The following is a 115,343-nucleotide window of genomic DNA, read 5'->3' as shown; positions in this document are numbered from 1 at the left end:
CCGCGCCGGCCAGCCCCTGGAGCTGCAGTTCAAGCTCCAGAACACCTCCACCGAGCCCCTCCACGTGCTCAACTGGAACACCCCGCTCGAGAGCCGCCCCATGAACGGCTATCTCGAGATCACCCGCGATGGCGCCGAGGTCCCCTACCAGGGACCCATGGCCAAGCGCGGCGACCCTTCCGCCTCGGCCTACGTCACCATCGCCCCTGGCGCTGCGGCCGAGGGCAAGCTCGACGTCGCCCTCGTCTACGACCTCAAGAAGCCCGGCCGCTACCGCATCGCCTTCCGCAACAAGCTCTTCGACGTCACCGCGAACAAGGCCGACGTCCCCCGCAAGCTGGACCAGTTCCAGGAGATGACCGTCTCCTGCGCGCCGGTCGAGACCACCCTCACGCCCTGACCCACCCGCCAGCCCAGCGTCCCCCGCGCCGTCGCGCGTCGCGTGTCGCGCGTCGCGCATCCATGCGGCCAGGGACATCATCTGCTCCGCGAGGCGACGGGCGTCAGTCCCTGCCCTGAGACTCAACCCATCTGAAGCCGCCGCAGGCCGCTCGAGAGCGCGACCATCGCCGCCCCGCCGATGATCATGTCCACCCCCACCACCACGCCCAGCGCCCAGAGCGCGTTCTCCGGAAAACCTGCCCACAGCAAGACGCCGAGCGCCAGCGTCACCACCCCATCCGCGAACAGCACCCCCCAGCGCGCCACCCCCCGCAGCGCCAGCGCACACCCCACCTTCAGCCCGCCCCCGATCACCAGGAACGACCCCAGCATCAGCGTCATCGTCAGCAGCGCCATCCCGGGGAACGCCGCCACCAGGACGCCCGCCAGCATGTACGCCCCTGCCGTGAGCGCCATCCAGCCGAAGTCGGGCGCGCTCTTGTCATCGAGCGCGTGCCTCAGCCGCACGCCCCCTCCTGCGAACAGCAGCGCCCCCACGAAGAAGGCCGTGACGAACGTGGCGGTGAACGGCATCAGGATCGCCACCCCCCCGAGCACCACCAAGAGCGCCCCCGCCCCGCTCATCAAGTCACTGGTGCGCTCCGGATCCCGCCACGAGGACGCCCGCACCTCGCCCTGACCGATCAGCCGCAGATCCATGGTACCCCCTCGCGTCCATCCGAGGGATCCCATCCGGACGGCCACCCCCCCACGAGGCGGCCCCCTCTCCCTCGAACGTCTCTCCGTGGGTTAGTGAGCCCGACCCACGCGACGTCAAGCCATCCGATGCTCGAAGCGCCGCGCCGCGTCTGGTCAACTCACTGCGGAGGCGGTGGCGGCGGCGGCGGCGGCGCGAACCCTTGCACGATGTAGACCCGATCGGTCGCAGCGCCCCACGTGAGGAACAGAAAATCCCCTGTCGCCGGCTCGAAGTACGCCCCCCAGGGCCGCGGGAACGTCGTGAAGAAGTCCTTCCGCGTATCGGGCAGCGGATCCCCCTGAGCGTCCACGTCGTAGGTCCCCACCGTGTTCGTGCTCCACTCCGCCACGATGAGCCCCGGCGCCGAGAAGCCGGGCGACCCCGCCGGGATGTACGCGAACCCCCCTGGCCCGTTCGGCAGCGTCACCTGCCGCGTCGCATTCGCCAGCGTGAACACCTCTCCGGCCGCGCTCATCGTCATCCGGTACCAGTCCCCGTTCGACCAGGTGATCGCGCGGGGCGCCCCTGCCGCGTCGAGCTCGGGCGGCACGAACCCGAACCCCGACACGCTCCCCCCCTGGGTGATCCCGATGGCATAGCCGCTCGTGGTCACCGCTGGCGCGCTCGCACCCGGCAAGAGCTGGCTGATCTGGTTCACCGGATACGCCGTGTAGAACAGCACGTCGTTCGGCCCGTACACCAGGTTCGCGTCCACGTACGGCGTCGTCGCCACCAGCGTCGCCGTCCCCGCGAAGCCCGTGATGTGCCCGCACGGCCCGCGCGTCACCCCGATGGAGTAGATCGCCCCGTCCGCCGTCTCCGACCCTGCCGCGATGAGCAGCGTGTTCGGGTCATCGTGCCGGATCACGCACCCCCCGAGCCGCGCTTGCGGCACCCCTGGCACCGGCCCGAGATCGTACGCCGTGTAGAGCCCCTCCACCCCCGGCGCCAGCACTGCCTCGGCCCCCACCGGCGTCGGCAGGGTGTCGAAGCAGCTCTCACCGCCTCCTTGCCCCCCGGTCCCCGGCTGAAGCCCCCCGCCGATCCCCGGCGAATCCCCTCCGCTGCCGGGCGCGCTCCCGCCCGCCCCGCCCACGCCCGGCGCGCCCGTGCTCGTGCTGCCGGAGGGCTCCTCGCTCGGATCGTCACCCGAGCACGCAGGCGCCACCAGAACCCCCGCGCAGAGCGCGGCCACACCGAGCACGCCAGCGAGGTACGCGGCATGCGTGTCACGGACGGAGGGCAACATCACGCCATGGTTGCAGGTTGGCCCCCTTCCTTCCAGCCCATGTGCGCCTCACACTCCCGCGCATGGCCAAGCTCTCCGTCCTCACCCGAGGCCCCTCCAACCCGCTCCCCGAGCGCGCTCCCACCTTCCTTCCGCGCCTTCCCCCCCTCGTACGCCGCGGCGCGGCAGCCCTCACCACCATGGCCCTCCTCGGCTGCGGCAGCGGCACCCCCGACGCCGGTTCCCCCGACGCTGTCCCCGAGATCAAGTCCCCCGTCCCCGGCAACACCGCGGCCCCCACGCCCGAGCCTGGCCCTGGCGACCTCGTTCCTCCGCAGGCCCCCTCCCAGGTCCCACCCCAGCCCGATCTCCCCCCTGGCGAGCCCCCCGTCCCGCCCAGGCCCTGACCGGCCCCGGCAACGGCACTCATACACACGGCCGGGGACATTGTCCGTTTCCCGAGGCGACGGGCGTCAGGCCCGAAGCGGCAGAACGCTCTGGAGACCGCGGGTGGATCGCGGAGTGGGGGGGCCCGACGAGCTTTGCTCGGCGGGGGGCGGGGGCGCGAGCCCCTGCCGTGGGGATCAGGGTCCGCAGTACCCCTCGAGATCGACCTGGAGGCCGCCGTACTCGGAGGGCTGGAAGCGCAGGTCGAGGTCGTGCAGCGCTGCCACGCGGAAGGTGATGTGGAGGCCGAGGCCCTGGCCGTCGGGGGCGCGGGTGCGGGCCTCGTCGCCGCGGAAGCCGCGCTCGACGAGGCGGGAGAGATCGGCTTCGGGGATGCCGGGGCCGTCGTCGAGGACGCGCACCCGGAAGCGGCCTTCGTGGATCACCTCCAGGAGGACGGCGACGTGGCCGCCGGGGCGGTTGTGGCGGATGGCGTTGTAGACGATGTTGCTCACCGCCTGTTCGAGCAGGGTGACGTCGGCGTCGGTGACGACGGGGTGCTCGGGCACGGCGCTCTCGAGCGCGATGTCGCGCTGGCGGGCGATGGGGCGGTGGCGGCCCATCACCCGGTTGACGAGCGCGTTCAGGTCCACGGGGGCGCGGTGGAGCTGGGGCTCGCCGGCGTCGAGCTTGGTGGCGATGGCGAGGTTGTGCATGAGCGAGGCGAGGTAATGGGCCTCGTCCATCGCAGAGACGAGGACCGACATGTCGAAGGGGTCGTTCCGCGCGGCGCGCTCCTGGAGCGTGGAGAGGTGGGCCTGGAGCACGGTGAGGGGGATCATCACGTCGTGGGTGGTGTTGGCGAGGTAGTCGCGCAGGGCCTGCTCGCGGCGGTCCTTCTCGGCGAGCTGGGTGCGGACCTCCTGGCTGGCGGCGTCGAAGGCGCGGCCTAGCTCGGCGATCTCGTCGTCGCCGGGGGAGGTGACGCTGCCGGTGAAGCCCTGGGCGGCGGAGCGGCGCACGGCCTCGGTGAGCTTGCGGATGCGGCCGACGACGGGGCCGACGGCGAGGAGGACGGCGACGATGACGATGCCCACGGGGACGAGCCAGACGCGGCTCGCGGGGAGGATGGCGCCGAGCCAGCCGGGGCCGGTGGTGCCGCGGGCGAGGACGTAGGTGCAGGGGCCGGTGGTCCAGGGCATGCGGAGGAGGACCTGCACGGTGGGGCCGCGGATGGTGAAGGGCTCGGCGGCGACGTCGCGGGTGGCGATGGCCTCGACGAGGTCCTCGTCGAGGACCGGGGCACGGGGGTTCGCGGCGCGGAGGAGGGCGTCGTAGGCGAAGAGGACGGGGGGCTCGCCGGCACGGACGGGGCGTTCGCCGTCGGCCGGGGGAGGCGGCGGGGACGCCGGGCCGGAGGGGTGGTCGAACAAGGGCAGGTCGTGGGGAGGGGCGCTGCCGGTGCGGGGTGCCGGCAGCGGGGTGCCGCCCCAGGTGGCGGGCGTGGCTTCGCAGCGGTCGCGCGCGCCGCTCTCGAGCATGTGCTGGAAGGCGATGCGGGCGAGGGCTTGCTCCGCGGCGGCGTGGCGCATGCGGGCGTCGAGCGCGACGAGGGCGACGATGGTGGGGGCAGTGACGGCGAGGGTGGTGAGGGCGAGGCGGAGGCGGAGCCTCATGGTTCGTGCCCCGGTTTGCGCTTCGGGTCGCCGCTCGCGTTGCTGCCGGGATCGCGCCCGGCGGCGAGGCGGTAGCCGATGCCCCAGACCGTCTCGACGAGGGCGCCGCCGAGCTTCTTGCGGAGGCGGGAGACATGGACGTCGAGGGTGCGCTCGGTGCCGTCACGCTCGGGGTCGAGGACGTGCTCGACGAGCCAGGCGCGGGTGATGGCGACGCCGGGGCGGCGGGCGAGGGCGGTGAGGAAGTCGAACTCGACGCGGGTGAGCTCGATGGGCTTGCCGTCGAGGCGGACCTCACGGAGTTCGAGATCGATGCGGAGGGGGCCGACCTCGAGGAGATCCTGGCGCTGCAGGGTGGGGCGGCGGAGGCGGGCGCGGACGCGCTCGATGAGCTCCTCGGGCCAGAAGGGTTTGGTCATGTAGTCGTCGGCGCCGAGCTTGAGGGCGCGGACCTTGTCCGTGGTGTCGTTGCGGGCGCTGAGGACGAGCACGGGGACGTCGGAGGTGGCGCGGAGGTCCTTGAGGATGTCCATGCCGTAGGTGCCGGGGAGCATGAGGTCGAGGATGACCAGGGCGAGGCCCTGGAGGTCCTCGGGAGGGATGCGGCGGCCGGTGTTCCACCAGAGGGGCTCGTAGCCAGCCCGGCGGAGGCGCTCGACGATCTGGCCGCCGAGTTCGTGGTCGTCCTCGATGAGCAAGACACGCTCCGGCATGGGGTTTCTCCGGGGAGGAGTGTGCCGCAAGAGTCCTACGAAGATCTTAAGAAGCGCGGACCTGGGGCTGAGGGAAGCGGCCGACGTGCGGGAGGATGCACCCGGATCTGTCGCGCGATGCCACGCACCGGGCGATGAAGATGCTGGCCGGGAGGTGCGCGCGGTAGCCGCGGATGCCGAGGCGCGGCAGCTCGTCGACGCATCGCAGCGTGCGTGGATCGCCCGACGCGACGCCGAAGTGGCGTTCTACCGGCGTGCGTTGAAGGCGCAGAGTGGCGAGCAAGCCGTCGCTCGTGAGGCCACGGCGGCGCTCGCGCGGCGGCGTGTGGAGAACCTTCAGGAGCGACTGACGCCGTGATGCTTCCTCTCCACTGGATCGACACCGGAGCGAGCGTCCGGGGCGCGGCCTCCTGGTGGTGTTACGAGCGCTCGCCTGTCGTCAGCATCCGAGCGCTGCGGTGCGTCCACGCGACGAGGCGAGGTGGGCGGCATGGGCGAGGCACAAAGGTGCGGGGTCGGACAGAGAACGGTAGGGTAAGCTTGCGGGGGGAGCCCCGGTAGGGTAGAAAGTGGCGTCTCACGAACGTCACTCGGCCCTCGACACGACGCTTTCTATTCCTCCTGCCTTCGGGAGGAAGACCTTGGCTCGCTCGGATGTCTGGACGACGCACCGTGTACAAACGCAGATTGTCTGCGTGGAACGTCGGCCTTTCGAGCCACTGCGGCTTCATCGGATGGCAGGCTGCTGAGAGCGCATCAGGCGCAAGAAGAAGCTGCGAAAGCAACGTGTCATGGCAAATCGTCTTTACGTAGGAAACCTTTCGTACAACACCCGTCAGGAGACGCTCGAGGCCGCGTTCGCAGCCGTAGGCGAGGTTCGCGAGGTGGCGATGCCCACCGATCGTGAGACCGGCCAGCCGCGCGGGTTTGCGTTCGTGACCATGGGCTCTGCCCAGGATGCGACGACCGCGATCGAGCAGCTCAACGGGATGATGCTGGACGGCCGCTCGCTCCGGGTGAACGAGGCGCAAGAGCGTCCCCAGGGCGGCGGCGGCGGTGGTCGCGGCTTCGGCGGCGGTGGCGGTGGTGGCGGCGGTCGCGGCGGCTTCGGCGGCGGCGGCGGCGGCGGTGGTCGCGGCGGCTTCGGCGGCGGCGGTGGCCGTGGCGGTGGCCGTGGCGGCAGCGGTTACTGATCGCGACAGTCCTAGACATGCACGGCGCAGCGAGCTTCCGGGCTTCGCTGCGCCTTTCGTTCAACCTCGGCGCGGCGACGCGCGGAAGCGGGAGTCTGCATGCAAAGACAGGGCGCACTAAAGCGGCAGAAAGAGCGCGCACGCCAGGAAAAGCAGCGTGAGAAGGACGCGGCGCGGGTCGAGCGTCGCAAGAACAGTGGGTCGAAAGATGGGGAGGGTTCGGGCGAAGATCCGGACATCGCGGGCATCGTCCCGGGGCCCCAGCCTCCGGTCTTCGAGTGAGCGCCGGAGGGCCAGACGATACTGAGCCGGAGGCATCGTCGCCCCCCGAGGCGGAGACGATCGCTTCGGCGCGGGCAACCGAGCGGCGAAAGTTCATCGAGCAGCGCGCGATCGCGCTGGGCCAGTCGTGGGCGCAAGGATGGCGGCGGGACCTGCAGCAGCAGGGCCGTGCCGTCGCTGGCGGATGGCCAGGGACGCTGCGCGAGGCGCGGACGTACGTGGAGCGGGCGCTGGCGACAGAGCTGCGGGGCCGCAAGATGACCGCGATCTCCACTGCCGAGCGCGAGGCTGCGACCAAGGTGGCGTACGCGAGCGCGAGGAACGAATGGCGCAAGCACGTGGAGCCCGAGGGGCCGTGAGCCGCGCGGGGTGAGGGGGCTCGTCAGTCGACCACGATGGTCGGACCCGTCGCCCCTGGGAGCCACAGCGCGGAGATCACGAGGACGCCGTTCTCCTCGGGCGTGTAGCTCCTGAGCCCCGGGAATTCGGGGAGCGCGATCTGCAGGACGCGCCTGTCTCCGGGGCGCACCGGGAGGACCACGTGGACGCCCTCGTGCTTGCTGCCATCGGGGTCTCGTCGGGGCGGTGCGTCCGCGAGGGCGACGCCTTCGTCGGAGCCGCCGAGGACGCGTAGGCTCATGATGCCGTCGGGTGCGACGACGTGACAGGTGACCCGCAACCACTCGCGGAGGCGCGCCGCGCGGCAACTCCGGTGGAGGCGGGTGAGCGAGACCGCGGGGGCTTGCTCCCACGCCGTGGGCGTGGGGCGCTCGGAGGGGGCGCTGGCTGGCCAGTCCGTGAGCTGCAGGGACAGCGGGAGAGGTGCACCCGGCGTCGCGGTGGCGCTCGCCAGGGGCATTGCGGTGGCGCTCGCCAGGGGCATTGCGGTGGTGCTCGTCAGAGGCGGAGTGACCACGGGGTCTGCGGTGGCAGGACGGAGCGTTGCAAGCACGGCGAGGGTGGCGCCGGCGAGGGTCGTGAGGAGCAGTGGGCGGGGGAGCTTCTGGGCGGAGATCATAGGGTCTCAAGGAAGGCGACGAGCGCCTTCCGGTCCTCCGGGGAGAGCTGCCTGGTGTGGCCCATGCGGGTGCCGTTGTGGTCGATGAGATCGGCGAGGGTGGCCTCGCTGCCGTCGTGGAAGTAGGGCGGTGTGCCGCCCACGTAGCGGAGCGAGGGGGTCTTGAAGCGGTCGTGCTCGCGCTCGCGCTCGAAGGTGGAGGCGACGCGGAAGGCGCCCAGGCCGACCACCTGGCGGTGCGTGGTGTCCGTGGTCGGGACATGACACTCCGCGCAGCCGACGTCGGGGTTCTCGAAGACGGCGCGGCCGCGGGCCTCGTCGGCGTCGAGGGGGCGGTCGTGGCGTGGCGGAGGGACGAGGCCCTGGCGGAGGAAGGCGGCGAGGGCCTCGGCGCGCTCGACGCTGCCGGCGCCGTACGCCGCGAAGAAGTCGTCGTGCCAGCGGTGAATGCGGAAGCCGCTGACGACGCGGTGGCGCAGGCTGGGGCTGCGGCCTTTCCAGCCGTAAGGGCCAGGCGCGTCGACCCGCCCCGCCAGCATGGGGGTCTGCCGGGGGGCGCCGCGCATGGCGAAGTCGTGCGCCTTGTCGAAGCCGCGGATGTGCATGTCGTAGGCGTGGAGGTTCACGGCGGTCCACGGGGACTCGGCGGCGCTGTGCTCCACTTCCCGGTACTCCTCCTCGCGCCAGACGTGGCCGTCGTCGCGCCCCTCGGGGTGGCAGGCGTTGCAGGCGTAGGCGTTGCTCATGCTCTGGTCGAGGGCGTTGTAGAAGAGGCGGCGTCCCAGCGCGGCCTGCGCGGGCAGGGGATCGGGGCCGAGGGAGACGGTGGGGATGGGGGAGGGCTCGAAGGGGTGGGCGGGGTCGTGGGGGTCGAGCCGGACGATGGCGAGGTCGTGGCTCGATCGGCAGAAGACCCAGGCGGTGGCCTCGTCGGCGGAGAGGGCGATGCCGCTCGGAGCGCCGCAGCGGGTGGTGCCTGCGGGCGGTTCGGGCTCCGGGGGGCCGAGGAAATTGCCGATGATCTGGACGGCGAAGGTGGGGGTGAGGCCGAGGTCGTAGGTGCGCAGCGGCTTCGCCGAGGGGTCGATGGCGAGGGCGTCGAGCTCGACGAGGGCGTCGGTGCCCTCGCTGGCGACGAGGAGGGTGCGGGTCGCCTTGCGGTAGCGCGCTGCGCGCGGCTGGACGAAGGGGGGCTGCATCTGGGTGGGGCCCGGGCCGGTGATGGTGAGGTCCACGGGACGGCCGATGCTGAGCCAGCGCCGGGTGAAGGTCTCCGACTGCATCATGTACATGCGCCCTGCGGGCTCCGCGAGCGGGGTCTCGCCGTCGGTGAGGAGCACGTCGACGGTGGGCTGGCCGTTCCAGGCGCGCTTGCCGGTGGCGCCGAGGGCCTGGCGCGCGAGGTAGAGGCGATCGCCCTCGGGGGAGAGGACGGGCGCGTAGCCGAGGGTCGCGGCGTGGACGCGCGCTGGCGTGGTGCGGAGCGGGGCGGCGGGGAAGGGGACGAGGCGCGTGGTGGGGTGATCGGCGCGGAGATTGTCGAGGCGGGTGAGGGAGGCGTGGACGAGGTGGGTGACGTAGGCAGCGTCTCCGTCGGGCCGCACCACGACGCCGCGGGGCTCACGGGCGACGTCGACGCTCCAGCGAACCCGCAGGGCAGCCTGCGCGGCGGACAGGTCGGCGGGGAGGTCCACGGCAGTGACGCGGTGGGTCCAGGCAGAGGTGATGATCGCCAGGGTCTCGTCGGGTGTGACGGCGAGCCCCCAGGCATCGGCGGGTAGCTCGATCCGCGCCTGTTCGCGGAGGCCAGCGGCGCTGTCGGGCTGAAGGACGAGGAGCAGGCCAGGGCCGCGGAGGGGAGCGCCGGGGGACGCGGGGGCGGTGCCGCGGACGGTGACGAGGACGCGGCCGTGGAGGGCCAGCACGGAGGCCGGGGGACCAGGGAGGGGGAGGGCCGTGGGCGGCGTGGCAACGTCCACGGGGAGGGGAATGCGGCGGAGGACGTGGTGGTCTTCGTCGGCGAGGTAGAGGGCGTCCTCGTCGAGGGCGCGGGCGAGGGCGCCACCTTCGTGGAGAGGGGCGCGGCGTGGCGCGGCGGTGGTCGCGCTGGCGGCAGAGAGGGCCGCGGACGAGAGGGGAGGGACTGGAGAAGGTGGCAGGGGCGGGGAGGGGTCGTCGCGGCAAGCGGCGAGGAGGGCCGCCATGGCCAGCGGGAGGAGCCAGAGGCTCCCGGAACGAGGGGCGAGAGGAGGTCGTCGGCGAGCGATCATGGGGTGGTGGTCCCGCGCGGGATGTGAGCGGCGTCAGGGCAACGCTCCCGGAGCGCGCGTCGATTCCCGGCGATGCTCAGTAAGGCGTGCCGTCCCTGTGGACGTAGTGGTGACCGCCTTCCGGCAGGGGGCGCATCTCCATGTCGATGTCGCTGTAGACGGCCATGTCCTTGGGAGAATCGGTGCCGACCTCCAGGTAGAGGGCCTCGCGATTGGAGCGGTTGATGAGGTGGTGGCCGTCGGGCCGACCGGCCGGGAACCCGGCGGCCATGCCCGCGCGGAGCACCTGCTCGCCTGCGTCGGTGACGAGGACCAGCTCGCCCTCAAGAACGTAGATGAACTCGTCCTCGAGCGCGTGCCAGTGGCGCTGCGACGACCAGGCTCCAGGAGGGAGCCGGGCGAGGTTGACCCCGAACTGGGTAAGGCCGAGCGCGGGCCCGAGGAAGCGCTTCTCGCGGCCGGCGGCGGCGAGGTTGAAGGGGGCCGGGTAGCTGGAGCCGGAGTAGGGTTCGACGGTGGCAGGGTCGAGCACGGGCGAACGGGCGTCGGACATGCCGGCAACAAGCCCGATCTGCAGGTGGGGCGCAAGTCCGACGCCTGGCTCGCCCGGCCCGCGCCTCGGGGCTTGACAGGGCCGTCGAGGTGCCGACGAATCACCCCGTGATCCCCGGCCTCCGCGCAGCCTTCGCCGCCGTCGCCCTGGTGACGGCCGTCAGCAGCCACGCGCCCTTCCAGTGCAGCAGCGAGCCTGACCCACGAAGGCGGAGGGTCGAGGACGCGAGCGAGGTGCTCTTCGATCTGGCCGAGCGCTTCAAGGCGAGCGGGGATCGGGAGGGCCGCGTCGAAACGCTGCGCTTCCTGATCGAGCGCTACCCGTCGAGCCGCTTCGCGGGCATGGCGCGCCAGGACCTGGAGTCGCTCGGTGTGGCGCTTCCCGAGGGCACGCCCTCCGAGTGATGCGCGGCTTCCCGGGAGAAAGGGGCGAGAGACCGATGAAGACCAACGCGGCGCGCATCCTGGATGCGCTGGGGATCTCCTACGAGCTGCGCGAGTACGAGGTGGATCCCGAGGATCTGCGCGCCGAGACCGTGGCTGCGAAGATCGGCATGCCTGCCGAGCAGGTGTGGAAGACGCTGGTGGCCCGGGGCGACCGGAACGGCGTCTGCTTCGCGGTGGTGCCGGCGACGGCGGAGCTGGACCTGAAGGGCCTGGCCAAGCTCTCCGGTGACCGCAAGGTGGACACCGTGGCCCTCAAGGAGGTGCAGCCGCTGACGGGCTACATCCGCGGGGGCGTCACGGTGCTGGGGGCGAAGAAGGCGTACCCGGTGTACGTGGACGAGACCCTCGAGCTGTTCGACGTCGTGTCCATCTCGGCGGGCGTGCGCGGCACGCAGATCCTGATCGCGCCCACGGATTACCTGCGCGCGGTGAGGGCGCAGGTGGGCGCGATCGCCGCGGTTCGCTGACGGGGCTTCAGGCGCGGGCGGAGCGGCGGCGGCGGCGCAGGGTCACCCCGAGGAAGCCGAGCATCATCAAGGCGGGCGCGGTGGTCCGGGGGCGCATGTTGAGGGGCTCGGTGCCGTCGGGGTAGACCTCGTAGTCGGAGCAGGGGACGTTCTCCGCCTCGGCGGCTTTGAGGTCGCTGGAGACGGCGTCCTGGTCGTCGGCCGGCCCGAGCTGAAGCTCGTCGCTCAGCGCGCTCGGGGGCAGGTTGGCTTCGAGGCGCGCCAGCGTCAGATCGCGGGGGCGCATGCCGAGGAGCGCCGTGCTCACGTCCGTGAGCCCCCCGCACTCGAACGTGCTCGCCGTGACCGTCTCGCCGTCGTCACAGGGCCCCGGGCTGGTAGCGCCATCCGGGCAGGCTTCAACGACGGTGAGCGAGCGGTAGCTTTCGAGCATGGCGGAGAGGTCGCACGAGGTGCCTTCTCCGGTGGCGGTGGTCGTCCCCTGCAGGGCGTAGAGGTCGGCGATGGTGTCCGCCGTGTTCTCCGGCGCGGGCGCCAACCCTTCAGGCGTGAGCGCGCGCCGCTCGTTGCGGATGTGGAGCGCCTGCCTGGAGACGTGCGAGGTGAGGAACGTCCGGCCGTCCATCGTGGAGAGCGCCTCTGCGCGGCGCGCCTCGTAGTCCGAGCTCTCCGTGGCGAAGTCCCAGGTGAGATCCGACGTGTTGACCTCGATATTCGGGAAATTGCTGGGCGCGTAGCGCCCCTCGCCGAGCACGTACAGGGTGAGCGGCACGGAGGCCCCCGCGCCAGCGGCCATCATCCGCATGGGGACGATGGTCGAGCCGCCCGGCGCGCGCACCCGCACCGGCGTCATCTGCTTGATCGACGTGTCGGGCTTGAGGCGCATCGCGATGAAGTCGAGCCCCTGCGCGGCATAGGCCTCGAGCGCCGGCACCACCGTATCCGGCACGGCATAGCCGTTGTCGACGAGCCACTGCTGCACGGCCTCGCCGTTGCTGGAGCTGAGGGTCACGGTCTGGTAGTTCCCCACCGAGCCCTCGTGGACCACGGTCACCTCGCCCCCCTGGCCGAAATTGCCGCGGTCGGGAGCGCTGCCGGCCAGCCCGTCGCCCAGCGCCGAACCGCAACAGCCCCCGGAGGAGGAGCCGGAGCCAGAGCCAGAGCCGTCGTAGCAGGTGACCGACGGCGAGCTCACCCGGGTCGCGGTGAAGGCCTCGAGCGCCTCGAACCAGGCATCGCTCGACGCTTCGAGGACGGCCCCTGGGCCGACGGGAAGCACCCAGGCGAAGTCGCTGGGGTCGCCCTCGTAGGCGATCTGGCTCCAGAGCACGGTCTGTTCGGAGGAGATCGAGATCGCGATGCGCTGCGAGGTCACGGTGACGACCTCGGACTGGCCCGGCAGATCCGAGCTGAAGACGCCACCACAGGCGTCTGCGAGGCGGGGCGCAGCCAGGAGAGAAGTCGCGGCAGCGAGGGCGAAAGCTCGTCGGGTTCGTCGCATGGGTAAGTGCTCCTGCACGAGAGGTAGGGAGCGTACCTTTGCAAGTGGCGCTCCAGAACCCCCGTCTCGCCGTCCCTGTCGTGGCCCGGTCCGTCGGCGTGTCCGGGGTGTGCCAAGGGGCAGCGCGGCGCCCTCGAACGGTCCGGCACGGATCGCGACACCGCCGTCATGGGGGCGCGCAACCCCCGGCACCCGGGCATCCCCCCTTCGCCCTCGCTCGTTTCTCGACGTTCGCGGCCCACCTTGCTACTAGCCGCCCATGTCCGGCGATCCTTCGACCCCCTCTGCCCCGCGCGCCAACGCCCTCTTCGACAAGGTGGGCACCGAGATCAACTTCCCGGCCGAGGAGTCCAGGATCCTCGCGTTCTGGAGGCAGCAGGGCATCTTCGAGAAGACGCTGCGCGCCGAGACGCGCGCCACCGGCCCCTCCCGCGGGACGTTCGTGTTCTACGAGGGCCCCCCGACCGCGAACGGCATGCCCCACAACGGGCACGTGCTCACCCGGGCGGTGAAGGACGTCTTCCCCCGCTACAAGACCATGTGCGGCTACGACGTCCCCCGCAAGGCCGGCTGGGACACGCACGGCCTGCCGGTCGAGGTGGAGGTCGAGAAGGAGCTGCGCATCCACGGCAAGGCCGACATCGAGGCCTACGGCGTCAAGCCCTTCATCTCCCGCTGCATCGCCTCCGTCTTCCGCTACACGGAAGCCTGGGAGAACCTCACCAGCAAGATCGGCTTCTGGGTCGACCTCGACCAGGCCTACGTCACCTACCACAAGAGCTACGTCGAGAGCGTGTGGTGGGCCCTCGGCGAGCTGCACCGGAAGGGCCTGCTCTACCAGGGCGAGAAGGTGGTCTGGTGGTGGGCCCAGGGGGGCACGGCCCTCTCCAGCGCCGAGGTGGGCCAGGGCTACAAGACCGTCGACGACCCCAGCGTCTACGTGGCGTTCCCACTCGTCGATGTGCCCGAGACCGCGCTCGCCGTGTGGACCACGACGCCCTGGACCCTGTCGTCGAACATGTACGCAGCGGTGAGGCCCGAGTTCGCGTACGTGGAGGTCGACGCTGGTGACCTTCTGCCTGGCGTGCGCCGCCTCATCCTCGCGGCCGAACTCCGCGAACCGCTGGAGAAGAAGCTCGGTCGCCCCCTCCCCGTGGCGCGTGAGCTGAAGGGATTTGACCTCGTCGGCAAGAAGTACCGCCCTCCCTTCGACCTCTTCAGCGCGCGCGCCGAGGGCTTCGGCGTCATCCACAGCGTCATCGGCGCCGACTTCGTGACCCTCGACGCCGGCACCGGCATCGTCCACGTCGCGCCGGCCTTCGGCGAAGACGACCACGCGGCCCACCGCGCGCAGGCCAGGAGCAATCCATCGCTTCCCCTCTTCAACGCGGTCAAGCCCGACGGCACCTTCATCGACGCCATGGGCAAGTACGCTGGCCGGTGGGTGAAGGCGTGCGACAAGGAGCTCACCGCCGAGCTCAAGGAGCGCGGCCTGCTCGTCCACGCCGAGACCTACCGCCACGAGTATCCCTTCTGCTGGCGCGCCGACGAGGACCCGCTCATCCAGTATGCGCGCCCGGCCTGGTACATCCGCACCACGGCGCTCATCGACAGGGCCATCGAGAACAACCAGACCATCCAGTGGCTGCCGGAGCACATCAAGACCGGCCGCTTCGGCGACTTCCTCGCCAACAACGTGGACTGGGCTCTGAGCCGCGAGCGCTTCTGGGGCACCCCGCTCAACATCTGGATCTGCACGAAGGACCGCGAGCACCGCCACGCCCCCACCTCGGTCGCGGAGATCGAGAAGCTCAACCCCCAGGCCTTCGCCCACTTCCACGAAGCGAAGCGGGCCGACCCCTCGCTGAACGACAACCTCATCGTCCACAAGCCCTGGATCGACGAGGTGACCTTCCCGTGCCCCACCTGTAGCGCGGAGATGCGGCGCGTCCCCGAGGTCATCGACGCCTGGTTCGACAGCGGCGCCATGCCCTTCGCCCAGTGGGGGTTCCCGCACGCCCCCGGTTCGAAGGAGCTGTTCGACCGCGCCTTCCCCGCCGATTTCATCAGCGAGGCCATCGACCAGACCCGCGGCTGGTTCTACTCGCTGCTGATGATCTCCACCCTCGTCTTCGACGAGGAGACCCAGACGCGCCTCGGCCTCTCGCGCCTGCGCAGCTACCCGCACCCCTACCAGACCTGCGTCGTGCTCGGCCACGTGAGCGACCGCGAGGGCAAGAAGGAGAGCAAGTCCAAGGGCAACTACACGCCCCCGGAGGTCATCCTCGACCGCGTGCGCATGGAGTTCGCGGCGGCGCGCACGAGCGACGTGAAGGGCGCGCAGCCGAAGGACGGCGTGGCGCTTATCGCCCGCGAGGACTACGAGGGCCTCGACCTCACCGGCGAGGCCGCCAGGGTGCACCTCTACCGCGCGGACCGGGCGTCCGACGTCGGGGGAGCGCCGGTGGTGATGGAGATCCGGCCCCAGAAGGGCATGCCCCGGCGCATCGTCGCCCTCGCCGACGCGGACCTCGCGCGGCTCGGCCTCACCCCGAAGGACAACCCCCTCTCCGTGATGCCCAACGACGTCCCGCGCCTCGCCCCGGAGCAGCGCGTCTTCGTCGAGGACTCCTCCACCCCCGCCCCTGGCGCCGACGCCTTCCGCTGGTTCTTCTACGCGGCGTCGCCCCCCTGGACGAACACCCGCCACTCGCTCACCAACGTGCGCGGCTACCAGAAGGAGTTCGCGGTCAAGCTGCGGAACGTTTACTCCTTCTTCACCATCTACGCGAACATCGACGGCTTCTCGCCGGCCGAGGGCAACCCCGACGCGAAGGGCACGGCCCCCGCGGATCTCGCGAAGAGCGCCGGCTACCGGCTGGCCCGGGAGCGCTCCCTGCTCGACCGCTGGATGCTCAGCGAGCTGTCGCTCGCCACGCGCGAGGTGCGGGCGCACCTCGACGCCTACCACCTCTACGAGGCGGCGACGTGCCTCGTCGACCTCGTCGACGCCCTCTCCAACTGGTACGTCCGCCGGAGCCGCTCGCGCTTCTGGGCCGCCGAAGGCGTGGAGAGCGCCGCGGGTGCTGCCTCCGCTGCGGGCGGCGTCTCCAGAGCGAGCGCGGAGCAGGACAAGCGCGACGCGTACTTCACCCTCTACGAAGTGCTCGTCGCCATCGCCAAGCTCTCGGCTCCCTTCACCCCCTTCCAGGCCGAGGCGCTCTACCAGAACCTGGTCCGCCGCCCCTGGCCCACCTCGCAGCCCGAGAGCGTGCACCTCTGCGCCTATCCCGAGGCCGACGAAGCCGCCATCGACGAGGGCCTCGCCCGCGAGATGCGCGCGGTCCGCGACCTCGTCTCCCTCGGCCTGCAGGTGCGCACGGCCCACAAACTCAAGGTGCGCCAGCCCCTCGCCCGGGCGGACATCGTCCTCGGCGATCAAGCCCTCACCGGCGCGCTCCAGCGCGAGGAGAACGCCTGGCTCATCCGCGACGAGCTGAACGTCAAGGAACTCCGCTTCCTCGCGCCTGGCGAGGAGGGCGCCGAGGTCCGCTACGTCCTCAAGCCCAACTTCCGCGCCCTCGGCCCCAAGCTCGGCAAGAAGGTCCAGCTCGCCAAGCAGGCCCTCGCCAGGGCCGACGCCGCCGCGCTGCGCACGAAGCTCGCCGTCGAAGGCAAGGTCTCCCTCGACCTCGACGGCGAGGCCTTCGACCTCGGCCCCGAGGAGATCGAGGTCGCCGTCGAGGCCTCCGAGGGCTTCGCGGCCGCGGGCAGCCGCGTGGGCGTCGTCGTCCTCCACACAGCCCTCACCGACGCCTTGCGCGACGAGGGCCTCGGCCGCGAACTCCTCTCCCGCGTCCAGGGCCTCCGCAAGGAGCTCGATCTCGGCTTCACCGAGCGCGTCCGCCTCACCATCGACGGAAGCGACCGCGTGAAGCGCGTCACCGAGGCCTTCCGCGACACCCTCATGCAAGAGGCCCTCGCCACCTCGGTCGAGGTGGGCCCCGGCGCCAGCGACGGCGAGCGCCGCGAGCTGAACGTCGACGGCGAAGCGCTGGTCATCGTCCTCGCCCGCGGCGCCTGAGGCTCGCGCTCCCCTCAGGGGCATCCGGGCGATCTCCTCGACCAGGACCAAAGCCAGGCGCCCCCTGGCCCTCCCCGCCAGCTACGCGAAGCTCCTTCGCGAGCTCAAGGGCGAGATCTGCTCCACCCAGGCGCGAGCTGCGCTCACCGTCAACCGCGCTCTCCTCAGGATCTACCTCTACATCGGCCAGCGGCTCTCGGAGCACGAAGGAAAGCGCGGCTGGGGCGAGAAGGTCGTCGAGCGCCTCGCCCTCGACCTGCGCACCGCCTTCCCGTCCATGAGAGTCTTCTCCCGGACCAATCTCTTCTACATGCGTCAGGTCTACGGGGCCTGGTCAGGCATGGGAGACACGGTCCAACAGCTTGTTGGACAATTGCCCTGGGGCCACCACCTGATCCTCCTGGCGCGCGTATCGGAGCCCTCCGCACGCCTCTGGTATCTGGAGCAAGCAGTTCTTCAAGGTTGGAGCCGCTCCATTCTCAGCATCCATGTCGCATCGGGTCTCCACAAGCGGCAGGGGAAAGCCCTCTCCAACTTCTCCACCACCCTCGCCTCACCTCAGGCTGCTCTCGCCCAGCAAGCCCTCAGAGATCCCTACGTCTTCGACTTTCTCTCCCTCGGTCCCAACGTCCAGGAGCGCGAGCTGGAGCTGGCGCTCGTGGCGCATGTACAGCGCTTCCTCCTGGAGCTGGGCGTCGGGTTCGCCTTCGTGGGCCGCCAGGTGCACCTCGAGGTGGGGCAGGAAGACTTCTTCCTCGACCTGCTCTTCTACAACCTCAAGCTTCGCTGCTTCGTCGTCATCGAGCTGAAGGCTGTCCCCTTCAAGCCGGAATTTGCCGGCAAGATGAACTTCTATCTCTCCGCGGTGGACGCGCAGCTCCGGCACCCCGAAGACCGCCCCAGCATCGGCCTGCTGCTCTGCCACTCCAAGGACCGGCTCGTGGTCGAGTATGCCCTCCGTGGCCTGGGCACGCCCATCGTCGTCGCTGGCGCCCACCGACCCCTCACCGGGCAACGCGGCGGTCAAGAAGCGGAAGGCGCTCCGCCCCCAGGGTGCTTCTGGCGAGAAGACCGGGAAACGTGCAGAGCTTCGCCCGGAAGGCCCTCCTGCGAGGAAGAGGTCACCCGCAACGCGTTCTCCTGCACGCCGCTCCCTCAAGTCGGCTGGCTGATCCGCTCCTCCACCGAGAGCGTCCACGCCTCGTAGTTCGCCAGCAGGTCCTCCGGGCCGTCGTAGATCACCGCGCACCCCGCCTCGAGCAGCCGCTCGTCCGACCAGCCGCCGGTGCGCACCCCGATCGTCCTCAGCCCCAGCTTCCCCGCGGCCTCTGCATCGTGCGCCGTGTCGCCGATGACCACCACCTCCCGCAGGTCCACGCCGCCCAGCTTGTCGAGCGCCGCCTCGAAGATGTCCGGGTGCGGCTTGCTCTTCTCGGCGTCGTCGCTCGACGTCGTCCCCTCCACGAACTCCTTCACGCCCGTCAGATCGAGCAGCGCCTTCAGCTCTTTCTCGTTGGCCGACGAGGCCAGCACGATCCGCTTCCCGTCCGCCTTGAGCCGCGCGAACAGCGCCTTCACCGCCGGGAAAGGGCGCACCTGCGGGAAGTACTTCTCCATGTACAGATCCGAGCGCTGCCTGGTCAGCTCCTCCTCGATCCGGGACAGCTCCTCCTCGCTGAAGTAGCTGGGAAGGAGCTGGTCGGCGCCCTTGCCGATGTCCCAGCGCAGCTTCTCCGCCGGCACATCCTTTCCGTAGCGCAGCATCGCCTCGCGCCACGCCTCGGCGTGCAGATCCACCGAGTCCACCAGGGTTCCATCGATGTCGAACAGGACAGCGCTCACCATGGATGCCCAGTGCCCCGGCTTCACGCTCCCCGCCAGCGGGTAAATTCCTGATACGGCCCTCGCATCGAGCCCTGAGACGCTACACTCCGAGGCGAGCCCTCCGCACCATGTCCCTCCGCGCCCGCGCCGCAGCCGCCCTGCTCCTCCTCGCGCCAGCCCTCGCGCCCCTGCCCACGACCTCCGTCGCGCTGGCCGCGCGCGCCACACCCGGCGAGCCCCCCCTCCTCGTCGTGGACCGCGACGATGACGACGGCGATCGCATCCCGGATGGAGAGCAGCAACTCGTCCCCAGCGCCCCCGAGCTTCTCTCCCTGCCCGTGCCTCCTCGGGCCGGCGCCGGCACCGCCTCGTTCGAGCTGCCCTCCGGCCTGCGCCTCCTCGCCCAGGGCAAGCCCCTCGCCCAGGGCGCCGCCATCCCCCCGGCGACCCGCCGCCTCGAACTGCAGGCCCTGCGCCCTGGCCGGCACGAGCTCCGCCTCTCCGGCGAGCCCCTCCGCGTGAGCGCCGTGGAGGTCCGCGCCCTCGACGGAGCCGGCCGGACCATCGACCTCGCGCGCTCCCACGCCTCCTTCCAGCGCACCCCTCCCGATCGCCTCGCGGACGACCCCCTCGCCGATCTCGCCGATCCGGATGCCCTGCGTTTCCTCCTCATCGGCGTGGCCGACGACCTCCCCACCACCGTCCATCTCCTCTCCCTCGCCCCCTCCGGCGAGGTCCTCGACCGCCTGCCCGACATCCCGCTCGGCCACGTCTCCTGCCCCGCCGACGCCCCGCCCCCCCTCGTGTGCGGCTCCACCCGGCCCATCCGCGTCGTCGCCGACGACATCGACCGCAACCACCCCGTGGTGGCGGACCGCTCCATCAAGGCCCGCCTCGGCGGCGCCCTCGTCGTCGCCACCTCCTCCGGCCTCAAGCTCCAGATGATCCGCATCGCCGGCCCGCGCATCTCTGCCCTCGGCCCCCTGGAGCGCTACCGCGCCCGCCTGCGCATGCTCCTCGTCCGCGGCCGCCCTGGCGGACCTCCCCCCATCGGCGGCACCGACCCCGAAGCCATCGCCCTCGTGCGCGGCGAGGTCGAGCGCGCCAACGCCCTCTGGGGGGCCTGCGGCATCAGCTTCGGCCCCCCCGAGACCCTCGACGCCCGCGTCGTCGACCCGCCGCGCCCTCACCTGCTCGCCCTCGGCTGCGATCACGGCCTGCCCGCGAGCGGCGGCGAGATCCGCTTCCGCGTCGACGGCCGCGAGATCACCGCCCGCACCACCCCGGGCATGCTCCCCCTCGCGGCGGCGCGCGTCGTCGCCTCCGCGGTCACCGCCGCCGGTTACGTGGTGCGCGTCTCCGACAACGCCGCCACCGCCGCCTCGGCCCACGGCGCGACCGACCTCCTCATCCGCCGCCAGGGTGGCGCCCTGGTGAACATCGAGCCCCCTGTGAGCGGCCGCCTCTCCACCGACCGCACCCTCACCGCTTGCGTCGGCGCCGTCGACCTCGAAGACGGGCTGCAGCACTTCGGCGACATCGACGCCATCGCCGGCACCGTGGAGGAGCGCGCCCTCATCAAGGCCTACGACGACGGCGACCCCTCCACCATCGACGTGTTCATGGTCCCGAGCTTCGCCGAGGGAGGCCGCATCGGCGAGTCCTTCATCTACGCCGACGGCGGCGCCATCCGGAACACCATCATCGAGGACCGCGCCGGCCTGCGCGTCGACCGCGCCGCCTTCGCCCTCGCCCACGAGCTGGGCCACGTCCTCCTCGACGATCCAGCGCACCCCGACTTCTACGGCATCGACACCCCGACCCGCCTCATGGACGCCGACGCCGCCAACCCCTCCGCCTACGGCCCCCGGCGCCTCCTCGTCGACGAGTGCGTGCGCGCCCTCCGCCAGAGCGGCCCCGCCGCCCCTGTCCCCCTCCTCACGGCCTGGCCCCTCGCGCCCCTCGCGCCCCTCGCGCCTTCCACCGCCCGCGGCCTCTGACTCTCGCCGCATCTCGCCGCATCTCGCCGCATCCCGGCGCTTCCCCGGCCAGCGCCGGCGCGCCCTGTGGTAGAGGGAGCCCCCCATGCAGCTCTCCCAGCGGAGCGGCCTCCTCGGCGGAGTGGCCCTGACAGCGGGCGCCACCGTGCTGCTCGAGATCGTGCTGACGCGGCTCTTCTCGGCGATCTACGGCAACCACCTCGCCTTCCTCGCCATCTCCCTCTCGCTCTTCGGCGTCGGCCTCGGCGGCGTCCTGCTCTACGTCGCCCCCTCCCTCGCGCGGCCGCCGCACCTCTTCGCGCGCCTCGCGGCGCTCGCGGCGCTCGCCTCGGCCGGCACCCTCGCCGCCGTCATCGTGCTCCTCTACCTCAAGCCCATCCAGGACCTCGCGCCCCGCGCGCTCCTCCAGATCGCGGCCGTCTACCTCGTCTCCTCCATCCCCTTCGTGCTCGGCGGCATCATCCTCGCCGCCGCCATCCGCCACGCCGCGCGCGACATGGCGCGCCTCTACCTCGTCAACCTCTTCGCCGCGGCTGTCGGCGGCGTCGCGGCCCTCGCGGCCCTCAAGGTGGGCGCTCCCCGCGCCGGCCTCCTCATCGCCATCCTCTTCGCCCTCGGCGGCGTCTTCTTCTGGCTCGGCGCCCGCGCCTCCGGCGGCCTGATCTCCCCGCGCGAGCGGCGCGGCTCGGGCGCCCTCGTCGCCACCTTCGTCCTCGGCAGCCTCGTCCTCTTGCTCGGCGACCTCGGCGCCCCCTGGCTCAAGCTCCCCAACCTCCGCTTCCAGGCCCTGAGCCGCGTCGAGTACCAGGCCTGGAACGAGCAGGCCCTGATCACCGTCGAGCGCCTCCGCAGCGGCGCCGCCTGGATGCGCTTCGACGGCACCGACTCCACCCCCATCTTCGACGCCAAGACCAACCCTCCGGCCCACACCGACGAGCTGGGATACGTCCTGCACAAGGCCGCGGGCCCGGTGCTCCTCATCGGCGCCCTCGGCGGCAGCCCCATCCGCGACGCCCTCAAGGCAGGCCAGACCGACATCCACGTCTCCGAGATCAACGGCGACGTCGTCACCCGCGTCCTCCGCGACCGCTACGCCGGGCTCACCGACCACCTCCTCGACAGGCCCGAGGTCCACGTCGCCGTCGCCGATGGCCGGAACTACGCCCGCCGCGCCACGTTCCTCTTCAAGAGCATCGTCCTCTCCCACGCCGAGAGCCGCGCCGCCACCGCCGTCGGCGCCCTCTCCCTCCGGGAGACCCCGCTCTACACCGTCGAGGCCTTCCGCGACTTCCTCGGCCGCCTCACCCCCGACGGCACCCTCGTCGTCACCCGCTCGGAGACCGAGCTGGATCGCCTCCTCGCCCTCTCTGGCGCGGCCCTCCACCAGAGCGGCGCCGCCGACCCCAAGGCCCATCTCTTCGCCTGCAACCACGAGCAGGCGACCACCGTGCTCCTCAAGCGCTCCCCCCTCGATCGCCAGGAGATCCAGGCCCTCCGCACCTACTGCCGCAAGAACCGCTTCACCGAGAGCTTCTCCCCCGACCAGGCCCGCACCGATCTGCGCCACCGCCTGGTCACCCCGACCGAGGCCCGCGCCGCCGCCGAGAGCGCCCCCACCGATCTCACCCCGCCCAGCGACGACCGCCCCTTCTTCTTCTACGACGTCCCGCCCCGCCGCCTCTTCCAGGTGCTGCGCGACGTGAAGCTCCTCAAGACCGAGCAGAACGGCCTGCTCACCCTCGCCACCCTCTTCGTGGTGAGCGCCGTCCTCGCGCTCCTCTTCCTCGTCCTCCCCGTTTTTCTACGTCGCCCCGCGCGTCCCCTCCCGCCCGATCGCGGCCCGCGCGTGCGCGCCCTCCTCTTCTTCCCCTGCCTCGGCGCTGGCTTCGTCCTCGTCGAGATCGCCCTCGTCCAGCACTTCGTGCTCCTCCTCGGGCACCCCGTCTACGCCCTCACCGCCGTCCTGGTGATCCTCCTCTTCTCCGCGGGCATCGGCAGCCTCCTCACCGCGGGCATCCCGGCCCACCTCGCCGCGCGCGCGGCCTCGTGGCGTGCCCAGCTCCTCGTCCTCCTCCTCGCCGCCGCCGCCCTCGGCCTCGGGCGCCTCCTCGGCTGGGGCTTGCACCTCCCCTTCAACGCCCGCCTCGCCCTCGCCGCCGGCATCCTCGTCCCCCTCGGCCTCCTCATGGGCGCCCAGGCCCCCCTCGGCGTGAAGCTCGTCGCCACCCGCGCCCCCACCCTCCTGCCCTGGTGCTGGGGCCTGAACGGCGTCGCCAGCGTGGTGGCCATCGCCGCCGGCACCTTCCTCGCCCTGCACTTCGGCTACAGCGCCGTGCTCCTCCTCGCCGCCCTGATCTACCTCGCCGCCTCCGCCCTGGTGCCGCCCCCCGCCGAGCAGGTGGAAGCGCCCCCGGTCCGGTCCACGGACGACGGCGAGATCGTCGAGGACCGACTCGAGCTGCTGACCTGACGTCGACCTGAGCCGAGGCGCGCCGCTCGGCGAGGGAGAATGCTCCGCGACCGCCTCGAACCGCGGGCCTGAAGCAAGGCGGTCCACGCCGTCCGACGAGGGAAAAGGCGCCGCGCCGCGCGCCGCCCGAGAACGATCCTCGGGACGGCGCGACGGCGTCGCGGAGCAGGTGCAGGAGGGAGGGTGCGCGTCAGCCTCCGGCGTGGAGCGTGCGCTTCCGCCGGCAGGTCGAAGCAAGGCAGGACGTCAGGGCGCCTTCTTGATCAGGCGCGCGCGCTCGCCGTGCCTCGGACCGTGGTCGCCTTGGTGGGCGTCGTGGTCGCCTTGGTGGGCGTCGTGGTCGCCTTGGTGGGCGCGGTGGTCACAGGCGCCGTCATCACCGGGCTCGCCTTGGTCGGCGTGGTCTCCGGCTTGGTCGGCGTGGTCTCCGGCTTGGTCGGCGTGGTCTCCGGCTTGTCGCCCTTCGACTGCGCCTTCTTCGCCGCGCGCACCACCGCGCGCTGCTGGGCGAGCTGCGCCTCGTACGGCCCGAGCAGCTCCTGCCGCGTCGCCTCGTCCCCGTCGTAGTCGAGCAGCACCTGCGCCACGAGCAGCCGCAGCGCCCGCGTCCACGCCGCGCTGGCTTCCTCCTCACCCGCGCGCGCCTTGTCCGCCTCCTGACCGAGGATGCGCCCGTACAGATCGATGTGCGCCATCATGTGCTCCACCTGCGACTGCATCCCGAGCGCCGCGACGTCCGCCACGGTCTCCGGCTCCGTCACCCGCCCCCGCAGCGCCAGCAGCGCGCCCCACTGCAGATCCATGCTGAGCTGCGTGAACGTCGTCCCCTCCGGGAACAGGTGGTTCCGCACCCGCCGCGCCTGGGCCACCGTCGCGCGCTGCGCCTCGCCGAGCGGCACCACCGCGTCGTCGAACGACCGCTCCATGGCCTTCAGGGTGCGGTAACACCCGTTCACGCTCGCATCGGTGGCGCGATCGACGCGGAGCGGGCGGTACTTGGCGAACATCTGCAGCCCCTCGGTGGCCGTGACGACCGCCTGGATGCGCTCGCGGGTGGCCGTGGTGAGGGGCTCGGCGCGGGTCGCCGTGTGCGAGACGGAGAGCGTGTTGCCGACGATGATCTTTCGCGAGATGTCGAGGTTCGAGACGATGTCCATGGGATCCTCCTTGAGTGGTCAGGTCTGTGGGTCGGGTGATCGGGGATCACGGTCGTGAGCAAGTAAGAGAAGCGACAAAGTTCTGAAGATGCGGATTGGACGAAGCGGGCCGGACAAGAATTCGGAGAAAAATTGACCTGCACGCGCTTTTTGGCAGCATCGCTGTGATGGGGGACACCGAGGCAATCCCTGCGAGAGGCGGCGGAGGGCCTGAGGGCGTCGCTGGCGAGGCGGCGGAGGGCCTGAGGGCGTCGCTGGCGAGGCGGCGGAGGGCCTGAGGGCGTCGTCGGCGAGGTGGCGGAGGGCCTGAGGGCGTCGTCGGCGAGGCGGCGGAGGGCCTGAGGGCGTCGTCGGCGAGGTGGAGGAGGGCCTGAGGGCGTCGTCGGCGAGGCGGCGGAGGGCCTGAGGGCGTCGCTGGCGAGGTGGAGGAGGGCCTGAGGGCGTCGTCGGCGTGGTCAGCGAGGGTCGACCAGGGACGGCGAGGGGCGCGTGGGCTTCAGAGACACTCGCAGAGCGCGCGCGCGCAGCAGCGCCGGGGCGCGCTTCGGGGGGTCGCGCGGGTCGTGCGGCTCGCTCCGGAAGCGCACCCGTCCCGCCTCGTCGTGCTCGACGCGCACGCAGATCCCGGGCGGCGCCGAGGCCAGGAGCTGCTCCACCTCGCCCAGCGTCATCTGCGAGAGCGCGTGCACCTGCTTGCCGCAGCCCTCGCAGTGGCGCTGGCGCTCCGTGCCGGTCATGGCGTCCCAGTGCTCGTGGCAGGGGTCGGCGATGTGAAGGAGACGCTTCATGGTGCAGCCCTCTCTTCATGGTCCAGCAGGCAGCGCGCGCCATGCAAGCCCGGCGAGCACGAGCGACGGCCTCGACCTCCACGGCGGCGGATCCGGATCCATGCTCGCCCGCGTGCCATGGCCCGATGTGCTCCCGTCCTCGGCGCTCGCCTGGCCGATCCCGCTCTCTCGACCCACCGGTTGGCCATGTGGATGCCGAGATCCGGTTCACACCAATGACGGTGTTGCTCGGCCGCAACGGTGCCGGCAAGTCAGCGCTACTTGGCGCGCTTGAGCGCCTGGGGAGCTACGCGCGCGGGGGCGCTGAGCGAGCCTTCGGGCCGCCTCCCTACTCGCTCGGGTTCATGCGATCACGGGGGTACGGGGACATCGCCGCGACGTCTTTCGAGGTTGATCTGGGCTTCGGCGTGGAGCGCTACCGCTACAGGCTGGCGCTCGCCGAGAGGGCTGGTCACGTCGAGGTCGATGAAGAACGTCTGGTGCGCGCGTCTGGCGACGACGTGGCCGTCTGGTCTGCCGCTGCGAGACCAGCGTCTGGCACCATTCTGAGGCCAGACGCGCCAGACCCGAGCGTCGAACGGGTGGCGTCGCATCTGAGATCGGTCCGGATCTTCGATCTCGATCCGCGCGCCATCGAGCGGCCCTCCGAAGAAGGAGACTCGGGCGTCAAGCGAGACGGGCATGGCGTGGGCGCGTCTCTCGGGAAGCTCCAGGAGGAAGCTCCCGAGCGCTTCGCGGATATCGAGGAGCGCGTACGCCGGCTCCGGCCCGGCACGAAGCGGCTTCGGGTCTGGGGTGGAGCCGCGGGCAAGTTTCTCTGGGGTATCGAGGACCAGCGCGGACAGGAGTGGATTTACCCGGCACCGCTCCTCTCCTGGGGGGACCGCATGCTGGTGGGCATTCTGTGTGTTCTGTTCGCCGCCGAGGCGGGCAGTGTGGTGGGCCTCGAGGAGATCGATCGGGGCTTTCACCCCTCCCGTTACCAGGCAGTCGTCGAGCTGCTCTCGGAAGCCGCGTATCAGGGCGTGGGAGGCCGCGGTCCCCTCCAGATCATGGCCACGAGCCACAGTCCCAGCCTCGTCTCGCACTTCCAGGATCGCCTCGACGACCTGCGGCTCGTGAGCCGCACGGCGGGCGGCGCGACGACCGTGGCAGCCATGGACGAGGAGGTTCGCCGTCGGCTGGGTGAGGAGAAGACCAGTGCGCCCATCGGGGAAGTGTGGGCGATGGGGCTCCTGGACTGAGACCATGCCGCGCTTCCTGCTCGCAACCGAAGGTCCCGTGGACGATGTCGTCCTTGGCGCGCTGTGCGCCACCTGGTGCGGCCTCGCGGCTGCCGACATCGACCGCAAGGTGTTCCCGGCCCGGGGGATAGAGCAGGTGCTCCGTCTCGTGCCCGAGGTGGTGCGCGCCGCCCACTTCGGTCACTACGACGCTCTGCTGATCCATGCGGATGCGGATGAGACGCCCGAGCATGTCATGGGACATCAGGAGCCGCGGTGCCGGGTCTGCATGCTGCAGGCGCTGGTCCGACACACGGTCAAGGATCGTGTCTTCGGGGGGACGCGTTTCGGTCACGTGACGCGCGCCGAGGAGCTGGTACCTCACCTTCTCGCGCGCTGGAGCGCGAAGGGCAGCGTGCCTCCGCCGTCCCTGGACGCGCTCCATCTCTTGCTCACGCAGCTCCAGCTCCGAGGATGAGCGCTCCGGCGCTTCAGACGTGGCCGGCGCCGACGCGGTGGCGGGCGAGGTGCTCCTTCACGGCCTTGATGTAGTCGTCGGGGCGGGTGAGCAGGAGGGAGTGGCCGCCGCTCGGGAAGGTGAGGAGCTCGCAGTCGGGGTGGAGGTCGATGAGGCGCCGGGCCTGGGTCTCGGTGATGAGCGGGTCGTCGCTCGCGCGGATGATCAGGGTGGGTCCCTGCCACGCTGTCTGGCGCTCCAGGTCGGGGAGGCGGCGGGCCAGGTCCACGAGGGCGTCGAGCATGCCGCTGGAGGCCTCCTGGGCGGCGCCGCTGTCGAGGAGGGCCTCGATCTGCGCGAGCCAGAAGGGGACCTCGGGGCTGTCCTTCCAGGTGGCCCGGAAGGAGGCGAGCGTCTCGGCGCGGAACACCTCGGGGGAGAGGGCCGAGACGGCGTCTTTGCGCCCGGTGAGGCGCTCCATGTCCTCGGGGCCGTAGAGGCCCGAGCCGCTGAAGGTCAAGGTGCGCACGCGATCGGGGGCGCGGCGGGAGAGCAGCTCGGCGGCCATGCCGCCCGCGGACTGACCGATGACGTGTGCCCACGAGATGCGCTCGGCGTCGAGCACGCCGAGGGCACCCTCGGCGATCGCGTCGAGGGAGGTGACGGTGGGGGGGTAGTCGACGATGACGGGGCGGTAGTCGCCTTCGAAGGCGAGGGCGAGATCGAGCCAGCCGAGGCCGAGGCCCATGCCGCCGGTGAGGAGCAGGACCGCGTCGCCCGTGCCCTTGCCGATGGCGTAGCGCCAGCGGTGGGTGCCATGGACGCTCTCCTTGATGTCGTGGGCCTGTTCGTAGCGGCGGGCGCGCTCGTGGATGGTGGTCATGCGGGGGAGCCTAGCATCCCGGCCGGCGTCGCCTGCTGCGAGCGCGCAGGAAGCGCGCAGGGGACGCGCGGGGGACGCGCAGGGGTCCCGCGGGGGATGCGCGGGGGACGCGCGGGGGACGCGCGGGGAACACGCAGGCAGCGCGCGGGGGGCGGCAGGTGAACAGCGGGGGGCGGCACACGCATTGCGATTCGCTCCCGCCGATCACGGCAGAGGGGAGGACAGACAGGATGATTTCCGACCGAAGTCGGTATGCCATGGATTCGCGCCCGTCCGGCATCGAGGGCGGCACCTCGGCGCCGCCGCGAAGCTTCAGGAAGCCGCAGATGCGGCGTCGGATCGGGCCGCCATGGGAGAGCTTCTTCGAGCCCTTCCTCCTGCGGTACGACAGGCACGACGAACATGTCATCGTCTTTCTCGCAGATCATCCGGAATACGAGGCGATCGAGGCAATGGTCACCCGGAGGCCGGGGCTGCCGCCGTTCATCCGGTCCATCCTCTCCAGACGCGGGGGATTCCAGGTTGACCACGTGAGTGAGCCAAGTTCCGCCCACATCATGTCGGCGCTGCTCACGGACCGCCGGACGGTGCATCGGCCTTGCGCGTACAGCGCGTCCACGGTGAACGGCGTGCCGGAGGTGCGGCTGTGCTTCGCCTCGTACCGGGGAGAGGACATCGTGCTGACCTTCAAGGGGCTCGGCGCGCCCGACGCGAAGCTCGGGGGACTCATCGACCCTGGGGCGCACGCGGGGAACTCATCGCTGCCGTTGATGTGGGCAGGAGAGAGCACGCACGCGGCGCCGGAGAGTTCGGTGGTCATCGGGGCGACGTCGTACATGCTCGGGAACCCCGCGCTGCCCCACCCGATCCGCGGGGCGTACACGCGGGACTTCCGGATCGGGGTGGTGCGCGCAGGGCACCTGGAGCTGCGGCAGACGCGCGCGCCGCGGCGGCTGGAGGTGGACGAGTCGTGGGTGTACCAGGACCACCTGGGGAACAAGCACCGCTACGAGATCCTCGCGGTGGGCGAGGTGCTGACCTTGCGGCGGAGGTCGTCGTCCTCGACGTTTCCGGACGAGATCCTGGAGGCGACGCTCGTCGACGACAGGCTCGCGCTGCGCTCCATCCGGGTCACGGGCCGCCGCGCGGGCGAGGAGGTGGTGCCGTCGGCGCCGGCAGGGCTGACCCTGGATCTGTCACAGCCGGGGAGGTTCTCCATCTCGCTCGATCACCACCCGAGCATCGTCTCGGGGAGCGTGTTCATGAAGGAGACGGACACGGCGGAGGTGTGGACGCTCGATCCCACCGATCCTCGCTGGGCGACGAGCCGTACGGTGCGCTCGGTGCTTGCGCGCGCCGGTGACAGCGCCACGCTCGACAGCGAGGTCGGCGCGCGGTGAACCTGGCGGGCGCGGTGAGTCAGCGCTGGACGGGGAGGCCGGCGCGGGCGGCGCCGAGGATCTCGGCGAGCACCCTGGCGATGTTCCAGGCGTCGTCGTGGCCGCGGTGGTGGGTGCCTTCGAGGGGGAGGCCGAGCAGGCGCAGGGCTTCGTCGAGGCCGACCTCGCGGGGGAGTCCCAGGCAGAGGGCGAGCAGGGATTTGACGTTGAGGTGGCCCGGGCCGAAGGGGTAGCGGAGGCCGCGGGCCTGGCACTGGCGCTCGACCATGCGGCGGTCGTAGTCGCCGTAGCTCGCCCAGGGGCGATCGTCGGACCTGAGCTTCTTGCGGAGGAGGGTCAGGGCCTCGGCGAAGGGGATGCCCTCGTCGACCTGCGCCTGGGTGAGGGTGGTGAGGGTGGTGCAGAAGGGGCTGACGCGGGAGCGCTCGGGGCGCACCAGGATGGAGCGCTTGTCGTGGCGTTCGCGGGTGGTGACGTCGAGGAGGCAGACGCCGATCTCGATGATCTCGCTCTCCTCGCCCTCGGGAGGGGTGCCCTCCCAGCAGGTGGATTCGAGGTCGACGACGAGGATCTGGTCGAGGTGCCTGGCCATGAACTGCGGGCAGTGTACCGGAGCCGTGGGCGCGGGAGGTGGGCCCGGCCGGATCTCAGGGAGCGCAGGAGGGGCACTGCGTCTGCACGCGCTCGGTGGCGCTGCGGACGCGGGTGCGGGCGCCGAGGCAGCGGCCGTCGACCTCGCCGGCGAGGCCGCAGAGCTGGTCGGTGGCGCGGCTCATGGAGGCGAGGGCGCGGCAGGCGATGGAGCAGTGCGAGGTGGCGCGCGAGCCATCGTCGGAGGCCTGGGCGGTCGCGTCCTTGCGGGCAACCTCCTGCCCGATGCTTTCCCTGGGCTCCGTGGGGGGCGCGTAGGGAGCGGCAGGAGGCGGAGGAGGCCCGCTCGCGGTGATGGGGGCGGCGCTGGTGGGGGCGGCGCCAGCCGGGGGGGTCGCGAAGGAGGGGGCGGGGCCGCCGAGGATCTGGGCCAGCTCGAACTCGGCTTGATCGAGCCGGTGCAAGGCTTCGTCAGGGCTCCCCGCAGGGGCAGCGGCTCCGGCGGCGGTTTCGGCTGCGGGCGCCTCCGCCGGGTACTGCGCCGAGGCTCCGCAACCGGTGAGGGCCGACGCGGCGGCCAGGGCGGTCAGCGCCAGCGCTGCGAGCACCGCTCGGGAGGTACGGCGGAAGGGAGTCGAGGTCATGGGATCTGGTGCTCCTGACGTGTCTGACGCGCGGGGAGGGGGATCTGGCTCATGGGATGCCCCCCATGGGCAAGAACGGAGGAGGGAGGCAGGAGCTTGCAGTGGTACGCGAGGAGGCGGCAAGGGAGGGCTGGAGCGTCGGCGGCGGTGCGGGCGGTGCGGGCGGTGCGGGCGGTGCGGGCGGTGCGGGCGGTGCGGGCGGTGCGGGCGGTGCGGGTGGTGCGGGTGGTGCGGGTGGTCGAGGAAGGATCGTGCTGCCCGTCGGGTCGGGTGGGGCCGGGAGGCAGCGGTGCGCTATGCTCGGGGCAATGACTTCAAAGAGCGCGTTGGGCGCCCTGTTCCTGGCTCTGGTGTGCGCGACTGGCTGTCAGACGCAGCGGTCGTCCCGGGTGCAGGGGGGCTACGGGCAGAACTATCCGCAGCAGGGCTACCCGCAGCAGGGTTACCCGCAGCAGGGCTACCCGCAGCAGGGCTACCCGCAGCAGGGCTACCCGCAGCAGGGTTACCCGCAGCAGGGCTACCCGCAGCAGCCCACGGTGCCGCAGACGCCTCAGCCGGCGCCGCAGGTGCCGCAGGTGCCGCCCGCGGGGCTGCCGGTGACGAACGATCCGCTGAACGACATCAACTTTGACTGGCTGCGGAACGAGGCCGGGGTGGTGATGGGGGCGCTGGTCGGATCGCTCGCGGCCGGCAACCAGTCGAAGGTGAATGGGATCCCGTTCTTCTCGGACCCGGCGGGCGGCGACGTGAACGCGTTCGCGGGCTGCGACGATCAGGGGCTCCCGTTCATGGCGGTGACCGATGGGCTCCTGGAGATGCAGGCGCAGATGGCGCAGCTCAAGGCGACCGACGAGATCTTCGGGACGCACAAGCTCGACGACTACCTGCGGCTGCTCGCGCAGAACCAGCGCGAGGGTCAGCCGCTGGTCCGGCCGCCGGCGGGGTTCATCGACGCCGTGCAGCACACGGACAGCCGGAAGGTGGCGCGCCAGCACCAGATCTTCGACGAGCAGCTCGCGTTCGTGCTGGGCCACGAGCTGGCGCATCACTACCTGGGTCACACGGGCTGCGCGAACGGGCAGGGCGGGAGCCGGGGGCTGAACCCCGCAGACTTCGGGCGGATGCTGCGAAAGGTGGCGCCCATCTTCAACCAGCCCAACGAGATCGCGTGCGACGTGGCAGGGGTGAACAACCTGCTGACCGCGGGGTCGAAGCAGCAGGCCTACCGGTGGACCGAGGGCGGGGCGCTGATCACCCTGAACTTCTTCAAGTCCCTCGATCAGCTCACGCCAGCGCACGTGGTGTTCGCGTTCGAGCTGAGCCACCCGCACCCGTCGATCCGGCTGCCCATCGTGCAGCAGACCGCCAACACCTGGCGGCTGACCGGCGGCGCCACCGGCGGCGGCTTCCAGTTCCCCAACATCTTCGGCCAATGATACGGCGCCCTCAGCGGGTCCGTGGTGCCTGGCGGGGTAGCGACCAGCGGGTCCGTGGTGCCTGGCGGGGTAGCGACCAGCGGGTCCGTGGTGCCTGCGGGGTAGCGACCCACGGGAGCGTAGGGGCCGCAGGCCCCTGCTCCAGGGTACGCAGTACTAGAGTTCGTGGGGCATGAGGTCGCGGGGGCTGCGGAAGGTTTGCAGGGGGGAGTAGCCGAGCAGGTTGGAGACGCGCGAGGTGTAGATGCAGGCGTACTCCTCGACCTGGTCGCCGAAGCTCGAGACCTCGTTGGCCTCCTTGAGGAGCGAGCCCCAGAAGGGGTGGAAGTGGCGATCGACCTCGCGCTCGATGCGGGCGAGATCGGCGTCGACGGCGCGGAGCTGGCCGCGGATTCGCTCGACGGTGCGCTTGGCCCGGGCGCGCTCGGCCTCCAGGAAGGAGACGGCATAGTCGATGCGGACGGGCGGGGTGGCGTCGGGTGAGCCGTTCGCGCCGCCCATGGTGCGGGGAGACTCGTCGATCTGGCGGGTGAGGTCCTTGAAGCGCTGCTGGTAGAAGCGGAGCTGGTCTTCGAGCTCCTCGCGGCGGGCTTCGAGCTGCGCGCTCTGGGCGTAGTGGTCGCGGCAGGCCTCGTGGGCGAGGACCTCGGCCTCCATCTCCTGGATGATCATGGCGGTGCGCCAGGCGCTCTCCTTCTTGGAGCGGAGGATGTCGCCGTAGATGTGGTCGCCGACGTAGAGGACGCGGTCGCCGGAGACGTTGAGGAAGCGCTCCACGTCGAGGAGGTTGCCGCCCTCGTAGATGGCGCCGCGCTCGAGAGGGAGGGTGGCGGGGCGGATCTCGGCGCCGTCGCGGACCATGAGGGGGCGGCGCTCCTGGAAGAAGGTGGGCTTCTGGGCGGAGACGATGATGACGTCGAAGTAGTGGCGGAAGCTCGGGTACTCGGGCATCGCGTCGCCGAGCAGGTAGGTCATCATCTTCTCGGTGTACTCCCAGCGGGAGTTGGTCAGCAGGAAGAGCTTCTTGCCGGCGGAGCGGAGCTTGTGGAGGGTGGGGGCGAGCAGGGGGTCGCGCTCGATGAAGCGGGGGAGGTCGTTCATCACCACGTCGACGATGGTGCCGTCGCGGTGGGCCTCGTCGATGCACTCGCGGATGTCGGTGAAGAGGCGGGCGTAGTCGACCTCGGTGCCGCGCGCCTCGAGGGCCGCGACGATGCCGGCGTAGAGGGTGGCTTCGCTGAGCGCGTAGAGGGTGTCGATCCAGTGGTAGCGCCCGGTGTTCGTGCGGATCTTGCGGTGCTGGTAGAGGCTGCGGATCTCCTCCTTCGAGAGCTCGCGCATGCCGTGGTAGCCCTTCTGGACGACCTTGAAGCGGTCCATCTTGAGGACGTGTCCATGGCGCTTGTCGATGAGCAGGCCGCGCATGGGGAAGTGCACGGGGTAGCTGATGTGGCGGAGGACGTCCTCGGGGTAGCCCCGGGACGCCAGCTTGGAGAGGGTGCCCTGGATGCTCAGGGTGTCCATCTCGGTCTGGTTGTAGATGGCCAGGGTGTAGTCCATGTCGAACCCCACCCAGTCGATCTGGCCGAGCCTGAGGTGGCGGTTGACGAAGACGCGGCGCGTCCTGGGGATGCGGGTGGGTTCGGTGGGAGGAGAGACTCCCCCGAGCGGCAGGTCCAGTTGCTCGAAGGCCACGCTCTCCGGAGCCTACTTTACCAGGCGGCGCATCGAAAGGCGCGGCTGCGCATCGAAAGGCGAGGTGGACGATGCAGGTTGTCGGACGGCGTCCTCGGGGGTAACAGGAGGCGCGATGCCCTCGGATCCCGCGCCCGCCAGAGCGGTGGGCGAGCATGTCGAAGCCCGTGTGCCAGAGGTCCTCGACGCGGCGAGCCCGCGTGCCCGCCCAGGGAGGCGGAGGGAGGGTGGCGGGGGTGAGAAGGGCGGCGGGGGTGCGGCGCCCTCGGGGACCGTGGTGCGCACCGAGGGGCTGCGGCGGTCGTACGGCGATGCGCGCGCGGTGCGGCACGCGCTCGACGGGGTGACCCTGACCATCGAGGCGGGAGAGCTGGTGGCGGTGCTGGGGCCGAGCGGGTCTGGCAAGAGCACCCTGCTCGGCGTCGTGGGAGGGCTCGATCGCGGCTACGAAGGGCGCGTGGAGCTGTTCGACAGGAACCTGGCGAAGATGCGAGACCGAGAGCTGTCGCGGCTGCGTTGCCGGCAGATCGGGTTCGTGTTCCAGGCCTTTCACCTGCTCGGCCACCTCTCGGTGCTGGACAACGTGCTGGCGCCGGCGCTCTTCGATCCGGAGTGGCCGGACCTGCGCCGGCGGGCGATGGAGCTGCTCGATCGGCTGGGGCTCGCGGACCGGGCCGAGGACGCGCCGGGGCAGCTCTCGGGTGGGCAGCGGCAGCGGGTGGCGATCGCGCGGGCGCTCCTGCAGCGGCCGGCGCTGCTCCTGTGCGACGAGCCGACCGGGAACCTGGACACGGAGATGGCGGCGCGGACCATCGCGCTGTTCTCGGAACTGCACGCGGAGGAGGGGCTGACGGTGCTGGCAGTGACGCACGAGGAGCGGCTGGCCGAGGTGGCGACCCGGGTGATCCGGCTGCGCGACGGGCGGGTGGAGCACGACGGGCGGGGGAAGCAGGGCGGGCGGGGGAAGCAGGGCGGGCAGGGGAAGCAGGGCGGGCAGGTGGAGGTGGGGTCGTGAGGATCGGGGCGCTGCTCACGCTGGTGCGGCGGGATCTCGGGCGCACGCGGGGGGCGCTGGCGACGAGCGGGTTCGGCATCGCTGCCGGGACCGCGACGATGATCTTCTTCCTGGCGCTGGGGCTCGGGGTGAGGACGGTGGTGCTGGGGCGGGTGTTCCCGATCGATCAGATCGAGCTGGAGCCGCCCAAGGCGCAGGATCCAGGGCTGCTCGGGATGCTGCTCGGCGGGGGAGAGCCGCCAGGGGTGGACGCGGAGCAGGTGCAGCGTCTCGCGGCGCTGCCGGGGGTGACCGGGGTGTACCCGAAGCTGAAGCTCGCGTTTCCGTCGAGCGCCCGCGGGGGGAAGGAGCTGCTCGGGCGCGAGGTGGGGACCAGTGAGCTCATCGGCGACGGGATCGCGCCGTCGCTGCTCGAAGGGGACGGGGACCTGAAGGACACCTCGGTGTTCGCCGATCCGATGGCGCGGCCGGGGCCGGCGTGCGTGAACGATGCAGGGTGCGCGGTGCCGCAGTACTGCGAGATGACCGGCGGCGCGGGCGCGGGCGCGGGCGCGGAAACGGGGGAAGCGGGCGCGGGCGCGGGCACGACGACAGGGAGGTGCTCGGAGCCGGTGCCGGTGCTGGTGAGCCACTACCTCGTCGAGATCTTCGACAAGAGCCTGGCGCCGGCGCACAACCTGCCGCCGGTGGGGGCGACGATGGTGCAGCGCGCGCAGGGGGTGACGTTCGACATGCGCCTCGGGGACTCGCTGCTGGGGAAGGCGCGCTCGGGGACGCCACGCAGCGTGCGGGTGAAGCTCGTGGGGGTGTCGCGGCGCGCCATCGATCTGGGGCTGACGTTCCCGCTGGAGGTGGTGCGGCGGTGGAACGCGGAGTTCGCAGGGGCGCGCTCCGCGACGCGGTACTCCAGCGTGATCGTGCAGGTGGGGAGCGGGATCGACACCAGCGCGGTGATCACGGCGGGGGCGTCGATGGGCCTGTCGCCGCGCGACACGCGGGCGCGCGACGTGAGCGTGCTGATCAACGGGATCATGGCGCTGCTGTCGCTGGTGGCGGGGGTGATCCTCGTGGTGTCGGCCTCGAACATCGCCTACACGTTCCGGGTGCTGGTGACGGAGCGGCGCGCAGAGATTGCGCTGTACCGCGCGGTGGGGGCGACGGCGCTGGATGTACGGTCGTGGATGATGGCGCTGTCGCTCACCGTGGGCGTGCTCGGGGGCGCGGCGGGGGTGGTGGCGGCGCGGGTGGCCGCGTTCTTCGCGGACTGGGCAGCGGCGCACCGGCTGCCGGACTTTCCTTTCAAGCCCTCGACATTTTTCGACTTTCCCTGGTGGCTCGCCCTGGGGGGCGTGGCGTTCGGGGCGGTGTTCGCGGCCGTGGGGGCGTGGGGCCCGGCGGGCCGCGCGGCGCGGGTGGAGCCGGCATCGGCGCTCGCGGGGGGGTGAGCGCCTGGCGCGAGATCCGAGCGGTTCGACAGTTCGTTGGTGACTGGTCGGTCAACTCACCTCGGCGTTTGACGGTCTGTTAGCATCGGCTGCCGCAGGCGGGCGAGGGCAGGACAGCCGTGAGCAGCGCGCGCGAAGAAGCTTCAAGAGTGGCGAGCGAGGGACCCCGGAACGGCGCGGATGCGCGGGTGCCGCTCCCGCTCCCACCATCGTTGCCGGCGGGAATCGATCCCGCCCTGCAGCCGGTGCAAGCAGAGCCCTGGCTGGCGGGCGTGGACCATGACCTGCGCACGCTGGCGGGGGGGGTGGTGCGGCTCGCGGAGCAGCTCCTCGGGACGGCGCTCGACGGGACGCAGCTCGATCTTGCGCAGCGCATCCGGTCGAACGGCGGGGCGCTCCTGGGGCTCCTGGAGGACATGCGGGCGCTGGAGGCGCTCTCGGCGCTGTCGACAGGCGCGCTCGCGCCGGCGCGGGTGGACTTCGACCTGCGGCGCGCGGTGGAGGACGCCGGAGAGGCGCTCGCGGCCGAGGCGGAGCAGCTCGGGGTGGAGCTGGTGCTCGTGGTGCCTCCCGAGATCCCCGGCGGCGTGCGGGGCGACGGGGCGCGGCTGCGGCAGCTCCTCGGGAGGCTCGGGGCGTTCGCGCTGGCGTCGGCCGTGGGCAGCGACGCGAGCGTGCGGGTCGATGCGCGCGTGGAAGCGGAAGGGCGCGCAGGCGGCGAGGTGACGCTGCGGGTCGAGTTCCTGGGCGAGTCCGCGGGCACGGTCTCGACGCGGATGTCGGTGAGTTACGTGCCGGGGCGGGAGTCCACGGCCGGAGCCGGGGAGCGCAGGGGGGGGCCGCGGCGGGATCCCTTCTCGGCGGGGCTCGGCGGCGCGGGGCTGGGGCTCGCGCTGGTGAAGCGGCTCGTGGACGTGCTGGGTGGGGTGCTGCAGAGCGCGACCGATCCGGAGGGCCGGGGGGTCCTGTGGTTCGAGGTGGCCTTCGAGCGGCGGGGCAGGTCGACGACGCGCGGGCTGGTGCCGCGCGTGGATCTGGGGGGCAAGCGGGTGCTCCTCGTCGACGACAGCGCGTCGACGCGGGCCGCGGTGCGGACGATGCTGGAGCTGCTCGCGGTGGACCTGGACGTCGCGGCGAGCGAGGCGGAGGCGCTGCGGGCGATGCGGGTCGCGGCGACGCGAGGCGCGCCTTACGACGTGGTGCTCGTCGATGCGGCGCTCCCGCTGGGCGGGTCGGGGCGGGTCGCCGGGGTGGCCGCTGCGGGGAGGACGCGCGTGGTGCTGCTGGCTTACCCGGGCGCCGCGGCGCGCGCGGGCGATGCGCTGGTGGTGACGAAGCCGGTGCGCGTGGCGCAGCTTCACACCACGCTGCGGACGCTGCTGCTCCCGCCCGCGGAAGAGCGGCCTGCCCCGGCGCGGCCCTCGCGATCACGCGCGCCGCTGCCGTCGTCGCCCGACACCGTGCACCCGCCGCCGCACCGGTCCGGTGCCTACCAGGCGGTGCGGCGGGAAGAGGGGCGGACGTCCGTGCCCACGGCGGGGCCGCAGACGGGGGTGCCACAGACGGGGATGCCGCAGACGGGGATGCCGCAGACGGGGATGCCGCAGACGGGGGCGCCGCAGACGGGGATGCCGCAGACGGGGGCGCCGCAGACGGAGGCCTCCTGGGCGCCGCCGGCTCCTGCGGAGGCGGTGCCGCGTTCGCCGTTCCTGCCGGGCAGCGATCGACGGCGCACGCTGGGCACGGGCTCGGCGCCGCCGCCCCCGGCCGGAGAGCAGGACGTGGTGTCGCTGGTGATCGATCTGGTGGCGGCGCGGGCGCCGTTTCTGGTGGCACGGATGCGGGTGGCGCTCGCAGACGGGCGCATGGATGATCTCGGGGCGCTCGGGCAGGAGCTTCACGATCAGGCGTCGCGGCTGTCGCTCTTGCGGCTCGTGGATCCCTGCGCGCGGCTCATGCGCCAGGCCCGCGCGGGGACACCGGAGGGGGCGGCGGCCGCCGTGCAGGCGATCGAGGACGAGGTGGCGCGGAGCCGGGCTTCGGTGTCTGCCGAGATAGGGCGACGGCGGGGGTGAGCGCCGTCGCCTCCGCGCACGCGGTCGCCATGGCTCCGGGGGAGATCTTCGCCGAACGGTTCGTCGTCGCGAGCCTCGCCGGGGCCGGAGGGATGGGGGCGGTCTACCGCGCGCACGATCGGGTCGGGGACGCGCCGGTGGCCCTCAAGGTGCTCCTGGAGATGGGGGGGAGTCAGGTGACGCGCTTCGCGGAGGAAGCGAGCATCCTCGCGGAGCTGGGGCACCCGGGGATCGTCCGCTACGTGGCCCACGGGGTCACCGGGGGCGGTCAGCCGTGGCTCGCGATGGAGTGGATCGAAGGGGAGGATCTCGCCGCGCGCCTGTCGCGGGGAGCGCTCTCGCTCGACGACGCGGTCGCCCTCGCGCTCGGCGCGGCGGAGGCGCTCGCGGCCGCGCACGCGCGGGGGATCGTGCACCGCGACATCAAGCCCTCCAACCTGCTCCTGGAAGGAGGGGATCCGCGTCGGCCCAGGCTCCTCGATTTCGGGATCGCGCGCCTCGGGGGGAGGCCGCTGCCGCTCACCAGGACGGGGGTGGTGCTCGGCACGCCGGGGTACATCGCGCCGGAGCAGGCGCGCGGGGAGCCGACGGATGGGCGGGCGGACGTGTTCGCGCTGGGGGCGGTGATCTTTGAGTGCGTGACGGGGCAGCGCGCGTTCGCGGGGGAGCACGCGATGGCGCTGCTGGCGCGGCTCCTTCTGGAGGACGTGCCGCGCCTCGGGGAGCTGCGCCGCGGGGTACCGCTGGCGTTCGAGGCGCTCGTGGCGCGGATGCTGACGAAGGACCGGGAAGGGCGTCCGGAGAGCGCGGCGGCGGTGGTGGCAGCGCTGCGGCAGATCGGGAGCGCGGGAGCGTGGGGTGGGGGAGCGCTGGGCGGGGAGTGGACGGGTGGGGCAGCGACGGGCGGCGTGGAAGCTTCGGCCGAGGCGCTGGGGCGAGGGGCGACGGCGCCTTCCCGGCTCCGCGAGGGCGTGGCGCTCACCACGGGGGAGCAGCGGGTGTTCTCGGTGGTGGTGGCGATGCCGGAGGCCCCGCGGACGACGCTGGACGACACGGTGCCCACGGATGCGCACGCGGCGCGGCGGCAGGCGCTGGAGGCAGTGGTGGGGGCGCTCGGGGCGCGGGTGGAGGTGCTCGCGAGCGGGGCGGTGCTGGTGATGCTGGAGGGCGCGGCGGGGGTCGGCGCCGCGGATCAGGCGGCGCGGGCGGCGCGGTGCGCGCTCGGGATCCAGCCGTTGCTCGTGGAGTGGGGGCGGGGAGGGCAGATCGCGCTGGTGACGGGGCGCGCAGAGCTCGCGGGGCGGTTGCCGGTGGGGCAGCTCCTGGACCGGGCGGCAGCGATGCTGGCGGGCCCCACGGTGGGGGGGACCGCGGTGTGGATCGACGAGACCACGCGGGCGCTGCTGGATGCGCGCTTCGCGGTGGTGGCGGTGGGGAGTGCAGGAGCGGCGGGAGCGGCGGGACAAGCCTGGGAGCTGGTCGGAGAGCGGGAGGGCGAGGAAGGGATGCGGACGCTGCTCGGGAGGCCTTCGCCCTGCGTGGGGCGGGACCGCGAGCTGCGGGCGATCGTGGACCTCGTGGAGGGGTGCGTCGAGGACGAGGTGGCACGGGCGGCGCTCGTGCTGGGGCCGCCGGGGATCGGCAAGTCGCGGCTGCGCGACGAGGCGATCCAGCGGGTGCGGACGTCGCGGCCCGAGATCGTGGTGTGGCGCGGGCGCGGGGTGGCGTTCGGGCGGGAGGCAGCGTTCGGGGTGCTCGGGGGGGTGCTGCGGAGCGCGGCCGGGGTGCTGGGAGGCGAGCCGCTGGAGACGCGGCGGGCGCGCTTCCAGGCGTGGGTGCGCACCCTGGCGCCAGGCGCAGAGGCGGGGCGGGTCGCGGCGTTCCTGGGAGAGGTCGCGGGGATCCCGTTCCCGGAAGAGGAGAACCCGGCGCTGCGGGCGGCGCGGCAGAGCCCGCAGGCGATGGGGGAGCAGATCCGGCGGGCCTGGGAGGAGCTGCTCGGGGCCGTGGTCTCGGCCCAGCCGCTGCTCCTGGTGCTGGAGGATCTGCACTGGGGGGACGCGCCCTCGGTGCGGCTCGTGGAGCAGGCGCTGGGGAGGCACCGGGAGCGGCCTTGGTTCGTGCTGGCGCTGGCGCGGCCCGAGGTGCACGACCGCTTTCCCCGCCTCCTCGCGGAGCGCGACGCGCAGGAGATCCGGCTCGGGGCGCTGCCGCGGCGGGCGGCGGAGGCGCTGTGTCGGCGGGTGCTCGGCGAGGAGGTGCCTTCCGGGAAGGTGGACGAGATCGTGCAGCGCGCGGCAGGGAACGCCTTCTACCTGGAGGAGCTGATCCGCGCGGTGGCCGAGGGGCGAGGGGAGGCGCTGCCGGAGACGGTGCTGGCGATGGTGGACGCGCGGCTCGGGGCCCTCGACGCCGAGGAGCGGCGCGTGCTGCGCGCGGCGAGCGTGCTCGGACAGGTGTTCTGGGAAGGGGGGGTGCGGCGGCTGCTCGGCGGCGAGGTGGCCACCGAGGCGGTGAGCGCAGCGCTCGCATCCCTGGTGGCGAAGGAGGTGATCGCGCGGCGAGAGCGGAGCCGCTTTCCGGGCGAAGAGGAGCTCGGATTCCGGCACGCGCTGCTGCGCGAGGGGGCCTACGCGAGCTTGACCGAGGGCGATCGGAGCCTGGGGCACCGGCTCGCGGCGGCGTGGCTGGAGGGCGTGGGGGAGGGGGACGCGGCGGTGCTCGCCGAGCACCTCTCACGCGCGGGAGAGCGGGGACGGGCCGCGGTGTATTACCTGCGCGCGGCCGAGGGGCTCCTGCAAGGCGGGGATCTGTCGGGCGCAGCCGAGGCCGCAGAGCGCGGGGTGGGGTGCGGCGCTTCCGGGCAGCTCCTGGCGGAGCTGCGGCGGGTGCAGGCCGAGGTGGAGGGGTGGCGCGGGGATGCGGCGGCGGCAGACGCGCGCGTGGACCAGGTGCTGCAGCTCGCGGCGCCAGGGACGCGGGCGTACTGCGTGGCGATCGCCGGGAAGGTGGCGAACGCGCTGCTCCTGGGGCAACCGGGGGCGATGCTGCCGCTGCTCGGGGGGCAGCTCCTCGACATCACGCCCGCGGAGGAGGCGGCAGGGGCGTTCGCGTGGACGCTGTCCATCGCCTCGGAGGTGCTCGCGGTGCTGGCGCAGCGTGAGCTGTCGGCGGCGCACCGGGCGCGGCTCGACAGGCTCGCGGACGCGCTGGGAGGGCGCGATGCGCTGGTGGTGGGATGGCAGCGGGCGGCGCACGGGAACTACCTGCGGCTATCGGCGCGCGATCCGTGGGCGGCGCTCCGCCTGCACCGGGAGGCGGCGGAGGCCTTCGCGACGGCCGGGGAGCGGCGCTACGAGGACCTGATGCGGGTGCGGATGGCGACGGACCATGTGCACCTCGGGGCGCCGGTGCAGGCGGAGGCGCTCCTGCGGCCGGTGCTCGCGGCGGGCGCGGCGAGCGGGGGAGGGTCGATCCAGGCGACGATCGGGCGGCTGCACCTGGCGTTCGCGCTGGCCGAGCAGGGGAGGCTCGACGAGGCGGTGGAGGAGGCGCGGGCGCTCGCGGCAGCGCTCGGGGCGCGCGGCGACAGGCTGGTGCAGGGGAACGCGCGCCTGCTGGTGGCGTCGCTGTTGACGCGGCGCGGAGACGTGGTCGAGGCGGAGGAGGCGGCGCTCGCGGGCGCGGACCTGACCCAGGCGAGCCCCGTCGACGCGGCGTGGGCGGACGCGGTGCTGGCCGGGGTGAGGCTCGCGCAGGGCAGGGCAGGGGAGGCGGCGCAGCTCGCGCGGGCGGCGCGCGATCGGTCGGAGGCGCTGGGGGTGACGCACGTGCTGCAGCTCGGGGAGCGCGCGGTCCTGGCGGAGGCGCTCGCGGCGCTCGGAGACCGGGCAGGGGCGTGCGCGGTGATCGCTGCGGCGCGCGATGACGTGCTGACGCGCGCGGGGCGCATCGCAGACCCGACGCTGCGGCGGAGCTTCCTGGAGGCGGTGAGCGCGAACGCGCGGGTGCTCGCGCTGGCCCGGGACTGGCTGGGCGAGGGGATGGCGTGAGGGGGTGAGGGGGCGGTGTGGGCCGCCGGGGAGGCCACCGGGTGGAGCGTCCCGGCCTCGCGCGGTATGCTCGGGGTGATGCGGATCGTCGTCGTGCTCGCCGCCTTGTTCCTCGGGTGCGGACCTCGCCAGGATGGCGAGATGCAGCCACCGGTCGTGCCCGACACGGATCTGTGCGGCGCGGCAGAGGCGCGGCTGGAGGCGCTCCAGTGCAAGGATCCGCGCGGTCAGCCGATGTGGGTGAACCGGCTCGGAGAGCGCTTCGGCGAGACGTGCCGCGTGACGCAGAAGGAAGGCGGAGTGTTCCTCAACCCGGGGTGCATCGCCAAGGTGAACGCTTGCTCGGAGGTGGACGCGTGTCCGCAGCAGTGACGAAGGTGGGCGGCTGGCTCAGGGAGGATCCCGACCCGCGGGATCGCAGCCTCGTCGTGGCGGAGACGTCCTTGCTCCAGCGCTCCGGATGGAACGGCGTGTCGCAGGGGAGGCACGTCATCCCGGAGTACACGCCGCTCTCGAATCAGGGCGCGCTGAGCGCGTGCGTGGCGAACTCGTGGTGCGACGCCATGGAGATCCTGAGGGGTCTCGAGAAGCCGGAGGGCGTGATCCAGCTCTCGCGCCTCTTCGTGTACTGGAACGCGCGCCGGCTGCACGAGGCGACGGGCAAGGACGCCGGGACGTTCATCCGCGCGGGCGCCCAGCAGCTCCGCAAGCTCGGCATCTGCGAGGAGCAGTTCTGGCCTTACGACGCCGCCCAGGTGCTCAAGGCGCCGCCGACGAGCTGCTACCCCATGGCGGCAGAGAACCGGCTGACCGGGTTTTACCGCATCACCGGCGAGGGACCGGAGCGGCTGCGCCAGATCGAGCTCGCCATCCGCGCAAACCACCCGGTGATCTTCGGGACGATGATCGGCACCGGCTTCCAGGCCTACGCCGGAGGGGGACACGTGCAGTTCATCCCGCCGAAGGACGAGTGGGTGGGCGCGCACGCGATGGTGCTCACGGGCGTGGACGTGGGCTACGGGCGGCGGTTCCTGGTGCGGAACTCCTGGGGCTCGACCTGGGGCGACGACGGACACGCCTGGCTCGACGACAGCTACCTGGCCTGGGATCAGACGCAGGACGTCTGGGTGGGCACGCGCATGCCGGGGCTCGTGTGAGCCTTCGCGGCGCGCATCAGCGCACGCTCACGACCTCGTAGACCTTCGTCCCCTGCGGGGTGGGGACCTCGGCGTCGTCGCCTTCCGCGAGGCCGAGGAGGGCCGCTCCGAGGGGGCTCGTGGGGGTCACCGCCTGCACCTCGACCCCGTCGATCTGCACCCGCTGCCCGCCCGCGGCAGGCACCACGAGGCAGCGGATGGTGCTCCCGCGGTGGCGCAGCTCGACCAGGGCCGACAGCTCGATGCCGTCTCCGGGGGCGAAGTCGCGCAGGGAGAGCGCGCCGAGCATGCCGTGGGATCGCTCGAGATCCCGCGCGCGTCCGGCCTGGCCGCGGGCCACGTACGACGCCTCGGTGGAGCGCATGTCCTTGTCGTTCTCGGGCTTGTTCTCCTCGTGGGAGGCAGCCTCGGCAGCCTCGACCGCGAGGCGCGTCATGGTGGCGATCTCTTCCGCGATGCGCGCGCGGAGCGCGGTGATGACGGCATGCTTGTCCACGGACCCCGGCCTCCTCAGCAAACGGGCTTGGTTGTGTCGGCGGACGGGAGGCTAACCCCGAGGTCGGGACGGACGCCAGCGCCGCACGGCCACGGCGGATGGGGCTACCGCAGAGGCTGGTCGGGTTTGTGCCTGCTCGTCGTCGTCGCCTGGACCGCTGCGCGCCCCCTGCACGCCGCAGCGCCTGGGCGGATGCACTCGGGGGGAAGCCACATGAATCAGCACTGGATACGCTCCGCAGGTGCGGGGGCCGTCATGGCCGCCGTCGCGCTCACGAATGGCGCCTGCCTCTCCGGCCTCCTGGGAGGTTCCCCGGCGCAGGATGCGCGAGAAAGCACGATCTTCCGCAAGATCCGCGCGGACGACGTCTCCGTTCCAGCGGGCTACCACCTGGAGGTCGTCGCGGCTGGCCTGACCGCGCCCGTGGCCGTGGTGTTCGACGACATGGGACGCGTGTACGTGCTGGAGTCGGGTGACTCCACGGAAGATGCGCGGCCGCCCCGGCTGCTGGAGGTGGGGCAGGGAGGAGCGCTTCGCACCGTGGCGACTGGCGCGGGAAGCATGGGGGCCGTCGGCGCGGGAAGCGCGGATCTCGCGCGGGCGCCGTGGACGGGGATCACCTGGCACGAGGGCGCGTTCTTCGTCGCGGCGAGCGGTGCGCGGGACGGGGCCGGGCAGATCCTCCGGGTCTCCCTGGCCGGGGAGGTGGTCCCCATCGTGAGCGACCTGCCGACGGTGGGCGATCACCCCGCGAGCGGACCCGTGGTCGGCCCGGACGGCCTCCTCTACTTCGGCATCGGATCGGCCACCAACGCGGGTGTGGTGGGCGAGGACAACGTCGACAGAGGGTGGGTGCGCCGCTTCCCGGCCTTCCACGACGTCCCTTGCAAGAACCTGAGCCTGATGGGCGACAATTACCGCACGCCGAACACGCTCGGCGGGACCGCGGGCCAGGAGTCGACCACGGGCGGCCTGGTTGCCTTCGGGGAGCGGGTGGACGCCGGCGAGAACATCCGAGGTCAGGTGCCCTGCACCGGCGCGATCTTGCGTGTCCGCCCCGCCGGTGGCGCGCCGGAGCTGGTGGCCTGGGGCCTGCGCGACCCGTTCGGGCTGGCCTTCACCCCCGATGGACGACTCGTCGCCACCGACACGGGCATGCAGCCGCGCGGGAGCCGCCCGGTGAAGAATGCGCCCGACGTCCTGTGGCTCATCGAACCCGGGCGCTGGTACGGCTTCCCCGACTTCGCCGCGGGGGAGCCGGTGTGGCAGTCGCCGCAGTCGCCGCAGTTGCCGCAGTCGCCGGAGGAGAGGTTGCTCGAACGGCCGCCGCGACTCCTGGCCACGCACCCGGGCCTTCCTCCCACCCCGGCCGCGCGCTTCGGTCCGCGGTCCACCCCGGGTCGCCTCGACTTCTCGCGCAGCGCCGCCTTCGGTTACGTGGGCGAGGCCTTCGTCGCGCAGGCGGGAGAGCCCGCACTGGACACCGGCGCTCAGGTGGTGCGCGTGGCGCTGGACACGGGTGTCGTCACGCCCTTCGCCGTGAACCGGGCGGCTCCGGGACCCGCGTCTCGGGGCGACAACGGAGGGCTGGAGCGCCCCATCGACGCCCGCTTCGATCCGCACGGCCAGGCGCTCTACGTGGTCGACCGCGGGCTCGTCGAGGGTCAAGCGCACAGGCTTGTCGCGGGCTCGGGTGTGCTCTGGCGCGTGGTGCGCTCTACCCCTGCCGAGCCCTCGCCGGTCGCCCTCCACATCGCTCCGGCATCGACGAGCACCGGCGCCGCGGATGACGCTCCTGTTGCGCCGGCTGTCACGCCCCGCGACGGGAACGCGCTGTGTGGCCCTGCAGCCGACGCGCCGCCGATCGTTGCCGCGCACGACACCCCGAACGACGCGCCAGTGCAGTGCGTTCCCGCGTCCGTCCCGGAGCCCGCTGCCGTGTCACCCGCCCCAGCAGCGCCGGGTAGCTCCCCGACGCCGGACGATCCGGGTATGCCCCATTCAATTAACCGAGGAGGGAGCGGGCGGGGCGGCCTGGTTCGAGCTTCACCAGGGTGGCGATGAGCTCCAGGGTCTTGGGCAGTGAGTCCTGCACCTGGGGCAGCACCTGCTCCAGCACCTGGCGCGCCTCTTCCTGGCTCACGCCCACCATCGCCACGGCGAAGCGGAGTGGGCCTGTCCGTCCGGCGGTGAGTGGCACCAGGCTCAGGAGCTGCGCCTCGATCTTCTCCACGGCGCCCTGCGCCGCGCGTCGCAGCGCCAGCATCTCCAGGATGGTGGGGCGCTCATTCACCTGCCGGTTGGCCCCGCGGAGCTGGAAGACGGCCACCTGCATCGGCGCCTCGGCCCACTCCGCGTAGAGGCCGTCCTCGTCGATGGCCTTCATCAGGTGCTCGCGCACGAACAGCTCGGTCAACCCGTCGCGCTTCGCCAGGTAGCGCCGCGCGCGCTGGTGGTGGGGCGACTCCGGCTTGAACGACACGAGCTTCATCCGGCACTCGCCGACCTGCACGTCGCTCGCGTGCCGCAGCGAGAGCTGCCGGCGACGCTCGAAGGGGTAGTCCGCGTACGTCCCGTTGGTGCTGCCCTGATCCTCGATGATCCACGAGCCAGCCTGCCACCGCAGGATTGCGTGCACGGAGGACACGGTGGGCTCGCCGAGGCGCAGCTCCTGATCGCTCCTCCGCCCCAGGGTCAGCTCTGGCCGCTCCAGCGGGACGAGTGAGCCCACGATCTCGGGGGCGTTCGTGGCGTAGGTGATGAGCAGCGCCTGGGCGCCCGGGGTGAAGTGCTGGCTCGACGCGATGCCGGGGGTCGGACCGGGGTTCAGGTGCTCCCGGTAGAGGTTGAGGGGGATGGTGGATGTCTGCGGCGGGCTGAAGAACCGCATGTGACGCGCCTGCGGGCGCATCGCCGGATCCTCGTTCAGTGCGCGGAAGATCTGCCGGATCTCGTCGTGCGTGAGCATGGCCGGCACGTCGAACACGATCTGCTGCCGCATCGGGCGGGCGCGCGGCCGCGAACCTGGCTCGGGCACGCGGCAGGTCCACATTTCCCAGAGGGTCAGCGCCAGCGCGTAGACGTCGTCGTCGGGGCTCGAGCCGCCGTCGCGCAGGCGCTCGGGAGACATGTAGTGGGGCGTGCCGCCGTCGGGGGGCGAGCCGGGGCGCCTCGCCGCGGTACGGGCGCGCTCCTGGGCGAAGCCGAAGTCGAGGATCACGGCCCGATCGTCGGAGACCATCACGTTGCCGGGCTTCAGGTCGCCGTGCACCAGGTCTTCCCGGTGGATGGCGGCGAGGCCGGCGCAGATGTCGGTCGCGATCTTGCGGAACTCCTCGGCGTTGAAGCCAGCGGACTGCCTGCGGCGGCGAATGACGTGATGGAGTGTCTGCCCGGGGATGTACTCCATCACGATGATGGGGCCCCACAGGCTGGGCGCCAGATCGAAGACCCGGCACACGTTGGGGTGCCGCGCCTTCTGGGCCAGGATCACCTCCTGGCGCAGCGCCTCGTCGTCACCCGGCATCCGCTGCGACTCGGGGACCAGCTTCAGGGCCACCGGCTGCTGCGTCGACCGGTCATAGGAGAGGAACACCTCACCCATGCCTCCCTTACCGATGTGCTTCTGGACCTCGTACCGATCGTTGATGATCGTTCCGACGGTGATGGGGGGCAAAGGCTCCTTGGTCACGGGGCGCGCAGGGGAAGAAGAAGTCCGGAGTGTACGCCGTGGTTCCGCGGCTCGTCCATGCCCGGTTTGAGCACGGCGTAGCCTTCGCGGGTACCGGGATCTCTCCCGGGATCTTCTGAGATCCACCCTCGGCGCAGGGTTTCCTGCGCGTCGCTCCGCACCGTGGCCCCGGCGAGCACGCCATGATCGCGAGGCGAGGCTGGCGCGTTGCAGTGAGGTCGGGGGCGTTCGAGGGCGCGGAGGATCGGGCCGTCGCCCCTGAAGACGGGGAAGTTGCGCTTCCAGATCGTTTGGGCACAATGCTTCATGCTTCATGCTTAACGCTTCGGTTTCTGTGAGCTTCATGGCCATGCTCGCCGTGGGGGTCGGCGGGTGCAGGCCAGAGGACCCCTCCGGGGGTGTGCAACGGGATCCCGAGCAGGAACTGATCGGACCGGTGGCCTCCATGGCCGGTCCGAGCAAGCCTGTCGCGCCCGTGCAGCTCGCGTTCGAGGTGCGTGATGTCGCGCGCGGCGAGCCCATCCCCGCCAAGATCACGCTGTTCGGCGCGGCAGGCACCCCGGATCCCGACCTCGCTTATGGCGACGTACCGCGCGAGGTGAAGGGCGGCATTGCCGCTCACAACTACGTGATGACCCTCTCGGGCAACGGCTCGTTCGAGGTGCCCCGGGGCCGGTACGACATCTACGCGAGCCGCGGACCGGAGTGGGACCTCTGGGTGGCCCGCGGCGTGGTGATCGGCGCCGAGGGCGCCTCCATCCGCCCCGCGCTCGCCCAGGTGGTCGACACCAGAGGCTGGATCTCGGCGGATTTTCACGTCCACTCCGAGCCCTCGTACGACTCACAGGTTCCGCTCGGCGCGCGGGTGCACCAGTTCGTGGCGGACGGCGTGGACATGCTGGTGGCCGCCGATCACGACGTGGTCACCGACTACGGCCCCGTGGTCGCCAAGCTCGATGCCACCGACGTGCTCGCCACCGCCACGGGCGAGGAGATCACCGTCGACGGGATGGGCCACTTCGGCGCCTTTCCCCTGACGCCCCAGCGCGGCGCTACCGGGAACGGGGCGGTCCTCACCAAGGGTCGTTCGGCCGGGGCCATCTTCCGGGACGTGCGCGCGCGGGGGCCGGGCGCGCTGATCTCGGTGCATCACCCACGCTTCAACTGGGGTATGGGCTTCTTCCAGATCGGCGAGCTCGTGGCCGAGGAGGATCGTGCTGGGGCGTCCTTCTCGTTCGACTTCGACGCGCTGGAGGTGCTGAACGGGCTCGAACTCGAGAACCACGAGAGCGTGGAGGCCGTGCTCGCCGACTGGTTCGCGCTCCTGCGCCACGGCCACATGGTGGCGGCGACAGGCAACTCCGACACCCATTCTCTCGACCGCAACATCGGCGGTTACCCGCGCAATTACATCCGCGTCACCCGCGACACCCCCGCGGCTGCCCGCCCTGCCGAGGTCGCGCGCGCCGTGCGCGGACTGCACGCGACCTTCACCACGGCCCCCTTCGTGCGGCTCAGCGTGGGAGGCGCCTCGCTGGGTGACCTCGCACAGGCTCCCGGCGGCAGGATCCACGGCGAGATCAGCGTGCAGGCAGCGCCCTGGGTGTCGGTCTCCAGGGTGGTGCTTTACCTGGACGGGGTGGAGGTGCGCCGCTTCCGGGTGTCCCCGAGCGGCGACGTCGAGCGCTTCCAGGCGAGCTTCGATCTGTCCACCGAGCGCGACGCCTTCCTCGTCGCCCGCGTGGAGGGAGACGAGCCGCTCGCGCCCGTGGTGGGCGGCGCCACGCGGTTCAAGGTCTGGCCCTTCGCGCTCACCAACCCCGTGCTGATCGATGCCAACGGAGACCGCCGCTTCACGCCGCCTGCGAAGGCCGCCGGGCGCCGCGCCACGCTTTGAGCGCGTCTCGCCCTGGGTTTCCTTGGAGCGCTCAGGTCACCCGCAGCACCTCTTCCAGCGACGTGACGCCCGCCTTCACCTTCACGATCCCCGAATCCCGCAGCGGGAGCAGGCCGCTCCGGCGCACCGCATCGCGCAGCTCGCGCTTGCCGGCACGGGCCTTCACCAGCTCCCGCAGATCGTCGTTCGCCTCCAGCACCTCGAAGATCCCGATCCGGCCGCGGAAGCCGGTGTTGTGGCAAGCGGGGCAGCCCCTGTTCCGCCTCAGCCGGGTGCCTTCCTCGATCAGCACGATGCCGTCTTCCTCGTCGACGAGATCCTCCTCGAGATCGTAGCTCTCCGCGCACTCCTCGCAGAGCACCCGCACGAGCCGCTGCGCCACCACCGCGAGCAGCGCGTTCGCCACGATCCACGACTCGGCCCCGAGATCGATGAGGCGCGCCACGGTCTCCACGACGTCCGAGGTGTGGAGCGTCGACAGCACCAGGTGACCCGTCAGGCTCGCTTGCAGCGCGATCTGCGCGGTCTCCGGGTCGCGCATCTCGCCCACCAGGATCACGTCGGGGTCCTGCCGGAGAATCGACCGGAGCCCCGCCGCGAAGGTGAAGCCCTGGCGGGGGTTGGCCTGTCCCTGGGTGATCTCCGGCATCTCCACCTCGATGGGATCCTCCAGCGTCACCACGCTCAGCTCCGTGGTGTTCATCACCTTGAGCATCGCGTAGAGCGTCGAGGTCTTTCCGGATCCGGTCGGGCCGCAGACCAGGATCAGCCCGGAGGGCCTGTCGGCCAGCCGCTGGACCCGGTCGAAGTCCTTCTCCCCGAGGCCGAGCTTCTCGAGCGTGATGATCTTCTGGCTGAGCAGCACGCGCATCACCAGCTTCTCGCCGTGGATCCCGGGGAAGGTCGAGGCGCGCAGGTGCACGGGAGGGTGTCCCGCGAGATCCAGGGCGAACTGACCGTCCTGAGGGAGCCTCCGCTCCGTCATGTCCATCCGGGCGAGCACCTTGGCCCGGCTGACCAGCGCCGGCGCCAGCTCCGCGGGCAGTGAGCCCTGCGCCGTCATCACGCCGTCGATGCGGTAGCGCACCCGCACGCCCTCGCGCTTCGGCTCGATGTGGATGTCGCTCGCGCCCATGGACACCGCCCGGCGCACCAGGTGATCGAGCACCGCGACCGCATCGTAGTCCTCGGGCGCAGCAGCGCGCGTCGTCATCACTTCTTCTCCACCGTGATGGTCCGGAGCGAGATCACCTGCAGGTCCTTCGAACCGGGAAAGGTGGCCCAGACCGTCACCCCATATCGCCCTGCCCGGCCTTTGTCGTCCAGAGGCACGTCGATCTCGAAGCGGTTCCCGTTCACCGTGAGGGGCTTCGGCGTCTTGAACCCCTTCGGGAAGTACGTCACGAAGGGCGCCGGGATGGGGTAGCCCCCCGTCGTGAGCAGCTCCTTCGGCGTGCGCGGCTTCTGGCGGTCGACCCTCGACAGTCCCACCCCGGCGATGCTGGCCGGCGCGCGGACCTCACCGGCCACACGGATGACGTCGCCCACCTTGGCGCGCGTGGGCAGGGGATCGTAGCGCCCGTAGTCGTCGACGAACTCCTGGGCCATGCACGTCACCTCGTCGAGCCCCTTGGCCTTGGCGAGGCCGACGCCGAAGCCCGTGTGGCGCGGCATGAGGATGTTCCGCTTGTGGCCATCGGCCGGGGGAACCTCCGCCATGAACGCGGCCTGCACCCGCTCCACGCTCTCCGGGGTGAAGCGCGGATCCGGATCCAGCTCGCGCGCCTCGGCGTCGCCGAAGCACCCCGCGTTCTCCATGGAGAGGCCGCTGCCTCCGGCCTCCGTGTAGCGCTCCTCGGGCACCGAGGCGTCCGTGCCGTGGTGGGCCGTGAAGCCGTGCTTCGCCATGTCGCCCGCGTGGCGCAAACCCGCCTTCGCGGCCGTCGCGTCCCACACCACGGGTTTGAGGCCCGCTGCCGCGCGATCGCGGTTGACGAGGGCGAGCACGTACTGCTCTGCCTCCGCGCGGGTGAGCTTTCCCTTCGGCCGCTGCACCCCGCCCCCCGCCGCGGCGCCGCGCGCGTCGCCCGAGGACTGCGTACTCCCCGCAGCACCTGCCTGCGCCGTCCCCCCCTGCGGTTCTCCTGCCTGCACGGCTTCACCCGTGGTGGCGCTGAAGGATGCGCTGGTCTCCTCAGTGGACGCTGCATGGCCTCGTCCCACATCCACCTCCCCTCGTTCGGAAGTGGATGCACCGCCGCAACCCAGCATGAGCGAGAGCCCGAAGGCGCCTGCGGTGGCGCCGATCCCTGCACGAGCAACCATGAAGGAGACGGTAGCGCCTCGCTGACCGAGGCGCACCAGGGCGCACCAAGGCGCGCGGCGCGCGGTTTCCAGGCGTTCGGAGGTGTTCTTCGTATTCGTCGTAACGGCGTGGACGATCCCTTCTCGAATGAGACGGCCTGGGCTAGGGTGACAGGCTGGAGATGGGCGACATCTTCGGCATCGTGGGCACCACCCAGGGGCCCTTTTCGGTCGAGCAGGTTGTCGCCGAGGGCGGTTTCGGGGTCGTTTACCGGGCCTACCACGGCGCTTTCCGAGCTCCCGTGGCGCTCAAGTGCCTGAAGATCCCCGGCGAGATCCCGGGCGATCTGAGGGAGCGCTTCCTCGAGCAGTTCCGCGAGGAAGGCGAGATGCTCTTTCGCCTCTCTGCCGCCATCCCCGCGGTGGTGAGGCCCTTGCACCAGGACGTCATCTCCACCTCGTCGGGAGGGTTCATCCCCTTCATCGCGCTCGAGTGGCTCGACGGTGAGACGCTCGACATGTTCATCGCCAGGCGCACGCGTCAGCGGGAGCGGCCACTCGGACCTGCCGAGGCAGCGGCGCTGCTCACGCCCGTGGCGCGCGCGCTGGAGGCAGCCCACTCGTTCCCGGGCGCCACCGGCCCCATCTGCGTGACCCACCGCGACCTCAAGCCGGCGAACATCTTCCTCGCCGACGTGCACGGCACCCAGGTGGTGAAGATCCTCGACTTCGGCATCGCCCGCGCGCGCGACGTGGCCTCGGTGATCGCCGGCGCCACCACCACCGGCGGCGCCACCATGGCCTTCTCTCCGCGCTACGGCTCGCCAGAGCAGTGGGCGCCGAAGCGATTCGGCGCGACCGGCCCCTGGACCGACGTCTGGGGTCTGGCGCTGACCTACGTGGAGATGCTGGCCGGGAGGCCGATCCTCGAAGGCGATCCCATGGCGATCATGGGCACCGCGCTCGACGAGCGTCGCCGCCCCACGCCGCGCAGCGAAGGCATCGACGTGCCTGACGCGCTGGAGCTCGCCCTCCAGCGGGCGCTCGCCCTGGATCCGCGCAACCGCCAGAAGGACGCGGGGGCTTTCTGGGACGAGGTGGAGCGCGCGCTCGGCATGCCGCTCAGCCAGTCGCCCATCGGCCGCGGCACCGGGCGCCATCCGGTGGTGCGCGTCCCGGGAGGGGGGCCTTCGAGCCTTGGCAGCCGCGCCCAGGGCCCTCGCTCCAGCGCCGGACCTGCTTCCGTCGTGCATGGCGTGCCTTCGTCCCGCGCTGTCCCGAGCCCGCGCCCCGAGCCTGACCCGATGGAGCTCGATCTGCCCCTGTCGGGCGGCGACACGCTGGCCTCCGGCGGCGCGCGTCCCCCCGATCGCCGCGGGCCTCCCTCTCCGCGGAACACGCAAGAGCGCCCGCTGCCCCTCACGCCGCAGCTCCGGAAGCCCATCGGCGCCATGCCGGACAGGCCCCCGCCGTCGACCGGCTTGGGCGTCCCCATGTCGCTCGATCTCAGCGGCGACGCCAGCCGTCCCCGCGCGCGCCCGCACCTCGGCACCACGACACTCGCCCCGCTGGAGCGCCCGAGCACCAGCGCGGATCTCAAGGCGCTCTTCTCCCTCCCCCTGCGCATCGCGGGCGCCGGGGTGGGGCTCGGGGTGATCGACATCGCAATCTCGGCGCTCTTCCTCAGCGGCGAGCACCTCGGCCTCGGACCGATCAAGCTGCTCTGGGTCGCCGCCCTGCTGATCCTCGTGGCCATCGGCGTCGCCGGCTACCGCCTGATGTCGTCGAGCCGCTGACCCGCACCGCGATCCTGTCCCCAGATCCGCTGACGCCCACACATCGGCGTGCCCGCGCTCTCGCGCCATCACGGCGCATGTCACAACGCCGCCCCCCATCTCGTCTCCACGCCAGAGCCCCCATGGAGGGGGCCGGAGGTGGCGCGCGATGAACGAGACAGGGCAGCACGGTGAGCAGCGGGGCGCGGGCACGCCTGCGCGGGTGATCATCCTCGGTGGCGGCTACGCAGGGGTCCTCGCGGCCCTCCGCCTCGCGGGCAAGGCCAGACGGCGGCACCTCCCGCTGTCCATCACCCTCCTCAACGGCTCACCCAGCTTCACCGAGCGCGTCCGCCTTCACGAGGTCGCGGTGGGCCACCCCAGCCCGAGTCGGCCCCTCTCGGGCTTCCTCGAGGGCAGCGGCGTCACCCTCATCGTGGGCTGGGCCCGCCGCATCGATGCCGAGGCTCGCACCGTGGACGTCGCCGTCTCCAACGTTGCCCCTGGACATGGCAGTGCGCCGCGCAGGCTCCCCTACGACGCGCTCCTGTACGCACCGGGCAGCATTGCGGCGCCCGAGGTGGTGTCCGGAGGTCGCGAGCACGCCTTCCAGGTGGACGACGCCGAGGGCGCCCTCGCCCTGCGCAAGCGCCTCGCCGCGGCACGCTCGGGCGACCGGGTGGTGGTGGTGGGTGGCGGCCTCACGGCCATCGAACTCGCGACCGAGATAGCCGAGGTGGCCCCCCACCTCTCGGTCACCCTCGCAACCCGTGGCCAGCCCGGCGCCGACCTATCGCCACGCGGCCGCGCGTACCTTGAGCGCACCTTCGCGGCGCTCGGCATCACCCTCCGCACCAGCGTGAGTGCCCTCGCGCTCCAGCCGGACGGTGTACGCCTCGCCCCCGATCCTGGCGCCGGCGCTTCCCCGGAGCGTCGTGTACCGCGCCAGGACCCCGGCGCGCGCGCGAGCCACCCCCCCGACGCCTCCTCCGAGCTCCTCCCGGCCGAGATCGTCGTCCTCGCGACCGGCTTCCGTCCCTCTGGCCTGGCCTCGGCCTCCGGGCTCGTGACCACGGCGGATGGACGCCTCGTCGTGAATGACGCGCTCCAGGCGCCAGCGCACCCTGGGCTCTGGGGCGCGGGCGACGCCGTGGCCGTGCCAGGCGCGGACGGCGCTCCGCTGCGGATGGCATGCGCCACCGCCATGCCACAGGGCGCCCACGCCGCGGACTCCATCCTCGCCTCGCTCCTCGACGAGCCGCTCCCCACCTTCGGCTTTGCGTTTGCCACCCGGTGCATCAGCCTCGGTCGTCGTCGCGGCCTCGTCCAGTTCGTCGACCGCGACGACCGCCCCCTCGACCGCCTCGCCTTCGATCGGGTCGGCGCGTGGCTCAAGGAGGCCGTGTGCCTCTACACCATCGCCTCCCTGCGCGCCGAGCGCCGTTTCCCGGGGATCTTCCGCTGGCCGGGCCGCACCTCCGCCTCGGCTCCCGAGCCGGCGCCGCGCGCCCCCACGTCCCCGCAGCCAGCGTCGCGCAGCGCGGCGCCCGTAGCGGCGACCGTAGCGGCGACCGTAGCGGCGACCGTAGCGGCGACCGTACGATGATGGCTGCCATGGGTCTCGCCGCCGAGCACTTCACCGAGCACCGGCGCACCCTCTTCGGCATCGCCTACCGCATGCTCGGCAGCGCGGCGGAGGCCGAGGACGTGCTGCAGGACGCTTACCTCCGCGCCGCTTCCGCGAAGGAGCCCCCGGACGCTCCTGGCCCGTGGCTTGCCGTCATCGTCACCCGCCTCTGCCTCGACGTGCTCCGATCCGCGCGCGCCCGCCGGGAGGCGTACGTGGGTACCTGGCTCCCCGAGCCCGTGCTCACGGCCGAGGTGCTCGACATCGACCCGGCACCCTCTGGCCTGCACGCCGGGAGCCTCCACGCCCCATCCCCACCCGGAGCGCGCCTCGATGCCGCGGAGTCCGTCTCCATGGCGCTGCTCGTCCTGCTCGAAACCCTCTCACCCCTGGAGCGCGCCGCCCTGGTGCTGCGCGACGTATTCGACTGGGAGTTCGACGCCATCGCCACGGCCCTCGAACGATCGCCTGCGACGTGCCGCCAGCTCGTGCACCGTGCCCGCCAGCACCTCGCCGCCCGCCAACCTCGTTTCCGCGCCACCGAGGCCGAGCAGCAACGGCTCTTCCACGCCTTCCTCCAGGCGCTCGCCGCGGGCGACGCCGAGGCGCTCGCCCCTCTCCTCGCCGCCGACGTCGTCGCCATGTCCGACGGTGGCGGCAAGGCCAGGGCCGCGCTCCGCGACATCACTGGACGGGACCGCGTGAGCCGCTTCCTCGCCGGCACGGCCCGCAAGGGCGCCGCCGAGGGCTTCGCCGTCACCCTCGCCTCGCTCAACGGCGGGCCCGCGTTTCTCGGTCACCTCGGGGGGCAGCTCGTCGTCGCCCTCGGCTTCGAGGTCACCCCGGAAGGCGCCTCCCTGGTCTGGATGATGCGCAACCCCGACAAGCTCTCCCGCCTCCACGAACGCCTCGCTGCGGCGGCGGCGAGCCCCTGAGCCGAGGCGCGCCGCCATCCCACGCCGAGGGCGCGCTGCGGGCCGCGCCGCTGCCGCTCAGAACCCGTTCCCGAGCCCGACGCCGTGGACCCCGGGGAGTCCCAGCTCCGCGCGCGTGCTCTCCGCGTCGACGCGCAGTTCGGGGGCCGCTGCGGGGCCTTCCTGCGCGAGCAATGCCTGGAGGTGCGCGCGGCCCGGGACCCACCGGAGCGCCACCTCCGTGTGCTCTGGAAGAAGCGCGCGTGGTGCGACCCTGGCGGCGGCGCTGGCGCGCGAAATCCGGCGGGCAAACCCCGACAGCAGCCCGTCCAGTGCATCGCGCGGAACGAAGCGAAACCCCCGCGCCTTCCACGCGCTCACTGCGAACTCGCCCCCTGTTTTCGGCAGCGGGTGCAGCTCCGCGAGCGTCGGCACGGCGCGCGCCGCGTCGCCGAAGAGCGTGGCGATCCGCTCCACGGTGCGCGCCAGAGACAGCGGGGAGAGCAGCCCGGCCGCGCGGCGGGTGTTGCTGGGCCCGCCCCACGTCGCCGAGTACCCCTCCACGGGCCCGATGGCGCGGGCCACCTGGGCGATCCGCTCCAGCATCGGCAGTGCCTCCAGCGCTTCCCAGAACGCATCACCGCGGGTGAGGGCCTCCTCGTACACATCCTTCGCACGGACGGCCTTGATCGACGTGAAGGGCAGCCACGCTGTCGCGCCTTCGTCGAGCGCGACGAGCGCGTAGCGGTCTCCGTAGCTCCTCAGCAAGGAATGCTCGGGCAGCGACACCGGGTGGACCTCCTGCACCACCCCGCGCGCGTGCTCGCTGTAGTACGAAGTCTCGATCCGTGCGCCGATCCGGATCGGGCCAGGCTTCACGGGGGCCGCCTGGGCCCGCGCGATCCATGCCGGGATGTCCCCGCTCGGCGCTGGCCACCACGACACGCAGGCGTGGGCGATGGCGAGGTCGACGTACTCCGCGAGCGACCGCGCGACGAGCCTCCCCCCGCTCACCCCGCTCGACGACGAGAACCAGAGCACCGCCTCGTCCGGAACGCCCCCTCCGCCGAGCAGGTACCACGTCGCGCATTCCGGCTCGATGCAGTCGAGCAGCAGGGAACGGCGCCCCTCCCCGAAGGCGGTGTGCTGCACCTCGTCGGTCGCGAACCGCTGGTGCGCGTCGAGTGGCGGGATCTGGATGCACCCTCCGCCGGGCGGCTCGACGAAGGCCCAGGCGAAGTGCACCCCGTTCATCGCGGCGTAGAACGAGAGCAGCTCACCCGGGATCTTCCCCCGCGCGCTCTCCAGCGCCTCTGCCGGCGCGGGCGGCCGCAGCTCGGACGTGACCACCCGCACGTCTGCCCTGCGCGAGAACTTGCGGATGAAATCTCCGATCTTCTTCGCGCTGCGATCCATCGCTGCCGCGCTCAGAACCCGACGAGGATGCCGACGCCGAAGGCCGCGAAGAGCACGGCGGCGAAGATGCGCACCCACTTCATGGGGATGCGCTTCGTCAGGCGCTCTCCGAAGAACACCGCGAGCCCGTCTGCGAAGAGCATCCCCAGGGTGGTGCCGATGGTCACCAGCACGGGCGCCTGGAAGCGGGCACCGAGCGCCACGGTCGCGAGCTGCGTCTTGTCACCCATCTCGGCGAGGAAGAACGCCACGAGCGTGGTCAGGAAAGGGCCGAAGCGCTCGTTCTGCGGGCCGTCCTCGTCCTTGTCCGGGATGAGGATCCAGAGTGCGAAGGCCCCGAAGATCGCGGCCAGCGTGTAGCGCAGCACGTCGGGTGACACGAGCGACGACACGTAGCCGCCGACCCACGACGCGAGCCCGTGGTTCAGGATCGTCGCGGCCAGGATGCCGGCCATGATGATCCAGGGCCGCTTGTAGCGGAGCGCCAGCACCAGCGCGAGGAGCTGGGTCTTGTCGCCCATCTCCGAGGCCGCCACGAGCGCGAAGGACTTGAGGAGTGCTTCCATGATCTCGGTTCATCCTTCGTGGTGGACCTGGCCGGCGCATGCGTCCACGCGCCGCCCCGGGCTTGCTGCGGTCGGTCAGTGAGGGATCCTCATGTCTGCTGCCACGCTGGACGGCCCCGCCAGCGGCGACGAGCGTCTCGCCTGCGCCTCCTGCACCGCCAGCGCCGTCACGTTGACGATGCCCCGCGCGCTCACGCTCGGCACCAGCACCTGGACGGGCAGCGCCGTCCCGAGCAGGAGCGGCCCCACCGGCAGCCCGTCCGCGGCCACCTTGAGCAGGTTGAACGCGATGTTCGCGGCGTCGAGGGTGGGCATCACCAGGAGGTTCGCGGTCCCGGAGATCCGGCTGTCGGGCACGGCGCGGTTCCGGATCACCTCGGAGAGGGCGGAGTCGGCGTGCATCTCGCCGTCGACCTCCAAGTCTGGCGCCTGCTTGCGGATCAGGGCCAGCGCCTTGCGCATCTTGCGGGGCTGCGGCGCGCTGCTGGCGCCGAACGACGAGTGCGACAGGAGCGCCGCTTTGGGCGTGATCCCGAAGGAGCGCACGGCGTCGGCGGCGAGCAGCGTCATCTCGGCCACCTGCTCGGCCGTCGGATCGATGTTCACGTGCGTGTCGCAGAAGAACAGCGTCCCGGAGCCGGTGATCAGGGCGGAGAGCGCGTAGATGCGCTCCACGCCGGGCATCCGCGGCACGATCGGCAGCACGTAGGACATGTGCCGGCTCCACTCGCCGTTGCCCCCGCAGATCGCCGCGTCCACCTTCCCCTCGTGCAGCAGCATGGCCGCCGCCACGTTGGGGCGGTTGAAGACGCGCCGCTCGGCGAGATCCGGCGGCGCCCCGCGGCGGCCGACGATGCGCTGGTAAGGGACGACGAGCGCCTGGAACGTCTCGCGGTCGTGGCCGGGATCGAGGAGCTGGACGCGCTTGTCGAGGTCGAGGCGCAGGCCCAGGGTCCGCGCCCGCGCGCGGATGACGTCGCGGCGTCCGATGAGCACCGGCTCCGCGATGCCGTCATCGAGCACGATCTGCACCGCGCGCAGCACCCGATCGTCCTCGCCCTCCGCGTAGACCACCCGCTTCGTCGCCTGCCTCGCCGCCTCGAACACCGGCCGCATGAGCTGACCCGAGCGGAACACGAACCGCTCGAGCTCCCGCCGGTACGCGGCGAAGTCCTCGATGGGGCGCTCGGCGACGCCGCTCTCCATGGCCGCGCGCGCCACGGCGGGCGCGATCTGGAGGATGAGGCGCGGATCGAAGGGCTTGGGGATGATGTACTCCGGACCGAACAGCGGCGCGGCGCCGCCATAGGCCGCCGCCACCACCTCGCTCGCCTCCGCGCGCGCCAGCTCCGCGATGGCCTCCACCGCGGCGAGCTCCATCGCCTGGTTGATGGTGGTCGCGCCCGCATCGAGCGCCCCCCGGAAGATGAAGGGGAAGCAGAGAACGTTGTTCACCTGGTTGGGGAAGTCGCTGCGCCCGGTGGCGACGATGGCGTCGGGGCGCGCCGCGTGCACGGCCTCGGGGAGGATCTCCGGCACGGGGTTGGCGAGCGCGAGCACCAGGGGCTTGTCGGCGAGCAGGTGGAGCCACTCTGCCTTGAGCACCCGCGGCGCGGAGAGGCCGAGGAACACGTCGGCCCCCGCGAGCACGTCGCAGAGGGCCCGGGCCTCGGTCTCGCGCGCGTAGGCGGCCATGTTCGGCGGCATGTCCGGCTCACGCCCCGCGTAGACCACCCCCTTGATGTCGGTGAGCGTCACGTTCTTCGGGTCGAGGCCCAGGGCCACCAGGAGATCCACGCAGGACAGCGCCGCCGCACCTGCGCCGGAGGTCACCAGCTTGACGTCTGCGAGCTGCTTGCCCTGGATCATCAGCCCGTTCAGGACCGCGGCGGCGACGATGATCGCCGTCCCGTGCTGGTCGTCGTGGAAGACGGGGATGCGCATCCGCTCCCGCAGCTTGCGCTCGATGACGAAGCAGTCGGGCGCCTTGACGTCCTCCAGGTTGATGGCGCCGAAGGTCGGCTCCAGCGCGGCGACCACGTCGCAGAAGCGATCGGGATCTTGCGCGTCCACCTCGATGTCGAACACGTCGATGCCCGCGAACTTCTTGAAGAGGACGGCCTTGCCCTCCATCACCGGCTTGCCGGCGAGCGCCCCGATGTTGCCGAGCCCGAGCACCGCCGTCCCGTTCGTGATCACCGCCACGAGGTTGCCGCGCGCCGTGTAGTCGCGCGCCGTGCGCGGGTCTTCCTTGATGGCCTCGCAAGCTGCCGCCACCCCCGGCGAGTACGCCAGCGCCAGGTCGCGCTGCGTCGCCATCCGCTTCGTGGGCTCGATCTGCAGCTTCCCCGGCCTGGGCAAGCGGTGGTAATCCAGCGCCGCTTTCCGGAAATCGTCGTCCATGGCGGCGTACCTTAACAGACCGGGAGCGCAGTGGGCCGCGGCAGGTGCCTGCAACGGCGGCCCTGGGAGCGCTTACTGGGGCGGGGGGACGGCGCAGCGGTTGTTGATGCAGAGCGCGGTCGTGTCGCAGCAATCGGCGGCCGTCTCGCAGGTCTCGTCGATGTTCGCGCACTCGCCGGTCTGCGGCGGGACGCACGCGGTGATGGGCTCGCCGTTGTCGTTCACGTCGCCGGTCTGCCGGCAGAAGAGCCCGTTGCAGCACTCCGCGCCGGACTCGCAGGTGCCCCCCTCGTCTTTGCAGGGATCGAGTGCCATGAACGCCCGCATGTTGCCGGCTTCCAGCTCCTGCTCGCCCAGGTAGAACGCCGGGTGGCTCGGGTCTGGCTGGTTCTGGTAGTTGATGTTGATGGCCGCGATCCAGAGCTTCTTGCGCACGCTCGGGACCTCGCCCTGGGGCCCGTTCGTGCCCCACTTGTCGCTCCCGCCGGGCACCGTGCCGCCGGGGGCGATGGTGTTCCCGTACGCGCGCCGGCTGGTGAACACCACCCAGTAGTAACCGCCGACCGCCACCGGCAGCACCGTGGGCTCGTAGTTCATGTTGAGTTCCTCGCCCTCACCGTACGGCAGGGTGTTGGCGCCCGCGGCGTCGCGCCCGTTCAGCAGGTTCAGCCCGGAGACGGCCTTGGTCACCACGTCCACGAGGCGCAGCTCGGCGTAGCGCGCCCCGCCGTTGCCGTTGTTGGTGTCGAAGGCGTCGCCGTCGTGGAAGACCACCGCCGCCGCATCGGGCAGGAAGCTCGGCCACCCTGCCACCGCGCGCGCCGACGTCGCCAGCGTCTGCAGGTTGGTGAACTCCGGCGGCGCCGCCGCGGGGTTGAAGTCCATCATCCGGAGCGCGTTGATCCCCTGCTCGTACTGCGTGAACGCAACCCGGGCGTTGTTCGGCGAGAAGGCCGGGGTGAGGGCGTACTGGACCGCGTTCGTGAAGCTCGGCGCCGCGATCTCGTTGCCCGACGCGGTGTCGTAGAGCCGCGAGGGCAGGGGACCCGCCAGCCCACGCACGGGCGAGCCCGCGGGGACGCCGCTGCTCAGCATCATGTCGCCGTTCGGGGTCAGCCCGCCGAACGACATCTTTCGCCCCTCGGAGGACAGCTCGCGCGTCGTGTACGTCCCGTCGGCGAGCAGGTTGAACGTGGCGCTGTCCAGCGGGTTGCCCGCGTCCCCCCAGTTGACCCCCGCGGCGAGCACGTTGCCGTTGGCGCTCACCGAGTGGCACACCGTGCAGCCCCCGATGAACACCTCCGCGTTGACGTTGGGCCGCACCCGCATCACCGCCCCGGTGCTGGTCTGCGCCGACTTGTAGGTGTTGTAGTAGATGACCCCCTTGAGGTCGCCTTGCGCGACGCGCCACGTCTCCGTCACCGGTCCGGTGATGCCGGCCCCCGACAGCGTGGTCACCTCCACCGTCACCGGATCGTTCGCGGTCGCGCTCAGCGTGACCGCGCGCCACATCTCCTGGCTGAGCGCCACCCGCGTCGGGCTCGACGGCCCGAAGAAGCCCTCGTACGAGAAGTTGGGCTGGGTGATGCGCACGTACGTCGCGCTCGCGGGAGCGCCGCCGAGCTGCAGGTCCGGCGCGCGCAGGCCGCGCGGGAAGACCGTGTTGTCGTACGGGTAGAGGAAGCGCAGATCGGGATCGGCGCTGCCGCCGTTCTGCAGATCGACCTGATCATCGGCGGAGATCCCGCCCGCGTTGTCCACGATGCGCACCCTCACCGTCACCGTGGTGGTGGCCGTGAGCGTGCCGGTCCGCGCGGTCACCGTGGCCACGCCTGCGATGAGCCCCTTCGCGGTCAGCGTGCCCGTGTCGTCCATCGTCCCGAGCACGATGTCGCTCACCTCCCAGGCCACGTTGTTCGCGGGCGACCCGTCGCCGAACGCCGCCTGGAACTGCAGGCTCTCCGGCGTCCCCTCGACCTCCAGCACCGGATCCTGCGGGGAGATGGTGAGCACCGACTGGGCGCCGGAGCTGGTCGACCCGAAGAGGTCTCCGCCCGCGCCGCCGGTGCCCGGGGGGCCGCCAGCGTCGCCGGTGGGGGTGTTGCTGCTGCCATCCGCGCTGCCGTCGCCGCTGCTCCCGCAGGCTGCCGCGAGCGCCGCGGCGGCGATGGAGGTGGTGAGGAGAAGAGTCCAGTGTTTCAGGCGTGCCATGAAGGAGCGTTCCTCGACTGCGGAACAAGGACGAAGGGGCCTCGACGAGGGCCAGAGCAGCCCCCGAGGCTACCCGATCCTCAAGGCTTGCGGGCAGATGGAGAGGGTGCCCACATGCCTCCGGGACACTTCCGGGCGCCTCGTCCGAGGGCGCAACGTCCCGCACGCCCCATGCATCTCCGACGTATCCCCGCATCCGGGACGCCACCGTGCATGGCGCCTCCGCACCCGCGCGCTCTCCCCCGTAACCTCCCCCGCCTCTCCCCCTCGCTCACCACTACGGCTCCGGCCCAGCGAACCTTTAGCCCTCCACGTGTCACGAAACGGTCATCGCCCGTGCTGGCTCACATCCAGGGGCCGTCAGCCGTTCTCGCGCGACGCCTCGGGCAAGACTTCCCGACCCTTGCGTGCCAGCGCGTACATCACGTTGGTCTGCGCCGTCTGCACACCCTGTGCGCGGAGCGCGCCGACCGTCTCCTGCCTCACGGCCTCCCGGGACGCCTCGTCGAGCTGATCGATGGTGCCCCGGTAACCCGAGCCCAGCGCGATGGTCCACAGGTCTTCTGGCGCCTCCAGCTTCTGGGCAGACGTCTCGGCCTCGATGGTCGGCGTCGGCTCCGCAACGCCGGCACCGACGAGGAAGTCACCGAGCGTGGTCGGCGTGGCGATGCGATCCCACGGCCGTGAGGTCTTCACCAGCTCGGGACGACGGGCCCCGACGGCTTGCCAGAAGATTCCGTCCCCTGGCGCCATCACGTCGTGTCCCCAGGTGGTGATGGCCAGGACCCCCCCGGGCTTCACCCAGCGCCACAGCCTGCGCGCAGCGGCTTCCATGTCCGGGAAGAAGAAGATTCCGAACACGCACACCACCGCGTCGAACGACCCCTCCGGCTCCTCCAGCGCCTCCACGTCGGCACAGCGGAGCTCCACGTTCGCGAGCCCCAGCGCCCGCGCCTTCTCCCTGCCGCGCGCGAGCAGCGGCTCGGCGAGATCCACCCCGAGCACCGACCCCGCGGGCCCCACCGCCTGTGCCGCGGGCAGCGCCGACGCCCCCGTCCCGCAGCAGACGTCGAGCACCCGCTGCCCGGGCACGAGCTGGATCCGGTCCACCGTCCGCGCGCCGATGCGTGCCCAGAACGCGAGCGGAGGGGCATCGAAGTGGTCCGCGGCGGCGCTGAAGACGGCCGCGGTGCGTGCCTTGTCGGGAGAGAGGTCTTGCATGATCCTCGCTGACGCGCGCGCCGCGCGCTTCTTACAGCTCCTTCGTGCAGCCCCTGCTCACAGCACCTTCGCCTCGTACCCCGCGTCCTGGATGGCCGCGAGCATCGCCCCGGCCGTCGCTTCCCCCGCCTTCCCCTCGGCGAGCATCACCCGCGCGGTCCCCTGGTCGAGGTTCACCTCCACGTCGCGCACGCCCGGGATCTTGCGCAGCGCCGTGCCCACGTGGCGCACGCAGTTCTGGCAGGTCATGCCCGAGACTTCGAAGGATATCGTTTCACCCATGTCCATCTCCTCGCGCCGATACTGGCATGCTCCCCGCGGCCATGTAAGGGACGAAGCCTGCGTGCGTCAGCGGGAGGCGCGGGCCAGCGGGTGCATCGTGCCGGTGGACCGCGCCGCACGGCCCCCGCAGACCTCCGCAGGGACCACGGGTTCAGGGATGCAGACATGACGACGGAGCAGGCATGACGACGGCCGACGCCAGTGTGGAACGCGCATCAGGCGGCGCATCAGGCGGCGCATCCGGCAGCGCACCGGGCGGCACACCGCGCGACCCCGCAGCGCGGCGCGACCTGCCCGTCCGCGGCATGACCTGCGCGAGCTGCGTGCGCCACGTCGAGCGCGCCCTGCGCGGCGTCCCTGGCGTGCAGGAAGCGACCGCCAACCTCGTCACCCAGCGCGCCACGGTCACCTTCGACCCGGCGGCGGCCACCGTCGGAGCCCTGGTCGAGGCCATCGAGGAAGCCGGCTACGAGGTGCCGGGAGGCGCTGGCGACGACGCCCCGGCGGCCCCCACGCTCAAGGGCGCGCAAGGCACCGCTGCGCAGAGTACCGACGCCCTCCGCGACGTCTCCCGCGACCCCGCCCGCCAGGCCGAGGCCCTGCGCGAGGCCGACCTCCGCGAGCACCACCGCCTCCGGCGCGACGTGATCCTCGCGGCAGCCTTCACCGTCCCCCTCCTCGCCGTCGCCATGTCCCACGGCGCCATCCCCGGCCTCGACGGCCCCTTCGGCCGCTGGCTCCAGCTCGGCCTCGCCACGCCCGTGGTCCTCGGCCCTGGCCGCCGCTTCTTCCACCTCGCCGGAAAGGCCCTCCGCCGTCGCTCGGCCGACATGAACACCCTCGTCGCCCTCGGCGCGGGCGCGGCGTACCTCTACTCGACCCTCGGCGTCGTCGCCCCCCAGCTCTTCCCCCACGCGGCCCACGGCCACCCCCCGCACCTCTACTTCGAGGCTGCCGCGGCCATCCTCTCCTTCGTCCTCCTCGGGCGCCTCCTCGAAGGCCGCTCCCGCGCCCGCCTCGGCGACGCCGTGCGCGGCCTCGTCGCCCTCCAGCCGCGAACCGCCCGCCGCCTCCTGGACGAGTCCCACCCCACAACCCCTTCACACCCCGCGCGCCCGTCGCCCTCCTCGCCCTCCTCGCCCTCCTCGCCCTCCTCCGAGGAAGACGTCCCTGTCGCCGACCTCTCCCCTGGCGACCTGATCCTCGTGCGCCCCGGCGAGCGCATCCCCGCCGACGGCGAGGTCGTCCGCGGCACCTCCGGCGTCGACGAGTCGCTGCTCACCGGCGAGAGCCTCCCCGTCGACAAGGCCCCTGGCAGCGCCGTCTCTGCCGGCACCCTCAACGCGAGCGGCGCCCTCACCGTCCGCGTCACCTCCACCGGCGAGGGCACCGCGCTCGCCCGCATCACCCGCGCCGTCGAGGAGGCCCAGGGCGAGCGCGCCCCCATCGCCCGCCTCGCCGACGTCGTCGCCAGCGTCTTCGTCCCCGTCGTGGTCGGCATCGCCCTCGCGAGCTTCGGCGCCTGGCTCTGGCTTTCCCCGGGCGACGACGCCCTCGCCACCGCCCTCGAACGCTTCGTCGCCGTGCTCGTCATCGCCTGCCCCTGCGCCCTCGGCCTCGCCACCCCCGCCGCCGTTGCCGTGGGCACCGGCCGCGGCGCGGAGCTCGGCATCCTCGTCAAGGGCGGCGCCGCCCTCGAGGCCGCGAGCCGCATCGACCTCGTGCTCCTCGACAAGACCGGCACCCTCACCACCGGCAAGCCCGAGCTGACCGACGTCCTCGATCGCTCCGGCCTCGGCGACGACGCCCTCCTCGCCCTCGTCGCCTCCGCCGAACGCGGCAGCGAGCACCCCATCGCCCATGCCCTCGTCGAGGGCGCCGCGCGCCGCGGCCTCACCCTCGACCACCCCACCGCGCTGCGCGCCGAGGCCGGCCACGGCATCGAGGCCCGCATCGGCGACCGCACCGTGCGCATCGGCACCCGCGACCACCTCGCCCACGCCGGCATCGACCCCGAGCCCCTCGAACCCGACGCCTCCCGCCTGGCCCACGCCGGCCGCACCCCCTCCTTCGTCGCCCTCGACGGCTGCCTTGCCGGCCTCGTCGCCGTCTCCGATCGCCCCGCCCCCTCTGCCAGGGAGGCCCTCGCGCAGCTCTCCGCGCTCGGCGTCGACGTCGCCATCCTCACCGGCGATCGCGAGGCCACCGCCCGCGCCATCGCCAGCGAGCTTGGCGTCACCCAGGTGCACGCCGCCCTGCGACCCGCCGACAAGGCCCGCATCCTCGCCGATGCCCGCCGCTCCGGCCGTCGCGTCGCCATGGTCGGCGACGGCGTGAACGACGCCCCCGCCCTGGCCTCGGCCGACGTCGGCATCGCCATCGGCACCGGCGCCGACATCGCCGTCGAGGCCGCCGACGTCGCCATCCTCCGCGGCGGCATCCTCGGCGTCCCCCTCACCCTGCGCCTCTCCCGCAGGACGCTCGCCACCATCCGCCAGAACCTCTTCTTCGCCTTCGTCTACAACACCCTCGGCATCCCCATCGCTGCCGGCGCCCTCTACCCCTGGACCGGCTGGCTCCTCTCCCCGGTCCTCGCCAGCGCCGCCATGTCGCTGTCCAGCGTCTCCGTCATCTTGAACTCCCTCCGCCTGCGCCGCTTCCAGCCCTGAACGATCCACATCCCCGCACGAATACGCTGCCCGCGGATCGCATTGACGCCTCGCCGGCCCACCCGCTCGATCCCGACCATGCGCATCACCTTTCTGCCTCTCGGACTCGTGGCCCTCCTGTCCTCGGCTTGCCTCGCCGAGATCGATCCCACCGCGGAAGATCTCGGCGATGACGCCGACGTCACCGATGTCGCCGACGAGGCCTCCGACGTGGAGCGCGTGGGCACCGCGGAGCACGCCCTCTACGCTGGCGTCAACGGCGGCGCGTGCACCGCGAGCCCTTACAACTGCAAGCTCCGCGTCGATGGCGGCAACCGCGTCGAGACCAACGACCCCGACGACGACGACTCCTGGGGCCTCATCACCGGCGTTCCCATCCGCAACGGCCACGGCACCGTGGTCGGCACCTCGAACCGCACCCGCTCCACCTTCAACCACGGCCAGATGCGCGAGTTCGCTGGCGAGAAGTACGTCCTCTCCGTCTCCACCTCGAACAGCAGCGCCGGCTGGATGCCCCTCTCCAGCATCCTCGGCGCCACCTCCTTCGAGGGCAAGGTCGGCCACGTCTCGGCCAAGGGCGTCGGCCTCGCCGAGATGGCCTGCTACGCCATCCGCAATTCGCACGACACCACCCTGGAGCTGAAGAAGGTCGTCTACGACAGCGACGCCACCCACGAGCGCGCTGGCGACTACCTCCCCCTCGTGCGCGCCAACGGCGTCCGCTCCGCGAACCTCGCCTTCAACGTCCCCGGCTTCGGCCTCGGCGGCCCCGCCATCGACCACTTCCCTGCCGGCACCAAGTTCCGCCGCCTCGACGTCCCCACCGACGGCGGCGCCCCCTCCATCGACATCCCGCTCTGGATCGAGGACAGCGTCGGCCGCTACCGCAAGCAGTCGGGCACCATGAAGTTCATCTACGGCTACGTCATCGCCGCCACCGGCACCAAGCGGAACGGCTGGATGGCCTACGACGCCCTGGAAGTCAGCAGCGGGTGTCCTTGATCCAGCGGCAGGGGCTCGCGCCCCCGCCCCCGCCGAGCAAAGCTCGCCGGGGCCCCCCACCCCGCGAACCACCCGAGAGTGCCACCACGCCTTGCCGCTTCGGGCCTGACGTCCGTCGCCTTCAGGAACTCGGCGCGCCCGACGCCCCAGCGCGCCAAGCTCACCGGAGGCGCCGCGGCCGCCCCACCCTCACGGGCAGAACGTCACCTCGAAGCTCGTCGTCGACGGGCACGCATGCAGCCCCGCCGCGTCGTCGTACGCATAGCTGTACGCCGAGGGGCACATCTGCTGCATCGCCTTCACGTAATCGGTGTGCACCACGCTCTGCGGGTCCCCGGCATTGCTGCACGCATTCGGCGACATGCAGGCATTCTGCACCGTGCATTGCCCCGTCGCCGGATCGATGGGCGTCGGGCAGCACAGGTGCAGCCCCGGATCCTGGTGCTCCGGCCGCCCGAGCCCCCAGGGCGCCGGGTAATTCCACTTCTTGCAGGGCGCCATGCACCCGATCACGTTCCCGGACCCGTCCCGCACCCGCAGATCCTGGTCCCCGTAGCCCTGGATGTACTCCCCGCTCGGGCATTGCGCGAGCGACAGCCCCGAGCAGTCCGAGGTCACGCAGCTCCCCGCCTCCGCCCCCTGGCCCTGCGGCACCACCTTGAACGGCAGCGTGTACCCGTCCACCTGGCTCAGGTTGTACCAGGTCTGCTCCGCGCCGCCCTTCGGCGCGAACGTCGCCTCGAACTTCGACTCGATGGGCGGCTGGCACCCCCCCGAGGGGCACGGCGCCACGCTGTCGCCGATGGTGCAATTCAGCCCGCTCGCATTGCACCCCGTCTTCGGCCAGAAGCGCGTCGCGTTGATGCCCCCGTCGGGCACGTCGTACACGAACGACTCCCCCGTGTTCAGCCGCTTGTTCTGCTCCGCCTGCACGTTGTTCGAGTGTGCGATCCAGATGGGGTGCCCGCACTGATTGCGGATGCTGAGCTGTCGCTTGCCATTGGCCGGCGGATTGCTCCCGCCACCCCCGCCCCCGCTGATCTTGTCGAGCGTCCACCGCTGGTTCGAGGTCCCCTGGTAGGGATACTGCAGGATCGCCGTCCCGTCGGCCGCGTTGCCCCAGTACAGGTCCAGCGCCATGTCCGTGTGCCGCACCTGGATGCTCATCTCGACGCCCCCGCGGTTCACGAACCGCCACTGCTGGTTCGCCCCGCCGCCGTACTCCCACTGCTGGACCTCGGCGTTCGCCGCGGTGCTCACTTCCTTCACGTCGAGCGCCTTGTTGCTGTTCACGTTCACGATCTTGAAGAACCCGTCACCCGTCGGCGACACGTGGAACTTCTGCGCGTTCGTCCCGTTGCAGGTCCACGATTGCACCCGCCCGCCATTGGCCGTGTTCGACGAGGCGATGTCGAGACATTTGCCGGTCGCCACCGACCGGATCACGTAATCGCCTTCCGTGACGTTCGACACGATGACCGCGACCGACTCGTCCTCGCTCTCCTCCTCGATGGCCGTCTCGTCGGCGACGACACACCCGGTCAGCAGCAGCGACAGACCACCCAGCCACACGCCACCCCATGCGATCTCACGGATCATGATCGTCTCCTCGCGGTTCCGGCGCGCAGCACCCGCCGCGCTCTGCCTCTCCGCCCGTACCTCCCCCCATTGCAGGCGCCGTACCACGCACCTCCAACGTGCGTGTCAGGCCTACATCACGGGAAATCCGGCCGCCCGCCGCGCCCCCTGCGCTGGGCCGGGGGGTGATCTGTCCGATCACCCGCGCCCGTGGCCTACGTGGCGCGCTGCAACGCCGCAGCGCGGCGAAAACCCGGCGTACTGAACGCAGAAGACCCTCTCCCGAGGCCGACGGCAGCGCGCCAGCGGGGGTGATCTCCTGGATCACCCCCTACTGTCCCGCCGCGCCCTCGGGGCGATCGGTGCGATCACCCCGCATCGCTCCCCGCATCGCTCCCCGCATCGCTCCCCCTGCGCGCCCCTCCCTGGCGGCGCGCCCTTGCCCTTCACCGCGCGCGGCGTCCCTCGCTCCTCCGGCGTCGCGCCAGCCACGCCGCGAAGGGCAGCGCTCCCAGCCAGGCCATCCCGCTGCCTGTCGCCGCAGCGCCGACCCCTGTGCTGCACTGGCACCCCTCGATCCGGATCGGGTCGTCCCCGCTGGCCCCCGCGCAGTCGGCCGTGGCGCACGCTTCCGGGCCTCCCGGGTTCACCGCCCCGTCCGCGCACGCGCCGCCCGGGTAAATCTCCCATGCTTTGAACGACTCCACCGGGTAATCCACGCTGTTGTCCACGCGGTAGTGGCAGGGCGCGCACGCCACGTTCGACGAGGGCCCCGGGTTGCCTGCGAGATCGAAGGTGTCCACGCGGAAGCAGTAGGCCTCCGGCAGATCGCTCACCACGAGCGTGTCCTCGCCCCCGAGGGGAACATCCATGGTGGTGTCCCACGGCGTGAAGTTCCAGCGCGTCACCTCCGTGGTGAGATCATCGCTCCTGAAGGCGGTGAGCGTGTAGATGTACGGGCTCTCCTCCGAGTAGGGCGGGAGCCCCTCCACGTGGAACGACCACGTGAACGGCTCTCCCGCGTAACCTCCACAGTTGGTCGGGAACATCTCGTCGGAGTGATCGTGGAGGTCGAACCAGAGCCACGGCGCCTCGCCCGCGGGCCCCTCGGTGTCCGCTGGACCGACGGTGAAGTGCCTCGCGAACTCCTCGGTGCAGCCCTCGCAGAAGGTGCCCCGGAGGTCGACCACCTGCCCCGCCACGGGGAGCGGCTCGACCTGCACCTTGACCTTGTCCCACGACGTCGGAGTCGCGTTATCGGCCAGCACGAGCGACGCCGGCTCACCGTCGACGGTCACCTCGTAGAGGGGCGCTCCCCCGCTCTCCAGCGTCACCTCATCGACCGCGAGGATGTAGATCGGCGTGCCCTCGGGCCAGGTCGAGACTTCCTCGCTCGGTGAGAGCCCGAGCACACCCGTGACGTAGGTGCACGCCTCCGCGGCCGGCGCCGCCGCGAAGAGGCCGAGGGTGAGCAGCGAAGAGACAGCCAGCTTCCGAGCACGCATGAACAATCCTCCAGATCCTTGAGACACGGAGCGGTCCGCACTGGCGAGACCGCGATCACCCTTCACGTCGTCCTGCGCGCGGCGCGCCGCCTCCGCGCCAGCCAGGCCGCGAAGGGCAGCGCCCCCAGCCACAGCCCGCTGCCTCCCGCGCCCGCCGCGCCCGCGCTCGCACCCATCTGGCAGCCGTCGCTCGGGACCTCGTCCGGCGGGACCTCGTCTTCCTCGGTGACCACGTGCCCGTCCGCGCAGAGCCCCCCCAGGTAAAGGTTGGCGTCGCTGAACGTGGCCCCCTCGCTGTAGGGCGCGTCGTCTTGCCGGAAGTGGCAGGGCGCGCAGACCGTGGTCGGCTCCTCCCCCCAGTTGCGCGCCTCGTCGCTGACCGAGACCTGCAAGCAGAAGCCCTCGGCCAGGTCCGGGATCGCGAGCCCGACGCCGCCCTCCAGGGTGAAGGTCTCCTCGATCCCGCCGCTCGCCGTGGCTTCGGGCACCTCGTGGAGCCACTGCCTGAAGGGAACGAGCTGCCCGCCGTTGGCCTCGTCGCGACGGAGCGCGACGATGTTGTACAGGAGCGGCCCCTCACCCGCGGCCTGGGGCGGCATCTCCACGTGCGCCTTCCAGGTGAACGCCCGCGCCTCGACGCAGTTGTTGTCCGGCTCTTCGTCCGCATGGTCGTACAGGTCGAACCACACGGACGGCGTCCCTTCCGGGGCCACCTCGTCCATCTCCCCCACCGTGAAGCGCAGATCCACCTCCGGGCATTGATCCTCGGGCGGGCAGAACGTCCCGGAGATGTGCACCTCCTGTCCCGGAACGGGTTCGGGCGAGATGCGCGCCCGGATGTGGTAGCGCATGATCTGCGGATCGGCCGCGACCTCCACGAGCGTGGCCGGCGTGCCATCCACGGTGACCTCGTGGTGGAGCGGGCCCGAGGCATCGCTCGGCAGCGCGCCGATGTTGTAGAACGAGAGCGGCGCGTTCACGGGCCAGGTGGCCGTCGTGGCGTCGGGCAAGGTGCCGTAAACCCCGGGAGGGAGCGGCACGCACGCCTCCGCGTCGGGCGCGTGGAGCGTACCGGCGAGGAAGAGCAAGGATCCTGCAAGCAAACCGAAGGTGCGCATCTGTGAAGCCCTCTGTGCTGTGCCGCGGCGGCGCTGTCGCGAAGGACGCCTGCCGCTGCGCTCTGAACTCCCCGCCCCCACTCGCACATTCGACATTCGCAAGAACAGGGCCACTCCCCGCGCGCCCCGGGAGCCACGCCCCCCGTGTGATCTACGCGTCGACTTCCTGTAGATCCAGGGCGAAATCTGCGTCCAAGACGCTGTGCCAGGGTGAGCCTGCGCCCCTCGGGACATGATCCACCTTTCCGCCTTGAAGGCCGCGGGGGGTCGTTCAATCATCGCCCCTCCATGAGCAGGCACAAGGAGCTGGTCGACACCCGTTACGAAGTGGTCGCCACGCTGGCGGAGAAGGAAGCCCTGGAGGTGAAGTTCCTCGACGCGCTCCTGAAGGCGCTGGAGCAGTACCTCGGCGCGCCCGAGGGCGCGTTCCACATCAAGGACCTCAAGCCCTTCGCCGCGGAGGCGAAGGTAACGAGCAGCAAGTACGTGCGCGACAAGGACGGCCACATGGTCGGCGGCTTCCGCCTCACCATCAGCCGGGACGAGGACGCCTACGAGCTCTCCGTGAGCCTCACCCCCCGCGGCCCCGACTACGAGGCCGCGTGCTTCGGCGCGCGCCGGACGCTGAAGGCCACCGAGGATCCCGGGTGGGAGGCGTTCTTCGACGACATCCTCCGGAACATCAAGAACGACATGCGCAGCCCCCTCGCGCGCTACGCCACCGCCGAGACGTGAGGGCGTCGCGCCTCAGTACTGGTTCTTCTCGTAGTCCTTCGCGAGCGCCCAGCCCATCACCCGCTTCGACGCCAGCGCGCGCACCACGGCTGCGCCAGCCCCGCGCTGCCGGTTCTGCTTCACGTGGTCGATGAACACCTCGGCCATGCTGGGCAGCTCCGCCGCCGGCACGTGGCGTGACGCATCCCAGAGCTTCGCTGCGGCAAGTGCAGGCGCGGGCGCGAGGCGCGCCTCCTTCGGATCGAGCACCAGGGCGATCTTCGGCGTCTTGCCAGCCACCGCCATGGACGCGAGCAAGGCCGGCTCGGTGGTGAAGGATCCTTCTGCCGAGATCTCCAGGGCGCGCTCCTCGCCGGGCACGAGCGCCAGCATCGCGAGGCGCGGCTGCTCGATCACGTTGTGGAAGGTGTCGGTACGCCGGTTGCCCGGCCGATCCGGGACCAATAGGCGCCCTCCCTGGAGGCGCAGAAAGCCCACCGGATCTCCCTTGGGGCTGGCGTCCGCGAGCCCTCCCGCGTCCCACGAGGTGAGCACGACGAACGGCGTGCGCGCGATCCACGCCAGCACCTCCGGATCGGCGAGCGGCCCTGCCTGCACCGCGCTCACGGCCAGCGGCGGCACCGGCGCGGGCGGCGGCTCCTTCGGGGGCGCGGCCCAGAACGAGGAGCGCAGGAGCGCCTTGGCACAGTGGGCGAAGGCTTCCTCGACGGTGACGATCAGGGTGTCACCCTCGACGTTTCCCCTTCCATTCACGCGCAGTGTCTCCCCGAGCCCGGGGATGAAAAAAAGAAGCCCGCAGCCGACGTTCGAGGCGACCGCCGCGGGCTGATGGAGCGTGATGCGCAGCGTGCCGCCCGCGACCTTCGCGAACCCCGGCGTCCCTCCCACCGCCATCGCCCGCGCGCGGCCCTCTGCGTCCGCGTAGCCGACCACCGCGAAGGGGGAGAGCGCGAGCAACCGGACGCAGTGCCTGTCGAGCGCGTCCAGGGATTTCATCATCACCCCCAGGGGACGCGACCCCACCACCTGCTCCAGCGCCTCGACCGACCGCACCTGCACCATCCCTCCACCTTGACATATTGATAATGGTTTTCAAATACTGATTGTTCCCGCGCATCGCTGTCGGGAGGACCCAGGCTGGTGAGGTGGTGCAGCGCACCGAACGGTCGAGGCGCGGTCCGGAACGCCTCTCTCGGTGAAGGAAAGAGAGGTCGGAACGGTCCGGATGACCTTTCCTTGTGAAGGAAGACAGATCGGAACGGTCCGAGTCGCCTTCCTTCCAGCAGAACGGCGGGGGGGAGCGCTCCGAGGAGCTTTTCTTCCAGCAGAACGGCGGAGGGGAACGCTCCGAGTCGCCTTCCTTCCAGCAGAACGGCGGGGGGGAGCGCTCCGAGGAGCTTTTCTTCCAGCAGAACGGCGGGGGGGAACGCTCCGAGTCGTCTTCCTTCCAGCAGAACGGCGGGGGGGAACGCTCCGAGTCGTCTTCCTTCCAGCAGAACGTCGAGGGGGAACGGTCCGAGTCGTCTTCCTTCCAGCAGAACGTCGAGGGGGAACGGTCCGAGTCGCCTTCCTTCCAGCAGAACGGCGGGGGGGAACGGTCCGAGGTGCTTTCCTGCGCGGAGGTCACCCGTTGCGGTGCTGGTCGGCCGGTCTCCCACCTCCGCTGTAAGGCTCCCGGGGTCGCTGCGTCTGCAGGGACCGGATGCTCACGCGCTCTCGCCGGATCCTTCGCCGCCGCCTGGCCCTATCCGGGGGAACGCCTGCTCCTCGCCGCGTGACCCCCTGCTCGACAGCATGCAGCCCGCCGCCTATCCTCCTCCGGAGCATGCGGGGTCTGGACAGAACCGGCGGGCTGTGGAGGCGGGGCAAGGCCCTCGTCCGCGCAGCGCTGACGGCCTGCCTCGCGGCGATGGTGCTGGTCTCGGCGCTGGTGGCCGGGAGGGCCTACTTCTGGTGCGCGCCGATGCAGCAGGCCATGAGCCACTGCTGCTGCACGCCCACGCCCGATGACTCGGTGGTGGTGGACCCGGGCGAGCAGCAGGTGCGCTACGCCTGCTGTGACGGCAAGGCGCTCGACACCTTGCCCGAGGTCCACGGCGGTGTGCCGGTGCCCGAGGTGCCGCCCGCGGCCGTGGTCGCGGTGCTGCCGCCGGGGCCGGTGCTCGCGCCCGTGCCCCACCGGTTCGCCACGGCCCCCGCGACCCGGCGTGCGGCGACCCGGCAGGATCCCATCCGCGCCGGGCCAGGGCGTCCCTCCGAGAGCTGCGCCCTCCTTCAGGTCTACCGCTGTTGAGCCGCCCGCCGTGACGTGCGCGGGCGCCTCGCGTCTGCGCCGTCACCTCTGACCTACCGGGCTGCGTGCAGCGTGCGCTGCGCGGCGCTCGGGCGTCGGTGGTCCTCCAGGCTGCGCGCGGGTCTTCCCGCGGGGCACCGAGGAGGAGCGCGGCGCTCGCCAGCCGCCCGTCGGACGCGCTGCCCGTCTGCCCTGGACCCCGGGTTCGGTGCGGTGAGGTGGACGATGGTGAAGGACACGTGCGTGCAGCGGGGGATGCTGGCGGCAGGGCTCGGGATCGCGGCGCTCGCGGCTGCAGGGTGCGTCTCGGGGACCACGCGGGACACGCTGGAGGCGGCGGAACGGGCAGCCTCGCCCGCCGCGGTGGCAGCGCTCGCGCGCGCGCAGCGGTCGCCCGTCGCGGTGGGCGGCGGTGAGGACGCGCGCGCGCAGCGGAGCGCCGGTGGTGCAGGAACCGCTACGGCGCCAGGACGCGGCGCGGGGGCCCGGGGTGAAAGCGCGGACGGTGCGGACGGTGCGGACGGTGCGGAGGACGCGGCACTCGGGCGGGAGCTCGGGCGGGAGGTGGAGCTGGCGCGTCTCCAGGAGGTGGCGCTCCGGCGGCACCCGGAGATCGTCGCGGCGGCGCACCGGGTGAAGGCGCTCGCGCTCGGGGCGCGGTCGGAGGGGAGCCTGCCCTCGCCGGAGCTGATGGCGGAGCTGTGGCAGGTGCCGCTCGCGCGGCCCTGGGCCGTGAACGACGCGGGGATGCTGATGCTCTCGGTGACGCAGGAGATCCCGGCGGCAGGGTCGCTCGACAGGGCGGCGCAGGCGATGGCGCTGGAGGCGAAGGCGGGCGCGGCGATGGTGGCCGAGGCGGCGCGGGAGCTGTCGCGGGAGGTAGGGCGGGCCTACGCGATGTACGTGGAGGCCTCGGCGCGGCACCGGGCCCACGGGGCGCACGCGGGCATCTACGAGCAGATGTCGGCCGCGGCGCGGGCCCGGTACACGGCGGGGGGGCCGGCCGCGGATCTGGTCAAGGCGGAGCTGGAGAGGGCGCTGCTCGAAGCGGATCTGGCGCGGGAGCAGGGGCGGCTCGACGCGGCGCGCGCGGCGCTGAACGCGCTGCTCCTGCGGGCGGTGGACGCGCCGCTCGGGTCCCCGAAGGAGGTGGCGCCGATGGGGACGCGGCTCTCGCCCGCCGATGCAGCGGCGCTGGCAGCGTCGCGCAGCCCGACGGTGGCGGCGGCGGAGGCGATGAAGGGCGCGGCGGCGCAGCGGGCCGAGGCCGCGGACAGGGAGGCGACGATCCCGTCATTCCTGGTGGGGCTGAGCTACTTCCATCCAGTCGGCGGGATGCAGGCGGGGTGGGGCGCGTCGGTGGGGATGTCGCTGCCCTGGCTGTGGGGGAAGGGGTCGCGCAAGGCCGAAGGCGAGGCGGCGAAGGCGCTGGGCGAGGCGGCGTCGGCGCAGGCGGCGCGGTCGCGGGCGCGGGGAGGCGCGGCGGAGGCGGTGATCGCGGTGCAGGAGGCGGGCAGGAGGCTCGTGGCGCTGCGCGACGGGGCGCTGCCCGTGGCGCGGCAAGCGATGGAGACGGCGCGGGCGGGCTACGCGGCGGGCGGGTCCGACTTCCTGATGTGGCTCGACGCGGCGCACGCGGCGCTGGAGGTGGAACTCGACATCACCGAGGCGCGGGGAGACCTGGAGCGGGCCTTCGTGGAGCTGGACTTCGCGGTGGGCGGCAAGGCCCCCCGGGCGCCCTTGCCGGCGCTGGTCCGCGACCGCGCCCACGGGGCGGCAGGAGGTGGGCGATGACGCAGGAGGACGAGCCGGGAGCCCTCAAGCGCGGGGCATCGCGCGAGGAAGGCGGGTGCGAGGAGGGCACGGTCGAGGAGCGCTCGCGCGAGCCTGCGCCCGAGGAGCACTTCCACGAGGGGGAGGAGGCGCCGCCGCGCGGGGTGAAGGGGATGGCGGTGGTGCGCTGGGTGCTGCTCGCGGTGATGGCGCTCGCCGCGGTGGCGTCGGTGGTGAGCTACGTGGCGCCGAAGCTCGGGTGGATGGAAACGGCGCAGGCGGCGCAGTTCTACTGCCCGATGCATCCGCAGATCACCTCGGACAGGCCGGGGGAGTGCCCGATCTGCCACATGGCGCTGGAGCCCATCCCGGAAGGGCGAAAGCAGGGGAGAGGCGCGACGGGCGCATCGACGACGTCGACGACGTCGACGCACGCGCACGGCGCGGGGCAAGGTGAGACGCACGGGTCGGGCGCGCACGGGTCGGGCGCGCATGGGTCGGATGCGCATGGGTCGGGTGCGCACGCGGCGGCTGCGGCGACGGTGACCCCGCCGGAGACGGGGTTCTGGTGCCCGATGCACCCGGAGGTGCGGAGCGAGACGCCGGGCGCGATCTGCGAGAAGTGCGGGGGAATGGTGCTGGTCCCGGTGCCGACGCGGGAGGAGCGAGAGGCGGCGGCGCGGGAGGCGCTGCGGAAGCCACCGCAGGGCACCACGGAGGTGACGGTGGCGCTCGACAGGGCGCAGGCGATCGGGGTGCGCACGGCGCGGGTGGAGAAGGCTGGGCGCGGGGGGACGCTGCGGGTGACGGCCGCGGTGGAGGCGCCGGAGCAGGGGCGGGCCGAGGTGAACGTGCGCGCCGAGGGGTTCGTGGAGGCAATCCGGGTCAAGCAGACCGGGGTGAGAGTGAAGGCGGGTGAGCTGCTCGCCTCGGTGTACAGCCCGGAGATCTTCCAGGCGCAGCAGGAGCTGCTCGCCATGAAAGCATTCGGGGGCCTGCCGAGCATGTCGGGCGCGGCGGGGGTGGCGGGTGTGGCTGGCGTACCGGGCATGTCGGGCAAGCCGGGTACGGGTGACGGTCACGCCGCCGCGGTGAGCCCGCCGCTCGCGGCGGCGCGGAAGCGGCTGGAGCTGCTCGGGCTCGGGGCGGCGACGGTGACGCGCATCCTGGAGAAGGGGGAGCCGGTGCGGGCCGTCGGGGTGTCGTCGCCGATCAGCGGGTACGTGGTGCGGAAGAACGTGGTGCTCGGGTCGCGGGTGACGCCGGAGGCGCCGCTGTTCGAGGTGGTGGATCTGGCGCAGGTGTACATCATCGCCAGCGTTCACCCGAGCCAGCTCGCGGGGGTGCGGGTGGGGGACAGGGCGACGTTCACCACGCCGTCCTTGCCGGGGAAGCGGTTCGAGGCGCGCGTCGACCTCGTGTACCCCGACGTGGATCTCGCGACGCGCTCGGCGCGGGTGCGGTTCCAGGTGGAGAACGCGGAGCTTGCGCTGCGGCCCGGGCAGTTCGGGATGGCGGAGCTGCACGCGGGAGAGGGGGAGACGCTGACGGTGCCGCGGGATGCGGTCGTGGACACGGGGCGCGCGGTCTACGTGTTCGTGGTGAAGGAGGGGGGGCGGTACGTGCCGCGCGCGGTGACGCTGGGGCCGGAGGTGGGGGAGCGGGTGGTGGTGACCGAGGGGGTCACGGAAGGGGAGGAGGTGGTGGCGCGGGCGACGTTCCTGATCGACGCGGAGAGCCGGCTGTCGGCGTCGCTGAGCGGGGAGGCGCCGCGATGATGGGGTGGATCATCGCCTGGTGCGCGAAGCACCGGGGGTTCGTGATCGCCATGTTCGCGCTCCTCGCGATCGGGGCGGAGGCGGCGCGGCGACGGCTGCCGCTCGATGCCATCCCGGATCTCTCGGATCCGCAGGTGATCGTGTTCACGGAGTGGATGGGGCGGTCGCCGACGCTCGTGGAAGACCAGGTGACGTACCCCATCGCGAGCGCGCTGCTCGCGGCGCCGAAGGTGACCGACGTGCGCGGCTTCTCCATGCAGGGGATGTCGTTCGTGTACGTGCTCTTCGAGGAGGGGACGGACGTGTACTGGGCGCGGTCGCGGGTGCTGGAGTACCTGAGCGCGATCCAGCAGCGGTTGCCGGAGGGGGTGTCGCCCGCGCTGGGGCCCGACGCGACGGGCGTGGGCTGGGTGTACCAGTACGCGGTGGTGGACAGGTCGGGCCGGAAGGACGCGGCGGACCTGCGCGAGCTGCAGGACTTCACGCTGCGCTACGCGCTGGAGAGCGTGCCGGGGGTGGCGCAGGTGGCGGCCGTGGGCGGGTTCGAGCGGCAGTACCAGGTGACGCTGGATCCGGAGCGGCTGCGGGCGTTCGGGGTGACGTTCGAGGAGGTGGCGGGGGCGGTGCGGCGGTCCAGCTCCGAGGTGGGGGGGCGGGTGCTCGAGCTGGCAGGGCGGGAGTACGCGGTGCGGGGGCGGGGGTACGTGGGGAGCGTGGAGGACCTCGGGGCGATCGTGATCCGGTCGAGCGCCGAGGGGTCGAGCGTGCGGGTGAGGGACGTGGGGGCGGCGCGGATCGGGCCCGACGCGCGGCGAGGGGCGGCGGATCTCGATGGGCTCGGGGAGGTGGCCGGCGGGATCGTGGTGATGCGCTACGGGGAGAACGCGCTGGAGGTGATCCAGCGGGTGGAGGCGAAGCTCGACGAGCTGCGGCGCGCCTTGCCGGAGGGGGTGGAGATCGTCACCACCTACGACCGGTCGGGGCTCATCGAGCGCTCGGTGGACACGCTGAAGCGGGCGCTCGTCGAGGAGATCGCGGTGGTCAGCGTGGTGATCGTGCTGTTCCTGCTGCACTTCCGGAGCGCGCTCCTGCCCATCGTCAGCCTGCCCCTGGCGGTGCTCCTGGCGTTCGTGCCGATGTGGTGGCTCGGGGTGCCGTCGACGATCATGAGCCTCGGGGGGATCGCGATCGCCATCGGGGCCACGGTGGACGCGGAGATCGTGATGGTGGAGGCGTGCCACAAGCGGCTGGAGCACGCGCCGAAGGATCTGTCCCCGAAGGAGCGGGCGAAGCTGCTCGCGAAGGCGGCGGAGGAGGTGACGCCGGCCATCTTCTCGTCGCTCCTGATCATCGCGGTGTCGTTCATCCCGGTCTTCGGGCTGACGGGGCAGGCAGGGCGGCTGTTCCGGCCGCTCGCGTACACGAAGACGTTCGTGATGCTGGCGGCGGCGGTGCTGTCGGTGACGCTGGCGCCGGCGCTGCGGGACCTGCTCTTGCGCGGGAAGATCCGGCCGGAGTCGGAGCACCCCATCTCGCGGGCGGTGATCGCGGTGTACCAGCCCTTCGTGTACGTGGCGCTGCGGCGGCCGATCACCACGGTGCTGATCGGCGTCCTGGCGGTGGTGTCGGCGATCCCGGTGGGGCTCCGGCTCGGGAGCGAGTTCATGCCCAACCTGAACGAGGGCGATCTGCTGTACATGCCGACGACGCTGCCGGGGATCTCCATCGAGGAGGCGAAGCGGCAGCTCCAGCGGCAGGACGCGATCCTGAAGAGCTTCCCGGAGGTGAAGACGGTGCACGGGAAGGTGGGGCGCGCGGAGACGGCGACGGATCCGGCGCCGCTGTCGATGGCGGAGACGGTGATCCAGCTCCACCCGCGCGAGGCCTGGCCGAAGGTGCCAGAGGCGCGGTGGTACTCGTCGTGGGCGCCGGAGGGGGCGAGGCGCGTGCTGGGGAAGGTGTGGCCGGAGGAGCGGCCAGAGACCTGGGAGGAGCTGGTCGCGAAGCTGAACGCGGCGATGCAGCTCCCGGGGTTCACGAACGCCTGGACGATGCCCATCCGGGCGCGGATCGACATGCTCACCACCGGGGTGCGGACGCCGGTGGGGGTGAAGGTGTTCGGGCACGATCTGCACGCCATCGAGCGGGTGGGGAAGCAGGTGGAGGCAGCCGTGGGGCGGGTCGCGGGGACGCGGAGCGTGCTCTACGAGCGGTCCCTCGGCGGAGCCTACGTGGACATCACGCCCGACCGGGCAGCGCTCGCGCGCTACGGGCTTTCGGTGGAGGACGTGCAGGCGGTGATCGAGGGCGCGATCGGGGGCGAAGTCGTCGCCGGGACGGTGGAGGGGCGGGGGCGGTTCACGGTGAACGTGCGGTACAAGGAGGACTTCCGGTCGTCGCCCGGGCGGCTGCGCGAGGTGCTGGTGCCGCTGCCGGAGCGGGCCGGGGCCGAGGCGGCGACGCGCGGGGGAGAGGGCGCGGGAATGGGGGCGCCGGGGGCGGGAGCAGGTGGAACGGCGGGGATGGGGATGAGGACGATCCCGCTCGGGGAGGTGGCCGAGGTGGCGGTGGTGGAGGGGCCGCCGATGATCCGCGACGAGGCAGGGCAGCTCGTGGGCTACGTGTACATCGACGTGGATCCGGCGCGGGACATCGGGGGGTACGTGGCCGATGCGCGGGCGGCGGTGGGGGCGGCGATGGACCGGGGAGAGCTCACGCTCGAGGGGGGGATGTACCTGACCTGGACAGGTCAGTACGAGCTGCTGGAGGAGATGCGGGAGCGGATGTCGATCCTGGTGCCGCTCGCGCTCGCCATCGTGGTGGTGCTGCTCTGGGTGCAGTTCCGGAACGTGACCGAGGTGCTGATCGTGCTCCTCTCCATCCCGTTCGCGCTGGTGGGGAGCGTGTGGCTGCTCTACCTGCTCGATTACCGGCTCTCGACGGCGGTGTGGGTGGGGATCATCGCGCTCCTGGGGCTCGCGGCGCAGACGGGGATCGTGATGATCGTGTACATCGATCAGGCGTTCTTCCGGCGGCTGCGCGCGGGGAGGATCCGGGACCTGAACGACATCATCTGGGCGCACATGGAGGGGACCGTGATGCGGGTGCGGCCGAAGCTGATGACAGTCTCGACGATGCTGATCGGGCTGACGCCGCTCCTCTGGGCCGAGGGGAGCGGGGCCGACGTGATGAAGCGCATCGCGGCGCCCATGGTGGGGGGGCTGCTGACGAGCGCGTTCCTGACGCTGGAGATCATCCCGGTGGTCTACACATGGTGGCGGTACGCGCAGCTCAAGGAGGCCCAGAGGACGGGGAGGCCGCTCGCGGAGGTGGTGGGGCTGCGCGAGGCGGGGTGAGGAGCCTCGACGTCATTCCCCGTCAGGGGGGCACTCCAAGCCTGGACTCAGGGGATCGCGCACCCTGGTCATGTTGCCCCTGAGAGACCGTTCCGGTAGAGTGGACCACAATTACCGTGATCGGCACTACCCTCGACGGCAAGTACCAGATTCGCAAGCTCCTCGGTGAGGGCGCGATGGGTTCGGTCTACGAGGCCGAGCACACGGCCACGGGCCGGCGCGTCGCGGTCAAGGTCATCAGCTCCGCGGACCTGACCAAGGATCCCAAGGTGGTGAGCCGCTTCCAGCGCGAGGCGCGGGCGGCGGGGGCGATCGAGACGCAGCACATCACCCAGGTGCTCGACGCGGGCGTGGACCGCGAGAGCAACCTGCCATTCCTGGTGATGGAGTACATGGTCGGCGACGACCTCATGGCGCTCATCAAGCGCGTGGGGGCGCTGTCGCCGGACCTCGTGCTGCGCATCGGGGCGCAGGCGTGCCTGGGGCTCCAGAAGGCGCACGCGGCCAACGTGGTGCACCGCGACATCAAGCCGCACAACCTGTTCCTCGCGCGGCGCGAGGCGGGTGAGGTGGTGGTCAAGCTCCTCGATTTCGGGATCGCCAAGGTCAAGATGGACCAGGCGCACGACACGGAGAACGCCGAGCTGACCCGCACCGGGAACCTGCTCGGATCGCCGCTCTACATGTCGCCGGAGCAGGCGCGCGGTCAGAAAGAGATCGATGCGCGCACGGACATCTGGTCGCTCGGGGCGGTGATGTACCAGGCGCTCACCGGGCGCACGCCGTACCACCACATCAACGCGCTCGGGGAGCTGATCATCTCCATCTGCTCGGTGCCGCCGCCGCCCGTGCAGGACTTCGCGCCGTGGGTGCCGCCGGAGGTGGCGGCGATCGTCCACAACTGCCTGCAGCAGGATCCGGGGCGCCGCTACCAGAGCGCCGATCAGCTCCTCGCCGCGATCCGGGCGCTGCTTCCCTACGGGTGGGCGATCCAGGAGGAGATGCTGATCTCGCTGCAGGACAGCATGCGGCAGCAAGCGGCGCCGCGGCTGCCCCTGAGCATGCCGCCGCCCCGGCCCGAGATGAGCTCGTCACCAGGGCTCGTGTCCGGGCCGCCGAGGGGGTCGTCTCCGGCGCTGGGCTCGTCGCCGGGGCTGGGCTACGCGCACGCGGGGGCGACCACCACCGAGGCGCTCACGCAATCGCAGGGGCTCGCGCCCGCGAAGTCGTCGAAGGCGCCGCTGGTGATCAGCCTGGTGGCGCTGGCGACGGTGGTCGTCGGGGGGCTCCTGCTCTTCTCCCGCACCGAGCCGCAGCCCGCGCAGACGGCGCCCCCGCCCGCGCAGACGCAGGCGCCCGTGGCGGCTCCGAAGCCCGAGCCGACCCCGACGCCCGCGCCCACGCCCACGCCCGAGGTGGAGGCGAAGCCGCGGCGGGTGCGGCTCACGGTGGAGCCCAAGGACGTGACTGTCGTGGTGGAGAGCAACGGCGTGCCGGTGAAGGACGTCGACTTCCGCAACGGGCTGCTCGAGTTCAACGGGGTGCTCGGCGGCGAGTACCGCGTGAAGCTCTCCAAGGCGAAGAACGAGTCCGTCGAGACGGTGGTGATGGGCGAGTCGGGGCCGAACCCGCCGCGGCTGGAGCTGCGGCCGCCGGGAGCACCGAAGCCCGCTGCCACGGCGACGCCTGGCGGGGCTGCGCCGGCGCCCGCGCCCAAGCCTCAGGGCGGCGTCATCGAGGATACCGGCGAGTTCGGCAACTGAAGGGCAGGGTCCAGGAACGGTGCGCGACGCGAGACGCCCCCGGCGCAAGGTGAGCGTTCACTCCACGAGGATCCTGGGCGCCGTGCTGTCGGCGTCCCTGGCTGCCGGGCCTGCGCTCGCGCAGCCTGCAGGGCCCGCCGCGTCCCCGCAGGGGGCACCACCCCCACAGGCGGCGCCTCCGCCGAAGACACCTCCCCCGACGGCGTCGCCATCCGCGGCGCCTACCGCGCCCACCACGCCCACCACGCCCGCCGCTCCGGCGTCCGACGGGACGCCCGCCGATGGGGGGCCGATCATCACGGAGGAGATCCGGCAGGAGGCGCGGTCGCACTTCCAGCGGGGTCTCTCGCTCTTGCGCGAGGAGGCGTGGGCGCCGGCGCTCGCGGAGTTCCTGCTCTCGCGCAAGCTGTTCCCCACGCGCGCCGCGACCAACAACGCGGCGATCACGATGCGCAAGCTGCAGCGGTACGACGAGGCGCTCGACATGTTCGAGACGCTGCTGCGCGACTTCCAGGTCCCCGACGCGGAGCGCGCGGCGGCGCAGCGGGAGCTCTCGGAGCTGCGGGCGCTGGTGGGGACCATCGACGTGGCGGGCGCGGAGCCCGGGGCGTCCATCGTGGTGAGCGGCGAGGATCGCGGGGAGTACCCGCCCGTGAAGCCGCTGCGCGTGGCCGCGGGGACACACCTCGTGCGGGTGGTGAAGGAAGGCTACGAGCCGTTCGAGGGGCGGGTGACGGTGGCCGGGGGGCAGGTGGCCTCGGTCACGGCGAAGCTCCGCAAGCTCTCGGCGTCGGGGCAGCTCCGGATCACCGAGCGCACCGGCAAGTCGGTCGAGGTGCTCGTCGACAACGTGGTCGTGGGCCGCACGCCCTGGGAGGGGAGGCTCGGGGTCGGCGACCACATGGTGGTGCTGCGCGGCGAGGGCAAGCTCGGCTCGCAGCCCACGCCAGCGCGGGTGAAGTCCCAGGAGCTGACCAGCCTGGCCCTGGTGGCCGAGGAGCTCGACGCATCGCTCCGGGTAGATCCCACGCCGCCGGGGGCGAGCGTGTGGATCAACGCCGTCAACGTGGGCAACGGGGTGTGGATCGGGCGGCTGAAGACGGGGTCGCACCGGGTGGAGGTCAAGGCCGAGGGGTTCGTGCCGGTGGTGCGGACGGTGGCGCTCGCGAAGGGGCAGCGCGAGACGGTGACGGTGACGCTGGAGCGCGACGAGGACGCGGCGCTCTGGAAGAAGCCTGCCAGGGTGACGTTCGACGTGAGCTCGTCCTTGCTGCTCGCGCCGACCTTCAGCGGCGACGCGGCGGCGGGGTGCGGGAGCGAGTGCTCGCGCTCGGTGGGCCTCGGGGCGCTGAACTTCCTGCACGGTGGCTACGAGCTGGGCTCGGGGCTCGGCTTCGGGCTGGAGGCAGGGATGCTGGTGGTGGCGCAGCAGGTGACGGGCCGCTCGGCGACCTTCACCCCGAACGGGCTCGGGCCGCAGAGCGGGACGGCCGACGACGCGCTGCGGCTGACGGGGTTCCTCGGCGGGGCGACCGTGGGCTACCACCTGGGCGAGCGTTTCCCGGCGCTGTTCCGGCTCGGCGTGGGCGTGATGGCAGGGCAGATGCGCGACGAGCGGCGAGGACACTTCCGGACCTCGGGCGGGGACACGTTCGACGTCGATCCCGTCGCCGATTTCCAGTCCGCGACCTACTTCTACGTCGATCCCGAGGTGCGCGTCGGCGCGCGCTTCGCGCAGCACTTCGAGGTGAGCGCGGGAGTGCAGGCGCTCCTGCTGATCGCCGCGAGCCAGCCGCGGTGGAACTCGTCGATCGAGCTCGGAGCCTCCACGGATGGAATCGGGCGCTACCCCGACGAGACGCTGATGGGCGAGTTCGTGTTGATGATCGCGCCCGGCGTCAGCCTCCGTTACGACTTCTAGTACTGCGTACCCTAAAGCAGGGGCCTATCGGCCCCTACGCTCCCGATGGTCGCTACCCCCGTTGCCAGCGCAAAGCGAGGTGGCAAAGCACCGGGGCGCGCACAGGAAACCGCGGGCTGGTACGGCGTTCTCGAAGGCCGCTCTGATCCTTGGCTCTTCGATGTACGGTGGCATCGGGGGTAGCGACCATCGGGAGCGTAGGGGCCGCAGGCCCCTGATCCAGGGTACGCAGTACCGCAGTACTAGCGTTGGGAGCGCTTGGTGATCATGAACTGGACGCGGCGGTTCTTCTGGCGGCCGGTGCGGACGCGGTTGTCGCCGAGGGGCTTCTCGAAGCCGTAGCCCTTGGCGATCAGCTTGCTTTCGGGGACGCCGGCCTGGACGAGCCACTTGCGCACGGCGTCGGCGCGCTGCTGGGACAGGTCCAGGTTGTATTGCTCGGTGCCCTCGTCGTCGGTGTGGCCCTGCACTTCCACCTGCTCGATGCTCGGGTCTTGCTGGATGGCGTCGCGGACCTCGTAGAGGATCTCGTCGGAGATGCGATCTACGGTCTGCCAGCGCTCCTTGCCGTTCATCACGAACTGGATGGGACGGGAGGTGACGATCTCGGACTCGGTCACCCGCACGAAGCGCTTGCAGCCGTTGAGCTTGGGATCGGGGTCGGGGACGCCTTTCTCGTTGGGGCAGGCGTCGGCGCCGAACTTCACCCCGTCGCCGTCGGGGTCTTCGGGGCAGCCGTTGTACCGTTTGTCGGAGGTGCGGGCGCCGGGCACGGTGGGGCAGGCGTCGCTGTCGTCGGGGACGCCGTCGTTGTCGCCGTCGGGGGGGCAGCCCATCTTCTCGGGGTCGTCGCTGGAGACGCCGGGGGTGGTCTTGCAGGCGTCGACGCCGTCGTGGAAGCCGTCGCCGTCGGTGTCGCCGGGGCAGCCGTTCCGGGTGATGTCGCCGCTGCGCTCGCCAGGGGTGGTGGGGCAGGCGTCGTCGACGTCGAGCACCCCGTCGCCGTCGCGATCTGCGGGGGGGCAGCCATCCTTCGTGGGGTCGGGGGAGGGCTGGCCCTTGGTGTCGGGGCAGGCGTCGATGCCGTCCTGGATGCCGTCGTCGTCGCGGTCGGGAGGGCCGGGCGGGGGGCCGGCGGGCTTCGCGGCGGCGCGCTCGGCGGGAGGGGCCCAGCCGAGGAGGCCGATGGCGCGGAGGGAGGGGGTGCCGACGGCGCGGGTGAGGCCGGGGCCGGCGGCGGCGCCGAAGGTGAGGCCGCGCAGGACGCGGAGCTTGGCGCCGATGAGGAGCTCGGCGGTGGGCTCGGCGGCGGTGCGGGTGTCGGGCGTGGCGGAGAGGCGGAGGTCGCCGCCGCCGAGGGGCGCGGTGCCGTAGACCTCGGGGCCGATCTGGAAGGTGTCGCCGCCGAGGAGGAGGCCGACGCCCGCGCCGAAGGTGGCCACGTGAGGGTTGCCGGCGCCGGTGAGTTCGACGCCGCCGGAGGCGGTCCAGGCGAAGCCGACGCTGGAGCCGGCGCGGCCTCCGAGGCTGAGGTGCGGCGCGCCGCGGACGGCGCCCTCGCCGGTGTACTGCGCCGCGTTCCCGGTGGGGGCGAAGACGTAGCCGCCGAGGCCGAGCTGGAAGGGGCCGGCGTCTTCGCCGAGGAGGCGCACGCGGAGGCCGAGGCGGAGATCGCCGACCTGCGGGGCTTCGAGGGCGGTGAAGGTGATGCCCGGCAGGCCGGGGTCGTTGCTGGACTGGAGGACCGCGAGGGGCATGTCCACCGAGAGGAGGACGCGGTTCCAGAGGGCGAGCGAGGCGTCGACGCGGAGGAAGGCCTGGCCGGCGACGACGTCGACGTCCTCGGTGCGCAGGTGGATGGGCTGGGCGCCGTAATCGAAGGCGATGTAGGCGCGGGGCTCGAGGTGCCCGGGGGCCGCGGGGGAGGGGACGCCGAAGAAGACGTCGCCTGCGGGCGTGGGGTCGAGCTGGTCGAGGGCGAAGCCCTGCGCCTGCGCGCCGGCCGTCGTCGCCAGCAGCGCGGCGGCGGTGGCCGTCGCCGCGAGGGAAGAGGGCTTCATGGAAGGAGCACCTTAGCGAGGGCGCGTGAGGCGGGGCAACAAGGTGATGCGCAGCGCGAGGGTCACGCGGCGCGTTCTTCGTCGTCGGTGGTGTCGCCGGTGGTGTCGCCGGTGATGGGGGTGAGGTCGGCAGGGGAGCCGGTCGCGGGGCGTGACCGAGGATGGCTGCGGCCACCACGGCCACCACGGCCACCCTGTCCACCGCGGCTGCCGCGGCCACCACGGCGAAGCGCGAGCGCCGCGACGAGGAGCAGGCCCCATCCGGCGCGCGTGTTCGGACCGTCGGCGAAGCTGCAGTTGCAGCCGCCCTCGAACTCGGGGGGCGTCACGCCACCCGAGGAGGTGCTGGTCGTGGTGGCGGGCGCGCCCCCGGCGCCGCCGGTGCCCTCCGGGGTGCAGGCGTCACCCACCCCGTCTGCGTCGTCGTCGGCCTGGTCGGCGTTGGCGATCTCGGGGCAGTTGTCGCAGGCGTCGCCGAGCCCGTCGTCGTCGCCGTCGACCTGCGCGCCGCCTGGCTGATCCGGCGCGTTGGCCACGTCGACGCAGTTGTCGCAGGCGTTGCCGGCGCCGTCGTTGTCGGTGTCGGCCTGGTCTGCGTTCGCGACCGCGGGGCAGTTGTCGGTGGCGTCGACGATGCCGTCTTCGTCGGTGTCGATGTAGTCGGGGTCGCAGACGTCGCCGAAGGCGTCGCCGTCGTCGTTGGTCTGATCGGGGTTGGCGACGAGGGGGCAGTTGTCGGTGGCGTCGAGGATGCCGTCGCCGTCGTCGTCGGTGTCGCAGGCGTTGCCGTCGCCGTCGCCGTCGGTGTCGAGCTGGTTGTCCTCATCGGCGCCGTTGGCGTTGAGGGGGCAGTTGTCGTCGACGTCGAGGACACCGTCGTTGTCATCGTCGGCGTCGCAAACGTCGCCCTGCGCGTCGCCGTCGTTGTTCTCCTGGCCGGGGTTCGGGTCGCTCTGGCAGTTGTCGTCGACGTTGTCCCAGCCGTCGCCGTCGTCATCGACGCCGTCCTCGCAGTCGTTGCCGATGCCGTCGCCGTCGGTGTCGGTCTGGGTGGGGTTGCTGACCTCGCGGCAGTTGTCGGTGGCGTCGAGCACGCCATCGTTGTCGCTGTCGGTGTCGCGGAAGTCAGGGGTGCCGTCGCCGTCGGTGTCGAAGGGCTCGGTGTCGAGGTCGGTGTCGCCGGCCTCCTCGATGTCGGGGACCCCGTCGTTGTCGCTGTCGGGATCCAGCGCGTCGATGAGCGCGTCGCCGTCGGTGTTGTTGAGGGGGTGGTTGGGGTTCCCGACGTTCTCCACCTCGTCCGTATCGAGGATGTTGTCCCCGTCCGTGTCCACGCTGAGCGGGTCGGTGCCGAGCAGCGCTTCCTGCGCGTCGGTCAGGCCGTCGCCGTCGTCGTCAGTGTCACAGACGTCGCCGAGGAGGTCCTGGTCCTGATCCGCCTGGTCCGTGTTGATGGAGAACTGGCAGTTGTCGAAGGGGGCGTACGGGGTGGTGTACGGCGGGGCGACCATGAAGTCGAGGATGCCGTCGTTGTCGTCGTCGGTGTCGCAGACGTCGCCTTGCGCATCGCCGTCGTTGTTGCGCTGGTTGTCGTTGGGCAGGACCGACGCAGAGGGTCCGTTGGCGATGAACTGGCAATTGTCGAAGGCGCCCGCGTTGACGGGCACGTTGTAAGGCGCCGAGGCGAGGAAGTCGAAGACGCCGTCGTTGTCGTCGTCGGTGTCGCAGACGTCGCCCATGCCGTCGTCGTCGTTGTCGGACTGGTTGTCGTTCGGGAGCGCCGAGGCGGCGGGGCCGTTGGCGATGAAGTGGCAGTTGTCAGTGGTATCGAGGACGCCGTCGTTGTCGTCGTCGGTGTCGCACAGGTCGCCCTGCGCATCCCCGTCGTTGTTGGCCTGGTTCGTGTTGGCGGTGAACTGGCAGTTGTCGAAGGGGGCGTACGGGGTGGTGTACGGAGGGGCGACCACGAAGTCGAGGACGCCATCGTTGTCGTCGTCGGTGTCGCAGACGTCACCCTGCGCGTCGCCGTCGTTGTTGAGCTGGTTGTTGCCCGGCAGCACGGACGCTGCAGGGCCGTTGGCGATGAACTGGCAGTTGTCGGTGGTGTCGAGGACGCCGTCGTTGTCGTCGTCGGTGTCGCAGGAGTCACCCTGGGCGTCGCCGTCGTTGTTGGCCTGGTTCGGGTTGACCACGAACTGGCAGTTGTCGAACGGGTCGTAAGGCGCGTAGGGCGCCGTGGTCTGGAAGTCGAGGATGCCGTCGCCGTCATCGTCCGGATCGCAGACGTCACCCTGCGGATCGCCATCGAAGTTGCGCTGGTTGTCGCCGGGGTTGACCGAGGCGGCAGGGCCATTGGCGATGAACTGGCAGTTGTCGACGACGTCGAGCACGCCGTCGTTGTCGTCGTCGGGGTCGCAGGAGTCGCCGAGCGCGTCGCCGTCGTTGTTGTCCTGGTTGGCCTGGAAGACGTCGGGGCAGTTGTCGGTGGTGTTGGGGAAGGTATCGCCGTCGCGGTCCGAGTCGCAGGAGTCGCCGAGGCCGTCTCCATCGAGATCGGTCTGGCTCTGGTTCGTCACCGTGGGGCAGTTGTCGCAGGCATTGCCGAGGGTGTCGCCGTCGCCATTGAGCTGGTTGTTGTTCGGCGTGGCGACGCAGTTGTCGCAGAGATCGCCCACCAGATCGCCATCGCTGTCGAGCTGGTTGGCATTGGCGACGAAGCGGCAGTTGTCACAGAGGTCACCGAGACCATCCCCGTCGCTGTCGATCTGGCCAGAGTCCGAGGTGCCTGGACAGATGTCGCAGACGTTGCCGACGCCGTCTCCGTCAGTGTCGAGCTGGTTGGGATTGCTGATGCTGGCGCAGTTGTCGCAGACGTTGCCTCGGCCATCCCCATCGGTGTCGTTCTGGTCCGAGTTCGAGGTCGTAGGGCAGTTGTCGCAGACGTTGCCGCGCCCATCGGTGTCCCCGTCCTCCTGGCCCGGGTTGGTGACCGTGGGGCAGTTGTCACAGGCGTCCCCGAAGGTGTCCGCGTCGCTGTTGGTCTGGGCAGCGTTCGAGGTGGTCTGGCAGTTGTCACAGGCGTTGCCGACGCCGTCGCCGTCACTGTCGTTCTGGTTGGCGTTGGAGGTGGTAGGGCAGTTGTCACAGACGGTGCCGACGCCGTCGCCGTCGCTGTCGTTCTGGTTCTGGTTGGTGACGGTGGGGCAGTTGTCGCAGACGTCTCCGAACGTGTCGCCGTCGCTGTTGGTCTGGGTGGGATTGATGTCAGCCGGACAGTTGTCGCAGACGTCGCCGACACCGTCGCCATCGACGTCGGCCTGGCTCTGGTTGTTGACGAAGGGGCAGTTGTCGCAGGCGTTTCCGTAGTTGTCGGTGTCGCTGTTCGCTTGATCGTTGTTCGCCGTCAGCGGGCAGTTGTCGAGGCCATCCGCGATCCCATCGCCATCGTCGTCGAGATCGCAAGTGTCGCCTTGCCCATCCCCGTCGGTGTCGGTCTGGCTCGCGTTGGACTGCAACGGACAGTTGTCGCAGACGTCGCCGACAAGGTCCCCATCGAAGTCCTGGTTGTTTGGATTGGATAGGGTCGGGCAACGGTCGCAGGCGTCGCCGAACGAGTCCCCGTCGCCGTTGGCCTGGCCTGGGTTGGGGACGCTGGGGCAGTTGTCCGTGGCATCCGGGATGGAGTCGCCGTCAGCATCCTGCGCCCAGGCGATGCTCGGCGCGAGGGCCAGGAAGAAGAAGGCACAGCACGCCATGAGCACGACCAGGAGTCTGCGGAGAGCGCGCCCCATGAGGAGTCGGGCTTTCAAGTTCGAGCGTGTCATCGCGGGTTCTCCGGATCCTTGGGTCGCACTCATCGGTCGGCTGTCAATGGGCCCCAGATCTCCTGGGGCGCTCACGGCTGCGCCTCGTCAGCGCTGCACTCACTGTGCTGCTACGGGAGCACGCAGGTGTTCGCGTACTCGCTCGTGCACTGGCTGCTCTCATCGCAGATGCAAGCATTGCCGGCGGCATTGCAGACGCCGAAGCCATTGCAATCGGTGTCGTCGTCGCACACGAATGCAGCCACTGTGGCCTTGCACAGCATGGTGCCGTCGTCGGCAGCTCCCGTGCACGTGGCTGGAGCTGTGCAATCCGTATCGCTCGTGCAAGGCTCGGCGCACTGGGTGTTGCCGCCGACGGTGAGGCAGTCGTAGTCAGGGAGCTGCCCGTTGGCCGTGCAGTCGCTCTTCACCGCGCACCGCGGGGGCCCGCAGATCCCGGCGTCGCACGTGTAGTTGGTCGGGTACTGGGTGCTCGGGCAATTGGCCTGCCCCGGCTGGCAGCAGTCCGCGGGCGTCGTACAGCCCAGCGCGCAGTAGCCGTCGGTCGCCACGCTGCCGCCCTGGCCGCCGGTCCCTCCGGATCCGCCAGTATTGCCCGCGCCGCTCCCGCCCGATCCACCGCTGCCTGGCGTTCCCGCGCCGCTCGCGCCGGTCCCCGTGTCACCAGCGCCGCTCCCGCCGTCGCCGTCGCTGTCACCGTCGCAGCCCGCGCCTCCGAGCCCCACCGTCGCGGTCACGAGCCCCAGCGCGACCAAGCAAGCCCACGTCCTACGCATCTCCCAAGCTCCCTCCGGCGCATGAAACGCCTCGCCCCACTACATCCGGTATCCGACGTCGCCGCAAGACCGAGGCGCGCGTTTCCGCGCCCCGCGATCCCCCGATCCCGAGCGTGATTGTCCGACCGTCGCGCCTTCCGCTTCTGTTATCTTTCCGCTCTCGTGGATAAACCCAGCACTCGTTCTCTGCCCATGGAACGGGCAGTGAGCCGGAGGAGCCGCGTGCGTCGCTTGCATCGAACCTCATCACCGCACCAGCACCTCGCGCAGCTCGTCGTCGTGGCCGCGCCGCTCCTCGCGGTGGCGTGCTCGGATCCGTCCCCTTCGGCGAGCGAGGGTGTTCCCTCCCGGGCGCGCTCCTCCCAGGCGAACGCGTCGACGGCACCAGAGGCGACGGCCCGGCTCCAGGCGCTCTCCGCGGCGTTTCCGGAGACGCTGCACCGCACGCCGGGGGTCGACCTCTCCAGGAGGGGGACGGGTGCGTACCGGGCGGTATCCAGCGGTCCTGCCACGGCGACGGTCGAGCTGCCGGCCCACGCCGGGGGCGAGGTGTCTCTCGCGGACGAGGCCTCAGGACTGTCCATCCGGTTCTCTCTGGAGGGCGCGGCTGCGGTGCCCGCCGGTGTCACGGAGGGAGGGCTCGCGCTCTACCGCGCGGCTCTCCCGGATGGCCGCGGGCGGGCGCTCGACGTGGTTCACCGCGTCCACCAGGGCGGCACGGAGGATTTCGTGGTCCTCGACCGAGCGCCGGAGCGCTCCGAGGTCCGCTACCGGGTGGATGTCGGGCGCGTCGCTGGCCTCCGGCTCGTTGAGCGCACGCTCGAGTTCCTGGATGACTCGGGAACCCCGCGGCTGCGCGTGGCGCCGCCGGATCTCGTGGGGACCGGCGGAGAGCGCCGCCCGGCGTCGCTCGCGGTGGAGGGCTGTGACGCGGACACGAGCCCTCAAGCGCCGTGGGGACGCGCGGTGACACCGCCAGGTGCCCCCGTGTGCACGGTGATCGTTGGCTGGGACGGGTCGGGGCTGCGGTATCCGGTGCTGGTCGATCCGAGCTGGGTCTCCACGAAGAATGCGATGATCGTGGCCCGCACCCGGCACGCCGTGGCGGAGGTGGAGCCGGGAGCCCTGGCGAGCCGCATCTTGCTGACCGGTGGGTTCAATGCCGCAGGAAACGCGCTGAGCTCTGCCGAGCTCTACGAGCCGCTGAGCCGCACGTTCGCGGCGACCGGGGCGATGGCCACAGCGCGCGGGGCCCACACCGCGACCTCGCTCGTGAGCTTGCCGGTCCCGAGCGCAAACCTGGCCGAGCCGCGCCCCGTGCTCGTCGCTGGCGGGGGCACCACGAGCACCCTCGCGAGCGCGACCCCGCTCGGATCTCTGGAGGTCTACAACCCGGCGACGGGGCAGTTCGTGACGGATGACGACGCCATGGCGTCGCCGCGCTTCAACCACACCGCGACGCTCGTCGAGGGGACGCGGGTCCTGCTCGCGGGCGGCATCTCCCTGCCGCTGAACCAGCCCACGGGCAGCGCCTACGTGTACCAGTTGACGGGGTTCGTGAGCGGCGTCCCCAGCAGCACCTTGTCCGCCACGACGAACTCCCTCGCCTCGTCGCGGCATGCCCACGCAGCCGTGCGCCTGGCGACAGGCAACGTGCTGCTCACGGGAGGCTTCGTCCTCTCTGGCACGGCGCTCCCCGGCGCGGAGATCTACCAGCCGCTGCCGCCGCCGGGGTCGTTCACCCCGGTCACCGCCATCTCGCCCTCGACGGCCCAGATGACAGCGCTGCGCGGCTTCCACACCGCGACGCTCCTGGCCTCCGGGGAGGTGCTCATCACGGGGGGCACGACCCAGATCACGGGCGGCGTGTTCACGAACACGGTCGACATCTACCACGATGGCGTGCAGGAGCCGGCGCGGCGCGGGTTCCAGTTCCAGCCGACGCCCATCACCATGGGCGCGGCGCGCGCCCACCACACCGCGACGCTCCTGCCGACGGGGCAGGTGGCGGTGACCGGCGGGTGGAACGGCGTGAACAACATCGGCGTCACGGCGCCCACGCAGCCGTTCGCGATCGAGATCTACGATCCCGTCGCGCGCTCGTTCTCGAACCTGGGGGGCCTCCTCAACTTCGGTACCCGCCGCGATCACGCGACCATTCTGGTCAACGCGGGGGGCGACCTCGCGGCGGGCAGGTCGGTGCTGGTCACCGGTGGCGTCGGGCCCGACGTCCCCGGCGTGCCGTTGAACACTGCGCAGACGCTCGTGAAGGCGCTCGGGGAGGTGTGTGGCATCGGTCAGGAATGCGCCTCGGGCTACTGCACCGAAGGGGTGTGCTGCAACGAGCCGTGCGACCAGCAGTGCTACTCGTGCTCCGCGGCCCGCAAGGAGGACGCGACCCCTGCCAGCAACGGCACGTGCGGTCCTAGCCGGGCGGACACGCCGCTGCCCGTGCAGTGCCTCAACGAGATCGAGGTCCACAACGAGTGCGACGGCGCCGGGAACTCGCGGCAGGACGTGGCAACGCGCGACTGCAAGCCGGGGACGTGCGGCCCCGCAGGGGTCTGCATCCTGGGCTGCAACTCGGACGCGGATTGCTCGCTCACGGGCTGGTGTGATCTCACCACCCCGCCTGGCGGTACCGGAGGCGCCGGGGGAAGCGGAGGCGCGGGGGGGGCGGGCGGTGCGGGTGGCATGGGCGCTGGCGGCGCCGGGGGAACCGGTGGGGTGGGAGGTATGGGTGGGGCGGGGGCCGCAGGAGGAAGCGGAGGTGCCGGTGGCGGCGCTGGCGGTGGAGGCGGCGGAAGCGGCGGAAGCGGCGCTGTCGGGGGCGGCGGGGCCGGTGGTACAGGCGGCGCAGGTGGTGCAGGCGGCACAGGCGGGGGTAGCACCGAGCCCGAGTATGTCGGCTCATGCAAGCCGCGCTTCCCGGACAGCACGGTGTGCACGTACGACCGCCAGTGCGTCTCCGGCAACTGCGTGGATGGCTACTGCTGCAACCTCCCTTGCCAGGGGCAGTGCCAGGCCTGTGACGTGATCAACAACGTCGGCGTGTGCACGGCGGTGGGGACGTCGCAGAATCCGGAGGAGCCTCACCCCAACCCGGATCCGCTGGATCCTGCGGGCGTTGCCCGTCGGGAGCCGTGCCCGGGCGAAGGGGACTGCGCTGGCAAGTGCATCGGGAACGCCGACGCGCTCTGCGTTTTCCCCGAGGTCGATCAGCTCTACCAGGCACCCCAGTGCGCCTGCACGGACGAAGGGTGCTCCGAGCCTGCCGTGCTCACGCGGTTCTTCTGCGATGGGCAGGGCAGCTTCACGGCGCAGCCCGAGCGCTGCGGGGGGACCGAGGGCGGGTTCCGGTGCGAGGACGGCACGAGCTGCAAGACGACCTGCGCCGCCGACACCGACTGCATCGCCGACTTCATCTGCCAGGAGCAGGACGGAGAGCGTGTCTGCGCAGACCTCAACGCGACCGGTCCCGCGTGCGATGGCGATCACACGCTGCGCATCGCGGCGGCGGACGACCAGGATTGCTCGCCTTACCGTTGCCCGCTGGGGGAAGGGGCGTGCCCCACCACCTGCGCGTCCATCGGCGACTGCGTGGGCGGCAAGGCCTGCAACGCGGCGGGAGCGTGCGTCGATGCGCCTCTGCCGCCGGAGGTGGCGAACTGCTCCTGCAAGGCGGCAGGCGTCCCCTCGACCGGCGCTACCCCGTGGCTTGCGTCGCTGGGACTCGTCGGGGTGGCCGTGGCCGCTTCGGTGAGGCGGCGACGTCGCCGCTGAGGGGCTGCCGTGTCAGTCGGCGCTCTCGCCCGTCTCCCGTCTGCTGCTCAGCAGCTCCCACGCCCGTAGCCGCCGCGCTTCGCGCGCCTTGCCGGCCACCACGAGCAGCGACCAGTCCCGCATCCACCGCCTTCGTTCGTCCTCACCCACCTGGTACCAGTGCGGCTCGGTCTCGTGCAGCAGGGCCTCGGCTGCACTCAGTAGTCCCGCGACGGCGAGGTGAGTCTCTGGCGCATCCGTCGGCGCTGCGGCGAGGGTCCGCACGGTGACGATGAGCGCGGCGAGGCGCTCCAGCAAGGGCTGCGGCCAGCCATGGCGACGGCCGACCCCCACCAGGTAGCCGAGGAGGGCGCCGTGGATGTGCAGGTCCTCCACGGTGCGGAACGGCTTCAGGTAGGTCGTGTAGCCGTCGCCGGGGAGCACGTCGGCGTCGCGCACGGCGACCTCGTCGAGGGTGAGCTCCGCGTGGGGGATCTCGGGCGTGAAGGAGGGCGACGACATCGCGGTGACGAGAATGCCTGGGGCATCCGCGGCCACGCGCACGAGCCGTAGCTGGTTCCTGCCGGCGTCATCCACGCCCGTCGAGGCGACGACGAAGAGGGCGTCTGCATGGGTGGCCATGGTGGCCCAGCGCTTGCGCCCCGAGAGCCGGAGCACGCCGGACGCATCGCGGGTGAGGGTGGTCTGGATGGCCTTCGGGTGGGCTCCTCCTTCCTCGGTGGCGCAGAGCACCCGTACCTCGCCATGAGCCACGGGGGCAGGGGAGGGGAGGGCTCCTTCCGTGGAGAGCAGCGCGTCCAGCGCAGCCCCGTAGCCGGCCGCGAAGGCGTAGCCGAGTCGGTCCGCGGCGAACCCGCCGAGGATGGCGCGATCGATGGGCGCAGGGATCGCCGCGGTGCGCGCGGCGTGCGCCACACGGAAGGTGTGGAGCGAGACGCAGGACGACGCATCAAGGGCCGGCGCGTCGGCGAACAGGCGACGGAGCAGGTGGATCATGGGTCAAGGAGACCAGCGTTGAGGCGCGGCGCCCAGAGTGTCCGCTCAGGGCGGCTCAGAGCGCCTGGGGTGGCACGGTGATGTCGACCACGGAGAGCCGCTCGGCGCGGGGGTCGCCGAGGCGGAGGGGGACGAAGGTGCGCACCGGCGTGGTCTTGCCCTTCACCGCCATGGGGGGAGCCTCGATCCAGCCGAACTTCTCCCGGCAGAGGGTGCGGGTCGATTCGGAGACGAGCACGTCCTTGCCGTGCACCTTGGTCAGGCCCTCGATGCGGGAGGCGAGGTTCACCGCGTCGCCGATGGCCGTGTACTCAAGGCGCCGTGAGGGCGAGCCGATGTCGCCCACGACCACGTCGCCGGTGTGGACGCCGATGCCGACCCGGAGCGGGATCTCGCCGCGCGCGGCGCGGTCGCGGTTCACGTCGTCGAGCTCGGCGACCATGTCGAGCGCGCAGTGGACGGCATGCTCGGCGTGCGCCGCGTCGTCGAGGGGGGCGCCGAAATAGGCCATGAGGCCGTCGCCGAGGAACTTGTCGAGCGTCCCGCCGTTGCGGAAGACCGCGTCGACCATGTGGGTGTGGTACTCGTTGAGCATCGCCACCACCTGCACCGGCGTGAGGTCCTCGCTGAGGGCGGTGAAGTCGCGGATGTCCGAGAAGAGCAGGGTGACCTGGCGGGTCTCGGGCCGGGTGCCGGCCTCGGTCTCCAGGAGGCGCGCGGCGACGGTCGGAGAGAAGTAGCGCCCGAGGCGCTCCCGCTTCAGCTCCTCGCGCGCGACGTTGCCGACGAGGTAGCGGGTGCGGCGGATGAGGTGGGCGGTGGCCGTCGCCGCAAGGCCGAGCACGATGACCGCGGCCACCTGGGCGCCCACCCGGATGCCGGCGGCCTGTTGCTGGAGAACCACGGACGCGGCGCCCACCACGGCCACCGCGGCGCAGAGGCGGGTGTTCAGGGAGAGCGACGAGAACAGCAGAAAGACGCTGTAGATCCCGAGGGAGAAGGCCGCGACGCCGCCCGGGGAAGGGGAGACGGGGAGCGAACGCATCTGCGCCCAGTGGATGAGCGGCAGGTCGACGAGGACGACGGCCCAGCCCGACCAGCGCGCGCTCCGTGGTGAGCGCTGCGTCACCGCGAGCAGGACCGCGCTGAGGGCGGTGTGGAGGGCGAAGGCCTGCGCGTAAGGCGCCCAGTCGGCGAGCCCCGCGCCGTACGTGATCCCGAGCGAGAGCAGCAGGATGAGGGCGGAGCCCACGAACCGGATGGTGACGACCTGCCGCGCATTGCGGGTGCGCTCCACCTCCACTGCGCGTTCGGCAGTGGAGCCGCTCGCGTCATCGGCCGAGTCGCGCATCCGGGCTCCCCGCGATGCATCCTGGCCGAGCGGCAGCGCCAGGGCCAACTCCCGCGCGGTGATCGTGGCGCCTGGCGCCAGGCCCGGACCTCGAAGAAATGCGGGCCGGTTTCATGCTGGCTTTCTGGGGTTTGTGACCAACCTCTGAGGTACTTCTGCAGGGGTTACCTCAGGGATCGCGACCCTGAAGGATCTCCTCCGCTCCTGCAGGCCATGCCCGCACCGGCGCGGCGCTTCCGGCGGCACCCACGCGCGAGGTCATCACAGGTTTTCCTGCGGGATGGGGCGCGTGGGAGCTGCCGGAAAAGAACCGCGCGTTTTACACCCGTGTCGTACCCGTGGCAGACTCGCCCCAGCATCCATGACCCGACCCCTGACGAGGTACCTATGACCCGGCTCCTCCGCATCGAGGCTGCCGGAGCAACTGACGTGGGACGCCAGCGAGAGCACAACGAGGACAGCTTCGCCTCGGACGCCGACCTCGGTCTCTTCATCGTGGCCGATGGCATCGGCGGCGCCGCCAGCGGCGAGGTGGCCTCGAAGATGGCCGTCGACGTGGTGCATGGCTGCTGCGCCGACGAGCAGGACGTGGAGATCACCCGCCCCTCGGACCTCAAGGAGTCGCAGAGCCCCATCGAGCTGCGCCTCCTCTCGTGCCTCTGGCAGGCCAACAAACAGATCTTCGACACCGGGATGCGCGACCTCCGGCACCGGGGCATGGCGACCACCTTCGCGGGGATGCTCGTCGCCGAGGGCATGGCGTACATCGCCCACGTGGGAGACAGCCGGGTCTACCGCTTCCGGTCGGGGCAGCTCACGCGGCTCACCGAGGACCACTCGCTCCACAACGAGTTCGCGCGGCGCGGGGAGATCTTGCCCGAGGGCATCGACCCCATCATCGCCCGGAGCGTGGTCACGCGCGCGCTGGGGATGGAGCGCACCGTCGAGGTCGAGCTTCGCATGGAGCGCGTGGAGGCGGGCGACGCCTTCCTCGTCTGCTCCGACGGGCTGACCGGGCCGGTGCCCGACGACGACATCGTGGACGTGCTCGCCGCGGCGCCCGACGTGGAGTCCGCGGTGGACCTGCTGATCGAGCTCGCCAACCAGCGCGGGGGTCCGGACAACGTGACGTGCGTGGTGGTGCGCTTCCTCGGCACCTCCTGATTCCCACGGCAGGGGCTCGGGAAGCGGACAGTGTTCTCGGCTGTGTGGATGAGACATCCGGCCGGCGCGCGTCGGACGCGCCGGCAGGGTGGGGGGCTGGAGCGTCAGGGCACGTAGCAGATCTCGAGGCGGGGGAGTCGCGCGGCGGTGGTGTACTCGCTGCTGTAGAACGAGGTGCGATCCGCGGTCGCAGCCTCCTCGAAGGCGAAGCCGTCGTTCGGGACGCCGTTCACCCAGTCCTGGACCATGCCCGTCACGTCCACGGCACGGTCACCACCCGCGCCGCTCGCGGCCACAATGGAGCCGAGCACGAAGGGATCCCACCCTTGCTGGATGCTGCTCCAGGTGGCCGACTGCTCCGTCCACGGGATGAGCACCTCGTGCAGGCGCACGAGCCCCGAGGTGCCGCGGTACCCCTGCGTGAGCTTCAGGACTGCGGAGCAGACCGGCGCGTGGTTGCGGATGAAGCCGAGGTCGAACCGGACCAGCCCGACCCGGTTCCCGCCGTTGTTGCTGGCGATGCCGGAGTAGAGCGAGGCGCTCGCGCCGTCGTTGTACGAGGGGTTGCTCTGCCAGATGGTGGCGTCGCGGACCGACCCGAAGGTGCCACGCTTGATCACGAGGCAGCTCGGCAGATTCTGCATGCAGGCGTCGCCGCTGCTCGATCCGCCGCCGCTACCGCCACTGCCGCCGCTGCCCGACGCCGAGGAACTGGCGCTGACGGTGGTGGAACTGGCGGTCGAAGCGCTCGTGGAGCTGGCGCTCGTGGAGCTGGCGCTCGTGGCGCTGGACGTCGTGGCGCTCGTGGAGCTGGCACTGGTGCTACCACCGCTGCCGCCGCTGCCACCGGATCCCCCGCTACCGCCGGCCCCGCCGCTGCCGCCGCTGGATCCCGGAGTGAGGGAGAGTTCGAGATCGAACGACAGGTCGTCCGAGTCTCCCGAGATCTGCTTGACCATGGCGGTCACCACGTTGCTGCCCACCACGAACGGGTTCGGCGACAGGGAGATGGTGCCCGTGCTCAGCTCGTTGTCGGCGCCGCCCGAGGTGGCAAAGGCGGCGTAGTCGGTGCTCCCGATGTACTTCGAGAAGACCCGCACGCCGTTGACCCAGACCACCACCCCGTCGTCGTGGATGACCCTGAGCGATGCCGCGCTGATCGGACTGTTCACCGGGATGACCTTCCGGAAGTACGCCGACGGGCGGGAGGGCACGCTGCGGGCGAGCGCCGTCTCCTCGTCTCCGTCGCCGTAGCCGAGCTCCCCGTAGCCGGCCTTCCAGGCGCTGTCGTCGTAGGACGCGCTGAGCCAGGCAGTCCCCCGGTCAACCCCGCTGTCGTCGTAGGCCCAGTAGTCTCCGAACTGGATCGGCACGTCCACGGGCGTCTGCAGCGTGAAGCCCGTGTTGCTCTCGTCGAAGAGCGCGGGGTTGCTGGCGCTGGAGACGCGCACCATGGCGCGGGTCGTGCCTACGACGGGCGGGGTCCAGCTATACGTACCGGTGTTGCTCACGTTCTGCGCGATGCTCGTCCAGGTGGCGCCGTCATCGAGCGTGTAGGCGAGGTTGACCGTGGGGATGTCGCCCGCGGTCGACCACTTGACGGTGTAAGGCACGCCGTAGCCGACCTTGTCGCCGCCTTCGGGGGCGCTGAGCACGAAGCCGCTGCCCTTGAGGATCGTGAACCGGTCGCTCACCCGATCGTCGCTGCGGACGTTCATGAGGCTGAGCCGGTTGCCCTGCACGTCGAGGAGGCAGGAGCCCGAGAAGGCTTCGGTCTTGGCCATGACCGGGTGCACGCCCTGCGAGCCGACGTACCCGGCGTGGCCAGCGACCACGTACACCGTGCCGTTGTGCGCTGCCTGGTTCGGGGCCTTGCGGTAGGGCCCGTTGACCAGCGGCCTGCCGCCCCTGTCGTCGAGGATGTGCCCCGTGGCCACGGTCGGGGTGGCGTACGCGCCGTCGAGCAGGTGGGACCGCTCGTAAACGTGGGAGTGCCCCGACAGCACCAGGTCGACCCCCTCGGCTTCGAGCAGCTCGAGGACGTTCTCGCGCATCTCGATCATGGCCGCGTCTTGATCGGAGCTGTACGTGCCCCGCGTGTACGGGGGGTGGTGCCAGTAGGCGACCGTCCATTCCTGGTTGTTCGCCGCCAGGTCCGTCTGCAGCCAGGTCAGCATCGGGCTGCTGTGGCCCTTGGGCACGTCGTAGGAGTTGAGCACCACGAAGTGCACGTTGGCGTAGTCGTAGGAATAGTAGGCCTCGGTCCCGGAGGGGACGCCGCCCGCCTGGCCCTGGGTGGGCAGGACGAAGGCCGTGTAGTAGGGGCCGCTCTGGTCCGCGGACGAGGCGCTCAGGCCCTCGTGGTTGCCGAAGGTCGGCCAGGTGATGGTGTTGCGCAGGGTCGACTGGAAGTTGCTGAAGAAGTTGACCGAGAACTCGCTGGTCGTGCCGCTGTTGTACGCCATGTCCCCGAGGTGGAGGAGGAGCTGGGGGCGGTAATCCCCGAAGTTCCTCAGCATGGCGTCGCGCATGGTCCGCACCACCTGCGCGTTGTAGCCAGAGTCGCCGAGCACCCACGCCCGGAACTTCTTCGCGCTGCCCACGACCGGCGCCGTCTCGAAGTAGTGGTCGTTGTCGGCGCCCGCCAGCGTGCTGCCGGTGGTACCGACGCTGTAGTAGTAGCGGGTCCCGGGGGTGAGGCCGGTGAGGGTCACCTCGTGCTGGGTCACCGCCGCCGCATTGTCGACGGTGGTGCTCAGTGCAGCCGGGCTCGCTCCATAACGGAGCCGCGTGTTCGACGCGACGTCGGTCGTCCAGACGACGGTGACCGAGGTGGGCGTCGCGAGCTGCAGGTAGGGGCGCCGATCCAGCGATTGCGCCGATGCGGGGCTTGCGGCTGCAGCGAGCGCCAGGGCAGGGGCGACGAGGACCAGCGAGCGGAGACGGCTCATAGGGTGGGACTCCTCCGGGGTTCGCAGCGGCCTGGGTTGCACATTGCAACACCGCGATCGCCGCGGGTCGTGCAGCGCTCAGAACACGCCACAGCATAACCACGCAGTATGCCAGGCAATCACTGGGCCTGTGTGATCTGTTCGCGACTCCGAGACGAAATCTCGGCGTCGTGTCTCACGCGTTCACGCCGCGCTCCACGCACCCACACCTTGAGCCGTCTGAGCGGCGGCGAGCGCCTGGAGCGGTCACAGGGGACCGTCGGTCAACCCGTGAACGAACTGACGCACGTGCGGATCCTGGCTCGCCTTCGCCTCACCAGTGGTGCCGTCGAAAAGGAGACGTCCGCGGTAGAGCATCCCCACCCGATCGGTGACCGTGAGCAGCCTGTCCAGGTCACTGGAGACCATGACGACCGTGGCATTCGCTGCCTGCTGCTCGCGGCGGAGCAGGTCGAAGATGCGTTGCGAGGTCACCGGATCGAGGCCAGCCGCCGGCTCGTCATAGAGGACGATCTCGCCGCGGGTGATGGTCGCCCGGGCAACCCCCACCCGCTTCTTCTGCCCACCCGACAAGCCGGCCGGCGTCCGGTCCTCGAAGCCGGGGAGCGAGACCACCCTGAGCCGGTCGGCCACGCGGGCCGCGATCTCCTCCTCGGAGAGCTGGTTGAGGCGCCTGAGGGGGAAGGCGATGTTGTCGCCCACGTTCATGTAGTCGAACAGGGCGTTGTTCTGGAACAGCATGCCGAACTTGAGCCGGAACTGCTGCAGCTCAAGCTCGCTCTGCGCGTGCACGTCCTTGCCGTCGACCACGACCCGGCCGCCGTCGGGCCGGAGCAGCCCCGTGATCATCTTGAGCAGCACGCTCTTGCCCGAGGCCCCCGGGCCGATGAGCCCGTAGAGGCATCCGCGGGGGATCGCCAGGTCCACGCCCTGCAGCACCGATCTCCCGCCGAAGCTCTTGGTGAGCCCCTCGATGCGGATCATCGGCTCGGCGGACATGGCGCGGATCTCGTGGCGACGCGGGTCGTGCTCAGGTCGCTGCGACGTCAGTTCGCCGCGAAGGTGGTACGGGTCACGTCGAGGCGAGGGTGAGACGGGAAGCCGATCCCGCGGATCTGGCCAGCCACGCAGGAGGCGATGCCTGGGTTCGACGGGTTCGTGGAGACGGTGACCCCGACGGCCCGCCCGTTCTGTACCGCCGCGCAGATGTTCACCGACATGCTCGAGGGGACCCCGCAGGAGTTCAGGTAGCTGCCCTTGTTGAGCACTGCGCCGTAGGCGCCGGCCGTGAGGTCTGCCGGCGTGCCGCTGCTGCCCATCTTGTACTCCTCCACGTACCGCGCCTGCGCCGCCTCGCAGCTCATGCCGCCCCCGAGGACCGGGTAGTTGCCGCCACCCGCCGGGCGCGTCCCGCCCGCGCCGGGCCCGCCCTGTTTGTTGGGGTTCGTCAGGCCGCTCTTCACGTCGACCTCGATGGTGCCGCTTCGATCCTGCACCGCGAGCTCCTTTTGCTGGGTGGCCCGCCGCCGCAGCCAGAACCCGCCGCCCGCAGCCAGGATCACGCCCATCAGCGCGACGCCGATGAGCGCCTTGTACTGCATGCCCTGGCGCTCCTTCTGGACCACCTCCTCGAAGGCCTTCTTCTCCTGGACGATGTCCCGGTTCAGCTTGGCCTGCTCGGCGAAGGGCGCGAACTCCTCCCAGTCCTGGATGGCGCGCTCCTCGCGCAGGAAGCTGTCTCGCAGCACGTCGGTGCCGGCGAACTGCCCCGAGGCGACCTGCTGGAGCAGCTCCACGGCCGAGAAGGGCCCGTGATCCATGCCGCCCTTGACCACCACGTAGCGGGGGCGCGGGTCCGACTCCAGGCTCGCCTTGAGGTCGGCCAGCTTCTGCGTGGGATCGTTCGCGTTCCGCACCGGCGGCCGCGCCGCCGGGATGGCCACCGCGTAGGGGCCCTCGTTGCTCACCGCCTGAAACCGCGGCAGCGCCGGGGCCGAGGGGATGGCAGGCGCCCCGACACCGCCCACGGGCGCCACCGAGGGCGGGATCATCGACATGGACACGTTGACCTCGATGCCGTCCTCGTCGAGGAGCACGTCGCTCGCCATCGGCGGCCGCATCGAGGCAGCCGGAGACACGTTGTGGAGCGCCTGGGCGAGCGCCCCGAGGTCGGCTGGGCGGAGCTTCGGGTCGGCGACGAGCGCCTTGCCCATCACCCCCTCCAGCGTGGGAGGCAGATCGGGGATGACCTCGGCGGGCCTGCGCATCCCGGGGCCCACGCTGGCGCCGGTGAGCAGCTCGTACAGGATCGCGCCGACCGCGAAGACGCTGCCGCGCGCATCCCCGGGTGCCCCTGACCGCTCCTCCGGCGCGAGGCAGGCGCGGTCACGTGGCAGCGAGGGGGCCGTGCCGGCCAGGTGCTCGATCACCCGGATCCCGCGCTCCGGCGTGTAGCCGAGCGAGGAGGGGTTGACGAAGAGCTTCGCGCCCTGCCCGTGCAGTTCGGCGAGCTGGGTGCACAGCGGCACGATGATACGGAGCGCCTCCCGCACGTCGAAGCTCCGCCCCGCGGCGCGGCGCGCATCCATCTCGGCACGCAGCGTACCGGGAATGAGGGAAGTCCCAACGGGGAGAGGGGTGAGGATGGCCTGAGCCTGGTTCATCGGGCTGGCCAGGTTACGCTGAAGGTCCCCGTGGCTCAATGCCTCCGGCGGCTTCCGACGGCTTCCAGCGGCCTCCGTGGCTTCCTTCTTTCAGCCCTGCGCTTCCTCGACCTCCGCGACCTCCGCGACCTCCGCGACCTTTCCCCCTGCGCTCACCTGCGCGCCATGCAGCCACTGCAGCACACCGGCACGCACCTCGCACACCTTCAGGTCACGGCGTCACCGCTGCACGGCGAGCGCGTGCCCGCCGAGGAACCGCAGGAGGTCCGCCTCCCGGCTCTTCGGCCAGCGGTTGTGGTGGATCATGCCTTTGCTCTCGGAGCACCGTTTTTTCAGGGTGCAGTGCGGCTCCTCCCGCCGATCCTCGCCGAGCCGCAGCGAGGGCGTCTCTGCCCCCTGCGTCTCCCGCACCCGCAGCCAGCGCTCCACCGACTCGCAGGACACGGCCGCGTCACACGCTCGGTACAGCACCATCGCTGGCGGCGGTGGCCCCGGGCAGGCCCAGGTGGCCGGCGGGGCGTCCGCTGCGAAGGTGGCGAACGCTGCCACCTTGTCGGCACGCATCATTGCGTACGTGGCCGCCATGTGGCCGCCGGCCCCCATCCCGAGCGTGTACACGCGGCTGCGATCGACCAGCCCGCGGGCGGTGAGCTGCTCCAGAAAATGATCCACCACCGCGAGATCGACGTTGTCCGGCCCGGTGGCTCCGGTGTCGAACTGCGATCCCGGCTTGCCCTTGAACGTGCGGCCCTGGGGCGCCAGCACGATGAACCCGGTGTGGGCGGGATCCCCGGTCAGGTTGGTCTGGCTGGAGAGCTTGCGAAGGCTGGTTCGCTTCTCGACGCCGGTGGGGTTGTCGTCCTCTGCGTGAAAGAAGACGACCACCGGCAGCGGTGCCCGCGTCTCCACCCCGGGAGGCGCGAACACACAGGCGTACCGCGGCGAGCCCTCTGCGTCGCGGTGCTCCAGGATCTGTGCCCCACGGCATGGCGGGCGCCCCAGCGTGCGGCGCAGCTCGCGCAGCGGCTCTCCCTCGGGCGCGACACAGCTCCCTTCGGGAGGCGTGCGCGGTGCTCGCGGCGCGCTCACCATGGCAGAAGCCGTGGGCGATGGCCCAGGTTCCGGCTGCGACGTGGAGCCCGTGGCTGCTTTGCCGGCATCCCGAGGGCCTGGGGCTCCTCCCTCGGCCGCTGCGTCCCGCGCGCCGGCGTCCCGATCGAAGACCCCCAGCAGATCGCCTCCTTCGACCTCCGAGGAGGGCGGCGTGCACGCGGCCACCCCGACGAGCAGGGCTGCAAAACGCACCTTGCGGCCGCCGATGGCGTGGTTAGTCTTGCGCTGATCCATGGGACTTTTCGAGATCACCATCGCCGCGGCCGTCCTCGTGATCGTCGCATTCCAGCTTTACCTCACCGTGCGCGTCTTCCGCAGCAGCATGTACGAGCAGAAGCAGAAGGTGTGGCAGGCGCAGTTGATCTGGCTGGTCCCCATCATCGGCGCGGGCCTCGTCTTCTCCATCCTCCAGGAGGACGATCGCGCCGAGAAGGAAGCGCGCCGCGCCGAGCGTGACGCTTCCCAGCACCTCAAGGGCTGAGGTCGCACTCCGCCCCTCCCGCCCTTCTCCGCAGCCCAACCGCCCCCTCCGTTCAGCCCTCGATCACCCCGGGGAAGCTCCCGACAGAGCCTCCACGGTCGGGGTTGCTTGTGCGTGTTCATGGCCACCATGGCGACGGTAGGACTTCCGATCGGGGCATCCTCTGCGCTATTGCAGGTCTGCTGGCATGGCAGACGACGTCTTCGGCATCGTCGGAACCACGCAGGCGGGCAACTTCCACATCGAGAAGGTGGTCGCCGAGGGTGGATTTGGCGTCGTGTACCGTGCGCTGCACGGTGGGTTCCGCGCGCCCGTCGCGCTGAAGTGTCTCAAGGTCTCGGAGGCGCGCACCCCGAAAGAGCGGGAGCTGTTCCTGGAGAAGTTCCGGGAAGAAGCCCAGCTCCTCTTCCGCCTCTCGGCCTCGATCCCCGAGGTGGTGCGCCCGCTCCACATCGACGTTCTCCACCTCAAGAACGGGCAGTTCGTCCCGTTCCTCGCCATGGAATGGCTCGAAGGCGAGGCACTCGACCGGCTCATCGACCGGCGGCGCATGCAGGGCGAGGCGCCCATGGCGCTGCAGAAGCTGATGAAGCTCTTCCGGCCCATCGCCCACGCCATCGCCCGGGCCCACCACTTCTCGGGCGCGGACGGCACGACCATCTCCGTCATCCACCGCGATCTCAAGCCGGAGAACATCTTCATCGTCACCCACGACGGCGTGGACCGCGCCCGTATCCTCGACTTCGGCATCGCCCAGGCGCGTAGCCTGGCGGAGCAGGCCGTGGGCAAGGTGACCAGCTCCGACCAGCTCAACGCCTTCTCGCCCGCCTACGCGGCCCCCGAGCAGTGGGTCCCCAAGCGCTACGGGCAGGCGGGCCCCTGGACCGACGTCTGGGGCCTGGCGCTGACCATGGTGGAGACCCTCGTCGGCCACCAGATCATCGACGGCGAGACCCAGGCCATGATGGGCACTGCCCTCGACCCGGAGCGTCGCCCCACCCCTCGGGCCGAGGGGTGCAACGTGGCCGCGGACGTGGACGCCGTCTTCGAGCGCGCGCTCGCCGTCAACCCGCGCGACCGCACCAAGGACATCGAGACCTTCTGGACCGAGCTGGAATCGGCCCTCGGCTTCTCGCCTTCGTTCGGCAACCGCCCCTCGGACGATGGCTACGGCCCGCTCTCCGTCCCGCCCCCCTCGGCGCCGGCCTCCGCGGCGCGCCCGCAGATCAAGCAGCGCGCCGACGTGTGGCTGGAGATGCCCGACGCCCCTGTCGGCCTTGAGCTCGACGTCGAGCCCTCCTCTCTTCGCTCCCGCGCCCCCCTGAGCATCCGGCCTCCGACCCCGGAGCTGGAGCTCCCGGGCGTCGAGCTGGACCTGCCGCAGAGCGACCCCATGCCCCGGAGCCACCGCGTCGACCCGGCCGGCGACCAGGCCTGGGGAGCCTCCTCCGCGCTGGCCCCGCGCACCCGCGAGCTGAGCACCCCGCCTCCCCTCGACGCGGAGATCGACGCCCCTCCGCGCACCGCCCGCGGCTCGCTCCCTCCCCCTGCGTCGGGGCGCATCTCCCTCGCCCCGATCTCGACCCGCCAGGCCCCGCTCTCCGTCCCGCCGGGCGCCTTGCCCTCGGCAGACGCGACCTCTCAGCTTCCGCAGGGGCACCCTGCGCTGCGGCCGCCTCGCCCGGTGCACAACGTCATCCCGCAGCGCCCTCCGCTCGCCGTGCCCCCGCCTGGCCCGAACCAGCTCCGCCGGGTGGGCGTGGCCATCGCCGCCATCGCCCTGGCCACGGTGCTGATCGTGGTCGACGTCATCATGAAGACCTCCGGCGACGACGCCTCGGCCAGCGCTGGGCTGATGCTCGGACCGCTCCGCGCCTTCTGGGTCGCCGGCGCCCTCTTCGTCGTCGGCGCCGGCATCTTCTTCTGGCGCCTCCTCGGCGACCAGGAAGGCTGACGTCAGTCCGGAATCCGCCGCAGCTCCACCGTGAGCACGATCGGGCCCACGCCGCTCCTGGCGGTCACCAGCCGGTCCCACGGGAAGTACCCTGCCTTCTCCACGGTCACCCGGTGCTGCCCTGGCGGCAGCGCCACCCCGCGCTTGGCCACGTAGGCGAGGGCTCCCAGGTACTGATCGTCCACGGTCACCGATGCATCGGCGTCGGCTCCCTGCACCCGCAGCGAGACTGTATCGGGCGTCTGCGCCACGCACCCTGTCATGCCTGCGCCGAGCGCGCTGACCAGCAGCGCCAGCGCGGCCACCTTCCTCCGGATCACCTGCGGCAGCATCGTCGATTCCAAGCCTCCCCGCATCACTCCCACTCGATGGTCGACGGCGGCTTCGACGAGACGTCGAGCACCACCCGGTTCACCCCGCGCACCTCGTTGATGATGCGCGCGCTCACCCGCCCCACCAGATCGTAGGGCAGCCTCGCCCAGTCTGCGGTCATGCCGTCGGTCGAGTGTACTGCCCGCAGGGCGATCACCTCGTCGTAGGTCCGCTCGTCGCCCATCACGCCCACGGTGCGCACCGGCAGGAGCACGCAGAAGCTCTGCCACAGCACCTCGTACAGCCCTGCCGCCCGCACTTCCTCCTCGAAGATCGCGTCGGCCTCGCGGAGCACCCGGAGCTTCTCCGCGGACACCGCGCCCAGGCAGCGCACCGCGAGCCCCGGCCCGGGGAACGGCTGCCGGTACAGCACCTCCCGCGGCATCGCCAGCGCCTCGCCCGCCGCCCGCACCTCGTCCTTGAACAGCTCCCGCAGCGGCTCCACGAGGCCGAGCTGCATCCGCTCCGGCAGCCCCCCCACGTTGTGGTGGCTCTTGATCACCGCGCTGGGCCCTTTGAACGACACGCTCTCGATCACGTCTGGGTACAGCGTCCCCTGCACGAGGAAGCTCGCCCCCGGGATCTTGCGCGCCTCTTCCTCGAAGACCTCGATGAAGACCCGCCCGATGATCTTCCGCTTCTGCTCCGGATCGCTCACGCCCGCGAGCGCGTCGAGGAAGCGTTCCCCCGCCTTGACGTGGATCAGGTTCAGGCGGAAGTGCTCGCCGAACATCCGCTCCACCGCTTCCCCCTCGCCCTCGCGGAGCAGGCCGTTGTCCACGAAGATGCAGGTGAGCCGATCGCCGAGGGCCCGGTGGCACAGCACCGCCGCCACCGACGAGTCGACCCCGCCCGAGAGGCCGAGGACTGCCCGTGCGTCGGGCCCCACCTTCTCCTGCACCGCCGCCACGGCCTGATCGACGATCGACGCCGGCGTCCAGCTCCGGCCGAGCTTCACCACGTCGAACAGGAACCCCTCCAGGATGTCCTTGCCGCGCTTCGTGTGCACCACTTCCGGGTGGAACTGGAGGCCGTAGATCTGCGAGGCCTCGTTGCCGATCGCGCAGTACTCGCAGCTCGCGCTCGCCCCGAGCGGCTCGAACCCCGCGGGCAGCTCGGAGAGACGATCGCCGTGGCTCATCCACACGTCGAGCATCTCGCCCTTCTCGAACCGCGAGAACACACCCGTCGTGCGCTGCACCTCGACCTTGGCCGGGCCGTACTCGCCCTCCGCCGCGCGCTCCACCTTGCCGCCGAGCTGGTGGGCGAGGAACTGCAGGCCGTAGCAGATGCCCAGGATCGGCAGCGGCAGCTCCAGCACCTCCCGCGACGCGTGCGGCGCGTCCACACCGTACACGCTCGCCGGCCCGCCGCTCAGGATGAGCGCCTTCACGTTCGGCCTGCGGAGCTGCGCGACGGGCACGTCGTAGCGGTAGATCTCGCAGTAGACCCCCGCCTCCCGCACGCGCCGCGCGATGAGCTGCGTGTACTGCGATCCGAAGTCGAGGATGGCCACCATCTCCCGCGGGTGGCCCACGGCCGCGCCGTGCTCGTCGCGCGCGTCGCGCGCCTCAACAGAGGTCGAATGCATGCGTGCCGCTACCACGGTCCATCGACCCCCGCCAGTCCTGCGTACCCGGGCTCGGGAGCTGCGGCGGGATGTCTGACCGGCCGCCCGCGCCGCCCGGTGGCGTTGTTGTCGACCGGCGAACCCGGTAGCGTCCCTGCTCGGCTGCACTGGAGAAGCCTGCCATGACCTCCTTCTCACGATCGGTTGCGCTCGCCCTCGTCCTCGGCGTGGGGCCGCTCTATGCGTGCGGAGGCTCGGATTCAGGGGGCGGTGGCGGCGAAGCCGGATCGACCGGCACCCAGCAGCCCTCTGCCGGAGGGGCCGGCGGCACCGGCGGTACGGGTGGCTCCGGCGGCACCGGCGGTACGGGTGGCTCCGGCGGTACTGGCGGTACTGGCGGCAGCACGGCCGAGCCCGATGTGCCCCCGGAGCTGGCGTTCAGCGACCCGCCTGTCGCGAACCTCGCCGACGGCGTGCGGTTCGCCGAGGCGGTCCCCTACGGCCCCGATCCCGCGCAGGTCATGGACGTGTTCCTGCCCGAGTCCGGCACGCCCACGGCAGCGGTCTTCTTCTTCCACGGTGGCGGCTTCACGGGCGGTAGCCGGACCACGGCCTACTCCGGGAGCGCGAGCGCCTTGCGCCAGGTCACCGACGCTGGCGTCGCGTGGATCGGCGTGGACTACCGGCTGCTTCAGGACCCTGGCGTCGAGACCGAGGGCGTGATCAAGAGCCTGCGGGACTGCCAGCGCTCGCTGCAGTTCGTGCGCCGCTGGGCCGACGTCTTCAACCTCGACCCCGAGCGCGTCGGCGTCTACGGCGGCTCGGCGGGTGCCGGCACCAGCCTGTGGCTCGCGTTCCACGACGACATGGCCATCCCCGGCGGGGGGGACATGGTCGCGCGCGCGAGCACCCGGCCCCTCGCCGCTGCGGCGAACTCCACCCAGTCCACCTACGATGTCATGCGCTGGGCGCCGGACGTCTTCGCGGACAGCTATGCGTACGTGACGAACGACCTCCTGCTCAGCCAGGCGCAGCTCCGCGCGATGATCGTCCGGTTCTACGGCCTCGACGGCGCGCTCGTGAACGACGCTGACGGGATCGCGGCCGCGCTCGAGACACCCGAGATGGTCGCGTACCGCGCCGATGTAGACATGCTCGCGCTGATGTCCTCCGACGACCCCGGGGCATACATCCAGAACACCGGACCCAACAGCGCGCCCACCGACGCGAGCTTCGACCTCCTGCACCACCCCCTCCACGCCATGGCGCTCCGCGACCGCGCCGCGGCGGTGGGCGCCGAACTCGAAGCCGACATCCCCGCCTACAACATCGATTCGTCGACCTCGGCGATGGGCTTCCTGCTCGACCGCCTCGTGCCCTGAGCGCCAGGCTCCAGGCGCGGACGCCCGCTGCCGTCAGGGGGCGGGCTTGCTGGAGGAGGCGGGCGCGGGTGACGACGGCGGAGGCGGCGTGGGCGCGGCAGAAGGCGCCGCGGGCATCTCGCTCGACGGTGCGGGCAGCGCGGCGGGAGGTGCAGGGGCCTCTTCCGGCGGCGCTGGCAGGGCAGGGGAGGGCGCTGCCGGTGGCTCACCGAGATCGCCCTGGTAGGCCCGCGGCTGCTCGTACTCCGGCGGCGGTCCACCGGGCAACGGCTTGGGCGGCGGCGGGGTGCCGCACGCCACCGCGCCCAGCGTGAACACCACCGGCAGGATCAAGCGTCCCAGCGCGCCATTCATCATCGCGTCATTCCTCGTCGCGCCAGCCTTCGTCGCGCCAGCCTTCGTCGCGCCAGCCTTCGTCGCGCCAGCCCTCATCGCGCCATCCCTCATAGCGCCATCCCTCCCGACGAGGTGGAGCCACCTCCCACCGGTGCTGGCGTCGGTGTCGGCGTCGGCGTTGGCGTTGGCGTCATCGGAGAAGGGATCGGAGAGGGCATCGGAATACCAGGCACAGGCATCTCCACGCTCTCCGAGGGTGCCGCCACGGCCACCCCTGTGAACTGCGGGATGTCCACCCCTTGCGCGCCCTGCGCCGCTGCGGGGATCGCGGTGCCCAGCAGCGCGGGTGCATCTTCGGACGCATGCGGCCCACCGCAGCCGGCGAGCGACGCCACGCAAAACCCGCTGAGCACGCCGAGCCTCACGAGCCGCAGCACACGGACACTGCCACCGGACCCGCGGCTCGGCCCAGCGTCCCCGGGAGCAGGGCAGGGAATGACACGATCGACCACGACCGCACCCTACCACACCGGTTGGCCCCCGCAGAAAGGCGAGCTAGCGTCCACCCCGTGCAGACGTCGACCTCACCCCATGCGCAGCACCACGGCGCGACCCTCGACACCCCCGTAGCCTCCGCCGCGCCCGCGTCACCGCTGGCCGCCCCTCCTGCCCCTCACGCGTTGGCCTCGTCGTCGTCCACCCCTCCGACCTCCGCCTCCGCGGCGCCTTCCGGCTCACCGGCCGAGCACCCCACCGATCTCGCCCGCGAGCTGCGCGCCCTCGGCGAGCGTGCCCGCGCGGCTGCCCGGGCCCTCGCGCCCCGCGGCCGCGCCGACAAGGACCGCGCGCTCCGCCTCGTCGCTGAGCGCCTCCGCACCGTGGCCGCCGAAGGGGAGCGCGCCTCGCTGCTCGTCGAGAATGCCGCCGACGTCGCCGCCGCCCGCGCAGCAGGCCTCTCCGACGCCCTCGTCGACCGCCTCGTCCTCACCCCCGCCCGCCTCCAGGCCCTCGCCGACGCCGTCCTGGAGATCGCCTCCCTCGACGACCCGGTGGGCGAGATCATCGGCATGCGCCACCGCCCGAATGGCCTCCTCATCGGCCAGGTCCGCATCCCCCTCGGCGTCATCGCCATGATCTACGAGTCGCGCCCCAACGTCACCGTCGACGCCGCGGCGCTCTGCCTGAAGAGCGGCAACGCCGTCATCCTCCGCGGCGGCAAGGAAGCGGCCCGCTCGAACGCCGCCCTCGGCGCCCTCGTGCGCGATGCCATCACCGAGGCTGGCCTCCCGCCCGACGCCGTGCAGATCCTGCCTTCCCTCGACCGCGAGGCCACCAAGCTCCTCGTCGGCATGACCGGCCTCATCGACCTCGCCATCCCCCGCGGCGGCGAGGGCCTCATCCGCTTCGTCTCGGAGCACGCCCGCGTCCCCGTCATCCAGCACTACAAGGGCGTCTGCCACCTCTACGTCGACGCCGAGGCCGACCTCGACCTCGCCCTCCGCCTCGTCGAGAACGGCAAGCTCTCCCGCCCCGGCGTCTGCAACGCCCTGGAGTGCCTCCTCGTCGACGAGCGCGTCGCCGCCCCCCTCCTCGCCCGCGTCGCCACCCTGGTGGACACCCGGGGCCTCGAGCTGCGCGGCGACGAGGCCACCTGCGCCCTCGTCCCCGCCGCCCGCCGCGCGGCCGACGACGACTACGGCGCCGAGTTCCTCGCCCCCATCCTCGCCGTCCGGGTGGTCCGTGGCCTCGACGACGCCCTCGACCACATCGCCCGCTACGGCTCGAACCACACCGAGGCCATCTGCACCACCCGCTACGACCACGCCCAGCGCTTCCTGCGCGAGGTCGACGCGAGCTGCGTCCTGGTCAACGCCTCCACCCGCTTCAACGACGGCGGCGAGCTGGGCCTCGGCGCGGAGATCGGCATCTCCACGACCAAGCTCCACGCCTACGGCCCCATGGGCCTCACCAGCCTGACCACCCTCAAGTGGATCGCCCACGGCGACGGCCAGGTGCGTTGAGGCCTCCCCTCCGGCGCCCGGGACCACGTTCGCGGGCACTTGGGGGCTGGCACCGCGTGGTGCTGCGTAGTACTGCGTAGGACTGCGTATCCTGCATCAGGGGGCCTCTCGGCCCCTGCGCTCCCGAGGGTCGCACCCCGCCGTCTCTGCGCCAGCGTCGCGCCAGACACCCGGGGAACGGCCCTCAGGGAAAAGGCTACGAGACCCGAACTGCTGAAGACGAGCCTCCGGAGCGGGAGCCCGAACGCCCCCCTGGAGACCACGAGGCCCGCGGGCCCGAGAAAGCGAGACGACGTTGGCGACCACGAAGAAGCGGACCGGATCGGATGCTGGCAAGCCCGAGCGGCCCACCACCAGGTCCGGCCCTGCCCGCAGCGGCACCAAGTCCGGCCCTGCCCGCCCTGGCACCAAGTCCACCGGCCCTGCCCGCAGCGGCACCAAGGCCGGCCCCTCCCGCACGGGCACCAAGACTGGCTCTGCCCGCGCCGGAGCCCCCACGGGCGGCGGCAGGAGCACCGCGAGGACCGGCACCGGCGGCGCTGCCAAGCGTCCGGCCAAGATCCCGGCGCCCCGCCTCCGCTCTTCGCACGCAGGCCGCTCCAGCAGCGCGGGCACCGAGGAGACCTCGCGCAGCACCCGGGGTACCCGCGGCGCGCGCGATGCCTCTGAAGGCCGCTCCGCGCCCCGTCGCAGCGCCTCCGCCCCGCGCCCCGACCGTGAAGGCCGTGACGAGCGCCCGGGCCTGCGCCGCGCCGAGCGCCCCGCCCCGCGCCGCCCCGAGGCCGAGGCCCCCCTCCTCCGCACCCGCCGCATCGAGGAGGACGACGACGCCTTCGACACCAGCGACCTCGACCTCCACGGCATGCCCGACGACGACGGCGACGACGGCGATGACCTCCGCGCCCCCCGCCGCGCGCGCCCCGCGTCCGCCGAGCCCACGACCGCCCACCTCCCGGCCCGCAAGCCCCCGCGCGCCGAGGG

Annotated in this window: 84 protein-coding genes and 1 pseudogene (1 of these 85 running past the window's edge); 44 read left to right on the top strand and 41 right to left on the bottom strand. The window is 71.6% G+C overall.

The features are described 5' to 3' along the window. Positions 1 to 400, top strand: the 3' portion of a protein-coding gene (locus CAP_RS06215) for a protease (RefSeq protein WP_156040535.1). Its footprint begins 251 nt before the window's first position; 400 of the gene's 651 nt are visible here — the last part of the coding sequence; its start codon lies beyond the left edge, outside the window; its stop codon occupies positions 398 to 400. Positions 401 to 522: 122 nt separating this feature from the next. Here the strand turns inward: CAP_RS06215 and CAP_RS06210 are convergent, their stop codons facing one another. Beyond that, positions 523 to 1,101, bottom strand: coding sequence for an HdeD family acid-resistance protein (locus tag CAP_RS06210; RefSeq protein ID WP_052374287.1), 579 nt, complete (start codon positions 1,099 to 1,101; stop codon positions 523 to 525). 158 nt (positions 1,102 to 1,259) lie between these two features. Then, a complete protein-coding gene (locus tag CAP_RS06205) occupies positions 1,260 to 2,390 on the bottom strand; it encodes a hypothetical protein (protein ID WP_044237223.1) in 1,131 nt (376 codons plus the stop codon). Between the two features lie 62 nt (positions 2,391 to 2,452). Here CAP_RS06205 and CAP_RS06200 point away from each other — a divergent pair, with 62 nt between their 5' ends. Next, positions 2,453 to 2,776 (top strand): hypothetical protein, encoded by a 324-nt coding sequence (locus CAP_RS06200; protein WP_156040534.1) that lies wholly within the window; start codon positions 2,453 to 2,455, stop codon positions 2,774 to 2,776. A 177-nt stretch (positions 2,777 to 2,953) separates the two neighbouring features. On the opposite strand, the gene CAP_RS06195 is transcribed toward CAP_RS06200, so the two are convergent. Continuing rightward, positions 2,954 to 4,432 carry a sensor histidine kinase gene (locus CAP_RS06195; RefSeq protein ID WP_044237217.1) on the bottom strand — a complete coding sequence of 493 codons (1,479 nt, stop codon included), beginning with the start codon at positions 4,430 to 4,432 and terminating at the stop codon, positions 2,954 to 2,956. After that, positions 4,429 to 5,145 carry a response regulator transcription factor gene (locus tag CAP_RS06190; protein WP_044237214.1) on the bottom strand — a complete coding sequence of 239 codons (717 nt, stop codon included), beginning with the start codon at positions 5,143 to 5,145 and terminating at the stop codon, positions 4,429 to 4,431. Before CAP_RS06190 ends, CAP_RS06195 begins: the two co-directional genes overlap by 4 nt. A gap of 154 nt (positions 5,146 to 5,299) precedes the next feature. On the opposite strand from CAP_RS06190, the gene CAP_RS52000 reads away from it, so the two are divergent. From CAP_RS52000 to CAP_RS06175, 3 genes are all read left to right on the top strand, one after another. Then, positions 5,300 to 5,503, top strand: a complete 204-nt coding sequence (locus tag CAP_RS52000) for a lysozyme inhibitor LprI family protein (protein ID WP_197041030.1) — start codon at positions 5,300 to 5,302, stop codon at positions 5,501 to 5,503. 433 nt (positions 5,504 to 5,936) lie between these two features. Then, complete coding sequence (locus CAP_RS06180) at positions 5,937 to 6,338, top strand: RNA recognition motif domain-containing protein (protein WP_044237208.1); 402 nt, start codon at positions 5,937 to 5,939, stop codon at positions 6,336 to 6,338. Positions 6,339 to 6,616: 278 nt separating this feature from the next. Further along, entirely contained in the window at positions 6,617 to 6,979 is a 363-nt protein-coding gene (locus tag CAP_RS06175; protein WP_044237205.1) for a hypothetical protein, read from the top strand. Between the two features lie 23 nt (positions 6,980 to 7,002). On the opposite strand, the gene CAP_RS43825 is transcribed toward CAP_RS06175, so the two are convergent. From CAP_RS43825 to CAP_RS06160, 3 genes are all read right to left on the bottom strand, one after another. Further along, positions 7,003 to 7,638, bottom strand: a complete 636-nt coding sequence (locus CAP_RS43825; protein ID WP_052374285.1) for a hypothetical protein — start codon at positions 7,636 to 7,638, stop codon at positions 7,003 to 7,005. After that, positions 7,635 to 9,908 (bottom strand): hypothetical protein, encoded by a 2,274-nt coding sequence (locus tag CAP_RS06165; protein ID WP_044237202.1) that lies wholly within the window; start codon positions 9,906 to 9,908, stop codon positions 7,635 to 7,637. The genes CAP_RS43825 and CAP_RS06165 overlap by 4 nt, the downstream gene beginning before the upstream one ends. 76 nt (positions 9,909 to 9,984) lie before the next feature. Further along, entirely contained in the window at positions 9,985 to 10,461 is a 477-nt protein-coding gene (locus CAP_RS06160) for a cupin domain-containing protein (RefSeq protein ID WP_044237198.1), read from the bottom strand. Between the two features lie 107 nt (positions 10,462 to 10,568). On the opposite strand from CAP_RS06160, the gene CAP_RS06155 reads away from it, so the two are divergent. Both CAP_RS06155 and ybaK read left to right on the top strand, forming a co-directional pair. Then, positions 10,569 to 10,865, top strand: a complete 297-nt coding sequence (locus CAP_RS06155) for a tetratricopeptide repeat protein (protein ID WP_231511156.1) — start codon at positions 10,569 to 10,571, stop codon at positions 10,863 to 10,865. 35 nt (positions 10,866 to 10,900) lie between these two features. Then, positions 10,901 to 11,374, top strand: a complete 474-nt coding sequence (gene ybaK, locus CAP_RS06150) for a Cys-tRNA(Pro) deacylase (RefSeq protein ID WP_044237191.1) — start codon at positions 10,901 to 10,903, stop codon at positions 11,372 to 11,374. A gap of 7 nt (positions 11,375 to 11,381) precedes the next feature. Here ybaK and CAP_RS06145 read toward each other — a convergent pair whose 3' ends face one another. Next, the gene (locus CAP_RS06145) at positions 11,382 to 12,875 is read right to left on the bottom strand and encodes a DUF2330 domain-containing protein (RefSeq protein WP_052374281.1); all 1,494 of its coding nucleotides are present in this window, start codon (positions 12,873 to 12,875) and stop codon (positions 11,382 to 11,384) included. A 259-nt stretch (positions 12,876 to 13,134) separates the two neighbouring features. Between CAP_RS06145 and ileS the strand changes: the two genes are divergently transcribed. After that, positions 13,135 to 16,959, top strand: coding sequence for an isoleucine--tRNA ligase (gene ileS, locus CAP_RS06140; protein ID WP_044237188.1), 3,825 nt, complete (start codon positions 13,135 to 13,137; stop codon positions 16,957 to 16,959). A gap of 22 nt (positions 16,960 to 16,981) precedes the next feature. Then, positions 16,982 to 18,166, top strand: a complete 1,185-nt coding sequence (locus tag CAP_RS06135; protein WP_081864615.1) for a PDDEXK nuclease domain-containing protein — start codon at positions 16,982 to 16,984, stop codon at positions 18,164 to 18,166. Here CAP_RS06135 and CAP_RS06130 read toward each other — a convergent pair. Continuing rightward, positions 18,115 to 18,804, bottom strand: coding sequence for an HAD family hydrolase (locus CAP_RS06130; protein ID WP_044237185.1), 690 nt, complete (start codon positions 18,802 to 18,804; stop codon positions 18,115 to 18,117). The genes CAP_RS06135 and CAP_RS06130 overlap by 52 nt on opposite strands. A 107-nt stretch (positions 18,805 to 18,911) precedes the next feature. Between CAP_RS06130 and CAP_RS06125 the strand changes: the two genes are divergently transcribed. Beyond that, positions 18,912 to 20,783 (top strand): hypothetical protein, encoded by a 1,872-nt coding sequence (locus CAP_RS06125; protein ID WP_044237183.1) that lies wholly within the window; start codon positions 18,912 to 18,914, stop codon positions 20,781 to 20,783. A gap of 85 nt (positions 20,784 to 20,868) precedes the next feature. Then, positions 20,869 to 23,253 carry a spermidine synthase family protein gene (locus CAP_RS06120; protein WP_052374278.1) on the top strand — a complete coding sequence of 795 codons (2,385 nt, stop codon included), beginning with the start codon at positions 20,869 to 20,871 and terminating at the stop codon, positions 23,251 to 23,253. A gap of 263 nt (positions 23,254 to 23,516) precedes the next feature. Here CAP_RS06120 and CAP_RS06115 read toward each other — a convergent pair whose 3' ends face one another. Continuing rightward, the gene (locus CAP_RS06115; protein ID WP_044237180.1) at positions 23,517 to 24,410 is read right to left on the bottom strand and encodes a hypothetical protein; all 894 of its coding nucleotides are present in this window, start codon (positions 24,408 to 24,410) and stop codon (positions 23,517 to 23,519) included. A gap of 455 nt (positions 24,411 to 24,865) precedes the next feature. Then, the gene (locus CAP_RS43820; protein WP_052374276.1) at positions 24,866 to 25,198 is read right to left on the bottom strand and encodes a hypothetical protein; all 333 of its coding nucleotides are present in this window, start codon (positions 25,196 to 25,198) and stop codon (positions 24,866 to 24,868) included. Positions 25,199 to 25,542: 344 nt separating this feature from the next. On the opposite strand from CAP_RS43820, the gene CAP_RS06105 reads away from it, so the two are divergent. Both CAP_RS06105 and CAP_RS06100 read left to right on the top strand, forming a co-directional pair. Beyond that, on the top strand, positions 25,543 to 26,442 hold the full coding sequence (locus CAP_RS06105) for an AAA family ATPase (protein ID WP_197041028.1): 900 nt from the start codon (positions 25,543 to 25,545) through the stop codon (positions 26,440 to 26,442). Between the two features lie 4 nt (positions 26,443 to 26,446). Next, positions 26,447 to 26,899, top strand: a complete 453-nt coding sequence (locus tag CAP_RS06100) for a hypothetical protein (RefSeq protein WP_044237173.1) — start codon at positions 26,447 to 26,449, stop codon at positions 26,897 to 26,899. 13 nt (positions 26,900 to 26,912) lie between these two features. Here CAP_RS06100 and CAP_RS06095 read toward each other — a convergent pair whose 3' ends face one another. After that, positions 26,913 to 27,761 (bottom strand): alpha/beta fold hydrolase, encoded by an 849-nt coding sequence (locus CAP_RS06095; protein ID WP_044237170.1) that lies wholly within the window; start codon positions 27,759 to 27,761, stop codon positions 26,913 to 26,915. 257 nt (positions 27,762 to 28,018) lie between these two features. On the opposite strand from CAP_RS06095, the gene CAP_RS06090 reads away from it, so the two are divergent. After that, entirely contained in the window at positions 28,019 to 29,161 is a 1,143-nt protein-coding gene (locus CAP_RS06090; RefSeq protein ID WP_044237166.1) for a hypothetical protein, read from the top strand. Between the two features lie 19 nt (positions 29,162 to 29,180). Here CAP_RS06090 and CAP_RS06085 read toward each other — a convergent pair whose 3' ends face one another. Together CAP_RS06085 and CAP_RS49950 are read right to left on the bottom strand one after the other, a co-directional pair. Then, the gene (locus CAP_RS06085; protein ID WP_044237164.1) at positions 29,181 to 29,753 is read right to left on the bottom strand and encodes a 3'-5' exonuclease; all 573 of its coding nucleotides are present in this window, start codon (positions 29,751 to 29,753) and stop codon (positions 29,181 to 29,183) included. Positions 29,754 to 29,808: 55 nt separating this feature from the next. Continuing rightward, on the bottom strand, positions 29,809 to 30,396 hold the full coding sequence (locus tag CAP_RS49950; protein ID WP_044237161.1) for a hypothetical protein: 588 nt from the start codon (positions 30,394 to 30,396) through the stop codon (positions 29,809 to 29,811). 96 nt (positions 30,397 to 30,492) lie between these two features. Between CAP_RS49950 and CAP_RS51995 the strand changes: the two genes are divergently transcribed. Both CAP_RS51995 and CAP_RS06075 read left to right on the top strand, forming a co-directional pair. Further along, positions 30,493 to 30,708: a hypothetical protein gene (locus CAP_RS51995; protein WP_197041027.1), complete on the top strand. Its 216-nt coding sequence runs from the start codon at positions 30,493 to 30,495 to the stop codon at positions 30,706 to 30,708. Next, a complete protein-coding gene (locus tag CAP_RS06075) occupies positions 30,705 to 31,832 on the top strand; it encodes a M48 family metalloprotease (RefSeq protein WP_231511155.1) in 1,128 nt (375 codons plus the stop codon). Before CAP_RS51995 ends, CAP_RS06075 begins: the two co-directional genes overlap by 4 nt. A gap of 156 nt (positions 31,833 to 31,988) precedes the next feature. Here CAP_RS06075 and CAP_RS06070 read toward each other — a convergent pair whose 3' ends face one another. Next, positions 31,989 to 33,527, bottom strand: a complete 1,539-nt coding sequence (locus CAP_RS06070; protein ID WP_044237156.1) for an HAD-IG family 5'-nucleotidase — start codon at positions 33,525 to 33,527, stop codon at positions 31,989 to 31,991. Between the two features lie 115 nt (positions 33,528 to 33,642). On the opposite strand from CAP_RS06070, the gene CAP_RS06065 reads away from it, so the two are divergent. The 6 genes from CAP_RS06065 (at position 33,643) to CAP_RS06040 (ending at position 43,271) form a co-directional block, all read left to right on the top strand. Beyond that, positions 33,643 to 34,542: an ABC transporter ATP-binding protein gene (locus CAP_RS06065; RefSeq protein WP_063748647.1), complete on the top strand. Its 900-nt coding sequence runs from the start codon at positions 33,643 to 33,645 to the stop codon at positions 34,540 to 34,542. Beyond that, positions 34,539 to 35,987, top strand: coding sequence for an ABC transporter permease (locus CAP_RS06060; protein ID WP_044237152.1), 1,449 nt, complete (start codon positions 34,539 to 34,541; stop codon positions 35,985 to 35,987). The genes CAP_RS06065 and CAP_RS06060 overlap by 4 nt, the downstream gene beginning before the upstream one ends. Before the next feature lie 188 nt (positions 35,988 to 36,175). After that, positions 36,176 to 38,062, top strand: coding sequence for an ATP-binding response regulator (locus CAP_RS06055; RefSeq protein WP_156040532.1), 1,887 nt, complete (start codon positions 36,176 to 36,178; stop codon positions 38,060 to 38,062). Further along, positions 38,059 to 42,114, top strand: a complete 4,056-nt coding sequence (locus CAP_RS06050; RefSeq protein ID WP_081864613.1) for a serine/threonine-protein kinase — start codon at positions 38,059 to 38,061, stop codon at positions 42,112 to 42,114. Before CAP_RS06055 ends, CAP_RS06050 begins: the two co-directional genes overlap by 4 nt. Before the next feature lie 78 nt (positions 42,115 to 42,192). Next, positions 42,193 to 42,486 (top strand): hypothetical protein, encoded by a 294-nt coding sequence (locus CAP_RS51990; protein WP_197041025.1) that lies wholly within the window; start codon positions 42,193 to 42,195, stop codon positions 42,484 to 42,486. After that, entirely contained in the window at positions 42,471 to 43,271 is an 801-nt protein-coding gene (locus CAP_RS06040; RefSeq protein ID WP_197041024.1) for a C1 family peptidase, read from the top strand. Before CAP_RS51990 ends, CAP_RS06040 begins: the two co-directional genes overlap by 16 nt. Positions 43,272 to 43,287: 16 nt before the next feature. Here CAP_RS06040 and CAP_RS06035 read toward each other — a convergent pair whose 3' ends face one another. Further along, a complete protein-coding gene (locus tag CAP_RS06035; RefSeq protein WP_044237140.1) occupies positions 43,288 to 43,767 on the bottom strand; it encodes a GreA/GreB family elongation factor in 480 nt (159 codons plus the stop codon). Between the two features lie 255 nt (positions 43,768 to 44,022). Here CAP_RS06035 and CAP_RS06030 point away from each other — a divergent pair, with 255 nt between their 5' ends. Then, entirely contained in the window at positions 44,023 to 45,831 is a 1,809-nt protein-coding gene (locus tag CAP_RS06030) for a PQQ-dependent sugar dehydrogenase (protein ID WP_052374274.1), read from the top strand. On the opposite strand, the gene CAP_RS06025 is transcribed toward CAP_RS06030, so the two are convergent. After that, positions 45,773 to 47,458, bottom strand: coding sequence for an FHA domain-containing serine/threonine-protein kinase (locus tag CAP_RS06025; protein WP_231511154.1), 1,686 nt, complete (start codon positions 47,456 to 47,458; stop codon positions 45,773 to 45,775). The two genes, CAP_RS06030 and CAP_RS06025, sit on opposite strands and share 59 nt — an antisense overlap. A 343-nt stretch (positions 47,459 to 47,801) precedes the next feature. Here CAP_RS06025 and CAP_RS06015 point away from each other — a divergent pair, with 343 nt between their 5' ends. Further along, a complete protein-coding gene (locus CAP_RS06015) occupies positions 47,802 to 49,355 on the top strand; it encodes a CehA/McbA family metallohydrolase (RefSeq protein ID WP_231511152.1) in 1,554 nt (517 codons plus the stop codon). Between the two features lie 31 nt (positions 49,356 to 49,386). Here the strand turns inward: CAP_RS06015 and CAP_RS06010 are convergent, their stop codons facing one another. Both CAP_RS06010 and CAP_RS06005 read right to left on the bottom strand, forming a co-directional pair. Continuing rightward, positions 49,387 to 50,568 (bottom strand): GspE/PulE family protein, encoded by a 1,182-nt coding sequence (locus CAP_RS06010; RefSeq protein WP_044237130.1) that lies wholly within the window; start codon positions 50,566 to 50,568, stop codon positions 49,387 to 49,389. Continuing rightward, on the bottom strand, positions 50,568 to 51,680 hold the full coding sequence (locus tag CAP_RS06005; protein WP_231511151.1) for a CAP domain-containing protein: 1,113 nt from the start codon (positions 51,678 to 51,680) through the stop codon (positions 50,568 to 50,570). The genes CAP_RS06010 and CAP_RS06005 overlap by 1 nt, the downstream gene beginning before the upstream one ends. Positions 51,681 to 51,841: 161 nt before the next feature. Here CAP_RS06005 and CAP_RS06000 point away from each other — a divergent pair, with 161 nt between their 5' ends. The 3 genes from CAP_RS06000 (at position 51,842) to sigJ (ending at position 55,996) form a co-directional block, all read left to right on the top strand. After that, on the top strand, positions 51,842 to 53,455 hold the full coding sequence (locus tag CAP_RS06000; RefSeq protein WP_044237124.1) for a serine/threonine protein kinase: 1,614 nt from the start codon (positions 51,842 to 51,844) through the stop codon (positions 53,453 to 53,455). Positions 53,456 to 53,603: 148 nt separating this feature from the next. After that, positions 53,604 to 55,040: an NAD(P)/FAD-dependent oxidoreductase gene (locus CAP_RS05995; protein ID WP_044237121.1), complete on the top strand. Its 1,437-nt coding sequence runs from the start codon at positions 53,604 to 53,606 to the stop codon at positions 55,038 to 55,040. Between the two features lie 8 nt (positions 55,041 to 55,048). Beyond that, the gene (sigJ, locus tag CAP_RS05990; protein ID WP_052374266.1) at positions 55,049 to 55,996 is read left to right on the top strand and encodes an RNA polymerase sigma factor SigJ; all 948 of its coding nucleotides are present in this window, start codon (positions 55,049 to 55,051) and stop codon (positions 55,994 to 55,996) included. Between the two features lie 57 nt (positions 55,997 to 56,053). On the opposite strand, the gene CAP_RS05985 is transcribed toward sigJ, so the two are convergent. From CAP_RS05985 to CAP_RS05960, 6 genes are all read right to left on the bottom strand, one after another. Continuing rightward, the gene (locus CAP_RS05985; RefSeq protein WP_044237117.1) at positions 56,054 to 57,391 is read right to left on the bottom strand and encodes a hypothetical protein; all 1,338 of its coding nucleotides are present in this window, start codon (positions 57,389 to 57,391) and stop codon (positions 56,054 to 56,056) included. A gap of 11 nt (positions 57,392 to 57,402) precedes the next feature. Next, positions 57,403 to 57,957, bottom strand: a complete 555-nt coding sequence (locus tag CAP_RS05980; RefSeq protein ID WP_044237114.1) for a TMEM165/GDT1 family protein — start codon at positions 57,955 to 57,957, stop codon at positions 57,403 to 57,405. Positions 57,958 to 58,032: 75 nt separating this feature from the next. Then, entirely contained in the window at positions 58,033 to 60,360 is a 2,328-nt protein-coding gene (locus CAP_RS05975; protein WP_044237112.1) for an NADP-dependent malic enzyme, read from the bottom strand. Between the two features lie 72 nt (positions 60,361 to 60,432). After that, entirely contained in the window at positions 60,433 to 62,571 is a 2,139-nt protein-coding gene (locus CAP_RS05970; RefSeq protein ID WP_044237110.1) for a TolB-like translocation protein, read from the bottom strand. 360 nt (positions 62,572 to 62,931) lie between these two features. Next, positions 62,932 to 63,792 carry a class I SAM-dependent methyltransferase gene (locus CAP_RS05965; RefSeq protein WP_044237107.1) on the bottom strand — a complete coding sequence of 287 codons (861 nt, stop codon included), beginning with the start codon at positions 63,790 to 63,792 and terminating at the stop codon, positions 62,932 to 62,934. A gap of 57 nt (positions 63,793 to 63,849) precedes the next feature. Further along, positions 63,850 to 64,074 carry a heavy-metal-associated domain-containing protein gene (locus CAP_RS05960; protein WP_044237371.1) on the bottom strand — a complete coding sequence of 75 codons (225 nt, stop codon included), beginning with the start codon at positions 64,072 to 64,074 and terminating at the stop codon, positions 63,850 to 63,852. Positions 64,075 to 64,256: 182 nt separating this feature from the next. Between CAP_RS05960 and CAP_RS05955 the strand changes: the two genes are divergently transcribed. Then, positions 64,257 to 66,743: a heavy metal translocating P-type ATPase gene (locus CAP_RS05955; RefSeq protein ID WP_081864610.1), complete on the top strand. Its 2,487-nt coding sequence runs from the start codon at positions 64,257 to 64,259 to the stop codon at positions 66,741 to 66,743. Between the two features lie 78 nt (positions 66,744 to 66,821). Beyond that, entirely contained in the window at positions 66,822 to 67,745 is a 924-nt protein-coding gene (locus CAP_RS05950; RefSeq protein ID WP_044237105.1) for a hypothetical protein, read from the top strand. A gap of 189 nt (positions 67,746 to 67,934) precedes the next feature. Here CAP_RS05950 and CAP_RS43815 read toward each other — a convergent pair whose 3' ends face one another. The 3 genes from CAP_RS43815 to CAP_RS43810 form a co-directional block, all read right to left on the bottom strand. Next, a complete protein-coding gene (locus CAP_RS43815) occupies positions 67,935 to 69,344 on the bottom strand; it encodes an RICIN domain-containing protein (RefSeq protein WP_052374264.1) in 1,410 nt (469 codons plus the stop codon). A 425-nt stretch (positions 69,345 to 69,769) separates the two neighbouring features. Then, positions 69,770 to 70,828 carry a hypothetical protein gene (locus CAP_RS05940; RefSeq protein WP_156040528.1) on the bottom strand — a complete coding sequence of 353 codons (1,059 nt, stop codon included), beginning with the start codon at positions 70,826 to 70,828 and terminating at the stop codon, positions 69,770 to 69,772. A 62-nt stretch (positions 70,829 to 70,890) separates the two neighbouring features. Then, complete coding sequence (locus tag CAP_RS43810) at positions 70,891 to 71,946, bottom strand: hypothetical protein (protein WP_156040527.1); 1,056 nt, start codon at positions 71,944 to 71,946, stop codon at positions 70,891 to 70,893. Between the two features lie 288 nt (positions 71,947 to 72,234). Between CAP_RS43810 and CAP_RS05935 the strand changes: the two genes are divergently transcribed. After that, positions 72,235 to 72,681: a hypothetical protein gene (locus CAP_RS05935; RefSeq protein WP_044237099.1), complete on the top strand. Its 447-nt coding sequence runs from the start codon at positions 72,235 to 72,237 to the stop codon at positions 72,679 to 72,681. Positions 72,682 to 72,693: 12 nt separating this feature from the next. Here CAP_RS05935 and CAP_RS05930 read toward each other — a convergent pair whose 3' ends face one another. Then, positions 72,694 to 73,743, bottom strand: a complete 1,050-nt coding sequence (locus CAP_RS05930; RefSeq protein WP_044237096.1) for a pyridoxamine 5'-phosphate oxidase family protein — start codon at positions 73,741 to 73,743, stop codon at positions 72,694 to 72,696. Between the two features lie 176 nt (positions 73,744 to 73,919). Here CAP_RS05930 and CAP_RS51985 point away from each other — a divergent pair, with 176 nt between their 5' ends. The 7 genes from CAP_RS51985 (at position 73,920) to CAP_RS05895 (ending at position 85,565) form a co-directional block, all read left to right on the top strand. Beyond that, complete coding sequence (locus CAP_RS51985; RefSeq protein ID WP_044237093.1) at positions 73,920 to 74,459, top strand: hypothetical protein; 540 nt, start codon at positions 73,920 to 73,922, stop codon at positions 74,457 to 74,459. Between the two features lie 47 nt (positions 74,460 to 74,506). Continuing rightward, positions 74,507 to 74,974 (top strand): hypothetical protein, encoded by a 468-nt coding sequence (locus CAP_RS05920; RefSeq protein ID WP_044237091.1) that lies wholly within the window; start codon positions 74,507 to 74,509, stop codon positions 74,972 to 74,974. Positions 74,975 to 75,199: 225 nt separating this feature from the next. Further along, the gene (locus tag CAP_RS05915; RefSeq protein ID WP_044237089.1) at positions 75,200 to 76,768 is read left to right on the top strand and encodes a TolC family protein; all 1,569 of its coding nucleotides are present in this window, start codon (positions 75,200 to 75,202) and stop codon (positions 76,766 to 76,768) included. Further along, positions 76,765 to 78,525: an efflux RND transporter periplasmic adaptor subunit gene (locus CAP_RS05910; RefSeq protein WP_044237087.1), complete on the top strand. Its 1,761-nt coding sequence runs from the start codon at positions 76,765 to 76,767 to the stop codon at positions 78,523 to 78,525. The genes CAP_RS05915 and CAP_RS05910 overlap by 4 nt, the downstream gene beginning before the upstream one ends. Then, on the top strand, positions 78,522 to 81,881 hold the full coding sequence (locus CAP_RS05905; protein ID WP_044237075.1) for an efflux RND transporter permease subunit: 3,360 nt from the start codon (positions 78,522 to 78,524) through the stop codon (positions 81,879 to 81,881). Before CAP_RS05910 ends, CAP_RS05905 begins: the two co-directional genes overlap by 4 nt. Positions 81,882 to 81,997: 116 nt before the next feature. Further along, positions 81,998 to 83,644, top strand: a complete 1,647-nt coding sequence (locus CAP_RS05900; protein ID WP_044237073.1) for a serine/threonine protein kinase — start codon at positions 81,998 to 82,000, stop codon at positions 83,642 to 83,644. Between the two features lie 82 nt (positions 83,645 to 83,726). Beyond that, entirely contained in the window at positions 83,727 to 85,565 is a 1,839-nt protein-coding gene (locus CAP_RS05895) for a PEGA domain-containing protein (protein WP_231511150.1), read from the top strand. 242 nt (positions 85,566 to 85,807) lie between these two features. On the opposite strand, the gene CAP_RS05890 is transcribed toward CAP_RS05895, so the two are convergent. The 3 genes from CAP_RS05890 to CAP_RS05880 all read right to left on the bottom strand — a co-directional run bounded on the left by CAP_RS05890 (position 85,808) and on the right by CAP_RS05880 (position 92,225). Further along, positions 85,808 to 87,625 carry an OmpA family protein gene (locus tag CAP_RS05890; RefSeq protein WP_044237068.1) on the bottom strand — a complete coding sequence of 606 codons (1,818 nt, stop codon included), beginning with the start codon at positions 87,623 to 87,625 and terminating at the stop codon, positions 85,808 to 85,810. A gap of 62 nt (positions 87,626 to 87,687) precedes the next feature. Then, positions 87,688 to 91,416, bottom strand: coding sequence for a thrombospondin type 3 repeat-containing protein (locus tag CAP_RS53335; protein ID WP_052374257.1), 3,729 nt, complete (start codon positions 91,414 to 91,416; stop codon positions 87,688 to 87,690). 143 nt (positions 91,417 to 91,559) lie between these two features. After that, positions 91,560 to 92,225, bottom strand: coding sequence for a hypothetical protein (locus tag CAP_RS05880; RefSeq protein WP_156040525.1), 666 nt, complete (start codon positions 92,223 to 92,225; stop codon positions 91,560 to 91,562). Between the two features lie 231 nt (positions 92,226 to 92,456). Here CAP_RS05880 and CAP_RS51920 point away from each other — a divergent pair, with 231 nt between their 5' ends. Next, the gene (locus CAP_RS51920; protein ID WP_044237063.1) at positions 92,457 to 96,008 is read left to right on the top strand and encodes a Kelch repeat-containing protein; all 3,552 of its coding nucleotides are present in this window, start codon (positions 92,457 to 92,459) and stop codon (positions 96,006 to 96,008) included. A 12-nt stretch (positions 96,009 to 96,020) separates the two neighbouring features. Here the strand turns inward: CAP_RS51920 and CAP_RS05870 are convergent, their stop codons facing one another. Both CAP_RS05870 and CAP_RS05865 read right to left on the bottom strand, forming a co-directional pair. Beyond that, entirely contained in the window at positions 96,021 to 97,004 is a 984-nt protein-coding gene (locus tag CAP_RS05870) for an acyl-CoA dehydrogenase family protein (RefSeq protein ID WP_044237061.1), read from the bottom strand. Between the two features lie 55 nt (positions 97,005 to 97,059). Continuing rightward, on the bottom strand, positions 97,060 to 98,355 hold the full coding sequence (locus CAP_RS05865) for an adenylate/guanylate cyclase domain-containing protein (protein ID WP_044237058.1): 1,296 nt from the start codon (positions 98,353 to 98,355) through the stop codon (positions 97,060 to 97,062). A 387-nt stretch (positions 98,356 to 98,742) separates the two neighbouring features. Here CAP_RS05865 and CAP_RS05860 point away from each other — a divergent pair, with 387 nt between their 5' ends. Continuing rightward, positions 98,743 to 99,519, top strand: coding sequence for a PP2C family protein-serine/threonine phosphatase (locus tag CAP_RS05860; RefSeq protein ID WP_044237056.1), 777 nt, complete (start codon positions 98,743 to 98,745; stop codon positions 99,517 to 99,519). Positions 99,520 to 99,623: 104 nt separating this feature from the next. Here the strand turns inward: CAP_RS05860 and CAP_RS43805 are convergent, their stop codons facing one another. From CAP_RS43805 to CAP_RS05840, 4 genes are all read right to left on the bottom strand, one after another. Then, the gene (locus tag CAP_RS43805; RefSeq protein WP_052374255.1) at positions 99,624 to 102,470 is read right to left on the bottom strand and encodes a DNRLRE domain-containing protein; all 2,847 of its coding nucleotides are present in this window, start codon (positions 102,468 to 102,470) and stop codon (positions 99,624 to 99,626) included. A 246-nt stretch (positions 102,471 to 102,716) separates the two neighbouring features. Continuing rightward, positions 102,717 to 103,469, bottom strand: a complete 753-nt coding sequence (locus CAP_RS05850; RefSeq protein WP_231511149.1) for an ABC transporter ATP-binding protein — start codon at positions 103,467 to 103,469, stop codon at positions 102,717 to 102,719. A gap of 47 nt (positions 103,470 to 103,516) precedes the next feature. After that, the gene (locus CAP_RS05845; protein WP_044237054.1) at positions 103,517 to 105,133 is read right to left on the bottom strand and encodes a serine/threonine-protein kinase; all 1,617 of its coding nucleotides are present in this window, start codon (positions 105,131 to 105,133) and stop codon (positions 103,517 to 103,519) included. A 219-nt stretch (positions 105,134 to 105,352) separates the two neighbouring features. Beyond that, positions 105,353 to 106,480, bottom strand: coding sequence for an alpha/beta hydrolase family protein (locus tag CAP_RS05840; RefSeq protein ID WP_044237052.1), 1,128 nt, complete (start codon positions 106,478 to 106,480; stop codon positions 105,353 to 105,355). Here CAP_RS05840 and CAP_RS05835 point away from each other — a divergent pair. Beyond that, entirely contained in the window at positions 106,479 to 106,727 is a 249-nt protein-coding gene (locus CAP_RS05835; RefSeq protein WP_044237049.1) for a hypothetical protein, read from the top strand. The two genes, CAP_RS05840 and CAP_RS05835, sit on opposite strands and share 2 nt — an antisense overlap. Positions 106,728 to 106,914: 187 nt before the next feature. After that, complete coding sequence (locus CAP_RS05830) at positions 106,915 to 108,681, top strand: serine/threonine protein kinase (protein WP_044237046.1); 1,767 nt, start codon at positions 106,915 to 106,917, stop codon at positions 108,679 to 108,681. Between the two features lie 2 nt (positions 108,682 to 108,683). On the opposite strand, the gene CAP_RS05825 is transcribed toward CAP_RS05830, so the two are convergent. Together CAP_RS05825 and guaA are read right to left on the bottom strand one after the other, a co-directional pair. Continuing rightward, positions 108,684 to 109,025 (bottom strand): PEGA domain-containing protein, encoded by a 342-nt coding sequence (locus tag CAP_RS05825; protein WP_231511148.1) that lies wholly within the window; start codon positions 109,023 to 109,025, stop codon positions 108,684 to 108,686. An 11-nt stretch (positions 109,026 to 109,036) separates the two neighbouring features. Then, positions 109,037 to 110,572, bottom strand: a complete 1,536-nt coding sequence (gene guaA / locus CAP_RS05820; RefSeq protein WP_044237351.1) for a glutamine-hydrolyzing GMP synthase — start codon at positions 110,570 to 110,572, stop codon at positions 109,037 to 109,039. Positions 110,573 to 110,805: 233 nt separating this feature from the next. On the opposite strand from guaA, the gene CAP_RS43800 reads away from it, so the two are divergent. Beyond that, positions 110,806 to 112,005, top strand: a complete 1,200-nt coding sequence (locus CAP_RS43800) for an alpha/beta hydrolase (RefSeq protein WP_052374251.1) — start codon at positions 110,806 to 110,808, stop codon at positions 112,003 to 112,005. A 33-nt stretch (positions 112,006 to 112,038) separates the two neighbouring features. On the opposite strand, the gene CAP_RS49940 is transcribed toward CAP_RS43800, so the two are convergent. Next, a complete protein-coding gene (locus tag CAP_RS49940) occupies positions 112,039 to 112,437 on the bottom strand; it encodes a hypothetical protein (protein ID WP_156040524.1) in 399 nt (132 codons plus the stop codon). Positions 112,438 to 113,111: 674 nt separating this feature from the next. On the opposite strand from CAP_RS49940, the gene CAP_RS05805 reads away from it, so the two are divergent. Together CAP_RS05805 and CAP_RS05800 are read left to right on the top strand one after the other, a co-directional pair. Beyond that, a complete protein-coding gene (locus CAP_RS05805) occupies positions 113,112 to 114,362 on the top strand; it encodes a glutamate-5-semialdehyde dehydrogenase (RefSeq protein WP_044237341.1) in 1,251 nt (416 codons plus the stop codon). A gap of 295 nt (positions 114,363 to 114,657) precedes the next feature. After that, positions 114,658 to 115,343 (top strand): annotated as a pseudogene (locus tag CAP_RS05800) (hypothetical protein); the annotation flags it as partial.

Origin of the sequence: Chondromyces apiculatus DSM 436 (genome assembly GCF_000601485.1) — a bacterium.
GTDB classification, from domain to species: Bacteria; Myxococcota_A; Polyangia; order Polyangiales; family Polyangiaceae; genus Chondromyces; species Chondromyces apiculatus.
This window is presented reverse-complemented; position numbering and strand designations above follow the sequence as displayed.

What these genes read in the sequence shown, in the direction of transcription:
- CAP_RS06210 (WP_052374287.1), bottom strand. Translation starts at nt 1,101, where the DNA reads ATGGATCTGCGGCTGATCGGTCAGGGCGAGGTGCGGGCGTCCTCGTGG.
- CAP_RS06205 (WP_044237223.1), bottom strand. Translation starts at nt 2,390, where the DNA reads ATGTTGCCCTCCGTCCGTGACACGCATGCCGCGTACCTCGCTGGCGTG.
- CAP_RS06200 (WP_156040534.1), top strand. Translation starts at nt 2,453, where the DNA reads ATGGCCAAGCTCTCCGTCCTCACCCGAGGCCCCTCCAACCCGCTCCCC.
- CAP_RS06195 (WP_044237217.1), bottom strand. Translation starts at nt 4,432, where the DNA reads ATGAGGCTCCGCCTCCGCCTCGCCCTCACCACCCTCGCCGTCACTGCC.
- CAP_RS06190 (WP_044237214.1), bottom strand. Translation starts at nt 5,145, where the DNA reads ATGCCGGAGCGTGTCTTGCTCATCGAGGACGACCACGAACTCGGCGGC.
- CAP_RS06180 (WP_044237208.1), top strand. Translation starts at nt 5,937, where the DNA reads ATGGCAAATCGTCTTTACGTAGGAAACCTTTCGTACAACACCCGTCAG.
- CAP_RS43825 (WP_052374285.1), bottom strand. Translation starts at nt 7,638, where the DNA reads ATGATCTCCGCCCAGAAGCTCCCCCGCCCACTGCTCCTCACGACCCTC.
- CAP_RS06165 (WP_044237202.1), bottom strand. Translation starts at nt 9,908, where the DNA reads ATGATCGCTCGCCGACGACCTCCTCTCGCCCCTCGTTCCGGGAGCCTC.
- CAP_RS06160 (WP_044237198.1), bottom strand. Translation starts at nt 10,461, where the DNA reads ATGTCCGACGCCCGTTCGCCCGTGCTCGACCCTGCCACCGTCGAACCC.
- ybaK (WP_044237191.1), top strand. Translation starts at nt 10,901, where the DNA reads ATGAAGACCAACGCGGCGCGCATCCTGGATGCGCTGGGGATCTCCTAC.
- CAP_RS06145 (WP_052374281.1), bottom strand. Translation starts at nt 12,875, where the DNA reads ATGCGACGAACCCGACGAGCTTTCGCCCTCGCTGCCGCGACTTCTCTC.
- ileS (WP_044237188.1), top strand. Translation starts at nt 13,135, where the DNA reads ATGTCCGGCGATCCTTCGACCCCCTCTGCCCCGCGCGCCAACGCCCTC.
- CAP_RS06130 (WP_044237185.1), bottom strand. Translation starts at nt 18,804, where the DNA reads ATGGTGAGCGCTGTCCTGTTCGACATCGATGGAACCCTGGTGGACTCG.
- CAP_RS06125 (WP_044237183.1), top strand. Translation starts at nt 18,912, where the DNA reads ATGTCCCTCCGCGCCCGCGCCGCAGCCGCCCTGCTCCTCCTCGCGCCA.
- CAP_RS06120 (WP_052374278.1), top strand. Translation starts at nt 20,869, where the DNA reads ATGCAGCTCTCCCAGCGGAGCGGCCTCCTCGGCGGAGTGGCCCTGACA.
- CAP_RS06115 (WP_044237180.1), bottom strand. Translation starts at nt 24,410, where the DNA reads ATGGACATCGTCTCGAACCTCGACATCTCGCGAAAGATCATCGTCGGC.
- CAP_RS43820 (WP_052374276.1), bottom strand. Translation starts at nt 25,198, where the DNA reads ATGAAGCGTCTCCTTCACATCGCCGACCCCTGCCACGAGCACTGGGAC.
- CAP_RS06105 (WP_197041028.1), top strand. Translation starts at nt 25,543, where the DNA reads ATGCGATCACGGGGGTACGGGGACATCGCCGCGACGTCTTTCGAGGTT.
- CAP_RS06100 (WP_044237173.1), top strand. Translation starts at nt 26,447, where the DNA reads ATGCCGCGCTTCCTGCTCGCAACCGAAGGTCCCGTGGACGATGTCGTC.
- CAP_RS06095 (WP_044237170.1), bottom strand. Translation starts at nt 27,761, where the DNA reads ATGACCACCATCCACGAGCGCGCCCGCCGCTACGAACAGGCCCACGAC.
- CAP_RS06090 (WP_044237166.1), top strand. Translation starts at nt 28,019, where the DNA reads ATGGATTCGCGCCCGTCCGGCATCGAGGGCGGCACCTCGGCGCCGCCG.
- CAP_RS06085 (WP_044237164.1), bottom strand. Translation starts at nt 29,753, where the DNA reads ATGGCCAGGCACCTCGACCAGATCCTCGTCGTCGACCTCGAATCCACC.
- CAP_RS49950 (WP_044237161.1), bottom strand. Translation starts at nt 30,396, where the DNA reads ATGACCTCGACTCCCTTCCGCCGTACCTCCCGAGCGGTGCTCGCAGCG.
- CAP_RS06075 (WP_231511155.1), top strand. Translation starts at nt 30,705, where the DNA reads ATGACTTCAAAGAGCGCGTTGGGCGCCCTGTTCCTGGCTCTGGTGTGC.
- CAP_RS06065 (WP_063748647.1), top strand. Translation starts at nt 33,643, where the DNA reads ATGCCCTCGGATCCCGCGCCCGCCAGAGCGGTGGGCGAGCATGTCGAA.
- CAP_RS51990 (WP_197041025.1), top strand. Translation starts at nt 42,193, where the DNA reads ATGCGGATCGTCGTCGTGCTCGCCGCCTTGTTCCTCGGGTGCGGACCT.
- CAP_RS06030 (WP_052374274.1), top strand. Translation starts at nt 44,023, where the DNA reads ATGGCCGCCGTCGCGCTCACGAATGGCGCCTGCCTCTCCGGCCTCCTG.
- CAP_RS06015 (WP_231511152.1), top strand. Translation starts at nt 47,802, where the DNA reads ATGGCCATGCTCGCCGTGGGGGTCGGCGGGTGCAGGCCAGAGGACCCC.
- CAP_RS06010 (WP_044237130.1), bottom strand. Translation starts at nt 50,568, where the DNA reads ATGACGACGCGCGCTGCTGCGCCCGAGGACTACGATGCGGTCGCGGTG.
- CAP_RS06005 (WP_231511151.1), bottom strand. Translation starts at nt 51,680, where the DNA reads ATGGTTGCTCGTGCAGGGATCGGCGCCACCGCAGGCGCCTTCGGGCTC.
- CAP_RS06000 (WP_044237124.1), top strand. Translation starts at nt 51,842, where the DNA reads ATGGGCGACATCTTCGGCATCGTGGGCACCACCCAGGGGCCCTTTTCG.
- CAP_RS05995 (WP_044237121.1), top strand. Translation starts at nt 53,604, where the DNA reads ATGAACGAGACAGGGCAGCACGGTGAGCAGCGGGGCGCGGGCACGCCT.
- sigJ (WP_052374266.1), top strand. Translation starts at nt 55,049, where the DNA reads ATGGGTCTCGCCGCCGAGCACTTCACCGAGCACCGGCGCACCCTCTTC.
- CAP_RS05985 (WP_044237117.1), bottom strand. Translation starts at nt 57,391, where the DNA reads ATGGATCGCAGCGCGAAGAAGATCGGAGATTTCATCCGCAAGTTCTCG.
- CAP_RS05980 (WP_044237114.1), bottom strand. Translation starts at nt 57,957, where the DNA reads ATGGAAGCACTCCTCAAGTCCTTCGCGCTCGTGGCGGCCTCGGAGATG.
- CAP_RS05975 (WP_044237112.1), bottom strand. Translation starts at nt 60,360, where the DNA reads ATGGACGACGATTTCCGGAAAGCGGCGCTGGATTACCACCGCTTGCCC.
- CAP_RS05970 (WP_044237110.1), bottom strand. Translation starts at nt 62,571, where the DNA reads ATGGCACGCCTGAAACACTGGACTCTTCTCCTCACCACCTCCATCGCC.
- CAP_RS05965 (WP_044237107.1), bottom strand. Translation starts at nt 63,792, where the DNA reads ATGCAAGACCTCTCTCCCGACAAGGCACGCACCGCGGCCGTCTTCAGC.
- CAP_RS05960 (WP_044237371.1), bottom strand. Translation starts at nt 64,074, where the DNA reads ATGGGTGAAACGATATCCTTCGAAGTCTCGGGCATGACCTGCCAGAAC.
- CAP_RS05955 (WP_081864610.1), top strand. Translation starts at nt 64,257, where the DNA reads ATGACGACGGCCGACGCCAGTGTGGAACGCGCATCAGGCGGCGCATCA.
- CAP_RS05950 (WP_044237105.1), top strand. Translation starts at nt 66,822, where the DNA reads ATGCGCATCACCTTTCTGCCTCTCGGACTCGTGGCCCTCCTGTCCTCG.
- CAP_RS43815 (WP_052374264.1), bottom strand. Translation starts at nt 69,344, where the DNA reads ATGATCCGTGAGATCGCATGGGGTGGCGTGTGGCTGGGTGGTCTGTCG.
- CAP_RS05940 (WP_156040528.1), bottom strand. Translation starts at nt 70,828, where the DNA reads ATGCGTGCTCGGAAGCTGGCTGTCTCTTCGCTGCTCACCCTCGGCCTC.
- CAP_RS43810 (WP_156040527.1), bottom strand. Translation starts at nt 71,946, where the DNA reads ATGCGCACCTTCGGTTTGCTTGCAGGATCCTTGCTCTTCCTCGCCGGT.
- CAP_RS05935 (WP_044237099.1), top strand. Translation starts at nt 72,235, where the DNA reads ATGAGCAGGCACAAGGAGCTGGTCGACACCCGTTACGAAGTGGTCGCC.
- CAP_RS05930 (WP_044237096.1), bottom strand. Translation starts at nt 73,743, where the DNA reads ATGGTGCAGGTGCGGTCGGTCGAGGCGCTGGAGCAGGTGGTGGGGTCG.
- CAP_RS05920 (WP_044237091.1), top strand. Translation starts at nt 74,507, where the DNA reads ATGCGGGGTCTGGACAGAACCGGCGGGCTGTGGAGGCGGGGCAAGGCC.
- CAP_RS05915 (WP_044237089.1), top strand. Translation starts at nt 75,200, where the DNA reads ATGGTGAAGGACACGTGCGTGCAGCGGGGGATGCTGGCGGCAGGGCTC.
- CAP_RS05910 (WP_044237087.1), top strand. Translation starts at nt 76,765, where the DNA reads ATGACGCAGGAGGACGAGCCGGGAGCCCTCAAGCGCGGGGCATCGCGC.
- CAP_RS05905 (WP_044237075.1), top strand. Translation starts at nt 78,522, where the DNA reads ATGATGGGGTGGATCATCGCCTGGTGCGCGAAGCACCGGGGGTTCGTG.
- CAP_RS05890 (WP_044237068.1), bottom strand. Translation starts at nt 87,625, where the DNA reads ATGAAGCCCTCTTCCCTCGCGGCGACGGCCACCGCCGCCGCGCTGCTG.
- CAP_RS53335 (WP_052374257.1), bottom strand. Translation starts at nt 91,416, where the DNA reads ATGGGGCGCGCTCTCCGCAGACTCCTGGTCGTGCTCATGGCGTGCTGT.
- CAP_RS05880 (WP_156040525.1), bottom strand. Translation starts at nt 92,225, where the DNA reads ATGCGTAGGACGTGGGCTTGCTTGGTCGCGCTGGGGCTCGTGACCGCG.
- CAP_RS05870 (WP_044237061.1), bottom strand. Translation starts at nt 97,004, where the DNA reads ATGATCCACCTGCTCCGTCGCCTGTTCGCCGACGCGCCGGCCCTTGAT.
- CAP_RS05865 (WP_044237058.1), bottom strand. Translation starts at nt 98,355, where the DNA reads ATGCGCGACTCGGCCGATGACGCGAGCGGCTCCACTGCCGAACGCGCA.
- CAP_RS05860 (WP_044237056.1), top strand. Translation starts at nt 98,743, where the DNA reads ATGACCCGGCTCCTCCGCATCGAGGCTGCCGGAGCAACTGACGTGGGA.
- CAP_RS43805 (WP_052374255.1), bottom strand. Translation starts at nt 102,470, where the DNA reads ATGAGCCGTCTCCGCTCGCTGGTCCTCGTCGCCCCTGCCCTGGCGCTC.
- CAP_RS05850 (WP_231511149.1), bottom strand. Translation starts at nt 103,469, where the DNA reads ATGTCCGCCGAGCCGATGATCCGCATCGAGGGGCTCACCAAGAGCTTC.
- CAP_RS05845 (WP_044237054.1), bottom strand. Translation starts at nt 105,133, where the DNA reads ATGAACCAGGCTCAGGCCATCCTCACCCCTCTCCCCGTTGGGACTTCC.
- CAP_RS05835 (WP_044237049.1), top strand. Translation starts at nt 106,479, where the DNA reads ATGGGACTTTTCGAGATCACCATCGCCGCGGCCGTCCTCGTGATCGTC.
- CAP_RS05840 (WP_044237052.1), bottom strand. Translation starts at nt 106,480, where the DNA reads ATGGATCAGCGCAAGACTAACCACGCCATCGGCGGCCGCAAGGTGCGT.
- CAP_RS05830 (WP_044237046.1), top strand. Translation starts at nt 106,915, where the DNA reads ATGGCAGACGACGTCTTCGGCATCGTCGGAACCACGCAGGCGGGCAAC.
- guaA (WP_044237351.1), bottom strand. Translation starts at nt 110,572, where the DNA reads ATGGTGGCCATCCTCGACTTCGGATCGCAGTACACGCAGCTCATCGCG.
- CAP_RS43800 (WP_052374251.1), top strand. Translation starts at nt 110,806, where the DNA reads ATGACCTCCTTCTCACGATCGGTTGCGCTCGCCCTCGTCCTCGGCGTG.
- CAP_RS49940 (WP_156040524.1), bottom strand. Translation starts at nt 112,437, where the DNA reads ATGAGGGCTGGCGCGACGAAGGCTGGCGCGACGAAGGCTGGCGCGACG.